Here is an 82412-nt window from a genome sequence, read left to right as displayed (position 1 = left end):
GCCCCACATCGTTCAGAGTCTAACAGCCGCTGATACTCCAACTAGCTTGACAGTGGGGGGATCCCTCTCCCTCCCAATCCTCTACTATCCCGCCCCAGCCGTAGGAACATCGATCTCCCGGTCGGTCCTGCGATAGGGGTAAGCTTGCCGGTTGAAGAGCTCGCAGTAGACCCCCTTCCTTGCAATCAACTCGTCATGAGTCCCCGCCTCGCGAATTTCTCCCTTGTCTAATACATAGATGCAGTCGGCCAGGCGCACCGTCGAAAGGCGGTGGCTGATGATCAGAGCGCCGCGGTGGTCGATGCGCTCGCGGAAGTTCTCGAACAGTTCGAATTCGGCGCCCGGATCCAGGGCGCTGGTCGGTTCATCGAGGATGATGAACTGCGATCGATGGAGGAAGGCCCGCGCCAGGGCCACCTTTTGCCACTGGCCGATGCTCAGCTCCTGGCCGTCGTCGAACATGCGCGTGAGGGGCGTCTGATAACGCCAGGGCAGCGCCTCGATGAAGGGCGCGGCTCCGGCGTTCTCGGCCGCCGTTTCGATACGCGCCTCGGCGTCGGGGCCCTGGATATCGCCAAAGCGGATATTGTCGCCTGCCGTGGCAGCATAGTGGGCGTAGTCCTGGAAGATCACGCTGAACAGGCGTCGATAGGCTTCGAGGCCGTATCGGCGAATATCCACGCCATCCAGGGTGATGCGGCCCTGGGTAGGATCGTAGAGGCGGCACAGCAGCTTGATCAGCGAGGTCTTGCCGGAGCCGTTGGCGCCCACCAGGGCGACGATCTGTCCGGGGGCGATGCGCAGGTCGATGTCGTTGAGCGCCGGAGTGTCGCTGCCCGGGTAGTGAAAGCCGACCTTCTCGAAGCGGATCCCCTCGCTGAGTGGCTCCGGGATGGGCTCCGGCGCCTCGGGGTCGGTGAGGTTCGGGCGGATCTCCAGGAAGGCCAGCAGCAGGCCGATATAGAGGTGGTCCTCGTAGAGCTTGCCGAGCTGCTGGACCAATTCCTGGCCCATCGACTGGGCGCGCTGGAAGATCAGCAGGAAGAGCACCAGATCCCCCATACTGTTGCGCCCCTCGCGGGTCTGCCAGACGAGCAGGCCCAGGGCGCCGAAGAAGGCCAGGGTCGCCAGGCCCGCCACCAGGAGCTCGAGGCGGGTGCGCCGCCAGGTGATTTGCAGCCGCTCGCGGCGGATGCTGCCACGCAGGTTGGCATACTGGTCGCGCAGGTAGTCGCCCAGGCGGTGGAGACGCAGCTCCTTGGCGTGCAGGTCGGAGGTGATCAGCCAGTCAAGGTAGCTGGCCCGGCGCTCCATCTGAATACGCCGGCGCTGCCAGTCATGAAAGTGGCGCGTGAAGTGCAGGCGCACCAGCAACGCCGGAACGATGGCCAGCACCAGGACCGGCAGCAGCCGCCAGTCGATGGCGCCGATCAGCATGACCACCGCGCCCAGCATCAGGGCGTTCTTGAACAGCATCAACAGGTTGCCGACGACCTGGGCAGGGCGCTGACTGCCCGCCTCCCTGGCTCGTTGCAGTGTGTCGAAGTAGCGAGGACTCTCGTAGAAGGCAAGGTCGGCATCGATGGCGGTGGCATGGATCCGGGTGTCGATATGCTCGGCTACCAGCAGTCCCTGGGTTTCCCGGGCTAGGCCGGCGAAGGCACGAACCGCCAGGTAGGCCAGCGAGCAGGCGGCGGTCAGGGCGACCTGGCCCAGCAGCGGCGTCAGGCTTGCTTCGCTGGCTCCGCCGGCGAGACCGGCGGTGATGATGTCCACCAGTCGCTTGAGTAGATAGAGCACGCCCAGGGCGAAGGCCACCTCGAGCAGCATCAGCAGGCTGCTCGCCAGGGTCCAGCCGGGGCTACTGTGCCACAGCAGTGGCAGCATGCGCCGGAAGGTGTCCAGCGGGGCGAGTAGTCTGGCGAGCCAATTCATGAGCGGGGAGAGCGTGGCAGGTGTTTCACCAAACCGCGCACCGGTCGGGTGAACCAGTAGAGCCACTGCCAGTCGCGGGGCAGCGGACGCTGGCGGTAATCGCTGTAGCTCGGCCGCCAGGGGCGCACCAGGCGACCTAGCCGCCATGCCAGTCGCCGTGAACGCTGGGTTTGCCAGGGGTAGGCGAAGTCACTGGTGGTGTTGCGCTGGCGCAGGGCCAGCTCGGTAGCATAGTCGCCCTGCAGGGTGGTCAGGCAGTCGCGAAGCAACGCATGCCCATGCGCCCCGAGGGTCTCGTCATGCCATGGCTCGGGGCCGGCACAGGCATGCTGGAAGGCAAGGGCGGCCTCCAGGGTGGCACTCAGCCCCCGACGTCGGGCACACGCTCGCGTCGTATCCAGGTCGAAGTCCGGATGGCGCCGGATGGCATCCAGGTCCACCAGCCAGTGCAGGCGGGACCAGTGATGCCGGGTATGGTGCAGGCAGAGATAGACAAACAGCTCGCTGGTCGGCATCACCCGAATGACGTCGTCGCCCAGCGATAGCGGTTCGGCGTCGGCCAGGATCTCGCGGGTGACATAGAGGCCGGGTTCCTGATCGAGCCGTTGGTGGATCTCGAGGGGAATGCCCTCCGGCGAGCACAGGGTGATGACTCCCTGGGCATGTACGGCGAAGGCCAGGCTCTCGCGATCCGCTTCCAGCGCCGCCGGCTGGCAGGGCGTGCAGCCCTGTTCCAGGGCGGCCGCGAGCAAGTCGACCATCCGCTCACCGGGTACCAGCAGGTCGATATCGCGGCTGTAGCGCAGGCCCGGGTCGGCGTAGTAGCGGGCTGCGAGCGCCGGCCCCTTGAAGAAGAGGTAGGGCACGCCCAGCGGTTCGAGCAGTTGGCTGGCCAGGCGTTGTGGGATGGCGGCCAGCCGCAGGTTATGCCGGACCACGGCCAGGCTGGCGTCACGCATCCGGGTCAATTCCTCGGCCGGCAGACATGCAGGTGCCAGGCGGCGAAGGTGGCGATAGACCAGCGGCAGGATGAAGGCGCGACTTGCTTGCTCGGTCAGCGCGCTCCAGTCGTCGATGCGCTGGCACAGCGCCAGGGCGGCGTCGTGCTGCGGCGGGGTGAGCTCCAAGCGTGCCAGCAACAGCAGCAGGCGCAGGGGGACGGGTGGGGCAGCGTTCGACGATTCACGCATCCGGCTCGTCTCCCGCCTTGATCGCCGCGATCAGCGGGCGCCAATGAGTGGTCATCGCGGCCAACGAGCGGGGACGCCGGAAGCGGTAGACGCGGATGCGGTTGGCCAACTCGCTCGCCTGCTGCATCAGCCGGCCCGGGGCGCGCTCCAGCGCCCCCAGTTCGGGGCGGTAGATGGTTGCCATCACGGCCTGGAAGGCCGCCACGCCTCGCAGCCGTTCCAGGCTGGCGGCCTCGCCGGATGCAGCCGACTCCAGCACCACCAGAGCCTTCAGCGGCCGGGCAGCGGGCTGGAACCCCTGGTGACGGAGCAGGTGGTACTTGTCGGTGCGTGATAGATCCTGCACCAGGCCGTGGGACGCGATACCCAGGCTAGCCAGGGTGTCCTTCCACAGCTTGAGGCGAGGTGGGCCGGGGTAGAGAAGGGGCGTTGTCTCCTCGGGCCGGATCACCGCCACATCGTCGCTCACCAGTGGCCAGCCCTGGCGATGGTGCAGCCAGGCCGCCAGGGTCGACTTGCCTGCCCCCGAGGGGCCGGTGAAGCCCCAGACGCCGCTCGGCGTCTCCAGGGCGCTGAGGTGTAGTGGTAGCCAGTGGCGCTGATGCAGCAAGGCGCCCAGGGCGCCGCCGAGCAGGTAGAGCCGGATATCGGCGGCACTCGCTCCCGGGGGGGCACCGCGCCCTACCCGACGCTCGACCAGGATTTGCCGGCCCTGCTCGATGCGCAGGCGCATCACGTCCGGGAACTGCAGCTGGCAGTGCGTTTCATCGGCCTGTATCCAGGGTGTGTCCGTATGCTCGCCGTCGCGGGCGGGGGGCAGTTCGGCGAGGAGGATCCGGGCGTCCGGCGAGGGGGCCGGGCGGGTGGTGACTAGTTCCGGCAGCTCGAGCTGCGAGGCCAGCTGCAGGCCGTAGCAGCGGTAGTGATAGAGGAGGGCGGAGCGCACGGCGTCTTGACCCCGACGCTCGAGCGGTTCGATGCGAGTGACACCGGAAGGCAAGCCTGTTGCGTGGTATATTGGCAAGGAGCCGCTCCCGTGCTCATCGGCCGGCCGTGACCTGATTTCAGCAGCAGTTCAGCAGCCGGGTGACGGTAACAACATCTCGAAACAATGGGATAATAAAAACTACATTGCTGAGAGTATAGCACGTGTCGTCACGTTCAAGGCATTGATGGCAGGTGGGGCCCCAAACGCCACATCTGATCGTGGCGCTCCCACTACCTTCCCAGGCGGCGTTCCCTGGTGAGGTCGAACAGGCGATGCGACGACTTCCAGTGAGGGCAGAGGAAGGCCATGTTCGACACGATCTTGGTGGTCTGTGCCGGCAACATCTGCCGTAGCCCGGTGGGCGCGGCACTGCTCCGGCAGCGCCTGCCCGGCAAACGCATCTATTCCGCCGGTCTCGGCGCTCTGGTTGGCGATGGCGTGGAACCCACCGCCCGCGAACTCGCTGAAGCCGACGGCCTCGATGTTAGTGATCATCAAGCCCGACAGCTGACCGTCGACATGTTGCAACACGCCGACCTCATTCTGGTCATGAGCGAAGGCCAGCGTCGCGCCGTGGGCGAGCTTTCTCCCACTGCCATGGGCAAGACCATGTGCTTTGGCTGCTGGCTCGGCGCACCTGATCAACAAGGGGAATTCATTCCCGATCCCTACCGCAAGAGTCGGGAAGCCTTCGAACACGTGCACCATCTCCTCAAGAGCGCCGCCGAGTCCTGGGCAAGCCGCTTGGGGTAGCTAACCCGTTGTTTACGTTCACAACCAGAAATCCCCATCCCCGGATAGGGATTTTGACCATAACTCGCGGATGGCCTACTGCTACCGCGACACTGCGTACTTCTTCCTGAAGACCCACGCCGAGTTTCCCGACAAAGTGCGATGACCCTTATTGATTCGGGAACTGATGCCCATAGCACGGCGCCGAGGCCGGTTCGCTGTCCTCGGCGTCCTCTTCGCGTAGCGCCTGCAGGAGGGCATCTCTCAGGATGGGCAGGTGCGAGTCGTCGAGGTTGCGAGTGGCGGAGAGCAGCGTCAGCCGCCCTTGGCGGGCATGGCGCATGAGAGGGATCAGGCTCTCCGGATCGTCACGCAGTTCGCCGCGATAGCGCGCGGCGAAGACCGCCGGGCTGATTTCGCCGCGATGGTGCTGACGCCGTAGCCCTGGGGAGGGGGAGGCGTCGCGGTACCAGTCGGTGAGCTCGAGGCTCTCGCGACGCTTGCCGCGTGGCCAGAGGCGGTCGACCAGCACACGGGCACCGTCGTCCGGTTCGGCCGGGCTGTAGACGCGCTTGAGAACGATCTCGTAGCTCATGGAAACCTCCTCGTGCGTGGCGGCCGTTCCATGCCGTCTTTAGGGCCCGTGTCTGGGCCGGTTGTCCAGCGATGCCAGGGCCCGGCGGGCGCGTTCCTGCCAGGGTCCGGTTTGGTCGGCTGCCTTCTGAAGGGCTTCACGAGCCGCTTCGGTGTTGCCGCGTTCGTCCAGCGCTAGTCCGAGATTGAGCCATGCCACGGCGAGATCTTCCTGCCTGCTCACGGCACGTCGAAAGGCGGCGATGGCACCGCCACGATCGCCCGTGGCATGACGTGCGTTGCCCACGGCGAAGTGCGCCATGGCCGCCTGGGGAAAGCGCGTGGCGATGGCCTCCCAAGCGGGCAGGGCCGCTTGGGCACCCTGGACGCGTTCGAAGGCGGCGGTGGCGTCGATGGCCCCACCGGCGTCGATGGCGGTGGGCAGCTCCCCCGGGGTGAGCACCACAAAGGCCCAGCGGTCGCTACGTGCCCAGGTGGCGTCGAAGCGGCGGAAGGACTCGATGCGCTCGGGCGTCTCGCCACTGTGCAGCGTCAATTCGTTGGTGTCTCGATCGTAGCCGATGGCGACGGCGTAGTGCCACAGCGGCCAGGCGGGCAGGGCGAGGTTCTGCAGCACCACCACCGGCCGACCCGCGTCGAGCTCGGTGAGCAGCGCCTCGAAGCGGTTGTCGATCACGAAGGGAATACGCCCCTGGCGGCGCACGGCAGCCAGCATCTCCGGCTGCACGCTGCCTTCGCGCCCCGGCAGGAAAACCTGGGGAATCAGCGCCTCGACGCTGGTGTCGACCCCTTGGTGCTCGAGCGCCATGGCCAGGGAGGCCGGGCCGCATTGGTAGTCGCGCTGGCCGTGGAAGGGCACGTCCTGGATGAATACCTGGGCCGGCAGCGTCTGTGCGGCGTTCTCGCTCAGACGCGGCGTGGCGGCGCAGCCGCCTAGCAGCAGCACGAGACCCAACAGCAGAACGCCCGCCAAGCGGGCGTTCTGCAAGCGCTGTGATGCCAGGTAGAACATCCTCGTCGGCTCAGCGCGTGAAGGGGAAGACGTTGGTCAGGCCGAGAATATCGGTCACCAGGAGGATGACGAACACCGCGAAGAGAGCGCCCACCACACTGGCCCCGGCGGGCATCTCGTCGAGGCGGTCGGCCATCTGCTCAGCCTCGGCGTCGGATAGGGCGGCCACGCGGGCCTCCACGTCCGCCGGGTCGACACCCTGGGCCATCAGCTGCTCGCGGACATCGTCACGTGCCAGCACATCATGAATGCGTTCACGTGCGTCGCTGGTGTGCTCGGCATCGAGTGCTGCCTGGGTGCCAACCAATCCGCCATTGCCCGCCTGAGGGGCAGCGGCAACCGGTAGGCTGCCCAGTACCAGGGTGGCGATCAGCAGGAGACTGAGGTAGCGGCGAAGGGTGGTCATGGTGTGGCTCCTTCTCTTGTCCATTGAGTTTCCAAGTGAACCATTGAGCTTCCAAGTGAATGTGGCGGGCTGCGACTGTCCTTGCACGATGCCTTCTCAGTATAAGAGCAATGGGTGAGATATTTCATGCCGTGGCTGTCACGCTGTGCTCATCTCGGTGCGGTTGCGGCCATTGGCCTTGGCTAGATAGAGCGCCCGGTCGGCCCGCGAATAGAGATGATCGAAGTCTGCCTGGCTGCCCTCGCCGGTGGCCAGCCCCAGGCTTACGGTGATCCTGGTTGGCACGCCAAGGGCCGTCTCGCTCAGTGCCGCCACTTGGTGGCGGATACGCTCGGCAAGCTCGAGTGCGCCCTTTGCCATCGTGTCGGGCATCAGGATACAGAACTCCTCGCCGCCGATACGGGCGACCACGTCGGCCTGGCGGGTCTGCTCTTTCAGGGTCTGGGCAAAGACCTCGAGCACGCGGTCGCCGGCGGGGTGGCCCCAAGTATCGTTGAGGTGCTTGAAGTGGTCCAGGTCCAGTAGGGCCAGGCTCAGGGGGCGTTCGTTGCGCAGGCTCTGCTGGTACAGCCGTTCGGCATTTTCCAGCAGGTGGCGTCGATTGCTGAGACCGGTGAGCTCGTCAATAAGGCTCAGCCTGGACACGAGCTCCCGCTGGTGGCTCAGGCGCAGCAGGGCCAGCATCAGGCCGCCCACCACGGCGAGGGCGAGCAGGACCAGCAGGCCGATGGCCCATCCCAGCCGCTCCATGACTTGGCGCTGCTCGCCGGCCGCCACGTGGATCAGGTCGTTCAGCTCGCTGTAGGCCCAGGCTAGCTCGTTCTCGATCTGGTAGCCCAGTTCGTCCAGGGCTGCGCGTTCGTCCTCGGTGAGCGTGCCGTCCTCCATCAGCGCCTCCATCTCGGGAAGGAGGTCACTGGCACGCGACAGCGCCTCCAGCGCCGGGGCGTAATCGTCGGGATTCAACTGGCTTTGGGCGAGACCGTGGCTGACGCCCTCGATATGCTGGGGAATGCGCCATACCAGGCTGTCGAAGCGGTCAGTGTGCAGGTGATCGGGGTGCTCCTGCATGGCGTCCAGGGTGGTACGCAGTAGCAAGGGATGTTGCTGAGCGCGCACCACGTCGGCTACCAGCGCCGTGTAGTTCGCGCCCACGTGTTGGCGGGCATTGGCCACGTAGAGGCCAATGGCGAGGGAGCAGGCCCCGGCGAACAGGCTGAAGCCGAGCGCCATGCCCCAGCCCAGAGTAAAGGTGCGCCGGTCTTTCATCAGATTTGCGCGAGATACCTCGCACTTCTAGTGCGAGGAGGGATAGCGCGTCGTCCCCAGGACGACCCTGTTTCTCGCTGCCTCCTTCTTAGGTGGTTGCTACCTTACATCTTTCAGTCTATTTTGTGAGACATGACGAAACGCGCCTACAAATACCGCTTCTACCCGACACCCGAGCAGGAGCAGCTCCTGGCCAGGACGTTCGGGAGCGTGCGTTTCGTCTACAACGCGGTGCTTCGCTATCGAACCGATGCGTTCTATGAGCGCCGAGAGAAGATCGGTTATGTGGCGGCGAATGCTGAGCTGTCGCGAATGAAGAAGGCCGACGACACCGCCTTCCTCAATGAGGTCAGCTCGGTTCCGCTTCAGCAGTGCCTGCGCCATCAGCAGACGGCATTCAAGAATTTCTTTGAAGGCCGAGCCCGCTACCCGGCTTTCAAGAGCAAGCGACACTGCCAATCGGCGGAATTCACGCGCTCGGCCTTCACGTACCGGGATGGCCAGCTGTTCCTCGCCAAGTGCAAGGAGCCGCTGGCGATCCGCTGGAGCCGCGATCTCCCTGGCGAACCCACCACCGTTACCGTGTCCAAGGACTCGGCCGGCCGCTATTTCGTCAGCTGCCTGTGCGAGTTCGAGCCCGAGGCGCTGCCCGTCACGCCGAAGACGGTAGGCATCGACCTCGGCCTGAAAGACCTGTTCGTCACCAGCGACGGGCATCGAATCGGCAACCCCCGCCATACGGCGAAGTATGCGACCCGTCTGGCCAAGGCACAGCGCCGGCTGAGCAAGAAGCAGCGCGGCTCGAAGAACCGCGCCAAGGCCCGGCAGAAGGTCGCACGCCTTCACGCCAAGATCTCCGATTGCCGAATGGACCGCCTGCACAAGCTGTCCCGCCAGATCGTCAACGAGAACCAAGTGATCTGCGTCGAGTCCCTCAAGGTGAAGAACATGCTGCGCAACCGCTCACTGGCCAAGTCGATCAGCGACGCCGGCTGGGGCGAGTTCGTCCGCCAACTGGAATACAAGGCGGCCTGGGCGGGCCGGCAACTGTCGGCTATTGACTCGTGGTATCCCTCCAGCAAGCGTTGCTCCGAGTGCGGGCATGTGATGCCCGAGATGCCGTTGCAGGTTCGGGCCTGGACGTGCCCCGGGTGCGCAGCCGAGCACGACCGCGACATCAATGCCGCGATCAACATCAAAGCCGCCGGGCTGGCGGTGTTAGCCCTTGGAGAGAATGTAAGCGGCATGGAGTCCGTGTCCGGTTCTCGGTGAATTGGGAATCCTCTTCCTTCAGGGAGAGGAGCGGTCAATGGGCATGGATTTCCCGAATCGACCAAATCCACCGCGTCATGGACTCGCTGCCCTCGGCAACCGCCTCGGCATCGGCGGGCACGACCAGCAGGGTAGGGCCGAAGTTGTCGCGAGTGAGCGGTTCGCCATCGAGGCGGGTTACCAGCAGGTAGCGCTTCGCCGCCCGATCCTTGGGCGAGAGAAAGACGGTGTAGTCATCGTGGGCGATGAAACGCAGGCGCGAGGCTTCGTCGAGCCCCTGGGCGGCGAGAAAGTCGTCAAGCCACACGCCGGCAAAGCGTCCTTCCAGCCCCTCGAAGTGAAGCAGGCTTACCTCGTGAAGCCCCAATGACTCGATCTTCGCCCGGCTTACATGGCGTTGCTCGCCATCCTGCTGGAGAGTCAGGATTGGCGTATCGTCTTGCGAGGGAGGCAGATCGCTCGAGGTCACGGCCGCTGCCCGGGCCGAGCCGTCGCCGAGAAACAGCACCAGGGCGAGAAAAGCCGCTAGCCAGGTAGCGCCGTATGGTGTGGGGCTACGACGGCAGTACCAGGGGAGGGGCAGTCGATGGGTTTGGCGCATGGGCGTACGCTCTATGCCGGGGTTTCAGTCGATTGTGGCAGAAAACTGCGGCCGGGAGATGACTTCCCGCCAACGCTAGGATTAACCAACCCGGTATGAGCCCGGCATTTCGGCCAGCAGCCCCCGTCCGCCGGCGAGTGTCAGGGCCAGGTCGTGCAGACCGTCCCAAGAGGGCAGTGGTGAGGCTCCTTTGATGGCGAGGTCGAGGCGCTGGGCGAACAGCAGCAGCTTGTGCAGGCGCCGGATCGGCAAGCGTGCGATGGCCTGCTGGTAGGCGGGACGGCGCTTCTCGAAGATGGCCGGCTTCTGGGCCTTGCAGGCGTGCTCGAAGCTCTGGCCCTGATCGAGGTGCTGATGCAGCGAGAGCAGGGTGCGCAGCTCGCGACTCAGCGCCCACAGCACGATGGGCGGCTCGACCCCCTCGCCGCGCAGCCCGGCGACGATTCGCGAGACCCGTGCCGGCTCGCCCCGCAAACAGGCATCGGTCAGGGTGAAGACGTCGAAACGGGCGCTGTCCTCGACATCGCCAGCCACTTGGCGGGCCGAGATCCGACCGCTGGGCGGCGCTAGCAGGGCCAGCTTCTGCAGCTCCTGGTCGGCGGCCAGCAGGTTGCCCTCGGTGCGCTCGCCCAGCAGGCGGGCCGCTTCCAGGTCGAGGTTCAGGCCGTGCCGGCTGGCCCGGTCGCGCAGCCAAAAACCCAGCCGCGACAGGTCGACGGGCCACACCGGCACGAACAGGCCGACCTTGTCGAGGGCCTTGAACCAGGCGCTCTTCTGCTGGCGGAAGTCGAGCTTGCCCATGCTGATGAGCAGCACGTCATCGCTGCCGGCGAGGCGCTCGGCGTGCTCCTGGAGCGCCCGGCTGCCCTCCTGGCCCAGGCTGTGGTTGCCCAGGCGCAGCTCGATCAGCTTGCTGGTGCCGAACAGCGAGAGGTTGCTGGCCATCTCGTGAAGCTGGCCCCAGGCGAAGTTGGCCTCCACGTGGAGCACCTCGCGCTCCTCGACACCGCTGGCGCGGGCGGCGGCACGCACGGCGTCGCACGCCTCCATGTGCTGTAGCGGTTCCTCGCCGGACACGATCACCACGGGGGGCAGTCGCTTGGCCAGCGCCTCGGGCAGCTTGTCGGCAAAGACTTTCACGAACGCTTCCTCACGGGTCCAGGCCGCGCAGTCGCTCGAGCAGGCGGCGCACGGCCTCGCGGCGCAGTGTCGCTTCGGCCTCCGCACGGAGCTCATCCTGGGCCAGCAGGTTGGCATCGCTCAGCGTGAGGCGCTCGCTTACCTCCAGGGTCTGCTGGGGCACAACGAAGGCGCCGTCGGCACGACGCTGCACCGAGAAGGGGACACTGAGCACCAACTCCACTTCCCGGGCGCCGGCATCCAGCACGCTCAGCCGGCGTTCGTTCAACGTCGCGTTGCCGAGGTTGAGCACCCGGGGAGCCCCGTCGTGGATCCGAGTCCCGGCGCCGCGCAGCCGCTCGGCGAGCTGGTTCGACAGTTCGTTTTCGGGGCCGGCGAGCGCCAGTTCGTCGATGACCGGGCCGCGGTCATCAAGGCCGCGCAGGCGGAAGCCGCAGCCGGCCAGCGCCAGGGCGGTGGCGCCGATCAGGCCGCGCGTGAGAAGAGTGCGTCGCTGCATAGTGGTTCCTGTGTGGCCTTAACCGACGACGATGTTGACCAGCTTGCCGGGCACCACGATCACCTTGCGCACCGTCTTGCCCTCGGTGTGGCGCTGGACGTTCTCGGCGGCCAGCGCCTGGCGCTCGATGGCGGCCTTGTCGGCAGCGGCCTCCACCTCGATGCGCGCGCGCAGCTTGCCGTTGACCTGCACCACCAGTTCGATGGTGTCGCGGGCGAGCGCTGCCTCGTCGACGGCGGGCCAGGGCGCGTCGATCACCGGCTCGTCATGACCCAGTGCCTGCCACAGCGCGTGGCAGGTGTGCGGGGTGATGGGGGCGAGCAGCAACACACAGGCCTCCACTGCCTCGCGGGCCACCGCCAGACCCTGCGCGGAGGTGTCCTGGCCCTCGTTCTGGAAGCGACCCAGGGCATTGGTCAGCTCCATCACCGCGGCGATGGCGGTATTGAAGGTGGTGCGCCGGCCGACGTCGTCGCTGGCCTTCTTGATCGTCTCGTGGGTCTTGCGGCGCAACTCGCGCTGGGCCTCGTCGAGGGCCTCGACGTCGAGGCGGCCCGGCTCGCCGGCCTCTCGGTGCTCACAAACAAGGCGCCACAAGCGCTTGAGAAACCGGTGGGCGCCCTCGACGCCGGAGTCGGACCACTCCAGCGACTGCTCGGGTGGGGCGGCGAACATCATGAACAGGCGCACGGTGTCGGCGCCGAAGCGGTCGATCATCGACTGGGGATCGACGCCGTTGTTCTTCGACTTGGACATTTTCTCGATGCCGCCCATCTCGACGGGCTGGCCATCGCTGATCAGGGTGGCGCTGACCGGGCGGCCCTTGTCGTCGCGCTTGACCTCCACGTCGGCGGGGTTGAACCACGCCTTGCCGCCGTTCTCGGTGTCGCGATAGAAGGTCTCGGCGATCACCATGCCCTGGGTGAGCAGGCGCTGGAAGGGCTCATCGGAGTTGACCAGCCCGAAGTCGCGCATCAGCTTGTGGAAGAAGCGCGCGTAGAGCAGGTGAAGAATGGCGTGCTCGATACCGCCGATGTAGAGATCCACCGGCAGCCAGTAGTCGGCGCGCTCGTCGAGCATCGCCTGGTGGTTGTCGGCGCAGGCGAAGCGCGCGTAGTACCAGGCCGACTCCATGAAGGTGTCGAAGGTGTCGGTCTCGCGCGTCCAGCCCTCGCCCAGGTCGAAGAAGGCCGGCATCTTCTTGAGCGGTGAGCCGGTGGCGTCGACGGTGACCTCCATGGGCAGCTCCACCGGCAACTCGTCGTCGGTGAGCGGCACGGTTTGGCCCTCGGGGCCGTACTTGACCGGAATCGGCGCGCCCCAGTAGCGCTGGCGCGCCACGCCCCAGTCGCGCAGGCGGAAGTTGGTCTTCACCTCGCCGCGGCCCAGCGACTCCAGCTTGGCGGCGATGGCCTCGAAGGCCGCGTCGAAATCCAGGCCGTCGAACTCGCCGGAGTGGATCAGGGGGCCGTAGTCGACGTAGGCCCCCTCGGAGAGGTCGGGCGCCTGGCCGTTCTCGTCGGCGATGACCGCCTTGATGGGAATGCCGTACTTGGTGGCGAACTCCCAGTCGCGCTGGTCGTGGCCCGGCACCGCCATCACCGCTCCGGTGCCGTATTCCATCAGCACGAAGTTGGCCACGTAGACAGGCACCTCGTCACCGGTCAGCGGATGCACCGCCACGTGCCCGGTGGGCATGCCCTTCTTCTCCATGGTGGCCAGCTCGGCTTCGGAGGTGCCGCCGCGGGCGCACTCGTCACAGAAGGCGGCCATGTCGGCGTTGTGCGCTGCGACCTCCTTGGCCAGGGGGTGGCTGGCGGCCACCGCCATGTAGGTGACGCCCATCAGGGTATCGGGGCGGGTGGTGTAGACACTCACTGGCGTGTCGGGGGTGCCGTCCGGCGCCTTGACTTCGAAGGTCATCTCCACGCCGCGCGACTTGCCGATCCAGTTGCGCTGCATGGTCTTGACCTGCTCGGGCCACTCGACCTTGTCGAGGTCGGCGAGCAGCTCCTCGGCGTAGTCGGTGATCTTGAGGAACCACAGCGGGATCTCCTTGCGCTCCACCAGCGCCCCGGAGCGCCAGCCGCGCCCCTCGATCACCTGCTCGTTGGCCAGCACCGTCTGGTCGACCGGGTCCCAGTTCACCGCGGCCATCTTCTTGTAGACCAGCCCCTTTTCCACCAGCTTGGTGAAGAACCACTGCTCCCAGCGGTAGTAATCGCTGTCGCAGGTGGCGAACTCGCGGCTCCAGTCATAGGCGAAACCCAGCGCCTTGAGCTGGCTGCGCATGTAGTCGATGTTCTGGTAGGTCCACTTGGCCGGCGGCACCTGGTTCTGAATGGCGGCGTTCTCGGCCGGCATGCCGAAGGCGTCCCAGCCCATGGGCTGCATGACGTTCTTGCCTTGCATGCGCTGGTAGCGGGACACCACGTCACCGATGGTGTAGTTGCGCACGTGCCCCATGTGCAGCTTGCCGCTGGGATAGGGGAACATCGACAGGCAGTAGAACTTCTCGCGGCTGGCGTCCTCCACCGCCTTGAAGCACTGGTGGGTTTCCCAGTAGTGCTGGGCGTCGCGTTCGATCTCAAAGGGCTTGTACTGTGCGTCCATCGGTTCTCGGGTGAGCCTTGTCGAAAAGTACCTGGGATATTGGGCGCAGCCGCCGCGCCACGCTGGTCGGCCGTGCCTTGTCCGGCGTCAGGTCCGGTTCGCAATTTTGCGATAAAACGTTGAACTGACGGCCAGATAGCGTCTAAATGGTAACCAAGGATACCCCAGTCGAGCGGGAGCGGCCATGCCTGTCCCCGCTCGCGAGCCGCTTCGAGGAGAGCAGAGCATGAGAGAAGGTCCCGATCCCAAACGCGAACACCGCCTGCGCGAGGGCTACGAGCGCGTGCTGGCCCGCCTTCAGGAGGGGCGCCGCGACCTGACCTGGGAAAACCTGCAGAAGGAACTGGACGAGGCGGTGGAGTTCGAGGCGGAGCTCGAGGAGTTCACCAAGGATGAGCTCTCCCTGCTGCGGGCCTGGGTGGAACGCGACCTGGTCGATATGCGCCGTTACCTGAGTGCCGGCGGGCGCAGCGTGGCTAGCTGGCTGGGCATCGATCTCGACCAGCTGTCGCGCAAGGTGGTGGAATCCCTGCTCTCCATCGCCGATCGCAGTCAGGCCGAGAAGGCGCGCTTCGAGGAAGACCTGGAGGCCGCCCGTGCCGACTACTGCGAGGGCGAGATGGCCGTGCCCGGGCGCATGGCCTGCGTGCACTGTGACTATGTGGTGGAGCTGGAAGGTGTCGCGCGCATCGAGCCGTGCCACCAGTGCGGGCATCGCTACTTCTATCGCGTGTCGGAATAGCTGCAAGGTACGAGGGGCGAGGCACCCTTCCTTGCCCCTTGCCCCTTGCCCCTTGCCCCTTGCCCCTTCGTTATAACCAGGCCTCCAGCACCATGATGGCTACCACCACCAGCGCGGTCATGACGGCTGCGTAGCCCAGGTTGTGGCGCATCATTCGGTAGCCGCTGACCCCATAGCGTCCTTGCAGCGAGAGGTTGATGCCCGAGAGCGGCCCCACCGAGGTGCCCACCGCCCAGGAGGCCAGGGCGACGAAAGCGAATAGCGTCTGGCGGGCCGGTTCGAGGTCGAGCATCGAGGCGAGCACCGAAACGCCGATGATGGGGTGCAGTCCGGCCATGGCGCTGGCCACGATGGCGAGAAAGCTCAGGACGGCCGCGCCGGCACCGAAGTGGGCGAAAAGCGTCCAGTCGCTGCCGGTGGCGGCGCTGATCAGTGTGGAGAGCCCCAGTGTCAGCACTCCCGCCGAGAGAAAGAGCGCGATCTCGCCGCGCATGGCCGGCAGCCGCGTGAGGGTGTGCTGGCGTACGCGGCGCAGTGTCCAGCGTGGCCCCTTGGGCAGGTTAGTGGCCAGGGCAGCTGCGGGAAGCAGGAAGGTGATGATGCTGACAATGGAAAGCGCCGGCGTCACCCGGTAGTGGAAGAGCATCACCAGCGCGGCCATCGCTACCGGCATCAGCAGGCTGCGCGGCGAGAGCGAGAAGCCGGCCACCTCCTGCAGGTCGAAGCGTCGGGACAGCTGCAGGGTGCTCAGGATGCCGGCTGTCAGGGCGAGCGGCAGGCCGACTGCCAGTACCTGGGTGTAGACCATGGCCGGGGCCAGGGTCATCACCACCCCCATGGAGGCGAAGAAGGGTGACCACAGCGCGGCGCTGGAGAGGCCACGGTTCAGCGCCAGCAGCTGCGGCAGGCTGAGCGGGCCGCGCCGTGCCAGCCGGTCGCCGATCATGAACACCGTCGACAGGTTGAGAATGGTGCCGAGCAAGTGCACACCGAGCCAGGTGCCGGCGGTGCCGGGAATTCCGGTGATGGCACGGCCCAGCGGCCGTCCCTGTCGGCGATTGCCGATCAGCCCGATGAAGCTCACTCCCACCAGCATGGCTACCACATAGGTGTTGCCGTCGAGTACCGCCGGCCAGGCAATCGCCGCGTCGTAGCGCCAGCGGGCCACCAGTAGCAGCGTCAGGCCGATAGCGGCCAGCGCGCCGGCCTGCCAGCGCGTGCGCCGCGGGATATCCCGCCATAGCAGTGCCGTGGCCAGCCAGAGGGCATAGCCCACCAGGTGGGGCAGCGGCGAGAGACCGGCAAAGTGCAGGATCTGCAGCACCAGGCCGGCGAGAATCAACGCGCCCGCCAGCGCGTGGCGAGGCGAGGTGGATGGCGTGGCGGGGTCGGACACGGCGGCTCCTGGCGCAAATGATGAGCAGTCTAACCGTTTTCCGGGTCGACTTCCTGGGCGGCGTCCTCACGCGCCCGATCGAGTTGCTCGAGCATGGCTCGGGCGGCATTGGAGAGGGTGCGGCCCTTGTGCACGAGATACCCCAGCGGTCGGTGGATGGGCGGGTGCTCCACCCTCAGCTCGTGCAGTTCGCCGGCCACCAGTCCCGCGGGCAGCAGGCTCCAGCCCAGGCCGATGGTGGTCATCATCTTCAGCGTCTCCAGGTAATTGGTGGAGAGCGCCACGGGCAGGGTCAGCCCGGCGGCGGCGAAGCGCGACTCGATCAGCGTGCGGGTGAAGGTCAGTGGGCCGGGCAGTACGGCGTCGAAGTCGCACAGCTCGTGCAGCGCCAGCGGGCCGCGTTGGGCGAGCGGGTGATCGTGGGCGCAGACGAAGCAGAGCCGGTCGATCCACACCGGCACCACCTCGAGCTGGGGGTCGGGGTGGGGCGCCAGCGTCACCACGGCGATCTCCAGCTCCCCGTCGAGCACGCCCTGGTAGGCCTGCTCAGAGTCGAGAAAGTGCAGGTCGAGGCGTACCTCGGGATGCTCGCGAGTGTAGGCCTTTAGCAGCGGCGGCAGGCGGTGCAGGCCCACATGGTGGCTGGTGGCCAGCGTCAGGCTGCCACCCACGTCGCCGCTCAGGTTGGTCAGCGCCCGGCGGCTGTCGTCGACCATCACCAGGATCTGGCGGGCGCGGGGCAGCAGCACCCGGCCCGCTTCGGTGAGGCTGACCGTGCGACCGATGCGATCGAACAGCCGTGCATCGATCTGGCTCTCCAGCACGGCGATGCGCTTGCTCACCGCGGGCTGGGTGAGGTGCAGTTGATCCGCCGCGCGAGAAAAGCTGCCGCTGTCGGCCACGGCGAGAAAGGCCTGCAGACTCTGGGTGTCCATGGGCGGGCTCCTCGGCAGGGTTGTGAATTCCAGAAAGGAATCTATTGAATAAATAACATGAATTGATTTTATGAGCACGTCGCGTGACACTGCTGTCACAACACATAGGGCCTTGAGCCCATCGTGACGAGCACAAGTGGGCGACGATGCCCGGGAGGAGACCGCATGGCAGGCCAGACGCTTTACGACAAGCTGTGGTCGCAGCACCTGGTGAAGGAGCGCGACGACGGCACCGCCCTGATCTACATCGATCGGCAGCTGTTGCACGAGGTGACCTCGCCGCAGGCCTTCGAGGGGCTGCGCCTGGCCGGACGTCGGCCGTGGCGCATCGACGCCAACCTGGCCACGCCCGACCACAACGTGCCTACCACGCTCAAGGAACGTGCCGAGGGCAACGCCGGCATTGCGGATCCGGTATCGCTGATCCAGGTGCAGACCCTCGATGACAACTGCAACGAGTTCGGCATCGAGGAGTTTCGCATCAACGACCCGCGCCAGGGCATCGTCCACGTGGTGGGCCCGGAACAGGGCGCCACGTTGCCGGGCATGACCGTGGTCTGCGGCGACTCCCACACCGCCACGCATGGCGCCTTCGCGGCGCTCGCCCACGGTATCGGCACCTCCGAGGTGGAGCACGTGCTGGCCACCCAGTGTCTGCTCGCCCAGAAGATGAAGAACATGCAGGTGCGCGTCGAGGGCCAACTGGGTACCGGCGTCACCGCCAAGGATATCGTGCTCGCCGTCATTGGCCGCATCGGCACGGCCGGCGGCACCGGCTACGCCATCGAGTTCGCCGGCAGCGCCATCCGCGACCTCTCCATGGAGGGGCGCATGACGGTGTGCAACATGGCCATCGAGGCGGGCGCCCGGGTTGGTCTGATCGCCGTGGACGATACCACCATCGACTACCTGCGCGAGCGCCACTACGCGCCCCGGGGCGAGCAGTGGGACGCCGCCGTGGCCGATTGGTGCAACCTGGTATCCGACTTAGACGCCCAGTTCGACAAGGTGGTCACGCTGGATGCCGCCGAGATCGAGCCGCAGGTGAGCTGGGGCACCAGCCCCGAGATGGTCACCGGCATCGGCGGCGAGGTGCCCGACCCGGCCGAGGCCCCCGACGAGACCGTACAGCGCGGCTACACCCGCGCGCTGGAGTACATGGGCCTGGCGCCGAAGCAGAAGATCACCGACATCCGCCTCGACAAGGTGTTCATCGGCTCGTGTACCAACTCGCGCATCGAGGACCTGCGTGAGGCGGCCAAGGTCGCCCGTGGCAAGAAGGTCGCCGACTCCATCAAGCTCGCCATGGTGGTGCCGGGCTCCGGCCTGGTGAAGCGCCAGGCCGAGGCCGAAGGCCTCGACAAGGTTTTCCTCGAGGCGGGCTTCGAATGGCGCGAGCCGGGCTGTTCCATGTGCCTGGCCATGAATGCCGACAAGCTGGGGGCTGGCGAGCACTGCGCCTCCACCTCGAACCGCAACTTCGAGGGGCGCCAGGGCTACGGCGGGCGCACTCACCTGGTCAGCCCGGCCATGGCCGCCGCGGCCGCTATCGCTGGCCACTTTGTTGATGTACGGAATGTCGACGTGCGCCAGCCCGACGCCCCATCTGCTGCCCAGGAGGCCTGATCCATGAAGCAGTTCGAACGCACCGAAGGCCTCGTCGCCCCGCTCGACCGGGCCAACGTCGACACCGACCTGATCATTCCCAAGCAGTTCCTGAAGTCGATCAAGCGTACCGGCTTCGGCGTCAACCTCTTCGACGAGTTGCGCTACCTCGACGAGGGGCAGCCGGGCCAGGACTGCTCGCAGCGGCCGCTCAATCCCGATTTCGTGCTCAACCAGCCGCGCTACCAGGGCGCGAGCATCCTGCTGGCGCGGCGCAACTTCGGCTGCGGCAGTTCCCGCGAGCACGCCCCCTGGGCGCTGGAGGACTTCGGCTTCCGCGTGGTGATCGCCCCGAGTTTCGCAGACATCTTCTACAACAACGCCTTCAAGAACGGATTGCTGCTGATCACCCTGCCTGAGGAAACGGTGGATCGCCTGTTCCGCGAGGTGGAGGCGAGCGAAGGCTACCGTCTCGACGTCTATCTCGAGAACCAGCGGGTGATCACGCCAAGTGGCGAGATCCTCGAGTTCGAGGTCGACGCCTTTCGCAAGCAGTGCCTGCTCGAGGGCCTCGACGACATCGGCATCACGCTGAAGGATGAGGACGCCATTCGCGACTTCGAGGCGAAGCATCGCCAGGAACGTCCCTGGCTGTTCCGCGATACCGCTCAGGCTTGACGCCTTCGTCACTCTGACACAGCGGAGCGTCGGGGGAAGGCCGAAGAGGAGGTCCGATGCCAGGGATGGCATCGGTAGCGCCCAGGGATGGGTTCACAGCGCCTCCTCGCAGGCCTTCCGCCGAGGTAGCTCCGCGGACCCAGCAAGGAAGAACCAATGACACAGAAGATTCTGGTACTGCCGGGCGACGGCATCGGCCCCGAGATCACCGCCCAGGCCAGCCGCATCCTGGCGGCCTGCCAGGCCCGCGGCCTCGACGTCGAGGTGGAGGAGGCCCTGGTGGGCGGTGCCGCCTACGATGCCCATGGCGAGCCGCTGCCCGCCGAGACCCTGCAGAAGGCCAAGGAGGCGCGCGCCATCCTGCTCGGCGCCGTGGGCGGGCCGAAGTGGGACACACTGGAGGACCTGAGCAAGCGCCCCGAGAAGGGGCTGCTCGGCCTGCGCAAGAACCTGGGCCTGTTCGGCAACCTGCGCCCGGCTATCCTCTATCCGCAGCTCGCCTCTGCCTCGAGCCTCAAGCCAGAGGTGGTCTCGGGGCTCGACATCATGATCGTACGCGAGCTCACCGGCGGTATCTATTTCGGTCAGCCGCGCGGCATCGAGGAGCGCGACGGCGAGCGCGTGGGCTACAACACCTACGTCTACAGCGAGAGCGAGATCGAGCGCATCGGCCGCGTCGCCTTCGAGATGGCGAGCAAGCGGAGCAAGAAGCTCTGCTCGGTGGACAAGGCGAACGTGCTGGAGGTGACCATCCTGTGGCGCGAGGTGATGGAGCGCCTGGCCCCGGAATATCCGGATGTCGATCTCTCCCACATGTACGTCGACAACGCCGCCATGCAACTGGTGCGCGCGCCCAAGCAGTTCGACGTCATGGTCACCGGCAACATGTTCGGCGACATCCTCTCCGACGCCGCCGCCATGCTCACCGGGTCGATCGGCATGCTGCCTTCCGCCTCGCTCAACGAGTCCGGCCAGGGCATGTACGAGCCTTGCCATGGCAGCGCACCGGACATCGCCGGCCAGAATATTGCCAACCCGCTCGCCACCATCCTTTCGGTAGCCATGATGCTGCGCTACTCGCTAGATGCACCGGCGCTGGCGGCCCGCATCGAGGCGGCGGTGGGCGAGGTGCTCGACGACGGTCTGCGCACCGCCGACATCACCGCCGACGGGGTGATGACCGTCTCCACCGCCGCCATGGGCGATGCGGTGCTGGCCGCCTTCGAACGTCAGTGATTCGCCACCCGCCTGCGTGGTAGGGGTGATTCCTGTATAATGGCGGGTTCATTCTTCTCTGGAGGACTTCACATGTTGAAAGTCGGTTTCGTGGGATGGCGCGGCATGGTGGGCTCCGTGCTCATGCAGCGCATGGTGGAAGACGGCGATTTCAATGGCATCGAGCCGATCTTCTTCACCACCTCGCAGGTCGGCAAGCCCGGTCCCGACGTCGGCGTGGACGTGCCTCCGCTCAAGGATGCCTTCGACCAGGAGGCGCTGAAAGCGCTGGACGTGATCGTCACCTGTCAGGGCGGCGACTACACCACAGAGGTCTACGCCGACCTGCGTGCCAGCGGCTGGAAGGGCTACTGGATCGACGCGGCCAGCACCTTGCGCATGGCCGACGAGGCGACCATCGTGCTCGACCCGGTCAACCGTCGGGTCATCGACGACCAGTTGGCGCGTGGCGCCAAGACCTTCGTCGGCGGCAACTGTACCGTCAGCCTGATGCTGTTGGGCCTGGGCGGCCTGTTCGAGGCCGACATGGTCGAGTGGATGACCTCCATGACCTACCAGGCCGCCTCCGGCTCCGGCGCCAAGCACATGCGCGAGTTACTCGGCCAGATGGGCGCGCTGCGCGACAGCGTGGCAAGCGAGCTCGCCGACCCGGCCAGCGCCATCCTGGACATCGATCGCCAGGTCACTGCGGCGATGCGCGGTGGCGACTTCCCCACCGACAACTTCGGTGCGCCGCTGGCCGGCAGCCTGCTGCCCTGGATTGACGTCAAGCGCGACAACGGCCAGAGCAAGGAGGAGTGGAAGGGCAGTGTCGAGAGCAACAAGATTCTCGGCCTGCAGGACAACCCCATTCCCATCGACGGCCTCTGCGTGCGCATCGGCGCCATGCGCTCGCACAGCCAGGCCTTCACCATCAAGCTCAAGCAGGACGTGCCGCTCGACGAGATCGAGGATCGTCTGGCCAAGCACAACGACTGGGTCAAGGTGATTCCCAACGACAAGGAAGCCACCCTCGCCGAGCTCACGCCGGCGGCGGTCACCGGCACGATGAGCGTGCCGGTGGGGCGTCTGCGCAAGCTGGCCATGGGCGGCGAGTACCTCTCCGCCTTCAGCGTCGGCGACCAGCTGCTATGGGGCGCCGCCGAGCCGCTCAAGCGGATGCTGCGGATCCTGCGCGAGCAGTGAGGGCGTCAGTCGCGCCATGAGAGCGGGGCGCTTCCTTCGGGAGGCGCCCCGTTTTTTGTGCGTTGGCCTGGGCGCTTCGCTGTTCATACGCCTTGACATAGGTTGAACAAGGGGCGAAAAACCGCCCGCCACACGGGGTCAGTGGAACCAGAGTGTGGTACATAGAGACCAGATGGGATAACCATCCTTTTTCGTGGCCGCACCTCATGCGGCGGCGCCGGGAAATGCAAGGGAACTACATGAGACGCAAGCTGACATTCGCTGCGCTGCTGTCGCTGTCGGTCGCGAGCCCCGCGGGCTGGGCGCTCGGGGTGGGCGACGTCGAGGTACGCTCGACCCTCAATGCCCCGCTGCGGGCGGTTGTCCCGTTGAGCGACGTGGCCGGCCTCGACCCCCGGTTGCTTCAGGTCTCGCTGGCCGAGGCGACGGCCTTCGAGCGCGCCGGCCTGGCGCGCACTCCCCTGGCATCCAGCGTGGCCATGGCGGTGCGTCAGCGCGACGGGCAGTGGGTGGTGGAACTCACCAGCGATCAGGCGGTGCGTGAACCCTGGCTGGACCTGCTGCTGCGCTTCGACTGGCCGGATGGGCGTCTGCTGCGCGAGGTCACCCTGCTGCTCGACCCGCCGAACTACGCCGAACTCCCGGTGCTGGCCGGGGCGAGGAATCGACAGCGCAGCGCTGCGGGCGATGCTCCAGCGACGCCGCCGCCGGCCGAGCCCGAGTCGCCGACCACGGTGAACACGGCGAGTGCGTCACCATCGCGCGATGCAAACTGGGTCGGCAGTGGCGACACCCTCTGGTCGGTGGCCGGTCGGCTGCGGCCCGACAGCGACATCAGCATGGACCAGATGATGGTGGCGCTGGTCGAGTCCAATCCCGAGGTCTTCCCCTCCGGCAACATCAACGCCATGCGTGCCGGCCATGCCCTGGTGGTGCCGTCGCGGGAGGCCATCCTGGCGCGCTCGACGGCGGAGGCCGACCGCATCGTGGCCGCCATGAATCAGGCCTGGGCGAGTCGCGGCAGCGGCGCCCCGCAGCGGGTGCCCTTGGCGCCGGCCGCGGCGGTCGCCAGCAGCACGCGCGATCCGGCGGGCACCGGTGAGTCTCCGACGGCCGAGCCCGAGCCGGCGCTAAGCGATACCGCCGTTGCGGCCACCGAATCGGTCCAGGCGCCACGGTTGACCCTGCTCAGCGATGCGGAACTGGCCGCCGAGGCGCGGGCCGATACCGCCTCTGAAGGAGCGGCCGGCGACGCGGCGGCGGCGGGGGGTGGCGAACTCGATCCCCAGGTCGTGGCCTCGCTCGCTTCGCCCGACCTGGCCCTGATGGACGACGCGTCACGCCAGGCCGCACGCTGGCAGGCCAGTCGCCAGGTTCTGGAAGCCCAGCGTGATGCGCTCCAGGCCGAGCTGGGCGCGATGCGCGAGGAACTCGACGCCCTGCGCGACCAGCTGGCAACGGTCATGGCCGAGCGTGGTGACGAGGCCAGCGAGCCCTCTGGGGGGGCGACGCTTCCCGGCAGCGACGGGGCGGTGTCTGAAGCCCCCTGGTGGGGCGCCGTCTATCCGGTGGAGTCCGATCGGCAGCTGTTGCTGGGCGGTGCCGGCATCGCGGCCCTGCTCGGCCTCTGGCTGCTGCTGCGCTGGCGCCGTCGCTGTCATGACGACGCGGCGCCATCCGGTTTCGTGACCATGCCCACTGTCACCCCTGCTGGCGTCGACACCCAGGCGGCGTACGCCGGCGGTGTGGGGGAGGGAGCTGCACCGGGTGCCACCGACTCGGCCGCTTCCCAGGAATCGCTGGTGCGCCCGGTCATGCCGCAGGCCGAGGCGATCAACGAGGCCGATATCTTCATGGCCTACGGCCGTTTCGACCGGGCGCGCGAACTGCTCGAGGCGGGGATCGCCCGCGAGCCATCGCGTCAGGACCTGCGCTTCAAGCTGCTCACGGCCTGTGCCGAGCAGGACGATTGGCCGGCGGCCGAGCGTCAAGCGCAATGGCTGCGCGACAACGGCGACGCCGCGCTACTCGCCGAGGCGGAGCGACTGATGGAGCGCCCACGGAGCGACTCGGCGCCTTCAATGCCGGTCGCTGGGTCGGAAGCCGTTGCCACGGAATCGCAGCATGAGGCTTACCCCGATGAGTCCGCCGCGACGCCATCCGAGGAGCCGATGGAGGCCGAGCGTGCCGGCCGCGTCGACTGGCCCGATCTGACGACGGACGTGGCAACGCCCGATGCACGGCCGCCGGAGAATGATGCGGCTGCGGCGGCCGCCTCCGAGTTCGCCCCGGAGGCGAGCCCTGAGGGTGACGTCGAGCCGGACACGGTCGAGCCGCCCGACGCCGAGCTGCAAGAGGCGGCGGAAAGCGAGCGCCCGGCTGAGTCGCTGGCCCCGGAGCCGCCGTCGCACCGCGATGCGCTTGATCTCCCCGAACGCGCTCCCAATGTCATCGACTACCAGCCGCCCGCGCTTGACCCGGAGCCGGCGGCGCGGGAGGAGACGCTCATGCAGCCCAGCGTGGACTTTACCACCCAAGAGAGCACTGAGGAGCCCGTCGCCAGCGGCGGCGCTGCCGGTGGCGAGAAGGTCTCCCGCCACGATGAACTGCCGGAGCCGGAGCCGGAGCCGGAGCCGGAGCCGGAGCCGGAGCCGAGTTCGGTGCCCGGGCGGTCGGATGAGTCGCTGCGTGACGAATCGAGAGAGGGCTGGGAGGTCGAGGAGGTGGCCTTTCCGCCGCTGGATGACGATAATGGGCGACCGTTCAGCGCCGAGCCCGCGGGCGACAGCCTCGAGGAGGGGCGCCGCCTGATCGCGGCCGGCGAGACGGAACGGGCCCGCGCCCTGCTGCAGCGGCTGCTCGTCGAGAGCGACGAGGAAGCGCAGCGCGAGGCGGCACGGCGCCTGATCGATCACCATCGCCTGTAAGTCCATCCATTCCTATGCCGAAGGCCGCATGACCCTCTTCCAACCGCTCGATGACCGTCGTCCCCTGACCGGCCGCCTGGCCCTGGGGGTGGAGTATGACGGTAGCGCCTATTGCGGCTGGCAGCGCCTCAAGCACGCCGCCTCGGTGCAGGCCGCGCTGGAAACGGCGCTGTCGAAGGTTGCCAGCCAGCCGGTCCGGGTGCATGCCAGCGGGCGCACCGATTCCGGCGTTCACGCCACCCGGCAGATCGTGCATTTCGATGCGCCGGCGCCACGCTCCCAGAAAGCCTGGGTGTTCGGCGTCAATGCAAACCTGCCGCGCGACATCGCCATCCGCTGGGTGCGCGAGGTGCCCGACGAGTTCCACGCCCGCTTCAAGGCGCTGGCGCGGCGCTATCGCTACGTGCTGCTCAACCAGCCGAGCCGGCCGGTGCTGGAGCGCGCCAACGTCACCTGGTGCCGTGATCCTCTGGACGCCGATGCCATGCATCGCGCCGCCCAGGCGCTGGTGGGCGAGCACGACTTCTCCGGTTTCCGCGCCGCCGGCTGCCAGTCCAAGACCCCTTGGCGCCATCTACACTTCATCGAGGTGCATCGCCACGGCCCTCTGGTGGTGGTGGACGTGCAGGGCAATGCCTTTCTCCACCACATGATCCGTAACATCGTCGGTGCCCTGGTCACGGTGGGGCGCGGCGAGCGCGGCGACGACTACCTGGCCGAGCTGCTCACCCTCAAGGACCGCACCCTGTCCGACGTCACCGCTCCGGCCTGCGGGCTGCACTTCGTCGATTCGCTCTATGATGAAGGGTGGGGCCTGCCCCGCGAGCCGCTGGGCCCCAACCTGCTGGCGTTTCTCGGCGAGTGGACCGGCGAGCGGCCGCTGCCCGACTGTCCCTGGGTCGAGTTCCGCCGCGGCCGGCCCCTCGCCGCGAGTGCCGAGGCCGAGGAGGGCGCCCATGAGTGAGCGAATGCACAGAATGGCCCGCACCCGCGTCAAGATCTGCGGCCTGACCCGCGAAGCGGACGTGGTGACGGCGGTGGCGCGCGGGGCCGATGCCCTGGGCTTCGTGATGTGGCCGGGCAGCAAGCGCGCCCTCGACGAGGCGCGTCTGGCCGAACTCACCGCGAGCGTGCCCGCCTTCGTCACCCGGGTAGGGCTCTTCGTCGACCAGGAACCGGCGCTGATCGAGCGCTGTGCGCCGTACCTCGACCTGCTGCAGTTCCACGGCGACGAGGCGCCGGCGTTCTGCGCCAGTTTTTCGCGCCCGTGGATCAAGGCGCTGCGCATGCGCGACGGCCTCGACCTGCAGGCCGCCGCCGCGGCCTACCAGGGCGCCCAGGCGCTGCTGCTGGATGCCTATCGCCCCGGCGTGCCGGGCGGTACCGGCGAGACCTTCGACTGGTCGCGGATCCCCGCAAACCTGGCAAAACCTGTTATTCTCGCGGGAGGCCTGACGGCGGACAACGTGGCGGAGGCGATCGCCACCGTACGCCCCTTTGCCGTGGATGTCTCCGGCGGCGTGGAAGCCGCCCCCGGCAGCAAGGATCACCAGCGGCTCGCGGCCTTTTTCACCGCGGTGCAGGGCGCCGACGGTGCCCGCGGTTGAACCGCGTCCGGCCCTTCGCGTTACCCGATTTCCACCCCTTGTCCCTACCGACGACCCTGTGAGGTGTCTTTCGTGAGCAAGTTCAGTGACCTGACCCGACTGCCGGATGCCCGCGGCCACTTCGGCCCCTACGGCGGCCGGTTCGTCTCGGAGACCCTGAGCTTCGCCCTGGACGATCTGGCCAAGACCTATCTGCGTCTGCGTGACGACCCGGATTTCCAGGCGGAATTCGACTACGACCTGGCCCATTACGTGGGCCGCCCGTCACCGCTCTACCATGCCGAGCGATGGTCGAAGCAGCTCGGTGGGGCCCAGGTCTGGCTCAAGCGCGAGGACCTCAACCACACCGGCGCCCACAAGGTGAACAACACCATCGGCCAGGCGCTACTGGCCAAAATGAGTGGCAAGCCGCGGGTGATCGCCGAGACCGGGGCCGGCCAGCACGGCGTGGCCACCGCTACCGTGGCGGCGCGCCTGGGCCTCAAGTGCGAGGTCTACATGGGCGCCGAGGACGTCGAGCGCCAGAAGCTCAACGTCTATCGCATGCGCCTGCTGGGTGCCAACGTCATTCCCGTCGAATCCGGCACCCGCACGCTCAAGGACGCCATGAACGAGGCGCTGCGCGACTGGGTCACCAACGTCGACGACACCTTCTACATTATCGGCACCGTGGCCGGCCCCCACCCTTATCCCATGCTGGTGCGCGACTTCAACGCTGTGGTGGGGCGCGAGGCGCGCCGCCAGTCGCTCGAGGAATTCGGCAAGCTGCCCGATGCGCTCATCGCCTGCGTGGGCGGCGGCTCCAACGCCATGGGGCTCTTCTATCCCTTCGTCGAGGACGACGAGGTGACCATGTACGGCGTCGAGGCCGGCGGCGACGGCGTCGAGACCGGCCGTCATGCCGCGCCGCTCGCCTCGGGGGCGCCGCGCGGCGTGTTGCACGGCAACCGCACCTACCTGATGTCCGACGAGGGCGGCCAGGTCTCCGACACCCACTCCGTTTCGGCGGGGCTGGACTACCCCGGGGTGGGCCCTGAACACGCCCTGTGGAAGGACGTGGGGCGCGTCGAATACGTGGCCGCCAATGACGATGCCGTGCTCGAGGCCTTCCGCGAGTTGACCCATGTCGAAGGCATCATGCCGGCGCTGGAGTCCGCCCACGCCCTGGCCTATGCCAAGGTACTGGCGCCGACCCTGCGCCCCGACCAGCATATCGTGGTCAACCTCTCGGGCCGCGGCGACAAGGACATCATGACGGTCGCCAAGATCGACGGAATAGAGTTCTGAGGATGCCGATGAACCGTATCGACCAACGCTTTGCCGAGCTCAAGGCCCAGGGCCGCCGGGCGCTGATTCCCTATCTCACCGCCGGTGATCCGGCGCCGGCGCATACCGTCGGCTTCATGCATGCCCTGGTGGCGGCCGGCGCGGATGTGATCGAGCTGGGGGTACCGTTCTCCGATCCCATGGCCGACGGGCCGGTGATCCAGAAGGCGTGCGAGCGGGCGCTCAAGCACGGCGTGCGCCTGACTCACCTCTTCGACATGGTGCGCGAGTTCCGGCAGCAGGACAGCGAGACGCCGGTGGTGCTGATGGGCTATCTCAACCCCGTCGAGCGCATCGGCCTCGAGGCCTTCGCCGAGCAGGCGGCCGCCGCCGGCGTCGACGGCGTGCTCACCGTGGACATGCCGCCGGAAGAGGCCGAGGAGTTCGGTCCGGTGCTCAAGGCGCGCGGGCTTGCCTCGATCTTTCTCGTCGCCCCTACCACTTCCCGCGAGCGGGCCGCTACAATATGCGACCACGGCGAGGGCTATCTCTACTACGTGGCGCTCAAGGGCGTCACCGGGGCTGCCACGCTCAACGCCGCGGACGTCGCCGAACATCTGGCGCCGCTGCGCGAGTTGACCACGCTGCCGCTGTGCGTCGGCTTCGGCATCCGCGACGGAGCCTCGGCGGCGGAAGTCGGCAAGGTCGCCGACGGGGTGATCGTGGGCTCGGCGCTGGTCAACCGCATCGCCGAGAACGCCGAGCGGCCTGAGGCCATTCCCGAGGCGCTGCAGGCGGTGCTCGGCGAAATGCGTGCCGCCCTGGATGCACTGCCGCCCCGTTGAGGGCTCTCGACCGAGCGAATCCATACCCGCCCGGCGTGACCGGGCGCAACTGTTGACGGAAGCCTTTCTGACATGAGCTGGCTTGACAAGATTGTACCCTCCGTGGGGCGCATCCAGCGCAAGGAACGCCGGGCCAGCGTGCCCGACGGCCTGTGGCGCAAGTGCCCCAAGTGCGAGGCGGTGCTCTACCTGCCCGAACTGGAGAAGCACCATAACGTCTGCCCCAAGTGTGACCACCACCTGCGCCTGACGGCGCGCAAGCGCCTCGACTGGTTCCTCGACAAGGAGGGCCGCGAGGAGATCGCCGCCGACCTCGAGCCGGTCGATCGCTTGAAGTTCCGCGACTCCAAGAAGTACAAGGATCGCCTGAACGCCGCCCAGAAGGAGACCGGCGAGAAGGACGCCCTGGTGGCGATGCGCGGTCAGCTCGATGGCCTGCCGGTGGTGGTGGTGGCCTTCGAGTTCACCTTCATGGGCGGGTCCATGGGCGCCGTGGTGGGCGAGAAGTTCGTGCGTGCCGCCACCCTGGCCCTGGAGGAGCGCATTCCGCTGATCTGCTTCTCCGCGTCCGGCGGGGCGCGCATGCAGGAAGCGCTGTTCTCGCTGATGCAGATGGCCAAGACATCGGCTGCCCTGGAGCGGCTGCGCGAGACGGGTGTGCCCTACATCTCGGTGCTCACCGACCCCGTGTTCGGCGGCGTCTCGGCGTCGCTGGCCATGCTTGGCGACCTCAACGTGGCCGAGCCCAACGCCCTGATCGGCTTTGCCGGACCGCGCGTGATCGAACAGACGGTACGTGAACAGCTGCCCGAAGGCTTCCAGCGCAGCGAGTTTCTGCTCGAGCACGGCACCGTGGACATGATCGTGTCGCGTGGCGAGATGCGCGATCGCCTGGGCGGCGTGCTGCGCAAGCTGATGCACCAGCCTCCCATCGGCCTGGAGGAGCCTCTGGCGTCGCTGGAGCCCGATCTCGTCGATGTTGCCGAGCAGGCCGAAGCGACGCTGGACGAGGCGGAACAGCCGGAGGTCGAATCGGCGCCCCGCTCGGAGGAGGCGAGCACCTCCGCCGACGACGCGGCCGAGCGCTCCGACGGCGCGCGCTGACGTCTGTGACGCACCACGGCGAAACAACCCGCAGCCTCGATGCCTGGCTGGCGCGCCTCGAGGCCGCCCATCCGGTGGGGATCGAGCTCGGCCTGGAGCGGGTGGCCGAGGTCGCCCGCCGCCTGGGGCTGTTCGAACGCTCCCTGGCCGGCCATGTGATCACCGTGGCCGGCACCAACGGCAAGGGGTCTACGGTGGCCCTGCTCGAAGCCCTGGCGCGTGCCCATGGCCTCACCACCGCGACCTACACCTCGCCGCACCTGCTGCGCTACAACGAGCGCCTGCGCCTGGATGGTCATGAAGCCGACGACGCTACCCTGATCGCCGGTTTCGAGGCCGTCGAGGCGGCGCGCCTCGACGGTGACCCCGTCAGTCTCACCTACTTCGAGGTGGGCACCTTAGGTGCCCTCTGGGCCCTGGCCCAGCGCCCGCCGGATCTGGCGATCCTCGAGGTGGGCCTGGGCGGGCGCCTGGACGCGGTGAACGTCATCGACGCCGACGTGGCGGTGATCACCACCGTGGCCCAGGACCATGCCGCCTACCTGGGCGACGACCTGGAGGGCATCGGCCGCGAGAAGGCCGGTATCCTGCGTGGCGGTCGTCCGGCGGTGCTGGGCAGCAACGTGCTGCCGGCCAGCGTGCACCAGGCGGCTCGTGAACGCGGTGCCGTGCCTTATGTGCTGGCGGCGCAGTTCCATCGCAGCGAATCGAGCGATGGCTGGCGCTGGGCGGGCACCGGGTTGCAGGGCGAGCCGCTGGCCCTGGCCGACTTGCCCGATCCCGGGCTGCCGCTGGACAATGCGGCTACGGCCCTCCAGGCCCTGGCTCTGGCCGGCGTCGCACTCGACGCGGCGCGCTGTCGTCGCGGGCTCGGCCGCGTGAGCCTGCCGGGGCGCCTGCAGTGGCTGGGTCAGTGGTGCCTGGACGTGGGGCACAATCCCCATGCGGCGGCCTACGTGGCCGAGCGCCTGGCCGCCCGCCCCTGTGGCGGGCGTACCTGGGTGCTGCTGGGCATGCTCGCGGACAAGGACGCCGACGGTGTGATCGACGCCCTGGCCCCGGTGGCCGATGCCTGGGTCACGGTGACCCTGGCGGGCGAGCGCTCGCGTCCGGCGGCCGACCTGGCCAGGCGCATCGCCGCCCGGGGGGAGCAGGTTGCCCATCAGGCCGACGCGCCGGAAATGGGGGCCGAATGGCTTGCCACGCGCCTGGGGGAAGAGGATCGCGTGCTGGTGTGTGGCTCCTTCTTCACCGTGGCGGCCATACTGGCATGGAGGCAGTCCGGCGCGACGCCATCGTGATGCGAGCCGTGGCCGGGTGCAGGAGGGCAAGATGAAGTACGGAATGCGTGAACGAATCAGCGGGGCGGTGATCCTCATCGCCCTCGCCGTGATCTTCGTCCCGATGCTGTTCGACGATCCGGCCCCGCGCCAGGAGCGTCCCGAGCCGGTGCTCACCATCGAGCAGCCGGTACCCGTGGAACGCCAGGAGGTGCCGGCCCCACAGCCGCCGGCGAGCCTGGGCGAGATCGCCTCGCCCGAGTCACCCACCGGCGACACCGAGACGCCCCCCCGTCCCGCCGAGGAGGAGGAAGCACCGGCACCCACCGATTCCGCGGCCTCTTCTCCTGACGGCGAGGTGGTCGTCCCGGACGAGGCGGTGACGGCAGCGGACGAGGCGGACGCGGCGACCGCCGAAGAAGAGGCCACCTCCCCAAGCGAGCGCTCGGCCGAGTCGGCGCCCGCCGAGGATCCCATCGCCGAGCTGGCGCGTGCGGCAAACGAGCGCATGGGTGCTGAGGACGCGGCGCCGGCCGACCCTTCGCCGGGATCGGCCACCGAAGGCGAGTGGGCGGTGCAGGTGGGTAGCTTCGGCGAGCCGGGGAACGCCGAGCGCCTCCAAGTCCGGCTCGAGGAGCAAGGCTACGCGGCCTACCGGCGCGTGCGCGACAATGACCTCACCACGGTCTATGTCGGCCCCTTCGCCTCCTCGGAGGAGGGCGAGCGGGTGATGGACGAGCTCAAGCGGGAAGCCAATCTCCAGGGACTGCTGGTACGGGTGAGGCAGTGAGCATGGTACTGACCTGGATCGACTGGCTCTTTCTCGCCGTCCTCGCCGTTTCCACCCTGGCGGGAGTGATGCGCGGCCTCATCCGCGAGGCGCTGGGCCTTGCCGCCTGGGTGACGGCACTGCTGGCGGCACGCTGGCTGGCGGAGCCGGTGGCCGACCTGCTCGGCGGGGTCATCGACAGCCCCGACGGTCGCCTGGTGCTCGCCTTCGTGCTGGTGATTCTCGGCGTGGTGCTGTTGTGCGGGGTGATCATCCGCATGGTCCATGCCGCCGTGGAGTGGGTCGGCATGGGGCTGTTCAACCGCCTGGCCGGCGCGGCCTTCGGGGTGGCGCGAGGCGCGGCGATTCTGGTGCTGGTCACCATCCTGATCAGCCTGACGCCACTCGTCGAGCTCCGGGCGTGGCAGGAAGCCGAACTGCGCCCCACCTTCGAGCAGCTGCGCGACTGGGCGGTGAGCCACCTGGAGGCGTGGGAAGGGCGCATTCCCGAACCCTCGGCGCTGCGCGAGCTCTCCCTGCCCGGCATGGACCGCGAACGACCCAACGACGACCCCTGACAGAGCAACTCGGGACGGCCCCTTGGGCCGTCTCTCCAAGGCAAGCGAGGTAAGGTGGAATGTGCGGTATTGTCGGCCTTCTGGCCAAGCAGAGCGTGAATCAGGCGATCTATGATGCCCTGACGGTGCTCCAGCATCGCGGCCAGGATGCCGCCGGCATGATGACCTGGAACGAAGGGCGTTTCCTGCTGCGCAAGAGCAACGGGCTGGTGCGCGATGTCTTCCACACGCGCCACATGGCGCGCCTCAAGGGCAATATGGGCATCGGTCACGTGCGCTATCCCACCGCCGGCTCCTCGAGCGAGGCGGAGTCGCAGCCGTTCTATGTCAACTCGCCCTACGGCATCTGCCTGGCGCACAATGGCAACCTGACCAACTCCGACCAGCTCAAGCAGGAGCTCTTCTCCTCGGACCTGCGCCACATCAACACCAGCTCCGACTCCGAAGTGCTGCTCAACGTCTTTGCCCACGAGCTGGGCAAGCAGGGCCCGCACCTGGCGCCGGGTGACGTCTTCGATGCGGTGCGGCGCGTGCATCGGCGCTGCCGTGGCGGCTATGCCGCGGTGGCGATGATCAACGGCGTGGGCCTGGTGGCGTTCCGCGACCCGCACGGCATCCGACCGGTGGTGTTCGGCACCCGCGACGAGGGCGAAGGCCAGGAGGTGATGATCGCCTCCGAGTCGGTGGCGCTCGACGTGGGCGGCTTCCAGCTGCATCGCGACCTGGCGCCGGGCGAGGCGATCTTCGTCGACATGGCAGGGCAGATCCACACCCAGTCGTGTGCCGACGAGCCGCGCCTGGTGCCGTGCATCTTCGAGCACGTCTACCTGGCGCGCCCGGACTCCATCCTCGACGGCGCCTATGTCTACGGCACGCGCATGCAGATGGGCCGCAAGCTCGGTGATCGTATCCGCAGCGAGTGGCCGGAGCACGACATCGACGTGGTGATCCCCATTCCCGACACCTCGCGCACCTCGGCGCTGGAGCTCGCCCAGCACCTTGGCGTGACCTACCGCGAGGGGTTCATGAAGAACCGCTACATCGGGCGGACCTTCATCATGCCCGGCCAGACCCAGCGCAAGAAATCGGTGCGCCAGAAGCTCAACGCCATCGGTATCGAGTTCCAGGGCAAGAACGTGCTGCTGGTGGACGACTCCATCGTGCGCGGTACCACCTGCAAGCAGATCATCCAGATGGCCCGCGAGGCGGGCGCCAACAAGGTCTATTTCGCTTCGGCGGCGCCGCCGGTGCGCTACCCCAATGTCTACGGCATCGACATGCCGGCGGCCAGCGAGCTGATCGCCCACGGGCGAAGCGAGGCCGAGGTGGGCGAGCTGATCGGTGCCGACCGGATCTTCTACCAGGACCTGGACGATCTTCAGGTGGCCTGTCGCGAGGTGAATCCCTCCCTCGACGCCTTCGACTGCTCGGTGTTCGACGGCCGCTACGTGACCGGTGATATCGATGACGCCTATCTGGCGGACCTCGAGGCATCGCGCAACGATGCTGCCAAGCAGCAGCAGAGCGTCGGTGATCATGCCCTGGTGGGCGTGCACAACCAGGACGACGACAGCGACGACTAAGGGGCCCGTCATGGATCAGGATCAGTCGAGAGAGCTTGAGTGGGCGCTAGAGACCCTGGCGATCCGTGCCGGGCATGAGCGCACCGGGGAGCAGGAGCATGGCGAGCCGATCTTCCCCACCTCGAGCTTCGTCTACGGCAGCGCCGCCGAGGCGGCGCGCAAGTTCGGCGGCGAGGAGCCCGGCAACGTCTATTCACGGTTCACCAACCCCACGGTGCACACCTTCGAGCGCCGGCTGGCGGCCCTGGAGGGGGGCGAGCGCTGCGTGGCGACGAGCTCGGGCATGGCGGCGATACTGGCCACCGCGCTGGCCTTGCTGGAGGCTGGCGACGAGATCGTCGCCTCGCGTTCGCTGTTCGGCTCCACGGTGAGCCTGTTCGACAAGTACCTGGGCAAGCTGGGTATCGCCACGCGCTACGTGGAGCTCTCCGACCTCGACGCCTGGGAGGCGGCCGTCACCCCGGCGACCAAGCTGCTGTTCGCCGAGACGCCCTCGAACCCGCTCTCCGAGGTGGTGGACATCACGGCCCTGGCCGACATCGCCCATCGCCACGGGGCGTGGCTGGCGATCGACAACTGCTTCCTCACGCCGGCCCTGCAGCGTCCCATCGACCTGGGCGCCGACCTGGTGATCCACTCCGCCACCAAGTACCTGGACGGCCAGGGGCGAGCCGTGGGCGGTGCCGTGGTGGGCCCCGACAAGCTGCTCGAGGAGGTGTTCGGCGTGGTGCGCACCTGCGGGCCTTGCCTGAGCCCGTTCAACGCCTGGATCTTCACCAAGGGACTGGAGACGCTCGGCCTGCGCATGCGCGCCCACTGCGAGAACGCCCAGCGACTGGCCGAGTGGTTGGCCGCCCATCCGGCGGTGAGCCGCGTGCACTACTCGGGGTTGCCGGACCATCCGCAGCACGCCCTGGCCAAGCGCCAGCAGGGCGGCTTCGGCGCCGTGCTGGGCTTCGAGGTGAAGGGAGAGCGTCAGGGTGCCTGGTCGGTGATCGACGCCACCCGGATGCTCTCTATCACCGGCAATCTGGGGGACGTCAAGAGCACCATCACGCACCCGGCCACCACCACCCACGGCCGGCTCTCCGACGACCAGAAGCAGGCGGCCGGGATCAGCGAGGGCCTGATTCGCGTGGCGGTGGGTCTCGAGGCGCTCGACGATATCCGGGACGACCTGGCCCGCGGGCTCGACGCCTTGCTCTGATCGCCTTGCGTCAAGGTGCCGACGCCCGCCCCGCTCTCCGGCGGGGCGGGCGTCGGTGTCTTGGCGAGGCAGCCCTCGTGAGCGGCCGGGCAGAAGGTATCAGTTTTTCCGAACGGTGCATTCGGCTTTTTTCAGCGGATGCCGATGGTGCGCTGCGGTAAGCTGGCTGGTATCGATTATGCACTCGAGGTGAGGCATGTGGCGTAACACGCGAAGCGGCTGGGGGCTGGTGAGCATCCTGCTGCACTGGGTACTGGCCATCGCCATCGTCGGTCTGTTCGCGCTGGGCTGGTGGATGACAGGCTTGGGCTACTATGACAGCTGGTACAACCTGGCGCCCTGGTGGCATCGCTCGGTGGGCATGCTGGTGCTCTTCGCCACCCTGCTACGGCTGGTGTGGAGCCTGGTCAACCCCACGCCGCGGGCATTGGGCCATCGCCTGGAGCGCCTGGCCGCGCATCTGGGCCATATCGCGCTCTATGTGCTGATGCTGGTGGTTCTGGCCAGCGGCTACCTGATTTCCACCGCCGACGGTCATCCCATCAGCGTCTTCGACCTTTTCGAGGTGCCGGCATTGGTCAGCGACCTGCCCAACCAGGCCACCCTGGCCGGTGAGATTCATTGGTACAGCGCCTGGGTGCTGGTGATCCTGGCCGCCGGTCACGCCCTTGCCGCACTGAAGCATCACCTTGTCGATCGCAACGCTGTTCTCAAGCGCATGATCGACCCGCGACTCAGCCGTCGCTGAAGCGACAGCTACTCCATCGGACTATGAGGAGAATCCGCATGTTCAAGAAGACCGCCATCGCCGCCGCCCTGGGTACCGCTGCCCTGATGGGCGTCAGCCAGGCCCAGGCTGCCGACTATGTCATCGATACCGACAGGCAACATGCCTTTATCCAGTTCAAGATCAACCACCTGGGCTTTTCCTATATCCTCGGTGACTTCGATAGCTTCACCGGCGACTTCAGCTATGATCAGGAAGACCCCGAGGCCTCCTCGGTCAACATCGAGGTCGATGTAACAAGCCTCGACACTAACAACGCCGAGCGCGACAAGCACTTCCTGAGCGATGACTTCCTGGATGCCGGGCAGTATCCCACCGCGACCTTCACCTCCACCGGCTTCGAGCCCACCGGCGATGGCGAAGGGGTCGTGACCGGGGATCTCAGCCTGCACGGCGAGACCCAGGAGATCGAGATGCCGGTGACCCTGGTGGGCGAGGGCGAGGACCCCTGGGGCGGCTACCGGGCCGGTTTCGAGGGCTCCACCACCCTGATGCTCGCCGACTTCGGGATCGACATGAGCGACTACCCCGAGGTGATGCATGAACTCGAGCTCTACGTGACCTTCGAGGGCGTTCGCCAGTAACGCGGCTGCCCGACCAGGCACCAACGCAAGACACCCCCGGCCTTGGCCCGGGGGTGTCGCGTTAGGCGCGTTCGAATGCGCCGGTTGCGGCTCAGACGGTCGTGTTGAGCACGGCGTCAGGGAAGTGACGGCGCAGGATGCGATTCTGGAAGGCATCCACGAAGCGGCTGTTGATGATGATGATGAAACGCTCGAAAGGGGCCGAGGCGTCGTTCTGGGTGATGCCGTCGACGCTGTGGAAGAGCCGGTCGTCGCGCAGATGGAGAATCTCGCCGGGGGCGAGGGTGGTGTCCACCAGCGGGCGGGTGCCGGCCTTGTCGGCGTAGAGGTGGTTCTCTGCCCCCGAGACGTTCTCCCGCGTCACGACCAGGATGCTCAGGGCCTTGCAGCCGTCGGCATGGATGCCCTGGCCCTGGAGCGGGTCGACCTGGCCCTCGCCCCGCACGCCGGTGATCTGCATGAGGATCGGCTCGCGCGGGCCGATCCCCCACAGGCGGCACCAGGCCTGCACGAACGCCTTGACGTCCGGGCGTGAGAGGAAGGTCGGGGTCAAGGGATCGTAGTAGCGCAGCCGGTCTGCCATGCTTTCGGCGTCGTTGAACGCGCCTCCCTGGGCCATCGGGCACTCGCCCATGTTCACCATGCTGCCGTTGTCGTCGAGCCCCAGCCAGGACATGCGCTTCCAGCGCTGATTGACATAGGGGTCACGCGGCAGGTCGGCGGTGAAGCTCTGCCAGGCTGCCAGGTCGATCTGCTGGTGAAGATGGGTGTGACTCCAGCCCTGCCGGTCCAGGTCGGTAGCCACGTCGGGGGCCCAATAGTGGGCCAGGGGAGCGGTGGGCATACCGGTGACATCGAAGCCGTGCTTGAGGGTATCGAGTTTCATGGTGTGATTCTCCTGTTGCTTGGGCGGGATTGCCCGGTGCTACCCGCGATAAACGCGAGCAACAGAAGAAAAATGAAAAGGTATGCAACGAAATGTCAAAGAAATGTATGAAGAAAAGTCCTATGATGATGTGAAACGCACTGGCAGCTATGCGAAATTCGGTATCAGATCGTTGGTACTTGATATGTAGGTCAGCACCGACAATGCCTTGTAAGATGAAGTGAAAAGCCTCTGCCCCGACGGACGATCAGGGGAGGGGCCTTCGCCATCGATGAGGAGTTTCATGACCGGCCGCAATTCCCGAACCGGGCAGGCACCCACGGACTCGTTGTCCGATCGCCTTGCGCAGCAGCGTGAGGCGACCCAGCCAGTGGCCGATCAGTCGGAAGTGGCACTGGTCCGGCGCCAGTACCTGGAGAGTGAGCAGCGCTTCCGAACCCTGCTGGAGAGCCTGCCCAAGGTGGCCGTGCAGGGGTATGACCGCGACCGTCGGGTGATCTACTGGAACGAGGCCAGCACGCGCCTCTACGGCTACAGTGCCGAGGAAGCCCAGGGCAATCTGCTCGAGGACCTGATCATTCCCGATGCCATGCGGGACGGCGTGATCGCGGCGCATCGTGCCTGGGTGCGGGACGGGATCGAGATAGCCCCCGAGGAGCTGGAGCTGCGCCACAAGAGCGGCGAGCTGGTGCCCGTGTTCTCCCACCACGTGATGCTCGGCGAGCACACCGACTCGCCGCTGATGTTCTGCGTGGATGTGGACCTCTCCGACCAGAAGCAGGCGCATCGCGAGCTGGAGTTCGCCACCCGCTACGACAGCCTGACCCATCTGCCCAATCGCCAGACCTTCGAGAGCGAACTCGACAGCCTGCTGGCGTCCGGTGAGCGGCGCGACACCTTCCTGGCGCTGGTCTACCTGGACATCGACCACTTCGTGGAGATCAACGATGCGCTCGGCTACGAGCAGGGCGATCATCTGCTGATCGAGCTGACGCGGCGGTTGCGCGAACACCAGCGCATGTCCGACCTGATCGCGCGCGTTTCCAGCGACGAGTTCGTGCTGGCCTTTCCCGACCTGCATCGCCAGGCTGACCTGTGGCGCCTGGTGGACAACGTCCAGCTGGCGCTGCGCGACCCCTTCGTCCTGGCGGGGCACAGCCGCCAGGTCACGGCCTGCCTGGGGGTGGCGCTCTATCCCGACAACGGTCTCAATGCCCGGGAGCTGATCCGCAACGCCGACGTGGCGAAGAACCGCGCCAAGCTGGACGGACGCGGCGCCCTGCGCTTCTTCGAGCAGCACCTGCACGACGAACTGGTGCGACAGCACCATCTTATCGCCCAGCTCGAACAGGCGCTCGACCACGGCGAGCTGTCCCTGCACTACCAGCCGCAGGTGTCGGCGGTGAGCGGCCGCATCGAGAATCTCGAGGCACTGCTGCGCTGGCTGCCCGCCGAGGGCCCGCCCATCTCGCCGGCAGAGTTCATCCCCCTTGCCGAGCGTTCCGGGCTCATCCATCGCCTGGGCGACTGGGTGGTCGAAACGGCCTGCCGCCAGCAGCGGGCATGGCGCGATCGGGGTTTTACCGAGCAGCGGATCGACATCAACCTCTCGGGTCGTCAGCTGCTCCGGCCCGGGGCGCTCGAACGCTTCGCTGCGTGCCTTGAGCGCCACGGCCTGGCGCCCCGGGACATCGGCATCGAACTCACCGAGAACGTGCTCATCGAGGCCGATACCACGGTGCTCGACGGCTTGCGCCAGCTCTACCATCGCGGGGTGCGCATCGCCATCGACGACTTCGGCACCGGCTACTCCTCACTGAGCTATCTCAAGCATTTCCCGGTCACTGCGCTTAAGATCGATCGCAGCTTCGTGCACGATGCCCCCGCCCAGCCCGAGGACCGCGCCATCATGGAGGCGGCGATCTTCATCGGCCACCGTCTGGGGCTGGAGGTGGTCGCGGAGGGCGTGGAGAACGCCGAGCAGCTCACCCTGCTGCGGGAAATGCGCTGCGACCTGATCCAGGGCTTCTATTTCTACCGGCCGATGCCGGCCGAGGCCATCGAGCGCTTGCTGGCCGGACTGGTACCCGGCCACGGTCACCTGTCCGGCTGAACCCCTCGGGCTGAGACGCTGGGAGCAGTGGCGTAGAATGCCCGCTCCCCTTGCGTTGTGGAGTGCCCGTGACCGCCATCGTTTCCTCCCGCTTTTCGCTTGCCCGCATGCTGTGGCGCCAGACCTGGCCCATGGCGATCGGCGTGCTGGCGCTGCTCGGTTTCCAACTGGTGGACAGCGCCTTCATCGCCCGCCTGGGCACGGCGCCGCTGGCCGCCCAGTCGTTCACCTTCCCGCTGTCATTCTTGATCATCGGCGTCCAGGTAGGCATGGGCATTGCCATCGCGGCGCTGATCTCGCGGGCCCTGGGCGCCGGGGAAACGGCGCGTGCCCGGCGCCTGGGCTCGCTGGTGCTGCTCGTCGGCATGGGCGTGATGGCCAGCCTGGCTCTGCTGCTGTGGGCCGTCCAGGCGCCGGTCTTCGCCGGACTGGGGGCGGATACAGCGACCCGTGCACTGATCCGCGCCTACTGGGCGCCACAGCTTCTGGCCGCCTGGCTCGGGGCGCTGCTCTATTTCGGCTACAGCCTGTTTCGCGCCCATGGCGATACCTGGCTGCCGGGCAAGCTGATGGTGATGACAAGCCTCATCAACCTGGTGCTCGACCCCTTGCTGATCTTCGGTGTCGGCCCCTGGCCGGGGCTGGGGCTGCCCGGCGCCGCCTGGGCCACGACACTGGCCTTCGCCAGCGGGCTCGCGGTACTGGGGCAGCGCCTGCGGCGTACCGACTGGCTCACCCGCCATGGGCTGGGTGTCGAGCTGCGCCAATCGGCACCCGCCTTTGCGGGTATTGCCGGCCCGGCAATGGTCAGCCAGCTGATGCCGCCGCTGGCTGCGATGTTGGCGATCTCGGTGGTGGCGCCCCTGGGGGAGACCGCGGTGGCTGCCTGGGGCCTGGCGAGCCGCCTCGAGACCCTGTCGCTCATGGTGGTGCTGGCCATGACCATGTCGCTGCCGCCCTGGCTGGGACGCTGCTACGGGGCAGGGGACTGGGCGCAGGTGCATCGGCTGATGCGCCTGGCACTGCGCGTCGCCGTGGTCTGGCAGCTCGCGCTGGGGGGGCTGATGGCGCTGGCCTCGCCGTGGGTGGCGCAGCTCCTGGCCGGCACCCCCGCCGTTCGCGACGACCTGGCCGGACTGATCCGCTTCCTGCTGCCGAGCTATGCGGCGCTGGGCGTGTGCATGCTTGTCGTCTCCGCCGGCAATGCCCTGGGCTGGCCGCTGCGGGCCATGCTGATGTCCGGCGCGCGACTGTTCGTCTTCTATCTGCCCTGCCTGTGGCTGGGCAGCCGAGTGAGTGGCCTCATGGGGCTGGCCGCCGGGGCAGCACTGGGCAACCTGTTGGCGGGACTGGCCGCCTGGCAGGTGCTGCGGCGCATCCTCGCCAGCCCGCGGCGGCGGCCGCTGGAAACCTGTAGATGAAAACCCTGTAGAAAGCGTATATTGTAAATATAACCGCTAAATTATCGTTAAAAATCAAATAAAAAATTGATAATTTCGTCCAATATCAGCAGCATTTTCTTTTTGTGCCTCCCTATACTGCCGCTGTCGCCCGGCATCGGCCGGGCGACGTTGGTTGCCGTGTTTCCTAACAAGCACAACGCAGAGGGGAGAGCCCATGAAAGTCCTGATTCTCGGCAGTGGTGTCGTCGGCGTCACCAGCGCCTACTACCTGGCCCGCCAGGGGCACGAGGTCACGGTGGTGGACCGCCAGCCGTCGCCGGCGCTGGAGACCAGCTACGCCAATGCCGGCCAGGTCTCCTTTGGCTTCTCCTCGCCCTGGGCGGCCCCCGGCATTCCTCAGAAGGCGGTCAAGTGGATGTTCCAGGAACACGCGCCGCTGAAGATCCAGCCCAAGATGGATCCCACCATGGCGCGCTTCATGCTGCAGATGCTCGGCAACTGCAACCCCGAGCGCTATGCGGTGAACAAGGAGCGCATGGTGCGCGTGGCCGAGCACAGCCGCGCTTGCATCGACGCCCTGCGCGCCGACACCGGCATCCGCTACGAGGATCGCCAGCGCGGCCTGCTGCAGCTGTTTCGTAGCGAGGCACAGGTCGAAGCCGTGGCCAAGGACATGGCCGTGCTCGCTCAGTGCGGCGTGCGCCATCGACTGTTGAATGGCGATGAGCTCGCCAGCGTCGAGCCGGCCCTGGCGCGGGTGCCGGGCAAGTTCGTGGGCGGCTTGCACCTGCCGGACGACCAGACCGGCGACTGCTACCTCTTCACCAATCGGCTGGCGGAATACTGCCGCGAGCGGCTCGGTGTCACCTTCCGCTTCGACGTCGAGATCCAGCGTCTGACGCGCAGTGCCGGGCGCATCGAGAGCGTGGTGACAAGCGAAGGGGAACTCTCCGCCGATGCCTACGTGGTCTGCCTGGGCAGCTATTCGCCCTTTCTGGCCAAGGACATGGGCATCCGGCTACCGATCTACCCGGTCAAGGGCTACAGCCTCACCGTGCCGGTGACCGACGATGGCGGGGCGCCTCAGTCCACCGTGATGGACGAAACCTTCAAGGTGGCGATCTCGCGCTTCGACGACCGCATCCGCGTGGGGGGTACCGCCGAGCTGGCGTCCTACGACCTGAGCCTGCTGGAGAAGCGCCGCGCCACTATCGGCATGGTGGTGCGCGACATCTTCCCCGAGGGCGGCGATGTCGCCAAGGGCGAGTTCTGGACCGGCCTGCGTCCCATGACGCCGGACTCCACGCCGATCATCGGCGCCACGCGGGTCGACAACCTGTGGCTCAACACCGGTCACGGTACCCTGGGCTGGACAATGAGCTGCGGCAGTGCCCAGCTGCTCGCCGACCTGATGAGCGGGCGTCCCCCCGCCATCGACCCCAGCGGCCTGGATGTGTCGCGCTACGCGGCTTGAGTCGGGCGGAAAAACGCCAGCGGCCCCGCCATCTCTGGCGGGGCCGCTGCCGTCCGGGAGGCGTTCAATCGGCCGTGGGCGTTGCATCCGTGGCCGGCGGAGCACCCGGCGTAGGGCGTGGTGCGGCCAGCTTCTCCTGCTGCCAAGCGAAGTAGAGGAAGAGCGCGCCCATCACCAGGTAGCCGGTGGCGAAATCGGGAGCGGCGTTGAAGGCGAGCTTGGGCGCGTGCATCAGGCCGACGAAGGCGAAGAGCGCGGCGACCCCGGCGAAGGCGGCAGCACGGCGGAACTGGTGGTCGATCACCGAGACCGTCATGGCGCCGAGGAAGATGGCCGTGAACATGGCGCCCTGGCCCAGCGCGACGATGCCGGTCGAGATGTCCGCCACGACCTCCTCGGCGCCGCGGTTGAAGCGCGTCATCACGTAGTTGGCGAAATAGGGCAGCATGGCCAGGGCCACGGCGGGGTAGTAGCGGCTGTCGTTGCCCTGGAAGGCGGTGGCGATCATCGACATGCCGACGAACACCAGGATCGGTGCCACCACCGAGACCGGGATGATGGCAGCCAGGGCGGCGATCAGGCCGAACATGGTAGCCAGGCCGTAGACGGCGCCGTTGAGCAGGCTGTAGCCGCGGCCCGCCCCCATCCACTTGGCGCCCACGGTGGCGATGTACACCGTGGTGGGGAAGACACCGCCGAACAGCGCACCCAGCATGGTGCCGGCGCCATCGACCGCCTGGCACTCGCGCACGTCGTACTTGTCGCCGGCGGCCTCCATGGCCTCGACGTTGTTCATGGTCTCGATGGCGTTGTAGAGCGTGATGGGCAGCACCACGGTGAGCACGGCCAGCATGCTGGTGAACAGCAGCCCCAGGCCCTCGAACCAGGCGAGGTTGGGCAGCAATGGGTAGAAGCCGAGGTGGTTGAAGGCGTCGCTGAAGCGCTCACCGCCGGCGTCGCCGATCAAGTAGGCTATGGCGGTGCCGACGACGATGGCGAACAGCGAGGTGGGAATGCGAAACGGCATCGTCACCCGACCGATCAGGCCGACGATGATGATCGCCAGCACCAGCAGGCCGATGATTGGCACTTCCAGCGTCTTGAAGAGCATCTCGCCGGCGATGAAGGTCAGTGCCACGCCGGCCACCGCGCCGAGCATCGCCGCGCGGGGCAGGTGATACTGCACCCAGCGGCCGACCACGCTGATCGCGGCTTCGATGGCACCGCTGATGAAGCAGGCCGCCACCGCCACCTTCCAGGCGAGCTCCGGGTCGCCGGTGAGCTGCTTGGCGGGCAGCAGCACCCCGAAGAGGAAGACGAACATCACCGGCGTGGAGATGCCGTAGGAGAGGGCGGTGACGTCGCTGCGGTTCTCCCGGCGTGCCAACCGCGCGGCGCTCCAGGCGTAGTAGAAGTTGCCTACCATCACTGCCACGGCGGCGCCGGGTAGCACTTGGCCGAAGACGAGCGACGCCGGGAAGCCCATGCCCAGCATGGTGATGGCGATGATTACGAAGTTGGCGATGTTGTTCTGGAACAGGGCGAAGAAGGCGTCGGTGTCTTCCTTCTTGTACCAGGGATAGTGTACGGGAGTTGCCGCCATGGGTAGCCTCTTGGTTGTCGGGGTTGTATACAAGGCAAAGGCAGTCTGACCAGAAACTGACTGACTGGTCAAGTCTGCATTCGCCGTGAGCGCCGCGAGGCGCCCCCTGTCCCCGGCGGCAAAGGCGGCATTCTACCCGGGATGGGGCGGGAAATCTCGTGGGTCGGAAACGACGACGCCCGGCCGGAGCCGGGCGTCGTGGCGGGGGTTCGGCGATTGGCGGCTCAGTTGACCGCGGCGATCGCCTTGGCCAGGTAGGGCAGGTTGTGCTGGGAGAAGCCAGCCACGTTGGCACGGCCCGAACGCACCATGTAGATGCCGAACTCGTCGCGCAGGCGGTCGACCTGATCGGGGGTGAGGCCGGTGTAGGAGAACATGCCGCGCTGTTCGGCCACGCAGGCGTACTTCTGGTCGAGACCATAGGGCTTGAGCGCCTCGACGAAGTCGCGCCGCAGTGTGTTGATGCGGTCGCGCATCTCGGTGAGCTCCTCGCGCCACACGGCCGCGAGCTCGGCGGAGTGCAGGATCTCGCTGACGATGGCCCCGCCATGGGCGGGCGGATTGGAGTAGTTCTCGCGGGCCACGATGGCGATCTGCGAGCGCACGTTCTCCATCTGCTCGGCGTTCTTGGCCACCATGATCAGGCAGCCGGTGCGCTCGCAGTAGATGCCGAAGTTCTTGGAGCAGGAGCTGGTGATGATCACCTCATCGAGGTTCTCGGCCATCAGGCGCACGCCGTAGGCGTCCTCGTCGAGGCCTTCGCCGAAGCCCTGATAGGCGAAGTCGATCAGCGGTAGCAGGTTGCGCTCGCGGACCACCTCGAGGACGGTCTGCCACTGCTCGCGGGACAGGTCGAAGCCGGTGGGGTTGTGACAACAGGCGTGCAGCACCACCACGTCGCCTTCGGGAATCTGCTTCAGGGCCCCCAGCATGCCGTCGAAGTCGAGGCGGTTCTCGGCGTCCACGTAGGGATACTTGTGCAGGGTGATGCCGGCTGCCTTGAAGATGCCCAAGTGGTTCGGCCAGGTCGGGTCGCTGACCCAGATGTCCTTGCCGGGCAGCTGCTGGCTGATGAAATCCGCCGCCAGGCGCAGGGCGCCGGTGCCGCCGGGCGACTGGGTGGCGCTGGCGCGGCCGGCATCCAGCACCGGCGAATCCTCGCCCAGCACCATGGGCAGGATCACCTGGCCGTAGCGCGGGTCGCCGTGGGAGCCGATGTAGGTCTTGGTGGTCTCGTTCTTGAGCAGCCGCGCCTCGGCTTCTTTGACCGCGCGCATTACCGGCGTGTTGCCCTCGGCGTCCTTGTAGACACCGACGCCGAGATCGACCTTCTGGGGGTTGGTGTCCTTCTTGAAGGCCTCGATCAGGCCGAGAATGGCGTCTCCGGGTACCCGCTCAATGTGTTCGAACATGTGTCTCGCTACCTCGTCGGTTCTGGCGGCAATGCAGTGATAATCGCTCCCCATGATGCCATTGCGCTCGGCGAACTGCCACCGACAGGCTTGCTACAGTGAGAGCAGGTCGCATACGGAGGGAGGCAATGGAGGACACGTCACGAACTCGCCTGCCACTCTGGCTGAAGCTGGCCTTTACGGCCTGGATTCTGGGCTGGGCGCCCACCTATGCGGTACTGCTCGGGCCGCAGAATTTCCTGTGGCTGTGCAACCTGGCCAATTTCCTGATTCTGGTCGGACTGTGGAGCGAGAACCGGCGGCTACTGTCGATGCAGTGGCTGGCCGTGGCACTGGTGGGCGCCCTGTGGGCGGTGGACGTGGGCACGGCCTGGCTGACCGGGGTGCACCCCATCGGGGGCACGGAGTACATGTTCAACCCCGATAACCCGCTCACGACACGGCTGCTCTCACTCTACCACCTGCTGCTGCCACTGGTCGCGGGCGTGGCGGTGGCGCGGCTGGGGTATGATTCGCGGGCGCTGGCGTGGCAGACCCTGCTTACCTGGGTGGTGATTCCCGTCTCCTATTTGGTCACCGAGGCCGAGCGCAACATCAACTGGGTCCACGGGCCCTTCGGCACCCATCAGGAGACGCTCGACCCGTTGCTCTACCTGGCGGGGCTGATGCTGGGCTGGCCAGTGGCGGTCTACCTGCCGGTGCACCTGCTGATGCGCGCGCTGCAGTCGCGGCGTCGGCGGGGCTGAGGCGGAGCGGTCAGGCGATGACGCGATTGCGTCCCTGGCGCTTGGCGGCGTAGAGACTGGCATCGGCACGTTCGATCAGGGTGTCGCGGGGTTCACCGAGGCGGTACTCGGCCAGGCCGATGCTGACGGTGACCTCGCCGGGCGCGATGCCGAAGTCGTGCTCGGCGATCAGGCGTCGCAGGCGCTCGGCCAGAGGCTGGCAGCGGATGAGGGGCGTGAGCGGCAACACGATCGCGAATTCTTCGCCGCCGAGGCGCCCCATGGTGTCTTCCTCGCGCAGCACCTCGCGGGAGAGTTTCGCCAGTTCGACGAGCACCTGGTCACCCTGGAGGTGGCCCCAGGTATCATTGATGCGCTTGAAGTGGTCGAGATCGAGCAGCATCAGCGACAACGGGGTGCCATGGCGATTGCACAGCGAGGTTTCCTCATTGAGCCGGGTGATCAGCTTGCGCCGGTTGGCAAGACCGGTGAGGGCATCGGTGTCGGACAGCCGGCGCAGGCGTGCCTCCTCGATCATCTGTTCGGTGATGTCGATCATCATGCCGTGCCACAGCACCCCATGCTCCGAGGGTTGCGGCTGGGCACGCAGGGCGATCCAGCGTGAGCGGCCGTTGAAGAGGCGCAGGCGGAACTTGGTGGCGATGGGTATCTGCCAGCGCGCCGAGCGTTCGATGGCGGTCATCAGGCGCGGGTAGTCCTCCTCGTCGAGGCGGTCGAGCATATGGAGAGCGTCGTGCATCAGCTGGTCGGGCTCGATGCCCGGCAGACCGGTACCGCTACCGGCCAGGTAGGGGAAGCGCATGTGGCCGTCGCGACCACGATAGAACTGGAAGATGACTCCCGGCAGGCGTGCGGTGAAGTCGCGAAGCCGCTCCGGTGTGTCCAGCCCCCCACCCGGCATGACGTCGTGTTGTTCCATGCGGGTGTCCTTGCATCCCGACTGCGTACAGGATCACTGCGTATTGTTGTCGGCCGGGGGAGGCGCCCAGGCTTGGCAGATCGGTGAACTTGCTAATATACCCCTGCCGGGGTGGCGGTGCATCCCGGCGTGGTTGTAGGCAATATCCTACAGGATTTGTAAGACAGGCGGGATTGTCCTCGATCAGTTTTATCGCGGTGCGTCGTAGCGACCGGGGCGGCCGCGGGAGAAGACCACTTGCCAGAGTTCCATATGGCGCGCCCGGAAGCCGCCGGCGCAGACCGAGAGGTAGTAGCGGAACATGCGCCGGGTGCGTTCGTTGTAGCGGTCGGCGATCTCGGGCCAGTGCGTCTCGAAGTTGGCGAGCCAGGCCATCAGGGTAGTGTCGTAGTCGGCACCGAAGTTCTGCCAGTCCTCCATGGTCATGTGGCCTTCGCTCGCCTCGGCGATATGGCGGATCGAAGGCAGCTGGCCGTTGGGGAAGATGTAGCGGTCGATCCAAGGGTCGGCGACGACATCCGAGCGGTTCGAGCCGATGGTGTGGAGCAGGAAGAGTCCGGCGTCGTCGAGCAGTTTCTCCACGGTAGTGAAATAGGTGGCGTAGTTGCGGTGCCCCACGTGTTCGAACATGCCGATGGAGACGATGCGGTCGAAGTGGCCGTCCAGGTCGCGATAGTCCTGGAGCAGGATCTCCACCGGCAGGCCGGCGCAGCGCTCGCGGGCCAGCCGGGCCTGCTCGCGGGAGATGGTGATGCCGGTGACCTCGACGCCATGGTGGCGGGCGGCATGCTCGGCAAAGCTGCCCCAGCCGCAGCCGATGTCGAGGACGCGCATTCCCGGTGCCAGTTCGAGCTTGCGGCAGGCGAGTTCCAGTTTGGCCCGCTGTGCGTCGTGGAGCGTATCCGCGGCCTTCCAGTAGCCGCACGAATAGCACATGGTGGGGTCGAGCATGCCTTCGAAGAGGTCGTTGCCCAGGTCATAGTGCTGCTCGCCGACGATGTAGGCACGCGCCTTGCTCTGCAGGTTGAGCAGGCCGGCCTGGAGGCGGTACATCAACCGGTCGGCGGGCTTCTTGGCGCGTTCGCCAAGACCATGGCACAGCAGCCGGCAGGTCATCTCGTCGATCCGCTCGCACTCCCACCAGCCATCCATGTAGGCCTCGCCGAGCCCCAAGGAGCCCTGGCGCAGCACTCGCGAGCAGAAATCGGGATGATAGATCTGCGGGTCCCAGGGCTGGTGGCCGTTGAGGGTGACGCCCGAGCCGGCCAGCAGGGAGTCGAGCACGCGTCGCGCGCGGGTGTCGGGCAGAGCGATGGGGGCCATTGGTTGATCGCTGGTCATGGAGTCCTCCCGGTCCATCTGGTTAGGCACTGATGAGCGGCAAGTCCTTGGCGTGTTTCGTCTGAGCATAGACCAAGCTGGCGCGCGCCGAACAACGCTGCGGGCTGGTATACTCGCGCCGTGCCACTATTTTGCCAATGTTTGCCAATGGACCTGCCAACGGAGTCGTCGACGTGTCCTGCGATTCGCCCCTGATCATCGCCCTCGATCATCCCTCCCTGGATGCCGCCCTGTGTCTGGCCGATCGTCTCGATCCGAAGCGCTGTCGCGTCAAGGTGGGCAAGGAGCTTTTCACCCGCAGCGGGCCCGATGTCCTCGAGGCGCTCCACGGGCGCGGCTTCGAGGTGTTTCTCGATCTCAAGTTCCACGACATCCCCAACACCGTGGCGGGGGCTGTGCAGGCGGCCGCCGAGCAGGGCGTGTGGATGGTCAATGTGCATGCCAGCGGCGGGCGGCGCATGATGGAAGCCGCGCGTGAGCGGCTGGATCGCCATGGCCTGGAAACGCACCTCATCGCCGTGACCGTGCTGACCAGCCTGGAAGAGGCCGACCTGGCGGAAGTGGGCGTGGCGGGCACGGCCGAGACACAGGTCGAGCGCCTGGCACAGCTCGCCCAGGACAGCGGCATGGATGGGGTGGTGTGCTCGGCCCAGGAAGCGGCGCGGCTGCGCGAGCTGTGCGGCGAGCGCTTTCTCAAGGTAACGCCGGGGATTCGGCCGACCTTTGCCGCAGCGGACGATCAGTGGCGGATCATGACGCCGCAGGCGGCCAGGGCGTCGGGCAGCACGCATCTGGTGGTGGGGCGTCCCGTCACCCGGGCGAAGGATCCCATGGCGGCGCTGGCCGCCATCGAGCAAGAACTGGCGGCGTAGAGAGCCGGAAGCGTCGTCACTCTCCCTCGATACCGGTGATCGGCCGGGTGGTGCCCCAGCTGCGGCAGCGCGGGCACTGCCAGTGCAGCGGCTCACCGGCCAGGCCACAGCGCTGGCAACGATGGCGTGGCCGGGCCTGGAGCAGGGAACGGGTGTGCTGCTTGAGCAGCCGGATGCGCGTGTCGGGTTCGCCACCGGCCTGTTGCTGGTGGTGATAGAGATCCAGCAGGTAGTCCAGCCCCCCCAGGCTCGGGGTGCGATCGAGCTGGTCGGTGACCAGGTCGATGGCCACCTGCACGCCTTCCTGGCGCCGGCGCGTCTCGGCCAGCAGGATCACCAGGCTGGTGAAGGGGGCTTGCGCGCGCAGCTGCTCCAGGCAGGCCACCAGGCCGGCATCGTCGTCCAGTAGGCGGTGGGCGTGCTGCAGCGGTTCGAGCATCACCGGCACGAACGCCACGTCCTGTTCGGGGATGTGCATCAGGTGGCGGATCGCTTCCCGGTAGCGCGCGGTATCCTCGGCCAGGGCGGCCAGCAGCAGGTTGGCCCGCACGCAGTGCGGATCGATGGCTATGGCCTGACGCAGCTTCTTGCGGGCGACTCCGGGGCTGGCGGTGCGTCGCGCCTGCTCGGCGAGCTCGCACAGCCAGTGCGCGGCGGCACGCCGTATCTCCTCGTGCTGTCGCACCAGCGCCGGGTGGGCGACGTCCAGGGCGGCCTGCCACTCGCCCTCGCGGTCGAAGAGGTCGACCAGCAGTTGCTTCGCCGTGTGGCGGGTCTCCTCGTGGCCCGATTCGCGAATCAGCTGCTGGAGCAGGCGTTCGGCGCGGTCGAGCAGGCCCAGCTTGAGGAAATCCCGCGACAGCTCCAGCTGCACCTGTTCGCTCTGTGCCGTGGTGAGCGTGGGGCGGGCCAGCAGGTTCTGATGAATCTTGACGGCGCGATCCGCCTCGCCCCGGGTGCGGAAGAGATTACCCAGGGTAATGTGGGTGTCGATGGTTTCGCTGTTGACCTCGAGGGCGGCCACGAAGGCCTCGATGGCGCGGTCCGGCTGCTCGTTGAGCAGGTAGTTGAGGCCCACGAAATAATCCCGCGTCAGCGCGGGGGGCTGCGCGGGATTGGCGTGGCCACGGCGTTCGCGGCGGCCTAGCCACCAGCCGATGGCCACGGCTGCCACCAACAGGGTTAGCAGCAGGGCATCGGGCATCTAGGGCAGTTCCTTCAGCTCCTGGACCCGCAGACGGTCGAGCTCCTTGCGCTGCTGGCGGTTGTGGCGCTGGGCGCGTGTCAGGTGGGTGCGCAGCCTGAGCCAGACTCCGGTCATCGCCAGCATGCCGAGCACCACGCCACCCGCCAGGGCGGCGAGAAGCCAGACCGACAGCGAGGCGGCCGGCAGCTCGATCCAGATCAGGTTGAGCGGCACGGTCTGCTGGTTGTTCACGGCAAACAGGATGCCGACCAGCAGCACCCCGAGCAGAATGATGGCCAGAATCAGGCCTTTAAGCCAACGCATGGGCTTGTCCCTTGTGAATGGTGGAATCGGTTAGTAGCCGAGGGCACGGCTGGCATTGACCTGCTCGCGCAGCTCCTTGCCGGGCTTGAAGTGTGGCACGAACTTGCCGTCCAGGGCGACAGGGTCGCCGGTCTTGGGGTTGCGACCGATGCGCGGCTCGCGGTAGTGCAGCGAAAAGCTGCCGAAGCCGCGAATTTCCACGCGCCCGCCCTCGGCCAGGGTGTCGGTAATGTCGTCGAGGATGAGACGTACCGCGGACTCGACTTCCTTGAGCGACAGGTCGGGCTGCCGCATGGCGATCTGCTCGATCAACTCGGATTTTGTCATCGACTCTCTCCTGGCGATGGCCGGCTCCGCAACGGAGCCGAAGGGAGTTGTTATTCTGCTCTCAGCATACTGCGCAAATCGTGATAAAACAACGCACTACGACCATGGTCAAGCGGATGCCCGGAAACCGCGCCGGCGGCTGCCTCCAGGGCACGCCTTGGGTATACTGGGCGCACCATTCACCGCGACTGTCGAGGCCGACGTTGAACGACGCGACAACCCCCGAGGCGCTTGCCCAGCGCAAGCGCCTGCACTGGCACTCCCGCCGAGGCATGTGGGAGCTGGACCTGCTGCTGATTCCCTTCCTGGAGCACTGCTACGACAGCCTGGACGTCGACGACCAGGCGGCTTACCGCGAGCTGATCACGGAGGAGGACCAGGATCTCTTCGCCTGGCTGATGCGCCGCGATGTGCCGTCGAATCCCGCCCATCGGCGTATCGTTGAGATGATCCAGGCCCATGCCGAGAACGCCGATAACGATCCGCGTCGTCCCGTCTAGGCTGGCCCGAGCCAGTCACGCGCTGATTGCCCTGGCCGTGATGGCCCTGCTGGTGGCCTACGCCCATCCAGGTCTGTGGCTGCTGGGTGGCGTGACTCTAGGGAGCGTGCTGATCAGCCAGTACCGCCGGGAGCGCGGCGGCGAGCTGCGCGGGCAACCGGGCGAGGCCGGCGGCGCCTGGTACTGGCGCGCCCAGGGCGAGGCGGTGTTTCGCCCCGTCACGCTGCGCTGTCACTACCTGGGCTCCTGGCTGATCGGCTTGCGACTGGGGCGCGAGTCGCTGTGGCTGTGGCCCGACAGCAGTGAGCGCGAGAGCCTGCGTCAGCTGCGGCGCCGGCTGATACAGCTTGCGATCTGATCCCTGAGCAGGCGGCCTGGCGCGCCAACGCCAGGCCGTGCCCCGCTCAAGCAGGTGTTTCGAGGTCGGCGAGACGGCAGCGCGACGGGCGTGGTGCGGTATCGCCGTGATGTGGGCAGTCGGGGTTGTAGTGCAGGCCGCGGGATTCGCGGCGGGCTCGGGCACTGGCCACGGTGAGGCGGGCCAGGCGCAGGGCGTGCCAGAGACTGGCAAGCGCGGGGTCGGGAGCGGCGGCATCCTGGATCGTGGGGCCGACCGTCGCCGCGAGGGCCGCCAGCTCCCGGTCCGCACTCTCCAGGCCGCTGTCGTGGCGCACGATGGCCACTTGCCGACTCATCACCTCGCGCATCGCCTGTCGCCACTCATGGACCTGCTCCGGGGCAGCCCTGGTGTTCCCGGTTGTCACCGTGACCAGCCGCGCTGACGATGGCGCGGCGGGGCTGGCCAGGCGGGCAGCACAGCTGCGGGCGAATACCAGGCACTCCAGCAGCGAGTTGCTGGCCATGCGGTTGGCGCCGTGCAGGCCGGTGCAGGCGACCTCACCGATGGCATGAAGGTGCGGCACGCTGGTGGCACCGTCCAGGTCGGTGGCCACGCCCCCGCAGCTGTAATGCGCGGCGGGCACCACCGGAATCGGCTGGTGTGCGATGTCGAGGCCGCGAGAGAGGCAGTGGGCGTGGATGGTGGGGAAGTGGTGGCGAATGGCCGCCTCGCCGAGGTGGCGCACGTCGAGCCACACATGCGCCGCGCCGCTGCGCTGCATCTCGGCGTCGATGGCACGGGCGACGATGTCGCGCGGGGCCAGCTCGGCGCGAGGATCCTCAGCGAGCATGAAGCGCTCGCCCGAAGCGGTGACCAGCCGCCCGCCCTCGCCACGCACCGCCTCGCTGATCAGGAAGGGCGGGCCCTCGGGGTCGTAGAGGCAGGTGGGGTGGAACTGCTGGAATTCCAGGTTCATCAGCTCCGCCCCCAGTTCGGCGGCCATCAGCATGCCCTCGCCGCTGGCGGGCTGGGGGCTGGTGGTGTGGCGGTAGAGACCGCTGGCGCCGCCGGTTGCGAGTACGGTGTCCCGGGCCATCAGGGCGGTCAGCTCGCCGCGGGCATCGAGGCACCGGGCGCCGCGGCAGTGGCCGGCCGCGTCGCCGATCAGGCCGATGGCCGTGAGGTCGTCGCGCACGGTGATGGCCGGATGGGCCTCGGCATGTGCCTTGAGGGTGTCGAGCACGGCGCGTCCGGTTGCGTCTTCCACGTGGATGACGCGACGGGCACCGTGGCCGCCCTCCCGGGTCAGGTGGTAGGGGTAGGCGGCATCGGGCGTGATATCGCGGGTGAAGGGCACGCCCAGAGAGAGCAACCACTCGATGGCGGCGGGCCCCTGCTCGACGGTGAAGCGCACGGCGCGCTCGTCGCACAGTCCGTCGCCCGCGACCAGGGTATCGGCGACGTGGGCAGCGAAGTCATCCTGCGGCGAGAGCACGGCGGCGATGCCGCCCTGGGCCCAGCGGCTGGCGCCGCGGTCGTCGCTGGCCGGGCGAACCAGGGTGACCCGGCGGGTGGCGGCGCTGTGCAGGGCCAGGGTGAGGCCGGCCACGCCGCCACCGATGATCAGCACGTCATGGTCGCGGTGAGTCATCTTGCTCTCCTTGTGCAAGTGGCGCCTGGCCGGGAATGATACGCGAACGTCCCGAGGCGTGCCGCAAGCGCTGGCTGGGCAGGCGCTCCAGGCTGCCCAGCCGGGCCGCCAGGGCCTGGGTCAGGCGGGTCAGCTCGCGGTTGAGCCACAGGTAGCCGCTGGGGCTGAACAGGGCGCGGCCGTCCTCGCCGCGGGCGTTGCGGGCCAGGTCGGCATGGCGCTGAAGATCGAACGGCGTGATGGCGACTGAAATCGGCTGGCCGGTGCGCACCTGGTAGGCCAGGCTGCCGAGCTCGCGCGCCAGGCGGTGCTGCGCCTCCCGCAGCCCGTCCATGGCCGCGATGCGCTCGTGGCCGGCACGCGTCGTCCAGTGCGTCTCCAGCAGCAGTTCGATGGTGGAGAGCATCCGACGCTGCAGGGAGATGAGGTCGTCGAGCTCGTCGCGCCGCAGGCGGCGTTCGCGATGGATGGCGTCGACCAGCGTGCGCTGCTTGACCAGCTGCTTGCTGGAGGCCTTGAGCAGCGCCCGGGTATCGACATCGGTGGCCTGGTTCGCGGCGGTGTGAGCATGGTAGAGCCGCGCCAGGCGCTCGAGGTTCTCGGCCAGGAGGAAGCGCATCATGTCGGTGGCCTTCTGCGGCAGCACCAGGGCGGTGACGCCGATGCCGATCAGGGTGCCGAGCAGCACATCGAAGGCTCGCCACAGGGCGATATCGAGCTCCCGATCGTGGGTGCCGATCACCAGCAACAGGCTGATGGCGAACATCAGGCCAGCGTAGCCTTGGCGTCCGCCGAAGGTGAGCCAGGTAGCCAGGCCGATGCCGGCCAGGGCTCCCAGGGAAACGGTCGCGGGGGAGGCGAACGGCAGCAGGATCAGCAGCACGCCCCAGCCCGCGCCGAGCAGCGAGCCGAGCAGCCGCTGGCGCCCCTTGTCGAGCACCCCGCCGACATGGGGCAAGTTGCCCATCACCATGACGGTGCTCACCAGCGCCCAGCCGGAGTGCGGCACTTCGAACAGCGTGATGATGGCGTAGGTGATCGACAGGGCCAGTAGCACGCGAAACACGTGGAGGCGGCGTTGGTGTCGGTAGTTCAGATGAGGGTCGCGCAGGGGCGGCAGATTCATGAGGCAAGGCCCCGTTCGGGCGCAAGATGCGGCGCACGATGGCAGGGAGGCGAGGCGCTTGGTGCCCGGAGCCGGGCTCGAACCGGCACGGTGTTGCCACCGAGAGATTTTAAGTCTCTTGCGTCTACCAATTTCGCCATCCGGGCGGCACGGTTTCGAGCAGGCAGCGGAAGCTGGCAGGAGAAAGTGGAGGCTGGAGTCGGAATCGAACCGGCGTACACGGAGTTGCAGTCCGCTGCATAACCACTCTGCCATCCAGCCTCGTTGAGTCGATGGAGCGGGAAACGAGATTCGAACTCGCGACCCTCGCCTTGGCAAGGCGATGCTCTACCACTGAGCTATTCCCGCTCGACTCGAGAGCGAATTATACGGACAAGGCCGGCACTGTCAATGGCTTGACGGCGTTTACTACATGGAGCGACTCAGGTGCGGCCAGGCGGCGCGCAGGTAGAGCACCATGGACCACAGGGTGAGAAGGGCGGCGGCGTGCAGCGTCAGCAAGCCGAGCAGTGCCAGGGGGGTGCCGGGCGCGAAGGCGATCAGCAGCAGCAGGGCGACCATCTGCAGGGTGGTCTTGACCTTGCCCAGCCAGGAGACGGCGACGCTGCTGCGCTTGCCCATCTCCGCCATCCACTCGCGCAACGCCGAGATTACGATCTCGCGGCCGATGATCACCAGCGCCGGTAGGGTCAGCCAGGCAGAATCGAAACGCTCGACGAGCAGCGCCAGGGCAACCGCCACCATCACTTTGTCGGCCACCGGGTCGAGGAAGGCGCCGAAGGGGGTGGACTGGTCCCAGCGTCGTGCCAGATAGCCATCGAGCCAGTCGGTCACCGAGGCGAGGGCGAAGAGGGCCGCGGCGACCGGCATGCTCCAGGAAAACGGCAGGTAGAAGAACACCACCAACAGGGGAATGAAGACGATGCGGCCGAGCGTCAGGAGGTTGGGGATGTTCATTGCAAGCGATGTCCTTGGCGATGTGGGTTGTCCATCGGGGCCTGCCATTCTAGCGGCCGCCACTCGCTTCATCCATGCAGGGCGCGATGAATGGTCTCGGCGAGCGCGGTGCTGATGCCCGGCACGCGGGAAAGCTCTTCGCGACTGGCCTGCTTGACCCCCTGCAGCCCGCCGAAGAAGCGCAGCAGTTCGCGCCGGCGTTTGGGGCCCACCCCGGCGATGCCCTCCAGGGTGGAGCTGCGCCGCGCCTTGTCGCGCCGCGTGCGGTGGCCGGTGATGGCGAAGCGGTGCGCCTCGTCGCGCACGTGCTGGATGAGGTGCAGGGCCGGCGAGGTGGCATCGAGGTCCAGGGTATGTTCGACGGTCTCTAGAAAGAGGGTTTCCAGGCCTGCCTTGCGGGTGGTGCCCTTGGCCACGCCGAGCAGGTGGATCTGCCCCAGGCCCAGTTCGGTGAGCACATCGCGTGCCTGGTTGAGCTGCCCCTTGCCACCGTCGACCAGCAGGATGTCGGGGATGGTACCCTCGCCGTCGGCCAGGCGGCGGAAGCGGCGCTCCAGGGCCTGGTGCATGGCGGCGTAGTCGTCGCCGGCGGCCACGCCTTCGATATTGAAGCGGCGGTAGTCCGACTTGCGTGGCCCGTTCTGGTCGAAGACCACGCAGGAGGCCACGGTGGCCTCGCCCTGGCTATGGCTGATGTCGAAGCACTCCAGCCGTTCGGGCGTCTCGCTCAACTCGAGGGCATCACGCAGGGCCGCAAAACGCCGGTTCAGCTCGCCCTGATTGGCGAGCTGGCCGGCGAGCTGCTGCTCGGCGTTGGTGCGGGCAAGCTCCAGCCACTGGCTGCGGTGGCCGCGCACGCTGTGGGTGACACGCACGCGGCGCCCCGCCTGGCTGCTCAGCGCGCTCTCGAGGATCTCCGGGTCGGGCAGGGGATGGCTGGTGATCACCTCGCGGGGAATCTCACGCTCCTGGCCCAGATAATACTGACTGACAAAGTCGCCGAGCAGAGCCTCGGCATCCAGGTCGAGGCCGTTGCCGGGGGTATGGTGGCGAGCGCCGAGAAGACGCCCCTGTCGCACGGCCAGCACAGAGATGCACTGGGTGCCGGGGCGACTGGCGAGGGCAAAGACATCAGCATCACCGCCTTCGGTGTCGACGAACTGGCGTTGCTGCAGCTGGCGCAGTTGCTGGATCTGGTCGCGCAGGCGTGCGGCCTCCTCGAAGGCCAGCTCGCAACTGGCGCGCTCCATCGCGTCGGTGAGTTCCTGGGTGACCGCTTCGCTCTTGCCCTCCAGGCACATGACGGCGTGTTCCAGGTCGCGTCGGTAGTCGGCCTCGCTGATATAACCCACGCAGGGCGCGCTGCAGCGATCGATCTGGTACTGCAGGCAGGGGCGCGTGCGGTTGGCGAAGACACTGTCCTCGCAGTTGCGGATGCGAAAAATCTTCTGCATCAGCGACAGGCTCTCGCGTACCGCACCGCTGCTGGGATAGGGGCCCAGGTAGCGGCCGTCGTCGCGGCGGGTGCGCGCCCGCTTGTACTCCAGGGCCGGGTAGGGGTGGCGGTCGCTGACGAAGACGAAGGGGTAGGACTTGTCGTCGCGCAGCAGGATGTTGTAGGGCGGGCGCAGCTCCTTGATCAGGGTCTGCTCGAGCAGCAGCGCCTCGATCTCGCTGCGCGTGACGGTGACTTGGATATCGGCGATGCGCGCTACCATGGCCTGGGTCTTGGTATTGAGTGCGCCACGGAAGTAGCTGGCCAGGCGGGCCTTGAGGCGCTTGGCCTTGCCGACATAGAGCGTCTCGCCCTGGGCGTCGAGCATGCGGTAGACGCCCGGTGCCTGGGTAACATTGGCAAGGAAGTGCCGCGAATCGAAAGGCATCGTGCAAGTGGTAACGCGTGGTGGAGAAGCCACTAGCGTAACAGATGCGCGGCCTCAGGGGGGGCTGTCGAAGCCGGCCACCAGGCCGTAGCGCAGCCCGAGGTGGGTCAGTTCCACGTCCGTTTCCACGCCGAGCTTCTCGAAGATTCGGTAGCGGTAGGTGTTGACCGTCTTGGGGCTCAGGAAGAGACGGTCGGAAATCTCGGCCACTCGTTGGCAGTTGACGATCATCATCGCCACCTGCAGTTCGCGATGGGAGAGCTGGTCGAAGGGGTTCTCGTCGGGATCGAAACGCGCCAGCACCAGGCGCTGCGCGATGTCGGCGCTGATGTAGCGGCGACCGGCGAAGACGCTGCGCACGGCGTCGACCATGTCGGAGACCTGGGTCTCCTTGCTGATGAAGCCGCCGGCGCCGGCTTCCAGCAGGCGCTGGGCGAAGCTGTCCTCCATGAAACCGGTCAGGGCGAGTACTCGTACATCCGGGTCGCCGCGTACGATCTTGCGCGTGGCTTCCAGCCCGCCGATTCCCGGCATGCGCAGGTCCATCAGCACCACGTCCGGCCTTAGGCTTCGACTCAGGGTGATGGCCTCCTCGCCGCTCGCGGCCTCGCCGATTACCTGCAGGTCATCCTCACCGTCCAGTAGGCGCGCAAGGCTGGTGCGCACCAGATGGTGATCGTCGACGATAAGAACCTTGATCAATGCTGACGCTCCTCGGCGTTGACGGGGTGGAAGCCTCGGCGGCCTGGGGTAGGGCATCGCGCTACCGGTTGCCAAGCTTGCCACAGTCGGCAACCAAGGAAAATTAGTCAGGCTTCGCAATCCGTGGGGCATCAAGAAATGCGCACGAGCCGCAAGAAAAATCGCCCGTGCGCTTGACGCCGAAAACCGAGGTGGTAGTATGCGTCTCGTTCTCGCCGAGGCGAGATAGCGTGGGGCCTTAGCTCAGCTGGGAGAGCGCAACACTGGCAGTGTTGAGGTCAGCGGTTCGATCCCGCTAGGCTCCACCAACAAGACATGTCGAATCAGCCGCTTGGCGTACTCCGCCAGGCGGCTTTTTCGTGTGCCGCGATCGCGGCCAGCTTCCTGCATTCTTCCTTCCCCCTGACTGCCTCCATCTCCTGACTTCCTCGACCTGGCAGGCAGCTGCCGGGGTCGCCATCCGTGGGGCGGCCATCACGGCTCACTCAACCGCTTGTTGGCGGTGCGCGGGCCAACCGCCCTGGCGAATCACCGGGCAGTCGGCCACGGTATGGTTGTAGAGGTAGACCCAGGCAGGGCCGTAGCGCGTGGTGAGCACGATCCGGTCATAGTCGCCCTGGGCCGGGGCCGGCGGGTGGTAGCCCTCCAGACGGTCAAGAGCGGCCATCTGGCGCAGGTTGACGCGATACACCTCCACATCGATGCCTGAAGAGGGTTCGCGCTTGGCGCCGGGGCAGGGGCCCAGGTCATAGAGGGTGATGGCGGTCAGGTGATCTTTGCCGAGGGGCTCCGCCCCGGCCAGCCAGTGGTGATTGCGCAGGCCGTGTTTCAGGGTGCCGTAGACGGCGACCAGCCGCGTGCGGGCAATGGCCAGGGCGGGGGTGTTCAGCGACATCTTGCCTCCGGGTGTCTGCCATTCGAGGATGGTGCGGGCTTTGTGCGTACATTTCCACTGCGGGAGCGAAACATGAGCGAGTCACGGCAAGTCGGCATGATCGGCGTGGGCCTGATGGGCCACGGTATTGCCAGCAATCTCCTGAAAACCGGCCATCGGCTGCACTTTCTCGATCACCCCGGCAACCAGCCGGTGGAGGATCTGCTCGCGGCGGGGGCTGAGAGACACACCACGGCACGAGCGGTGGCCGAGTCCGCTGAGGTGGTGCTCTTGTGCGTGACGGGCTCGCCCCAGGTTGAAGCCGTGCTCTTCGCGCCAGACGGCGTGCTCGAAGGGCTGGCACCGGGCACTGTGGTCATCGACTGCTCCACGGCGTTGCCGAGTTCCACGGCGCGGGTCGCCGAACGGGTGGTGGCGGCGGGCGGGCGCTTCATGGATGCAGCCATGACCCGCACCCCCAAGGAGGCCGCCGAGGGGCGCCTCAACCTGATCGTGGGCGCATCGCCGACGCTGTTCGAGGAGTGGCAGCCGCTGCTGGCGTGCTTTGCCGAGACCATCACCCGAGCCGGTGACACCGGGGCCGGGCACACCCTGAAGCTGGTGCACAATTTCGTCTCGCTGGGGTTCTCGGCGGTGCTTGCCGAGGCCACGGCCGCGTCTCGACGTGCCGGCATCGCGGATGCCGCCCTGCTCGAGGTGCTCGGCCAGGGGGCCGGTGCCGGGGTGATCCTCGAGCGCCTGCGGCCCTTCATCGAGCACGGTGACCCTTCCGCCTTTCGCTTCAGCGTGGCCAACGCCAGCAAGGACCTCGGCTACTACCACGCGACGGCGGAAGAGCTGGGGGCGCCGGGCGAGGTGGCCGGAGCGGTGCAGGCACGCTATGCGGCCTTCGAGTCGTCAGGCCTCACGGTGCCCGAGCTGATCGACGAACTGGCAAAGGGGCGAGACGAGAGCGACTGAAGTGTGATACCTGTCATGTTGTCATACACTTTAACAGCGATCGATTGACCGGCAGGAGGTACCCATGAAGATCACGCGACTCAGGACCTGGCAGGTTCCCCCGCGCTGGCTGTTCCTCAAGATCGAGACCGACGAGGGCGCCTACGGCTGGGGCGAGCCGGTGATCGAGGGGCGCGCGGCTACCGTGGAGGCCGCGGTTCACGAGCTTGCCGACCTGCTAATTGGCGAAGACCCGCACCGCATCGAGCACCACTGGAACCGCCTCTATCGCGGCGGGTTCTACCGTGGCGGGCCGATCCTGATGAGCGCCATTGCCGGTATCGATCAGGCACTGTGGGATCTGAAGGGGCGCGACCTGGGTGTGCCGGTGCATCAGCTGCTGGGCGGCGCCTGTCGCGAGCGCATGCGCATGTACGCCTGGACCGGCGGTGATCGGCCGGCGGACGTGGGGCTGGGTGCCCACGAGCTGATCGAGCAGGGCTTTACCGCCTTCAAGATGAACGGGACGGCGGAGATGGCCATCGTCGACTCCCATGCGCGCATCGACGAAGCCGTGGCCCGCCTGGCCGAGGCGCGCCAGGCCGTGGGGCCGGAAGTGGGCATCGCCGTCGACTTTCACGGCCGGGTGCACCGGCCCATGGCCAAGGCGCTGCTGCGCGAGCTGGAGCCGTTCCATCCGATGTTCGTGGAGGAGCCCGTGCTGCCCGAGCACCTGCCGGCGCTCAAGCACATTGCCGGCGGTCTGGGCTATCCCATCGCCACCGGCGAGCGGCTGTTCACCCGCTTCGAATTCCGCGACCTGCTTGCCGACGGCATGGTCGACATCGTCCAGCCCGACCTCTCCCACTGCGGCGGCATCAGCGAGGCACTGCGCATTGCTGGCCTGGCCTCCTGCCATGACGTGGCCCTGGCGCCGCACTGTCCACTCGGCCCCTTGGCCCTGGCCGCCTCGCTGCAGCTGGATGCCGTCTGTCACAACGCCTTCATCCAGGAGCAGAGCATGGGCATCCACTACAATCGGGACAACGACGTGCTCGACTATCTGGTGGACAAGAGCGCTCTGGCCATCGAGGAAGGCTTCTGCCGCATTCCCGAAGGGCCGGGCCTGGGCGTGGAGATCAACGAGGCCTTCGTCGAGGAGCGCGCCGCGGTGGGGCATCGCTGGCGCAACCCGCTGTGGCAGCACACCGACGGCTCCGTCGCCGAATGGTGAGTCAACCGGGAGGAGGCGCGATGAGTGTGAACATGCAGGCATTCGAGCAGGCCATGGAGGCCTGTCCGCTGGTGGCCATTCTGCGCGGTGTGCAGCCCGATGAGGTGATCGGGGTGGCCGAGACCCTGATGGAGTGCGGCATTCGCCTGATCGAGGTGCCGCTCAATTCCCCCGAGCCCTGGGAGAGCATCGCCCGCCTCAAGGCGCACTGTCCGCCCGAGGTGCTGGTCGGCGCGGGCACCGTGCTGACCTCCGAGGAGGTGCGTCGCCTGGCCGGCCTCGAAACGCCGCTGCTGGTGACGCCCAACAGCGACCCGGCGGTGATCCGCGAGGCGCGCGGCGCCGGGCTGGTGGCGCTGATCGGTTGCATGACACCCACCGAGGCGCTCGCCGCCGCGCGTGCCGGCGCCACCGCCCTCAAGCTCTTCCCGGCCGGTCGCTTGGGCGTCGACTACTTTCGCGACATGCGCGCCGTGCTGCCGCCGGAACTGCCGGTGCTGGCGGTGGGTGGCATCGACATCGACGACCTGGCGGCCTGGCATGCCGCCGGCATTGCCGGCGTCGGCCTGGGCAGCAGCCTCTATGCGCCGGGGCGCTCGCTGCCCGAGATCGAGGCGCGCGCTCTGGCCCTGGTCGCCGAGTGGCGGCGGTTGCAGTCGATGGAGCTGATATGACCCCGGCCTTCATCGCCGTCGACTGGGGCACGAGCAACTTTCGCGCTTTCCTGGCGGATGCCGAGGCCCGGGTGCTGGCCGAGCGGCGCTCCGCCGCAGGGCTCCGGGCACTCGAGGCGGCCGCGTTCCCCCACTACTGCCGTGAGCAACTGAGTGACTGGTTGCACGATGCCGGTGGGGAAGGGGCGCTGCCGATCTATCTCGCCGGGATGGTCGGTGCCCGCAGCGGCTGGGCGGAAGCGGCGCAGCTTGAGCTGCCGCTGTCGCCCGAGACCCTGGCGGCCCACCTGACCGCTGCACCGGGCCTTGCCAACGCCTGGCTGGTGCCGGGCGGCAAGGTGGTGACGGCCGAACATGTCGACGTGATGCGCGGCGAGGAGGTGCAGGCCTTCGGGGGGCTGGCGCTCACGGGGCGCGACAGCGGTCTGTTCTGCCTGCCGGGCACCCACAGCAAGTGGATCCGTGCCGAGGGCGGCCGTCTCGTCGACTTCACCACCCTGGTCACCGGGGAGCTCTACCATGCGGTGCGCTTTCATACCCTGCTTGGCGAGCCGGTGCCCCCTGAGGACGCCTTCGATGCGGAGGGGTTCGAGCGCGGCCTGGCTGCCGCCCGCCATCCGGCGGGCGTGTTGCATGCGCTGTTCGAGGCGCGCAGCCGCTATCTTCACGATGGCCTGGCGGCGGGCCAAGTGGGGAGCTTTCTCTCTGGCGTGCTGATCGGCAGCGAGATCGCGGCCATGGACCATCTTCTCGCCCCCGCCAACGGTGTCACCCTGATCGGCTCCCCGGCGTTGGCAGCCCGCTATCGGCAGGCACTGGGCGGCCGCCGCGATCTCGTCGTGACCACCCTCGACAGCGATGTGGCCAGCCTCGCCGGCATTGCCCGCCTGCATGCCCGGCGCCGCGCTGCCTCTGCCTGACTCCCTGCGAACGCAAAGAAAGAAAAGAGAGGTGCCATGACCCTGCCCGACAACCCCTTCAAGCGCCGCCTGCAGGCCGGCGAGCCCCAGACCGGGCTGTGGCTGGGGCTCGCCAACCCCTACACCGCCGAGATGGCCGCCACCGCGGGCTTCGACTGGCTGCTTCTCGATGCCGAACATTCGCCCAATGACCTGAAGAGCCTGCTTGCCCAGTTGCAAGCCGTGGCGCCCTATGCGTCTCAGCCCATCGTGCGCCCGCCGGTGGGCGAGGCGGTGCTGATCAAGCAGTACCTGGACATCGGTGTGCAGACCCTGCTGGTGCCCATGGTGGAGAGCGCCGAGCAGGCGCAGGCTCTTGTCGACGCCATGCGCTACCCGCCCCACGGGCGGCGCGGGGTCGGCCATGTGCTGGCGCGGGCGGCGCGCTGGGGCCGGGTGGACGACTACCTGGACCGGGCCGATGACGCCATGTGCCTGCTGGTGCAGGTCGAGACGCGTGCCGGGCTCGACAACCTCGAGGCGATCGCCGCCGTCGAGGGGGTAGACGGCGTCTTCATCGGTCCGGCCGATCTCTCCGCGGCGCTGGGGCATCTGGGCGATGCCGGCCATCCCGAGGTGCGCGGCGCCATCGGCGATGCCATCAGGCGCATCCGTTCGGCCGGCAAGGCAACGGGAATCGTCACGGTCGACGAGAGTGAGGCGCGAGGCTACCTCGAGGCGGGCTGCACCTTCGTCGGCGTGGGGGTCGACACCCTGCTGCTGATGAACGCCCTTCACGGGCTTGCCGAGCGGTTCCGCCAGGGATGAGCCGCCGGCCCATCGTGTCGATGGGCCGGCGGGAGCGGAGATCAGTGCCGGGCGGGCAGGATGCGCCCCGGGTTCATCAGGTCCTGCGGGTCGAATAGCGCCTTGATGCCCTCGACGAGCTCGCGCTCCACCGGCGAGAGGCGCGCCAGGTAGGCGGCTTGCTTGGTGCGCCCGATGCCGTGCTCGGCGCTGATGCTTCCTGCGAAGTCGTCGAGCACCGCGAACAGGGTGGTTTCCAGCTCGTGTAGATGATCGCGCTTGTCGCCCTCGGCCAGGTCCCGCGGCGGCAGGATGTTGAAGTGCAGGTTGCCGTCGCCGACGTGGCCGTAGGCGATGATCTCGCAATCGGGGGACTGCGCCATCACCGCGTCGCTGGCGCGGGCGACGAAGTCGGGGATCGCCGAGATGGGCACCGCTATGTCGGTACGCAGGTGCTCGCCGCGGCGCCGCTGGCCCTCCAGCATGCTCTCGCGGAACTGCCACAGCTGCTGCGCCTGGGCCTCGCTCGAGCCGAGCGCGCCGTCGAGCACCAGGCCGCGTTCCATGCCCCGTTCGAAAAGCCCTTCGATCATGGCATCGAGATCGACCGGGCCGGTGGCGGCCACCTCCATCAGCACGTACCAGGGGTGGGCGTCGTCCATGGGGTCGCTGAGCGCGGGCGTGGCCTCCATGGCGAGCTCGATGCAGCGCCGGGGGATCAGTTCGAAGGCGGTGAGCAGGTCGCTGCAGCCGCGACGTGCCAGGCCGTAGAGCTCGACTACCGCTGCCACCGAGGGCAGCCCGAGCAGGGCGGTGCGGCTCTGGTCCGGGCGCGGCGTGAGCTTGAGCACCGCACCGGTGACGATGCCCAGCGTCCCTTCGCTGCCCAGGAAGAGCTGCTCCAGCGCATAGCCGCGGTTGTCCTTGTGCAGGCGGGTGAGGCCATCCCAGATGCGCCCGTCGGGCAGCACCGCTTCGAGGCCCAGCACCAGCTCACGCATCATGCCGTAGCGCAGCACGTTGAGCCCGCCAGCGTTGGTGGCGATGTTGCCACCGATCTGGCAGCTGCCCTGGGCGCCCAGCGATAGCGGGAAGTCGCAGTCGTGCTCGGCGGCGGCCTCCTTGACGCTCTCGAGAATGCAGCCCGCGTCCACGGTCAGGGTGAAGTTGACGGGGTCGATCTCGCGGATGCGGTTCATCCGCTCCAGGCTGATCACCAGCTCGCTGCCGTCGTTGGCCGGCAGGGCGCCGCCCACCAGGCCGCTGTGCCCGCCCTGGGGTGATATGGCCACGCCGTGTTCGTGGCACAGGCGAACCGTCTCGGCCACCTCGTCGGTGGTGGCGGGGCGTGCCACGGCCAGCGGCTCGCCCAGGCGGTCGCCGGCCCAGTCGGCCACGTAGCGGGTCATGGCCTCGGGTTCACGAAGCAGGCCGCGCTCCCCCAGCCGTTCGGCCAGGGGGTCGAGCAGGGCGGTGTGAGGGGTGTCACGGGACATCTCAGGCCTCCTCCTGCCAGGCGGCGCCGTCGGGGAAACGGTGGCGGGCCAGCGACTCGGCGTGCAGCGTAATGCTGTAACCCGGGGCGGTGGGCACCTGGTAGCGGCCGTTCTTGACCACCACCGGGTCGATGAAGTGCTCGTGGAGGTGGTCGACGTACTCCAGGACGCGGCCTTCCAGACTGCCGGAGACGGCGATGTAGTCGAACAGCGAGATGTGCTGCACGTACTCGCACAGCCCCACGCCGCCGGCGTGGGGACATACCGGCACACCGAACTTGGCCGCCATCAGCGCTACCAGGATCACCTCGTTGAGGCCGCCCAGGCGCGCCGCGTCGAGCTGACAGTAATCGATGGCGTCGGCCTGCAGCAGCTGCTTGAACATCACCTTGTTGTGACAGTGTTCGCCGGTGGCCACACCGATGGGCGCGATGCGATGCCGGATCTCGGCATGGCCGAGGATGTCGTCGGGGCTGGTGGGCTCCTCGATCCACAGCGGGGCGAACTCGGCGAGCTGGCGCATCTTGGCGACGCTCTCGTCGACTTCCCACACCTGGTTGGCGTCCATCATCAGGACGTTGTCCCAGCCGATCTCCTCGCGCAGCAGTGCGGCACGGCGGCGATCTTCGGCCAGGTCGCCGCCGATCTTCTGCTTGAAGTGGGTCCAGCCCTCGGCGAGCCCCTCGCGGGCCAGGCGGCGCACCTTGTCGTCCGAGTAGCCCAGCCAGCCCGCCGAGGTGGTGTAGGCGGGAAAGCCGTCGCGGCGCATCTCGGCCTCGCGCTCGGCCTTGCCCGATTCCTGGCGCTTGAGCAGGGCGATGGCCTCCTCGGGCGTCAGGGCGTCGGTGACGAAGCGGAAGTCCAGGCAGCGCACCAGCTGCTCGGGCGTCATGTCGACGAGCAGCTTCCACACCGGCTTGCCCTCGCGCTTGGCCCACAGGTCCCACACCGCATTGACGATGGCCGCGGTGGCGAGGTGAATGGCGCCCTTGTCGGGGCCGATCCAGCGCAGCTGGCTGTCACCGGTGATCTCGCGCCAGAAGGCGCCCATGTCGGCGGTGATGGCGTCGAGGGTGCGCCCCTCGATCAGTGGGGTCAGCGACTGCACCGCGGTGACCACGATCTCGTTGCCGCGGCCGATGGTGAAGGTGAGGCCGTGACCCTCAGGGCCCTGATCATCGGTGTGCAGGATCACGTAGGTGGCAGAGTAGTCCGGCGCGGCGTTCATGGCGTCCGAGCCGTCGAGCGAGCGCGAGGTGGGGAAACGGATGTCCTGTACCTCGACGCGGGTGATGGTCGTCATGGGGGAGCTCCTCGGCGGGTGGGGAAATCAGCGGCTGGCCAGGTGACGCATCAGCTCGCGGATGCCGTAGGTCCAGGGCGGCAGCTGGTCGCTGCGTCCCACGGGATTGACCAGGGCGCCCAGCGCCGGGGTGGCGATGGTCACCCGGTCGCCGAGGTGGTGCGTGAATCCCTGGCCCGCGCCGTCACGATCCTTGATCGGCGAAAACATGGTGCCCAGATAGAGCATGAAACCGTCGGGATACTGGTGGTGGGCGCCGATGGTCTGGTTGACCAGGTCCAGGGGATCGCGGCTGATCTCGCGCATGTCGCTGGCATCCTCGAGCAGGAAGTCGTCGTCGGCGCCCTCGATGCGCAGCGACACCTGGCACTGGCGCACGCTGTCGAGGGTGAAGCGCTCGTCGAAGACGCGGATGAAGGGACCGATGGCGCTGGAGGCGTTGTTGTCCTTGGCCTTGCCCAGCAGCAGGGCGCTGCGCCCTTCGACGTCGCGCAGGTTGACGTCGTTGCCGAGGCTCGCCCCCTTGACGCCGCCACGGGAATCCACGGCGAGCACGATCTCCGGCTCGGGATTGTTCCATTTTGAGGCCGGGTGCAGACCCACGCTGGCACCCAAGCCCACCGTGGCGAGCGGCTGCGCCTTGGTGAACACCTCGGCGTCCGGGCCGAGGCCCACTTCCATGTATTGGGACCAGGCGCCGCGCCCCTGCAGGGCTTCCTTGAGGGCCTGGGCCTCGTCGGAACCGGGCCGCATGCGTGACAGGTCGCTGCCGATGAGCTGCTGCAGCTCGGCGCGCAGTTCGCCGGCGCGAGTCGGGTCGCCGCCGGCCTGTTCCTCGATCACCCGCTCGAGCAGACTCACTGCGAAGGTGACGCCGCACGCCTTGACCGCCTGGAGGTCGCAGGGGGCGAGCAGATAGGGAGCCCGCTGCGGCGAGGCCAGGGAGTTGTCCAGCAGCGTTTCCACGCGGCCGAGGCGCTCGCCATTGGCGCCGGCGACGAGCTCGGCGAGGTCGTCTCGCTCCAGCAGATCGGCCATGGTCGGCTCGCTGGCGGAGATGTCGAAGACCTCACCGCCCCGCACCGCCACCAGGGCCGGGCCGGGGCGAGGGGTGTCGCGCCAGACGCGGCCCAACAGGAGAGCGTCGTCCAGGTCGGTGGGCAACAGGTCCGTCGGCGAAAGGGGTGTCATGTGGCCTCCATCAGCGTGTGTTTTTGGGTGACGGACTGGCGCCTGGCCAGTCATCGTCTATCGTGCTATTGGTGTAGTGTTGTATGACAGGTATGCCATCGACACTATAGCCAACCGATAACCGGAACGCGATAGCGACAGACAGCGACAGGAGAACGGCATGTTCGACGAGTGGAAAGGCAAACGGGTGCTGGTGACCGGGGCGAGTCGCGGCATCGGAGCGGCCGTAGCGCGCCAGTTCGGTGCCCTGGGCGCGCACGTGGCGGTGCACTACCATCATAGTGCAGACGCTGCGCAGGCTGTTGTCCAGGCGATCCAGGAGGCCGGTGGCAAGGCGTGGCTGGTCCAGGGCGATGTCAGTCGCTCGGCCGAGGTGTCGCGCGTCGTCGACGAGGCGGCCGAACAGCTGGGCGGCCTGGACGTGCTGGTCAACAATGCCGGGGACATGCTGGGACGGGTCTCGCTGGCCGATATCGACGATGAACAGTACGACCGGGTCATGGACCTCAATGTGCGCTCGGTGGTGATGGCCAGTCGTGCGGCGTTGCCCCACTTCCGGCAGGCGGGCGGCGGCAACGTCATCCATACCAGTTCCATCGCGGCGCGCAATGGCGGGGGAGCGGGCGCGGGGCTCTACGCCTCGGCCAAGGCCTTCGTCAGCAATCTGACGCGCAACATGGCCAAGGAGCTGGCCGGAGAGGGCATTCGCGTCAACGCCGTGGCGCCCGGTGTGATCGCCACCGATTTCCATGAGCGTCACTCCAACGACGCCCAGATGGAAGCGGCACGCGCCACCATCCCCATGGGGCGACTGGGGAGCGCGGAGGAGTGCGTGGGCGCCTATCTCTTCCTGGGCACCGAGTCACTGAGCGGCTACGTCAATGGTCAGGTCATCGAGGTCAACGGCGGGCAGCTGATGCCATGAACGCGAATACAACTTATGACATCGCCATCACCATGGGCGATCCGGCGGGCATCGGCCCGGAGATCATCTGCCGTGCCGTGGCGGCCATGTCGCCCGCCGAGCGGGCCTCCACCCTGCTGGTCGGTGACCCGGCCATCTACCGGCGAGCGGCCAGAATGATCGAGGCCGAGCTGAATCTGGTGACGCTGGATGAAGCCGAGGGCGCCGAAGAAGCCGTGGCAGTGGCGCCGGTGTCCCTGCCGGCCGACGCCGAGCTCCCCGATGGGCAGGTCAGCGCCGCTGGCGGCGACATGGCCTTTCGCTGCGTCCGCACGGCCGTGGAGCTGGTGCAGGCGGGGCGTGCCCGGGTGATCGTCACCGCGCCGCTCAACAAGGCGGCGCTGCACGCCGCGGGCCACTACTACGATGGCCACACCGGCATGCTGGCCTCGCTCACCGGGGCGCCGTCGTCCTTCATGCTGCTCGCCTCCGAGCGGCTCTCGACCCTGCACGTCTCGACCCATGTGTCGCTGCGCGAGGCGATCGAGCGGGTCACGCCCGAGCGCATCACCGCCACCGTGGAAGCCGGCCACGCTCATCTGGAGAAACTCGGCAAGGCCCGGCCGCGCATCGCCGTGGCTGGCCTCAACCCCCATTGCGGCGAGGGCGGTATCTTCGGTGACGAGGATGACCGCCGTATCGCCCCGGCAGTGGCGGCGCTGGCCGAGCGGGGTTTCGATGTCCGCGGGCCGATCTCGGCGGACACGGTCTTCTACCGCGCCGCCCAGGGCGAGTTCGACCTGGTGGTGGCGCAGTATCATGACCAGGGCCATATCCCGGTGAAGCTGATCGCCTTCGACACCACCGTGAATGTGAGCCTCGGCCTGCCGGTACAGCGCACCTCGGTGGACCACGGCACGGCCTTCGATATCGCCTGGCAGGGGCGGGCCGATGCCACCAACATGGGCTCGGCGATCGCCTACGCTCGTCGTCTGGCGGAGGGGGTGGAGCCGTGAGCCGCTGTCGAGTGGCGATCATTGCCGACGACCTCACCGGGGCGCTGGATGCCGCGGCACCCTTTGCCGCCCGCGGAGCGAGTACGCGCGTGGTGATCGACCTGTCGAAACTGGCCGAGGCCCTGGCGAGTTGGGAGGAGCCGCCGGCGGTGGTCGCCGTCAACACCGAGTCGCGTCATTTGCCGCCGGCCGCCGCCGCCGAGCGCGTCGAGCGGGCCGCGCGCCTGCTCGTACCCTTGGCGCCCACGGTGTGGTTCAAGAAGGTCGACTCCACCCTGCGCGGGGCGGTGGTGGCGGAGTGCCTGGCGCTGCGTCGCGTCGTCGAGCGGCCGCTGCTGCTCGCCCCGGCCGTACCGGCCCAGGGGCGCATCGTGCAAGGGGCCGAGGTGTGGGTCGACGGTGCGCCGCTGGCCAGCACTGCCTATGGCCAGGACGCCCGCTCAGCCCCGCCGCTGGGGCCGCTGGATCGCCTGTTCGGTGACCATGGGGTAACGCTGACGCGCCATCGGTCCGGCCCGGGGCAAGCGCTGCCGGCGGGTGACTGTGTCGCCGATGCCGCCAGCGATACCGACCTTGCCCATCTCTACGACCGCGTGCTCAGCGGCGGGCCGGCGCGACTGCTGGCCGGGGCGGCGGGGCTCGCCACTGCCGTGGCCCAGCGTCATGTGGGGCGCCTGTGCGGGCCGACTCGGCTGCTGGAGGGGGTCACGGCGCATCTCTTCGCGGTGGGCTCGCGCAGTCCCCGGGCCCGGGAGCAGCTGGCGCGGCTGTGCGCCGAGGTGCCCGCGCCGACAACGGTCGAGGCCCTGGCGGTCTCGTCTGCGTCCGGACGGTCTTCGGCCGAGGTGGTGATACCCGGCGGCGACAGCTCGGCATTCCACGACCCGGAGCGGGTGGCGGCGGCCATGGCCGAGCGAGTCGCCGTTGCGGTGACGGCCTGGCCTTCCGGTGTTTACTTACTCTTCCTGACCGGTGGAGATATCGCCATGGCGACGCTCCGTCGCCTGGGGGTGACCAGCATTGCGGTCCAGGGGGAGTGGGCCCCGGGCGTGGCGGTTGGCTGGCTCGATGGCGACCGGCGTCGGCGCGTCATGACCAAGGCGGGCGGCTTTGGTGACCCTGACCTGCTGGCGCGGCTGCGCCGCCGTTTGCATGGCACGGCGACCCCGGTGGCGTCAACCGCGACCGTGCGTTGATGACACGGCACCGCCGGGCTTGCGTGTTGCCGATGGAGCGGCTAGTTTTGGGCTAGGTGGTATGATACGTATACAGCTAGACATTCAGGTGGGAGCGAGAACTCCGCCAGACGGCGCCGCCACCGCGCATCCGACAACCACAACAATGTGCAACCTGCTGTGAGGAGACAAGCACAATGAGTCACACCAGCCAACGTCAACAAACGCTCGTGCGCTGCCTGACCGCCGCCATGCTGGCCACCGGCGTGAGCATTGCCGGCGTCGCCCAGGCGCAAGAGCAGCTCAGTTTTGCCCACGTCTATGAAACCTCCGAGCCCTATCACGAGTGGGCCCTGTGGGCGGCTGACGAGATCGAGGAGCGCACCGACGGGCGCTATACTATCGAGGTGCACCCAGCCTCGTCGCTGGGCAAGGAGGCCGACATCAACGAAGGCCTGGGACTCGGTACGGTGGATCTGATCTTCACCGGCAACCAGTTCGCCGGGCGCTTCTACGGACCCATCGGCATCGCCGGGGCGCCCTACATGTTCCGTGATTTCGACCACTGGCAAGCGTATGCCGACAGCGAGCTCTTCGAGGAGATCTCCCAGGGCTACGAGGACGAGACCGGCAACGTGCCGCTGGCCATGAACTACTACGGGCGCCGGCATGTGACGTCGAACGAGCCGATCGACACCCCCGAAGACATGGAAGATCTCAAGATCCGCACGCCCAACGCGCCGATGTACATGATGTTCCCCGAGGCCGTGGGTGCTAACCCCACACCCATCGCCTTTGCCGAGGTCTACCTGGCGCTGCAGCAGGGTGTCGTCGATGCCCAGGAGAACCCGCTGCCCACTATCCGCGCCAAGGCCTTCCACGAGGTGCAGGACTACATCAACCTGACCGGGCACATCACCGACTCGCTGATCACCATCGCCGGCGGACCGCTGTGGAATCGCCTGTCCGAAGAGGATCGCCAGATCTTCCGCGAGGTGTATGCCGAGGCCGGCGAGCGCATCACTCAGGACATCCTGCAGCAGGAGGAGGAGCTGGCTGCCTGGTTCGAGGAGCAGGGCACCACGGTCAACGAGGTGGATACCGGGCCCTTCCGTGAAGCGGTGGTGCCGCACCACAACGGTGAGGCCGCCACCTGGGACCAGGAAACCTATGATCGCCTGCAAGCGATCGGCCAGTAACCGGCGTGTGACCTGAAGCCATGTCGCCCCCTGCCAAGCGGCGGGGGGCGACGATAAGGAGGCCGTGATGTCGGATAATCGCTTGCCGCCCGACCCGCAAATGGGAGAGGTCCATGTCGAAGAAGAGGATTACTTCGACTTCAAGGAGCATGCTCCCGAGGACTACGTCACCCTGGCTCTGTTCTGGGTGCTGCTGGTCATCGTGTTTCTGCAGTTCTTCAGCCGCTATGTGCTGGGCGACTCCATCGCCTGGACCGAGGAGATGGCCCGCTACTTCCTGATCATGGTGGGGTTTGTGGGCAGCGCCATGGCCGTTCGCAAGAACTCTCACATCGCCGTGGAATTCTTCTACCGCTACATGCCCGGTCGGGTGGGGCTGGTCATGGCCCTGCTCGTCGACCTGGCACGGATTGTGTTCCTGGTCGCCGGCTGCTGGATCAGTTACAAGCTCGCCGATCGCACCACCGCCATGATGACGTCGGTCGACATTCCCAAGAGCTTTCTCTACTACGTCGTCTTCGCCGGCTTCGTGCTGATGCTGCTGCGGTCGATTCAGGTAGCCGTCCGCCATTGCCGGGAGCGCAGCAGCGAGTTGCTGTTCACCGAGGACGACGAACAATGACAACGACGCCATAACACGCCCCGGAGACTGTGCATGACTGCCACCCAGCTCACCAAGCGGCGAGGTCCCCTGGTCCCTCCGATCGTCGCTGCCCTCGCCGTTGCGCTGTGCCTTTTCTTGGCCGTGCAGGGCCATTATCTTGCCTTTCTTTTCGTCAGCCTGTTCACGATGCTGCTGGTGGGGATCCCCATCGCCATCGCCCTAGCCGGCTCCTGCCTGATGTACGTCTATCTGACCGGCCGGGTGCCCGACGTGGTTGTTGCCCATCGCATGATCAACGGCATCGACAGCTTCCCGCTGCTGGCGATCCCGTTCTTCATCCTGGCCGGCAACCTGATGAACAATGGCGGGATCACCAACCGCATCTTCGACTTCGCCAAGGCTCTGATGGGCTGGATGCGCGGTGGCCTCGGCCACGTCAACGTCGGCGCCAGCATCGTCTTTTCGGGCATGTCCGGCGCCGCCGTGGCCGATGCCGGTGGCCTGGGCACCATCGAGATCAAGGCGATGCGCGATGCCGGCTACGACCAGGAGTTTGCCGTGGGCATCACCGCGGCGTCCTCCACCATCGGGCCGATCATTCCCCCCAGCCTGCCCATGGTGATCTACGGGGTCATGGCCTCTACCTCGGTGGGGCAGCTCTTCGCCGCCGGCCTGATTCCCGGCCTGCTGATGGGCGCGGTGCTGATGGTGATGATCACCCTGCTGGCGCGGCGGCGAGGCTACCCGCGGGATGCCACCTTCTCGGTCCGTTTCCTGGGCTACGCCGCCAAGCGGGCGTTTCTCTCCCTGCTGACCCCGGTGATCATCGTCGGCGGTATCATCACCGGGGCCTTCACGCCCACCGAGGCCGCCATCGCCGCGGTCATCTACGCGCTCTTCCTGGGCACCGTGGTGTATCGCACCCTGACCTGGCGGCGCCTGATGCGGGTGAGCATGGAGACCATCGAGACGACGGCCATCATCCTGTTCATCGTCGCCGGGGCCTCGATCTTCGCCTGGATCCTCACCAGCAACCAGGTCACCCAGCACGTGGTGGCGCTGATGGGGCCCTTCTCGGACAACCAGTTCGCGGTGCTGCTGTTCGCCAACCTGGTGCTGATCGTGGTCGGCTGCTTCATGGAGACCATCGCGGCCATCACCATTCTGGTGCCGGTGCTGCTGCCGCTGGCCGTGGCGGTCGGGGTCGACCCCGTGCACTTCGGGGTGATCATGGTGCTCAACCTGATGATCGGCCTGCTCACTCCGCCGGTGGGCATGGTGCTCTACGTGCTGTCGCGCGTCTCGCACATCTCCTTCGAGAAGTGCATGCGCGGCACGCTGCCTTTCCTGGTGCCGCTGGTGATCGCGCTGTTGCTGGTGACCTTCGTCCCGGCGATCTCCATGTGGCTGCCCACGCTCATCTACCGCTGAAACCGAACGGGAGACATTGCCACCCATGAACGAGCACCAGCCGGCATTCCACGTCGCCGTCGAGGATCTCGAGCGCTTCATCGACCAGGCCCTGCAGGCCGCCGGCGCCGATATGGCTTCGGCGGAGGCGACCACCCGCGCGCTGGTCACAGCCTCGCGCATGGGCACCGACAGCCATGGGCTGCGCTTGCTGCCGCACTATGTGCGGGCCCTGGAAGGGGGGCGGATCAACGGCCACCCCGCACTGCGCTTCTCCCAGCGCCTGCCGGCCACTGGGTACCTCGATGCCGACGATGCCCTCGGTCACCTGGCCGGCTATCGCGCCATGGCCGAGGCCAGTGAGATGGCCGAGGCGGTCGGGGTGGGCGCCGTGGCGGTGGGCAAGTCGTCGCACTTCGGGGCGGCGGGTTGCTATGCCCTGGCCGCCGCGGAGCGTGGCCTGATCGGCCTCGCCGTGTGCAACTCCGACGCCTTCGTGCTGCTCCACGAGGGCACGGTGCCCTTCCACGGCACCAATCCCATCGCCTTTGCCGCGCCGGTGGCAGGCGAGCGGCCCTACCTGCTGGACATGGCGACCAGCTCGATTCCCTGGAACCGCGTGCAGCAGTACGGTGCCATCGGCCGTGAGCTGCCGGACCAGGTGGCGGCGGACGGCGCGGGGCGGGTGACACGTACGCCAAGGGAGGTCGCGGCGCTGCTGCCGCTGGGCGGCAGCGACTTCGGCTTCAAGGGGGCGGGGCTCGGCGGCATGGTGGAGGTGCTCAGCTCGACGCTCTCCGGCATGCTCAACGGCTTTCGCCTGTTGCCCATGGGGGGGCCGGACTTCGCGACGCCGCGGGGAGTGGGCCATTTCTTCCTGGCCATGCAGCCGGAGGCTTTCGTCGAGAGTGATGCCTTCGCGGCCGGCCTGCGCGACTATCTGGCCGATCTGCGTGCCCAGCCTGCGCAGGAGGGCAGTGAGGTGCTGGCCCCCGGTGACCGCGAGTGGCGTTGCCTGGCGTGTCGGGATGTCGAGGGCATTCCGCTGGATAGCGCCAATCAGGTCGCCTACGCCGCCCTGGCCGAGCGTTTCGGACTGCGGCCGCTTGCCCCATTGCGATGACCCGCAAGGGCTGCGGATATACGGTACCATGTCGGCGCAACCAGAGGGCGGCGAGGCTGGCCCGCCGGATAGTGTGGAGAGTGGGTGAATGAGTAGATATCGGGTGGAGCGCAAGACGCTTTCCGAACAGGTGGCCGAACAGCTCGAGGCGGAGATCCTCGAGGGCCGGTTGAGCGAGAATGACCAGCTGCCCTCGGAGCGGGAGCTGATGGAGCAGTTCGGTGTCGGCCGCCCGGCGGTGCGTGAGGCGCTCTTCTACCTGCAGCAGCTGGGCCTGATCGCCATCAACAGTGGTACCCGGGCGCGGGTGATCCGTCCCACCGCCGAGGCGGTGATGGCGCGCCTTTCCGGCGTTACCCGCCAGCTGCTATCGAAACCGGATGGGCAGCAGTACTTCCAGGAGGCCCGGGCGCTGTTCGAGATATCCCTGGCCCGCTACGCCGCGCGTCATGCCGCCGACGAGGACATCGCTCGCCTGCGCGCGGCCGTCGACGACAATCGCGACGCCATCGGCGACGAGGCGCGTTTCAAGCGCTCCGACAATGACTTCCATGGTGTGCTCGCGAGCATTGCCCGCAACCCCATCTTCGACGCCATTCACGTGGCGCTCTCGGAGTGGCTCGACGACCGCCGTGCCCAGGTGCTGCAGCAGAAGGGCGAGGATCAGGCGGCGCTGGCCTCCCACATCGAGATCGTCGACGCCATTGCCTCACATGACCCGGACGCCGCCGAAGCGGCGATGCGCCGCCACCTCGATCGCCACTACGGCACCTACATGCAGCTCAAGAAGCGTCTCTCTTCCGCCTCCTGAGCTGCCCTTGCCGGGGGGCAAAACCGCCGCCGCTCCTGATTCCCGGCACTCGCCCGGCACTCTCTCGCCCGGAACTCTCTCGACAGTCAGCTCTCGACAGTCAGTCACGCGCGCCGCTACAGCGACACGCCCCGCTTCCAGGGGATGAAGTCGTATTGTGCCAGAGTCACCGCGCGGGGACGGTAGCGCCCCGAGGCCGTGTCGATGCAACGCTGCAGCAGGGTCTCGGCCAGTTCGTCGATGCTCGCCTCGCCGCGGATGATGGGGCCGGCGTCGAAGTCGATCACGTCGCTCATGCGGTTGGCCAGGTCGCTGTTGCTGGCGATCTTCAGCACCGGGGTGACGGGGTTGCCGGTGGGCGTGCCAAGCCCGGTGGTGAAGAGGATCAGGTTGGCACCGGAACCGGCGAGCGCCGTGGTGGACTCCACGTCGTTGCCCGGCGTGCACAGCAGGTTGAGGCCCTTGCGCACGGCCGGATCGGTGTAGTCGAGCACGTCGACCACCGGGCTGTCGCCGCCTTTCTTGGCTGCGCCCGCGGACTTCATGGCGTCGGTGATCAGGCCGTCGCGGATGTTGCCGGGGGAGGGGTTCATGGAGAAGTCCGCCCCGACGCGCGCGGCATGGCGCTGGTAGGCGTCCATCAGGTGGCGGAACCGCTCCGCCACGGCGTCGTCGCGACAGCGGGCGATCAGCTCGTGCTCCACGCCGCACAGTTCCGGGAATTCGCTGAGGATGCCGCTGCCGCCCAGGGCCACCAGGCGGTCGACCACGGCGCCCACCAAGGGGTTGGCGGAGAGCCCCGAGAAACCGTCGGAGCCGCCGCACTCCACGCCCAGGGTCAGCGCCGACAGCGGAGCCGGGGTGCGCGCGACGCGGTTGGCCTCGGCCAGGCCCTCGAAGATGGTGGTCAACGCCTCGCGGATCAGCGCCGTCTCGCTGGTGCTTCCCTGCTGCTCCAGGTAGTGCACCGGGCGCAATCCCTGCGGGTCGCGCTCGGCCACCGCGGCTTTGAGCATGTCGATCTGGGCCTTCTGGCAGCCCAGGCTCAGCACCGTGGCGCCGGCCACGTTGGGATGGGTGATGTAGCCGGCGAGCAGCCGGCACAGCGCCTGTGCGTCGTCGTCGGTGCCGCCGCAGCCCAGCGTATGGGTGAGAAAGCGCACCCCGTCGACGTTGGGGAACAGCCGCTCGCCGCTTGTCGCCGCCGGCTCCCCGCCCGCTTGGCCGTGCAGCAACTCGCGCGCCATGCGCTTGTAGTCGCGATAGGGGTCCTCGCCCAGGGCATCGGCCACGCACTGGCGCAGTACCTCGATGTTGCGGTTCTCGCAGAATACCAGCGGTACCACCAGCCAGATGTTGGCCGTGCCCACCTGGCCATCGGGTCGGTGGTAGCCGTCGAAGGTGACGCCCTGGAAGGTCGTGACGTCCGGCGCCTGCCACTCGCCGCGCCGCGCCTGCGGCGCGGAGGTGGCGGTACTGTGCTCGGTGTTCTCGGTGGTGATGGCCGCCCCGGCGGTGATGGGCTGGATGGCCCGGCCCACGGTGACGCCGTACATGATCACGGTGTCCCCGGTCGCCAGGTCGTCAAGGGCGAACTTGTGCTTGTGGCGAATCGCTTCGGCCAGGCGCAGGCGACGGCCGCCATCGTCGATCTCGCTGCCCGCGGGCAAATCCTTGAGGGCAACGCGTACGTTGTCGGCGGCGTGAACGCGCAGGCTGGTCAGCTGGCCACTGTCACTGGCGATGGTCTGGGGCATGGTCGGGCTCCGGTCACGCGGGTTCTTCGGGAGAGTCGAGGTCGATCATCGCCTTGATCACGCCGCTGCCCGGGGCGCACCAGGTGGGCATGCGGCTGGGCAGCTCGGCGAGTTCGCCGCGATGGGTGATCATGGCACTGGCCGGGAGTCGGCCCGCCTCCATCAGCCGGCAGACCTCATTGAAGTCTTCGCGGGTGGCGTTGCGGCTGGCGAGCAGACTCATCTCCTTGCCGTGGAAGTCGGGGTCGTGGAAGGTGATGTCTGCCTTGACGATGCTCACCAGCACATAGCGACCGGCGTGGCCGACCAGGTCGAAGCCCTGCTGCATCGCTTGGGGATTGCCGGTGGCATCGAAGAGGGCATCGGCCAGCTCGCCGTCGTTGAGATCGGCGAGGGCCATGGCGACGTCCTCCTCCGCGGGGTTCAGCGTGTGCTCGATGCCGAGATGTTCCCGGCAGAAGGCCAGACGCTGGGGGTTGGTGTCGAGCATCACCACCCGGGCCCCGCGCTCGCGGGCCAGTTGGGCCACGCCCATGCCGATGGGGCCGGCACCGGCCACAACGGCGAGCTCACCTTCGACCAGCGCGCTGCGCCGCACGGCGTGGGCGCCGATGGCCTGGCATTCGACCAGGGCCAGCTGATCCATCGGCAGGGTGTCGGAGGTCACCAGGTGCTCGGCGGGGACCGCCAGGGTGTCGCACATGCCGCCGTCGCGGTGTACGCCAATCACCTGCATCTGTCGGCAGCAGTTGGTGCGGCCCTGGCGGCAGGCCCGGCAGCGGCCGCAGTGCACGTAGGGAATGACGTAGGCATTGTGGCCGACCAGCTGCGGGTCGACCGACTCGCCCACGGCGACGATCTCGCCGGCCAGCTCGTGCCCCAGCACCCGCGGATAGCTGAAGTAGGGCTGGTTGCCCGAGAAGGCGTGGATGTCGGTGCCGCACACGCCGACCCGACGCACGCGCAGTAAGGCCTCGTTCGGGGCACAGTCGGGCGCGTGGCGCTCCTCCAGGGTCAGGCTGCCCGGTTCGTTGCAGACGACGGTTCGCATCAAGACTCTCCGGATCAGCTAGCGGGATCGGCGACCACCGTCTGGTGCTGCTCGCCGAGGCCGTCGATGCCCAGGCGCATGTGCTGGCCGGGCTTGAGGTAGGTGGGGGGCTTCTGGCCCATGCCCACGCCGGGCGGGGTGCCGGTGGAGATGACGTCGCCCGGCTGCAGGCTCATGAAGCGGCTCAGATAGCTGATCAGGAAGGGCACCTGATAGACCATGGTGCGGGTGCTGCCGTCCTGGTAGCGGTGACCGTCGACCTCGAGCCACATGGCCAGGTCGTGGGGGTCGGCGATCTCGTCCGGCGTGACCAGCCAGGGGCCCAGTGGGCCGAAGGTGTCGCAGCCCTTGCCCTTGTCCCAGCTGCCGCTGCGCTCGAGCTGGTACTCGCGCTCGGAGATGTCGTTGACCACGCAGTAGCCGGCAATGTGCGCCAGGGCGTCGGCCTCGTCGATATAGCGGCCGCCCTTGCCGATCACCACCCCGAGCTCCACTTCCCAGTCGGTCTTCTGCGAGCCGCGTGGAATGACGACGTTGTCATGGGGTCCGCAGATGGCGCTGGTCCACTTGTTGAAGACCACCGGCTCGGGCGGTACCTCGGCACCGGTCTCGGCGGCGTGGTCGGAGTAGTTGAGCCCGATGCAGATGAACTTGCCGACTCGCCCCACGCAGGGGCCGAGGCGGGTGTCGTCGGGCACGGCGGGCAGGCTGGTCGGGTCGAGATGGTCGAGCTCGCGCAGGGCGTCACGGCTCAGGTGGTGGCCGGACAGGTCGTCGAGGTGGGCCGAGAGGTCCCGGATCACCCCGTCGCTGTCCAGCAGACCGGGTTTCTCGTGCCCCGCGGGGCCGAAACGCAACAGCTTCATGGCATTGTCCTTGCGTTGTTCGTCAAGTGCGAAGTCATGGCGAGTGCTCAGATGAGCCAACCGCCGTCGATCACCTGGGCGGTGCCGGTGGTATAGGCGGACTCGTCGGCGGCCAGGTAGGTGGCAAGCGCCGCGATCTCCTCCGGTGTGCCGAGCCGGCCCAGCGGCTGTCGGCCGATGAATTCGGCGTGCACCTCGGCGGCGTCGCGGCCCTGCTGACGCGCCTGGTCGGCGATGCGCTGGCGCAGCGACGGCGAGTCCACGGTGCCGGGGCAGATGGCGTTGCAGCGGATGCCCTGGCCAATGTAGTCGGCGGCCACCGACTTGGTCAGGCCGATCACGGCTGCTTTGGTGGTGCCGTAGGCGAAGCGGTTGGGCACGCCCTTGAGGCTCGAGGCCACCGAGGCCATGTTGATGATGCTGCCGCCGCCGTGCTCGATCATGCCGGGGAGCAGGGTGCGAATCAGGCGGACCGTGGCGGTGACGTTGAGGGCCAGGGAGCGCTCGAGGTCGGCCTCGTCACACTCCAGCAGGGAGCCGCTGGCCACGTAGCCGGCACAGTTGAACAGCACGTCCAGCGGCGGCAGGTCGTCGGCCAGGCGTGCCACGGCCGCAGCGTCCAGCACATCGAGGCGGCGCGTCTCAATGCCGCTGATCTCGGCAAGGTCGTGAAGCTTGTCGGTCTCGATATCGGTGGCGATCACGCGGGCCCCCTCCGCGGCGAAGCGCAGGGCCGTGGCCCGACCAATACCCTGGCCGGCGGCGGTGATCAGAGCCGTCTTGTCTTGAAGTCGCATGGCAGCAGTCCGGTTTGTTGTTGTCGAGCGGTTCGATGCCGGTGGTATGACAGGATACTAGCCTGATGGTAAGCACGAGTATGGCGCAGGAGCCCGGACTAGGCAATGGTCGTATTGCGATTATGTTCTACATACATCACCATATGGCGGAATTCTCAACCGGTGCCTGCCCGTGCCAGCCAAATCAACCAAGCCTGCCCGTCGACCCAGTGTGGCCGAGTATCTCGCCGAGGCGATCTTTGCCGGCCGTTACCAGCCGGGGGACTTCGTTCCCAAGGAGATCGATCTTTGCGAGCAGTTCGCCACCAACCGGTCCGCGGTACGCAGTGATCTGCGCCGGCTCGTGGATGTCGGCATCATTGCGCGCATTTCGGGGCACGGCTCCAAGGTGCGCGACTACGAAGCGTGGAACATCCTCGACCCCAGCGTGACCGACTGGATCACCCGCTATGCCGCGCCCAACCCCCGTATCCAGCAGGAGATCCTGGCCTTTCGCCTCGATGTCGAGCCCTATGTCGCCATGACGGCGGCGCGGCGTGCCAAGGCGCGGGACCTAGTGGCGATCGAGGAGGCCTTCGAGGGCATGGGCATGCACATGAACGGCACCGGGTTGCCGGCTGAGCAGCGCCTGGAGAGCGAATACGATGTGGCCTTCCACGTGGCGATCTTCAAGGCCACGCACAACATCGTCTGGGCCCAGCTCTCGCATATCCTGCGGCCCTCGATTCACCTGCTGGTCTCCGAGTCCAATATCAGCACGGCGAATCCCGCCGAGAGCCTCGAGCGGCATCGCCAGGTGATGGAGGCCATTCGGGCGCGCGATCCGCGTCGGGCCTTCCTGGCGGCCCAGGCGGTGCTGGAAGGGACCGCCGAAGCGCTGGGGATCGAGGCGGGAGACAGCGTGCTGGGGAAGGAACTGGACCTGTTGTGAGCTCAGGAGCCGCGGAGGCGAGCCTTGCCGGCAGCGTGACGTGAATCGAGCCGGGAACGAACGACGGCAGTGCCTGGGCACTGCCGTCGTTGTTTGCTAGCGCCTTCGCGGGGGCCGAGCGTTGCGGGCTCAGGCCTCGCGCTGGCCGTCGACCAGCCGGGTTACGCCCAGCGGATTGCCATCCTTGAGTGCCTCCGACAGCAGCCCTGCCGGCAGGTTCTGGTAGCACACCGGGCGCAGGAAGCGCTGGATGGCCGCACTGCCCACCGAGGTGGTGCGCGAGTCGGCCGTGGCTGGGTAGGGCCCACCGTGGACCATGGCGTGGCACACCTCGACGCCGGTGGGCCAGCCGTTGGCCAGCAGTCGCCCGGCCTTGCGCTCGAGTAGCGGCAGCAGCTGCTTGGCGGCCGCCAGGTCGCCGTCATCCATCTGCAGGGTGGTGGTGAGCTGGCCCTCCAGGGCCTCGGCCACGCGCTGCATCTCCTCGGCGTCGGCGCACTCCACCACCAAGCCACTGGCGCCGAACACCTCGGCCTGCAGCGCCTCGTCGGCCAGGAAGTCGGCGCCATTGGCGGCGAACAGCGCCGCCTGGCACTCGTGCGGGCCGGCGCCTTCTTGGCCACGGGCGATCTCGCGCACCCTGGGGTTGGCAGCCAGGGCACCGACACCGTCCTGGTAGGCGGCGTGGATGCCCGGGGTGAGCATGGTCTGGGCGGCGCTGCCCTTGACCGCGTCACCGGCTGCCTTGACGAAGGCGTCGAGCGAGGGCCCGCTCAGGCCGATCAACAGCCCCGGGTTGGTGCAGAACTGGCCGGCGCCCATGGTGAGCGAGCCGACGAAGCCGTCGGCGATGGCCGGGCCGCGAGCGGCGAGCGCCTCGGGCAGCAGGAAGACCGGGTTGATGGAGCTCATCTCGGCATAGACCGGAATCGGCTGGGGGCGCGCCTGGGCTGTCTTCATCAGTGCCGTGCCGCCGCCGCGCGAGCCGGTGAAGCCCACT

Annotated in this window: 76 protein-coding genes and 4 tRNA genes; 42 read left to right on the top strand and 38 right to left on the bottom strand. The window is 67.5% G+C overall.

Features of this window, described 5'->3' with window-relative positions; translation table 11 throughout:
• Positions 1–84: 84 nt before the first annotated feature.
• From FEF15_RS10860 to FEF15_RS10850, 3 genes are read right to left on the bottom strand one after another with little or no spacing between them, the layout of a single operon-like run.
• Entirely contained in the window at positions 85–1935 is a 1851-nt protein-coding gene (locus FEF15_RS10860) for an ABC transporter ATP-binding protein (RefSeq protein ID WP_163559180.1), read from the bottom strand.
• Entirely contained in the window at positions 1932–3125 is a 1194-nt protein-coding gene (locus FEF15_RS10855; RefSeq protein WP_163559179.1) for a nucleotidyltransferase family protein, read from the bottom strand. The genes FEF15_RS10860 and FEF15_RS10855 overlap by 4 nt, the downstream gene beginning before the upstream one ends.
• Positions 3118–4071 (bottom strand): hypothetical protein, encoded by a 954-nt coding sequence (locus FEF15_RS10850; RefSeq protein WP_163559178.1) that lies wholly within the window; start codon positions 4069–4071, stop codon positions 3118–3120. Before FEF15_RS10850 ends, FEF15_RS10855 begins: the two co-directional genes overlap by 8 nt.
• A 348-nt stretch (positions 4072–4419) precedes the next feature.
• On the opposite strand from FEF15_RS10850, the gene FEF15_RS10845 reads away from it, so the two are divergent.
• Complete coding sequence (locus tag FEF15_RS10845) at positions 4420–4866, top strand: low molecular weight phosphotyrosine protein phosphatase (protein WP_163559177.1); 447 nt, start codon at positions 4420–4422, stop codon at positions 4864–4866.
• 148 nt (positions 4867–5014) lie between these two features.
• Here the strand turns inward: FEF15_RS10845 and FEF15_RS10840 are convergent, their stop codons facing one another.
• The 4 genes from FEF15_RS10840 to FEF15_RS10825 form a co-directional block, all read right to left on the bottom strand.
• Complete coding sequence (locus FEF15_RS10840) at positions 5015–5440, bottom strand: DUF488 family protein (RefSeq protein ID WP_163559176.1); 426 nt, start codon at positions 5438–5440, stop codon at positions 5015–5017.
• Positions 5441–5479: 39 nt separating this feature from the next.
• Positions 5480–6451, bottom strand: a complete 972-nt coding sequence (locus FEF15_RS10835) for a PA2778 family cysteine peptidase (protein WP_163559175.1) — start codon at positions 6449–6451, stop codon at positions 5480–5482.
• 10 nt (positions 6452–6461) lie between these two features.
• A complete protein-coding gene (locus tag FEF15_RS10830; RefSeq protein WP_163559174.1) occupies positions 6462–6857 on the bottom strand; it encodes a PA2779 family protein in 396 nt (131 codons plus the stop codon).
• Positions 6858–6995: 138 nt separating this feature from the next.
• A complete protein-coding gene (locus FEF15_RS10825) occupies positions 6996–8126 on the bottom strand; it encodes a GGDEF domain-containing protein (protein WP_163559173.1) in 1131 nt (376 codons plus the stop codon).
• 132 nt (positions 8127–8258) lie between these two features.
• On the opposite strand from FEF15_RS10825, the gene FEF15_RS10820 reads away from it, so the two are divergent.
• On the top strand, positions 8259–9398 hold the full coding sequence (locus FEF15_RS10820) for an RNA-guided endonuclease TnpB family protein (protein ID WP_163559172.1): 1140 nt from the start codon (positions 8259–8261) through the stop codon (positions 9396–9398).
• 34 nt (positions 9399–9432) lie between these two features.
• Here FEF15_RS10820 and FEF15_RS10815 read toward each other — a convergent pair whose 3' ends face one another.
• From FEF15_RS10815 to leuS, 4 genes are all read right to left on the bottom strand, one after another.
• On the bottom strand, positions 9433–9999 hold the full coding sequence (locus FEF15_RS10815) for a molybdopterin-dependent oxidoreductase (protein WP_163559171.1): 567 nt from the start codon (positions 9997–9999) through the stop codon (positions 9433–9435).
• An 81-nt stretch (positions 10000–10080) separates the two neighbouring features.
• Positions 10081–11139 (bottom strand): DNA polymerase III subunit delta, encoded by a 1059-nt coding sequence (gene holA, locus FEF15_RS10810; RefSeq protein ID WP_163559170.1) that lies wholly within the window; start codon positions 11137–11139, stop codon positions 10081–10083.
• Positions 11140–11149: 10 nt separating this feature from the next.
• Positions 11150–11638, bottom strand: coding sequence for an LPS assembly lipoprotein LptE (lptE, locus tag FEF15_RS10805; protein ID WP_163559169.1), 489 nt, complete (start codon positions 11636–11638; stop codon positions 11150–11152).
• An 18-nt stretch (positions 11639–11656) separates the two neighbouring features.
• Positions 11657–14251 carry a leucine--tRNA ligase gene (gene leuS / locus FEF15_RS10800; protein WP_163559168.1) on the bottom strand — a complete coding sequence of 865 codons (2595 nt, stop codon included), beginning with the start codon at positions 14249–14251 and terminating at the stop codon, positions 11657–11659.
• Positions 14252–14477: 226 nt separating this feature from the next.
• Here leuS and FEF15_RS10795 point away from each other — a divergent pair, with 226 nt between their 5' ends.
• Positions 14478–14993: a zinc ribbon-containing protein gene (locus FEF15_RS10795; RefSeq protein WP_163559167.1), complete on the top strand. Its 516-nt coding sequence runs from the start codon at positions 14478–14480 to the stop codon at positions 14991–14993.
• Positions 14994–15063: 70 nt separating this feature from the next.
• On the opposite strand, the gene FEF15_RS10790 is transcribed toward FEF15_RS10795, so the two are convergent.
• Both FEF15_RS10790 and FEF15_RS10785 read right to left on the bottom strand, forming a co-directional pair.
• Positions 15064–16389: a hypothetical protein gene (locus FEF15_RS10790; RefSeq protein WP_240454139.1), complete on the bottom strand. Its 1326-nt coding sequence runs from the start codon at positions 16387–16389 to the stop codon at positions 15064–15066.
• 29 nt (positions 16390–16418) lie between these two features.
• Positions 16419–17324, bottom strand: coding sequence for a LysR family transcriptional regulator (locus FEF15_RS10785; RefSeq protein WP_163559166.1), 906 nt, complete (start codon positions 17322–17324; stop codon positions 16419–16421).
• Between the two features lie 165 nt (positions 17325–17489).
• Between FEF15_RS10785 and leuC the strand changes: the two genes are divergently transcribed.
• The 17 genes from leuC (at position 17490) to FEF15_RS10700 (ending at position 36565) form a co-directional block, all read left to right on the top strand.
• Entirely contained in the window at positions 17490–18950 is a 1461-nt protein-coding gene (gene leuC / locus FEF15_RS10780) for a 3-isopropylmalate dehydratase large subunit (RefSeq protein WP_163559165.1), read from the top strand.
• Positions 18951–18953: 3 nt separating this feature from the next.
• Positions 18954–19607, top strand: coding sequence for a 3-isopropylmalate dehydratase small subunit (leuD, locus tag FEF15_RS10775; RefSeq protein WP_163559164.1), 654 nt, complete (start codon positions 18954–18956; stop codon positions 19605–19607).
• A gap of 156 nt (positions 19608–19763) precedes the next feature.
• Complete coding sequence (leuB, locus tag FEF15_RS10770; protein ID WP_163559163.1) at positions 19764–20843, top strand: 3-isopropylmalate dehydrogenase; 1080 nt, start codon at positions 19764–19766, stop codon at positions 20841–20843.
• 72 nt (positions 20844–20915) lie between these two features.
• Positions 20916–22028: an aspartate-semialdehyde dehydrogenase gene (asd, locus tag FEF15_RS10765; protein ID WP_163559162.1), complete on the top strand. Its 1113-nt coding sequence runs from the start codon at positions 20916–20918 to the stop codon at positions 22026–22028.
• A gap of 239 nt (positions 22029–22267) precedes the next feature.
• A complete protein-coding gene (locus tag FEF15_RS10760; RefSeq protein ID WP_163559161.1) occupies positions 22268–24955 on the top strand; it encodes a FimV/HubP family polar landmark protein in 2688 nt (895 codons plus the stop codon).
• Positions 24956–24983: 28 nt separating this feature from the next.
• Positions 24984–25919, top strand: a complete 936-nt coding sequence (gene truA, locus FEF15_RS10755) for a tRNA pseudouridine(38-40) synthase TruA (RefSeq protein WP_163559160.1) — start codon at positions 24984–24986, stop codon at positions 25917–25919.
• The gene (locus FEF15_RS10750) at positions 25912–26562 is read left to right on the top strand and encodes a phosphoribosylanthranilate isomerase (RefSeq protein WP_240454138.1); all 651 of its coding nucleotides are present in this window, start codon (positions 25912–25914) and stop codon (positions 26560–26562) included. Before truA ends, FEF15_RS10750 begins: the two co-directional genes overlap by 8 nt.
• A gap of 72 nt (positions 26563–26634) precedes the next feature.
• A complete protein-coding gene (trpB, locus tag FEF15_RS10745; RefSeq protein ID WP_163559159.1) occupies positions 26635–27849 on the top strand; it encodes a tryptophan synthase subunit beta in 1215 nt (404 codons plus the stop codon).
• Positions 27850–27857: 8 nt separating this feature from the next.
• Positions 27858–28673, top strand: a complete 816-nt coding sequence (trpA, locus tag FEF15_RS10740; protein ID WP_163559158.1) for a tryptophan synthase subunit alpha — start codon at positions 27858–27860, stop codon at positions 28671–28673.
• Positions 28674–28745: 72 nt separating this feature from the next.
• Entirely contained in the window at positions 28746–29777 is a 1032-nt protein-coding gene (gene accD, locus FEF15_RS10735; protein WP_163559157.1) for an acetyl-CoA carboxylase, carboxyltransferase subunit beta, read from the top strand.
• A gap of 5 nt (positions 29778–29782) precedes the next feature.
• Positions 29783–31078, top strand: a complete 1296-nt coding sequence (gene folC, locus FEF15_RS10730) for a bifunctional tetrahydrofolate synthase/dihydrofolate synthase (protein ID WP_163559156.1) — start codon at positions 29783–29785, stop codon at positions 31076–31078.
• 31 nt (positions 31079–31109) lie between these two features.
• A complete protein-coding gene (locus FEF15_RS10725; RefSeq protein ID WP_163559155.1) occupies positions 31110–31847 on the top strand; it encodes an SPOR domain-containing protein in 738 nt (245 codons plus the stop codon).
• A 2-nt stretch (positions 31848–31849) separates the two neighbouring features.
• Positions 31850–32404 carry a CvpA family protein gene (locus tag FEF15_RS10720; protein WP_163559182.1) on the top strand — a complete coding sequence of 185 codons (555 nt, stop codon included), beginning with the start codon at positions 31850–31852 and terminating at the stop codon, positions 32402–32404.
• Positions 32405–32463: 59 nt separating this feature from the next.
• Complete coding sequence (gene purF, locus FEF15_RS10715; protein WP_163559154.1) at positions 32464–33987, top strand: amidophosphoribosyltransferase; 1524 nt, start codon at positions 32464–32466, stop codon at positions 33985–33987.
• A 10-nt stretch (positions 33988–33997) separates the two neighbouring features.
• Positions 33998–35194 carry an O-succinylhomoserine sulfhydrylase gene (locus FEF15_RS10710; RefSeq protein WP_163559153.1) on the top strand — a complete coding sequence of 399 codons (1197 nt, stop codon included), beginning with the start codon at positions 33998–34000 and terminating at the stop codon, positions 35192–35194.
• 196 nt (positions 35195–35390) lie between these two features.
• Positions 35391–35942: a cytochrome b gene (locus FEF15_RS10705; RefSeq protein ID WP_163559152.1), complete on the top strand. Its 552-nt coding sequence runs from the start codon at positions 35391–35393 to the stop codon at positions 35940–35942.
• A gap of 38 nt (positions 35943–35980) precedes the next feature.
• Positions 35981–36565 (top strand): YceI family protein, encoded by a 585-nt coding sequence (locus FEF15_RS10700; RefSeq protein ID WP_163559151.1) that lies wholly within the window; start codon positions 35981–35983, stop codon positions 36563–36565.
• A gap of 91 nt (positions 36566–36656) precedes the next feature.
• Here the strand turns inward: FEF15_RS10700 and FEF15_RS10695 are convergent, their stop codons facing one another.
• Complete coding sequence (locus tag FEF15_RS10695; protein ID WP_163559150.1) at positions 36657–37451, bottom strand: 2OG-Fe dioxygenase family protein; 795 nt, start codon at positions 37449–37451, stop codon at positions 36657–36659.
• A gap of 283 nt (positions 37452–37734) precedes the next feature.
• On the opposite strand from FEF15_RS10695, the gene FEF15_RS10690 reads away from it, so the two are divergent.
• From FEF15_RS10690 to FEF15_RS10680, 3 genes are all read left to right on the top strand, one after another.
• Entirely contained in the window at positions 37735–39564 is a 1830-nt protein-coding gene (locus FEF15_RS10690) for a GGDEF domain-containing phosphodiesterase (protein WP_163559149.1), read from the top strand.
• Positions 39565–39671: 107 nt separating this feature from the next.
• Positions 39672–40985 carry an MATE family efflux transporter gene (locus FEF15_RS10685; protein ID WP_163559181.1) on the top strand — a complete coding sequence of 438 codons (1314 nt, stop codon included), beginning with the start codon at positions 39672–39674 and terminating at the stop codon, positions 40983–40985.
• A gap of 196 nt (positions 40986–41181) precedes the next feature.
• The gene (locus FEF15_RS10680; RefSeq protein ID WP_163559148.1) at positions 41182–42441 is read left to right on the top strand and encodes a D-amino acid dehydrogenase; all 1260 of its coding nucleotides are present in this window, start codon (positions 41182–41184) and stop codon (positions 42439–42441) included.
• A gap of 64 nt (positions 42442–42505) precedes the next feature.
• Here the strand turns inward: FEF15_RS10680 and FEF15_RS10675 are convergent, their stop codons facing one another.
• The gene (locus FEF15_RS10675) at positions 42506–44044 is read right to left on the bottom strand and encodes an NCS2 family permease (RefSeq protein WP_163559147.1); all 1539 of its coding nucleotides are present in this window, start codon (positions 44042–44044) and stop codon (positions 42506–42508) included.
• 224 nt (positions 44045–44268) lie between these two features.
• Positions 44269–45456, bottom strand: a complete 1188-nt coding sequence (locus FEF15_RS10670) for an amino acid aminotransferase (protein ID WP_163559146.1) — start codon at positions 45454–45456, stop codon at positions 44269–44271.
• A 128-nt stretch (positions 45457–45584) separates the two neighbouring features.
• Here FEF15_RS10670 and FEF15_RS10665 point away from each other — a divergent pair, with 128 nt between their 5' ends.
• Entirely contained in the window at positions 45585–46202 is a 618-nt protein-coding gene (locus FEF15_RS10665) for a hypothetical protein (protein WP_163559145.1), read from the top strand.
• A gap of 10 nt (positions 46203–46212) precedes the next feature.
• On the opposite strand, the gene FEF15_RS10660 is transcribed toward FEF15_RS10665, so the two are convergent.
• Positions 46213–47121, bottom strand: a complete 909-nt coding sequence (locus tag FEF15_RS10660; RefSeq protein ID WP_163559144.1) for a sensor domain-containing diguanylate cyclase — start codon at positions 47119–47121, stop codon at positions 46213–46215.
• A gap of 189 nt (positions 47122–47310) precedes the next feature.
• Positions 47311–48462, bottom strand: coding sequence for a cyclopropane fatty acyl phospholipid synthase (gene cfa, locus FEF15_RS10655; protein WP_163559143.1), 1152 nt, complete (start codon positions 48460–48462; stop codon positions 47311–47313).
• A 173-nt stretch (positions 48463–48635) separates the two neighbouring features.
• Between cfa and pyrF the strand changes: the two genes are divergently transcribed.
• Positions 48636–49334 carry an orotidine-5'-phosphate decarboxylase gene (gene pyrF / locus FEF15_RS10650; RefSeq protein WP_163559142.1) on the top strand — a complete coding sequence of 233 codons (699 nt, stop codon included), beginning with the start codon at positions 48636–48638 and terminating at the stop codon, positions 49332–49334.
• 16 nt (positions 49335–49350) lie between these two features.
• On the opposite strand, the gene lapB is transcribed toward pyrF, so the two are convergent.
• The 3 genes from lapB to FEF15_RS10635 are packed head-to-tail and all read right to left on the bottom strand — an operon-like array spanning position 49351 to position 51189.
• Positions 49351–50538, bottom strand: coding sequence for a lipopolysaccharide assembly protein LapB (lapB, locus tag FEF15_RS10645; RefSeq protein WP_163559141.1), 1188 nt, complete (start codon positions 50536–50538; stop codon positions 49351–49353).
• Positions 50539–50844: a LapA family protein gene (locus tag FEF15_RS10640; RefSeq protein WP_163559140.1), complete on the bottom strand. Its 306-nt coding sequence runs from the start codon at positions 50842–50844 to the stop codon at positions 50539–50541. It abuts the gene before it with no gap.
• Between the two features lie 30 nt (positions 50845–50874).
• A complete protein-coding gene (locus FEF15_RS10635) occupies positions 50875–51189 on the bottom strand; it encodes an integration host factor subunit beta (protein ID WP_276208208.1) in 315 nt (104 codons plus the stop codon).
• Between the two features lie 185 nt (positions 51190–51374).
• On the opposite strand from FEF15_RS10635, the gene FEF15_RS10630 reads away from it, so the two are divergent.
• Positions 51375–51671, top strand: coding sequence for a succinate dehydrogenase assembly factor 2 (locus tag FEF15_RS10630; RefSeq protein WP_163559139.1), 297 nt, complete (start codon positions 51375–51377; stop codon positions 51669–51671).
• Complete coding sequence (locus FEF15_RS10625) at positions 51631–52029, top strand: protein YgfX (RefSeq protein ID WP_163559138.1); 399 nt, start codon at positions 51631–51633, stop codon at positions 52027–52029. Before FEF15_RS10630 ends, FEF15_RS10625 begins: the two co-directional genes overlap by 41 nt.
• A 46-nt stretch (positions 52030–52075) precedes the next feature.
• Here the strand turns inward: FEF15_RS10625 and nadB are convergent, their stop codons facing one another.
• The 8 genes from nadB to FEF15_RS10585 all read right to left on the bottom strand — a co-directional run bounded on the left by nadB (position 52076) and on the right by FEF15_RS10585 (position 58330).
• A complete protein-coding gene (nadB, locus tag FEF15_RS10620; protein WP_163559137.1) occupies positions 52076–53662 on the bottom strand; it encodes an L-aspartate oxidase in 1587 nt (528 codons plus the stop codon).
• The gene (locus tag FEF15_RS10615; protein WP_163559136.1) at positions 53643–54788 is read right to left on the bottom strand and encodes an FUSC family protein; all 1146 of its coding nucleotides are present in this window, start codon (positions 54786–54788) and stop codon (positions 53643–53645) included. Before FEF15_RS10615 ends, nadB begins: the two co-directional genes overlap by 20 nt.
• 59 nt (positions 54789–54847) lie before the next feature.
• Positions 54848–54934: transfer RNA gene (locus tag FEF15_RS10610), tRNA-Leu, on the bottom strand.
• A gap of 41 nt (positions 54935–54975) precedes the next feature.
• Positions 54976–55049 (bottom strand) — tRNA-Cys (locus tag FEF15_RS10605).
• 12 nt (positions 55050–55061) lie between these two features.
• Positions 55062–55136, bottom strand: a tRNA-Gly gene (locus FEF15_RS10600).
• A 60-nt stretch (positions 55137–55196) separates the two neighbouring features.
• Positions 55197–55745, bottom strand: coding sequence for a CDP-diacylglycerol--glycerol-3-phosphate 3-phosphatidyltransferase (pgsA, locus tag FEF15_RS10595; RefSeq protein WP_163559135.1), 549 nt, complete (start codon positions 55743–55745; stop codon positions 55197–55199).
• A 68-nt stretch (positions 55746–55813) separates the two neighbouring features.
• Complete coding sequence (gene uvrC, locus FEF15_RS10590) at positions 55814–57628, bottom strand: excinuclease ABC subunit UvrC (protein WP_163559134.1); 1815 nt, start codon at positions 57626–57628, stop codon at positions 55814–55816.
• Positions 57629–57682: 54 nt separating this feature from the next.
• The gene (locus FEF15_RS10585) at positions 57683–58330 is read right to left on the bottom strand and encodes a response regulator (RefSeq protein WP_163559133.1); all 648 of its coding nucleotides are present in this window, start codon (positions 58328–58330) and stop codon (positions 57683–57685) included.
• A gap of 232 nt (positions 58331–58562) precedes the next feature.
• Between FEF15_RS10585 and FEF15_RS10580 the strand changes: the two genes are divergently transcribed.
• A tRNA-Ala gene (locus tag FEF15_RS10580) sits at positions 58563–58638 on the top strand.
• A gap of 173 nt (positions 58639–58811) precedes the next feature.
• On the opposite strand, the gene FEF15_RS10575 is transcribed toward FEF15_RS10580, so the two are convergent.
• Positions 58812–59225: a gamma-glutamylcyclotransferase family protein gene (locus FEF15_RS10575; protein ID WP_163559132.1), complete on the bottom strand. Its 414-nt coding sequence runs from the start codon at positions 59223–59225 to the stop codon at positions 58812–58814.
• 72 nt (positions 59226–59297) lie between these two features.
• On the opposite strand from FEF15_RS10575, the gene FEF15_RS10570 reads away from it, so the two are divergent.
• The 5 genes from FEF15_RS10570 (at position 59298) to hpaI (ending at position 63799) form a co-directional block, all read left to right on the top strand.
• Positions 59298–60185, top strand: a complete 888-nt coding sequence (locus FEF15_RS10570; RefSeq protein WP_163559131.1) for an NAD(P)-dependent oxidoreductase — start codon at positions 59298–59300, stop codon at positions 60183–60185.
• Positions 60186–60249: 64 nt separating this feature from the next.
• Positions 60250–61398, top strand: coding sequence for a galactonate dehydratase (dgoD, locus tag FEF15_RS10565; RefSeq protein ID WP_163559130.1), 1149 nt, complete (start codon positions 60250–60252; stop codon positions 61396–61398).
• A 20-nt stretch (positions 61399–61418) separates the two neighbouring features.
• A complete protein-coding gene (locus FEF15_RS10560) occupies positions 61419–62072 on the top strand; it encodes a 2-dehydro-3-deoxy-6-phosphogalactonate aldolase (RefSeq protein WP_163559129.1) in 654 nt (217 codons plus the stop codon).
• Positions 62069–62992: a 2-dehydro-3-deoxygalactonokinase gene (locus tag FEF15_RS10555; RefSeq protein ID WP_163559128.1), complete on the top strand. Its 924-nt coding sequence runs from the start codon at positions 62069–62071 to the stop codon at positions 62990–62992. Before FEF15_RS10560 ends, FEF15_RS10555 begins: the two co-directional genes overlap by 4 nt.
• 36 nt (positions 62993–63028) lie before the next feature.
• A complete protein-coding gene (gene hpaI / locus FEF15_RS10550; protein ID WP_163559127.1) occupies positions 63029–63799 on the top strand; it encodes a 4-hydroxy-2-oxoheptanedioate aldolase in 771 nt (256 codons plus the stop codon).
• Positions 63800–63840: 41 nt separating this feature from the next.
• On the opposite strand, the gene FEF15_RS10545 is transcribed toward hpaI, so the two are convergent.
• From FEF15_RS10545 to FEF15_RS10535, 3 genes are read right to left on the bottom strand one after another with little or no spacing between them, the layout of a single operon-like run.
• Complete coding sequence (locus FEF15_RS10545; RefSeq protein WP_163559126.1) at positions 63841–65274, bottom strand: FAD-binding oxidoreductase; 1434 nt, start codon at positions 65272–65274, stop codon at positions 63841–63843.
• Position 65275: 1 nt separating this feature from the next.
• Positions 65276–66577: an L-fuconate dehydratase gene (locus FEF15_RS10540; protein WP_163559125.1), complete on the bottom strand. Its 1302-nt coding sequence runs from the start codon at positions 66575–66577 to the stop codon at positions 65276–65278.
• A 27-nt stretch (positions 66578–66604) separates the two neighbouring features.
• Complete coding sequence (locus FEF15_RS10535; RefSeq protein WP_163559124.1) at positions 66605–67768, bottom strand: fumarylacetoacetate hydrolase family protein; 1164 nt, start codon at positions 67766–67768, stop codon at positions 66605–66607.
• Positions 67769–67928: 160 nt separating this feature from the next.
• Here FEF15_RS10535 and FEF15_RS10530 point away from each other — a divergent pair, with 160 nt between their 5' ends.
• From FEF15_RS10530 to nanR, 8 genes are all read left to right on the top strand, one after another.
• Positions 67929–68693 carry an SDR family NAD(P)-dependent oxidoreductase gene (locus tag FEF15_RS10530; protein ID WP_163559123.1) on the top strand — a complete coding sequence of 255 codons (765 nt, stop codon included), beginning with the start codon at positions 67929–67931 and terminating at the stop codon, positions 68691–68693.
• On the top strand, positions 68690–69688 hold the full coding sequence (gene pdxA, locus FEF15_RS10525; RefSeq protein ID WP_163559122.1) for a 4-hydroxythreonine-4-phosphate dehydrogenase PdxA: 999 nt from the start codon (positions 68690–68692) through the stop codon (positions 69686–69688). The genes FEF15_RS10530 and pdxA overlap by 4 nt, the downstream gene beginning before the upstream one ends.
• Positions 69685–70884 (top strand): four-carbon acid sugar kinase family protein, encoded by a 1200-nt coding sequence (locus FEF15_RS10520; RefSeq protein WP_163559121.1) that lies wholly within the window; start codon positions 69685–69687, stop codon positions 70882–70884. Before pdxA ends, FEF15_RS10520 begins: the two co-directional genes overlap by 4 nt.
• Before the next feature lie 176 nt (positions 70885–71060).
• Positions 71061–72062, top strand: a complete 1002-nt coding sequence (locus tag FEF15_RS10515; RefSeq protein ID WP_163559120.1) for a sialic acid TRAP transporter substrate-binding protein SiaP — start codon at positions 71061–71063, stop codon at positions 72060–72062.
• A 67-nt stretch (positions 72063–72129) separates the two neighbouring features.
• Positions 72130–72684, top strand: coding sequence for a TRAP transporter small permease (locus FEF15_RS10510; protein ID WP_163559119.1), 555 nt, complete (start codon positions 72130–72132; stop codon positions 72682–72684).
• A gap of 33 nt (positions 72685–72717) precedes the next feature.
• On the top strand, positions 72718–74097 hold the full coding sequence (locus FEF15_RS10505; protein WP_163559118.1) for a TRAP transporter large permease: 1380 nt from the start codon (positions 72718–72720) through the stop codon (positions 74095–74097).
• Positions 74098–74122: 25 nt separating this feature from the next.
• Positions 74123–75199 carry an Ldh family oxidoreductase gene (locus FEF15_RS10500; protein WP_163559117.1) on the top strand — a complete coding sequence of 359 codons (1077 nt, stop codon included), beginning with the start codon at positions 74123–74125 and terminating at the stop codon, positions 75197–75199.
• Between the two features lie 88 nt (positions 75200–75287).
• Positions 75288–76010 (top strand): transcriptional regulator NanR, encoded by a 723-nt coding sequence (nanR, locus tag FEF15_RS10495; RefSeq protein WP_163559116.1) that lies wholly within the window; start codon positions 75288–75290, stop codon positions 76008–76010.
• A gap of 116 nt (positions 76011–76126) precedes the next feature.
• On the opposite strand, the gene FEF15_RS10490 is transcribed toward nanR, so the two are convergent.
• From FEF15_RS10490 to FEF15_RS10475, 4 genes are read right to left on the bottom strand one after another with little or no spacing between them, the layout of a single operon-like run.
• A complete protein-coding gene (locus FEF15_RS10490) occupies positions 76127–77767 on the bottom strand; it encodes an altronate dehydratase family protein (protein WP_163559115.1) in 1641 nt (546 codons plus the stop codon).
• A 13-nt stretch (positions 77768–77780) separates the two neighbouring features.
• Positions 77781–78818: a zinc-binding alcohol dehydrogenase family protein gene (locus FEF15_RS10485; protein WP_163559114.1), complete on the bottom strand. Its 1038-nt coding sequence runs from the start codon at positions 78816–78818 to the stop codon at positions 77781–77783.
• A gap of 14 nt (positions 78819–78832) precedes the next feature.
• Positions 78833–79684 carry a fumarylacetoacetate hydrolase family protein gene (locus tag FEF15_RS10480; RefSeq protein ID WP_163559113.1) on the bottom strand — a complete coding sequence of 284 codons (852 nt, stop codon included), beginning with the start codon at positions 79682–79684 and terminating at the stop codon, positions 78833–78835.
• Between the two features lie 47 nt (positions 79685–79731).
• Positions 79732–80481, bottom strand: a complete 750-nt coding sequence (locus tag FEF15_RS10475) for an SDR family oxidoreductase (protein ID WP_163559112.1) — start codon at positions 80479–80481, stop codon at positions 79732–79734.
• Between the two features lie 172 nt (positions 80482–80653).
• Between FEF15_RS10475 and FEF15_RS10470 the strand changes: the two genes are divergently transcribed.
• Positions 80654–81412: an FCD domain-containing protein gene (locus FEF15_RS10470; RefSeq protein ID WP_163559111.1), complete on the top strand. Its 759-nt coding sequence runs from the start codon at positions 80654–80656 to the stop codon at positions 81410–81412.
• 129 nt (positions 81413–81541) lie between these two features.
• Here the strand turns inward: FEF15_RS10470 and FEF15_RS19410 are convergent.
• Positions 81542–82412: aldehyde dehydrogenase family protein (locus FEF15_RS19410; protein WP_240454137.1), on the bottom strand; the 871-nt coding region annotated here is incomplete at its 5' end.

The organism is Halomonas sp. NO4 (genome assembly GCF_010994375.1).
In the GTDB taxonomy this organism is placed as follows: Bacteria; Pseudomonadota; Gammaproteobacteria; order Pseudomonadales; family Halomonadaceae; genus Halomonas.
Note: the sequence above shows the minus strand (reverse complement) of the source record. Positions and strands in the feature narration are given on the sequence as shown.

Excerpts from the sequence above, each read along its gene's own strand:
- FEF15_RS10860 (WP_163559180.1), bottom strand. The coding sequence starts at position 1,935 with ATGAATTGGCTCGCCAGACTACTCGCCCCGCTGGACACCTTCCGGCGC.
- FEF15_RS10855 (WP_163559179.1), bottom strand. The coding sequence starts at position 3,125 with ATGCGTGAATCGTCGAACGCTGCCCCACCCGTCCCCCTGCGCCTGCTG.
- FEF15_RS10540 (WP_163559125.1), bottom strand. The coding sequence starts at position 66,577 with ATGACGACCATCACCCGCGTCGAGGTACAGGACATCCGTTTCCCCACC.
- FEF15_RS10555 (WP_163559128.1), top strand. The coding sequence starts at position 62,069 with ATGACCCCGGCCTTCATCGCCGTCGACTGGGGCACGAGCAACTTTCGC.
- FEF15_RS10725 (WP_163559155.1), top strand. The coding sequence starts at position 31,110 with ATGAAGTACGGAATGCGTGAACGAATCAGCGGGGCGGTGATCCTCATC.
- FEF15_RS10820 (WP_163559172.1), top strand. The coding sequence starts at position 8,259 with ATGACGAAACGCGCCTACAAATACCGCTTCTACCCGACACCCGAGCAG.
- FEF15_RS10685 (WP_163559181.1), top strand. The coding sequence starts at position 39,672 with ATGCTGTGGCGCCAGACCTGGCCCATGGCGATCGGCGTGCTGGCGCTG.
- FEF15_RS10670 (WP_163559146.1), bottom strand. The coding sequence starts at position 45,456 with ATGTTCGAACACATTGAGCGGGTACCCGGAGACGCCATTCTCGGCCTG.
- FEF15_RS10705 (WP_163559152.1), top strand. The coding sequence starts at position 35,391 with ATGTGGCGTAACACGCGAAGCGGCTGGGGGCTGGTGAGCATCCTGCTG.
- FEF15_RS10570 (WP_163559131.1), top strand. The coding sequence starts at position 59,298 with ATGAGCGAGTCACGGCAAGTCGGCATGATCGGCGTGGGCCTGATGGGC.
- asd (WP_163559162.1), top strand. The coding sequence starts at position 20,916 with ATGTTGAAAGTCGGTTTCGTGGGATGGCGCGGCATGGTGGGCTCCGTG.
- FEF15_RS10535 (WP_163559124.1), bottom strand. The coding sequence starts at position 67,768 with ATGACACCCCTTTCGCCGACGGACCTGTTGCCCACCGACCTGGACGAC.
- FEF15_RS10490 (WP_163559115.1), bottom strand. The coding sequence starts at position 77,767 with ATGCCCCAGACCATCGCCAGTGACAGTGGCCAGCTGACCAGCCTGCGC.
- FEF15_RS10510 (WP_163559119.1), top strand. The coding sequence starts at position 72,130 with ATGTCGGATAATCGCTTGCCGCCCGACCCGCAAATGGGAGAGGTCCAT.
- FEF15_RS10710 (WP_163559153.1), top strand. The coding sequence starts at position 33,998 with ATGGATCAGGATCAGTCGAGAGAGCTTGAGTGGGCGCTAGAGACCCTG.
- FEF15_RS10750 (WP_240454138.1), top strand. The coding sequence starts at position 25,912 with ATGAGTGAGCGAATGCACAGAATGGCCCGCACCCGCGTCAAGATCTGC.
- accD (WP_163559157.1), top strand. The coding sequence starts at position 28,746 with ATGAGCTGGCTTGACAAGATTGTACCCTCCGTGGGGCGCATCCAGCGC.
- FEF15_RS10830 (WP_163559174.1), bottom strand. The coding sequence starts at position 6,857 with ATGACCACCCTTCGCCGCTACCTCAGTCTCCTGCTGATCGCCACCCTG.
- trpA (WP_163559158.1), top strand. The coding sequence starts at position 27,858 with ATGAACCGTATCGACCAACGCTTTGCCGAGCTCAAGGCCCAGGGCCGC.
- FEF15_RS10665 (WP_163559145.1), top strand. The coding sequence starts at position 45,585 with ATGGAGGACACGTCACGAACTCGCCTGCCACTCTGGCTGAAGCTGGCC.
- FEF15_RS10530 (WP_163559123.1), top strand. The coding sequence starts at position 67,929 with ATGTTCGACGAGTGGAAAGGCAAACGGGTGCTGGTGACCGGGGCGAGT.
- purF (WP_163559154.1), top strand. The coding sequence starts at position 32,464 with ATGTGCGGTATTGTCGGCCTTCTGGCCAAGCAGAGCGTGAATCAGGCG.
- FEF15_RS10760 (WP_163559161.1), top strand. The coding sequence starts at position 22,268 with ATGAGACGCAAGCTGACATTCGCTGCGCTGCTGTCGCTGTCGGTCGCG.
- FEF15_RS10485 (WP_163559114.1), bottom strand. The coding sequence starts at position 78,818 with ATGCGAACCGTCGTCTGCAACGAACCGGGCAGCCTGACCCTGGAGGAG.
- FEF15_RS10795 (WP_163559167.1), top strand. The coding sequence starts at position 14,478 with ATGAGAGAAGGTCCCGATCCCAAACGCGAACACCGCCTGCGCGAGGGC.
- hpaI (WP_163559127.1), top strand. The coding sequence starts at position 63,029 with ATGACCCTGCCCGACAACCCCTTCAAGCGCCGCCTGCAGGCCGGCGAG.
- FEF15_RS10825 (WP_163559173.1), bottom strand. The coding sequence starts at position 8,126 with ATGAAAGACCGGCGCACCTTTACTCTGGGCTGGGGCATGGCGCTCGGC.
- FEF15_RS10840 (WP_163559176.1), bottom strand. The coding sequence starts at position 5,440 with ATGAGCTACGAGATCGTTCTCAAGCGCGTCTACAGCCCGGCCGAACCG.
- FEF15_RS10835 (WP_163559175.1), bottom strand. The coding sequence starts at position 6,451 with ATGTTCTACCTGGCATCACAGCGCTTGCAGAACGCCCGCTTGGCGGGC.
- FEF15_RS10515 (WP_163559120.1), top strand. The coding sequence starts at position 71,061 with ATGAGTCACACCAGCCAACGTCAACAAACGCTCGTGCGCTGCCTGACC.
- FEF15_RS10785 (WP_163559166.1), bottom strand. The coding sequence starts at position 17,324 with ATGGACACCCAGAGTCTGCAGGCCTTTCTCGCCGTGGCCGACAGCGGC.
- cfa (WP_163559143.1), bottom strand. The coding sequence starts at position 48,462 with ATGACCAGCGATCAACCAATGGCCCCCATCGCTCTGCCCGACACCCGC.
- FEF15_RS10700 (WP_163559151.1), top strand. The coding sequence starts at position 35,981 with ATGTTCAAGAAGACCGCCATCGCCGCCGCCCTGGGTACCGCTGCCCTG.
- FEF15_RS10475 (WP_163559112.1), bottom strand. The coding sequence starts at position 80,481 with ATGCGACTTCAAGACAAGACGGCTCTGATCACCGCCGCCGGCCAGGGT.
- truA (WP_163559160.1), top strand. The coding sequence starts at position 24,984 with ATGACCCTCTTCCAACCGCTCGATGACCGTCGTCCCCTGACCGGCCGC.
- FEF15_RS10505 (WP_163559118.1), top strand. The coding sequence starts at position 72,718 with ATGACTGCCACCCAGCTCACCAAGCGGCGAGGTCCCCTGGTCCCTCCG.
- nanR (WP_163559116.1), top strand. The coding sequence starts at position 75,288 with ATGAGTAGATATCGGGTGGAGCGCAAGACGCTTTCCGAACAGGTGGCC.
- leuD (WP_163559164.1), top strand. The coding sequence starts at position 18,954 with ATGAAGCAGTTCGAACGCACCGAAGGCCTCGTCGCCCCGCTCGACCGG.
- pdxA (WP_163559122.1), top strand. The coding sequence starts at position 68,690 with ATGAACGCGAATACAACTTATGACATCGCCATCACCATGGGCGATCCG.
- pgsA (WP_163559135.1), bottom strand. The coding sequence starts at position 55,745 with ATGAACATCCCCAACCTCCTGACGCTCGGCCGCATCGTCTTCATTCCC.
- FEF15_RS10720 (WP_163559182.1), top strand. The coding sequence starts at position 31,850 with ATGGTACTGACCTGGATCGACTGGCTCTTTCTCGCCGTCCTCGCCGTT.
- FEF15_RS10680 (WP_163559148.1), top strand. The coding sequence starts at position 41,182 with ATGAAAGTCCTGATTCTCGGCAGTGGTGTCGTCGGCGTCACCAGCGCC.
- lapB (WP_163559141.1), bottom strand. The coding sequence starts at position 50,538 with ATGCCCGATGCCCTGCTGCTAACCCTGTTGGTGGCAGCCGTGGCCATC.
- FEF15_RS10500 (WP_163559117.1), top strand. The coding sequence starts at position 74,123 with ATGAACGAGCACCAGCCGGCATTCCACGTCGCCGTCGAGGATCTCGAG.
- dgoD (WP_163559130.1), top strand. The coding sequence starts at position 60,250 with ATGAAGATCACGCGACTCAGGACCTGGCAGGTTCCCCCGCGCTGGCTG.
- leuB (WP_163559163.1), top strand. The coding sequence starts at position 19,764 with ATGACACAGAAGATTCTGGTACTGCCGGGCGACGGCATCGGCCCCGAG.
- nadB (WP_163559137.1), bottom strand. The coding sequence starts at position 53,662 with ATGACTCACCGCGACCATGACGTGCTGATCATCGGTGGCGGCGTGGCC.
- leuC (WP_163559165.1), top strand. The coding sequence starts at position 17,490 with ATGGCAGGCCAGACGCTTTACGACAAGCTGTGGTCGCAGCACCTGGTG.
- FEF15_RS10615 (WP_163559136.1), bottom strand. The coding sequence starts at position 54,788 with ATGAATCTGCCGCCCCTGCGCGACCCTCATCTGAACTACCGACACCAA.
- FEF15_RS10625 (WP_163559138.1), top strand. The coding sequence starts at position 51,631 with ATGCCGAGAACGCCGATAACGATCCGCGTCGTCCCGTCTAGGCTGGCC.
- FEF15_RS10545 (WP_163559126.1), bottom strand. The coding sequence starts at position 65,274 with ATGTCCCGTGACACCCCTCACACCGCCCTGCTCGACCCCCTGGCCGAA.
- FEF15_RS10690 (WP_163559149.1), top strand. The coding sequence starts at position 37,735 with ATGACCGGCCGCAATTCCCGAACCGGGCAGGCACCCACGGACTCGTTG.
- FEF15_RS10560 (WP_163559129.1), top strand. The coding sequence starts at position 61,419 with ATGAGTGTGAACATGCAGGCATTCGAGCAGGCCATGGAGGCCTGTCCG.
- uvrC (WP_163559134.1), bottom strand. The coding sequence starts at position 57,628 with ATGCCTTTCGATTCGCGGCACTTCCTTGCCAATGTTACCCAGGCACCG.
- FEF15_RS10675 (WP_163559147.1), bottom strand. The coding sequence starts at position 44,044 with ATGGCGGCAACTCCCGTACACTATCCCTGGTACAAGAAGGAAGACACC.
- FEF15_RS10575 (WP_163559132.1), bottom strand. The coding sequence starts at position 59,225 with ATGTCGCTGAACACCCCCGCCCTGGCCATTGCCCGCACGCGGCTGGTC.
- FEF15_RS10695 (WP_163559150.1), bottom strand. The coding sequence starts at position 37,451 with ATGAAACTCGATACCCTCAAGCACGGCTTCGATGTCACCGGTATGCCC.
- leuS (WP_163559168.1), bottom strand. The coding sequence starts at position 14,251 with ATGGACGCACAGTACAAGCCCTTTGAGATCGAACGCGACGCCCAGCAC.
- FEF15_RS10660 (WP_163559144.1), bottom strand. The coding sequence starts at position 47,121 with ATGGAACAACACGACGTCATGCCGGGTGGGGGGCTGGACACACCGGAG.
- FEF15_RS10815 (WP_163559171.1), bottom strand. The coding sequence starts at position 9,999 with ATGCGCCAAACCCATCGACTGCCCCTCCCCTGGTACTGCCGTCGTAGC.
- FEF15_RS10845 (WP_163559177.1), top strand. The coding sequence starts at position 4,420 with ATGTTCGACACGATCTTGGTGGTCTGTGCCGGCAACATCTGCCGTAGC.
- lptE (WP_163559169.1), bottom strand. The coding sequence starts at position 11,638 with ATGCAGCGACGCACTCTTCTCACGCGCGGCCTGATCGGCGCCACCGCC.
- FEF15_RS10640 (WP_163559140.1), bottom strand. The coding sequence starts at position 50,844 with ATGCGTTGGCTTAAAGGCCTGATTCTGGCCATCATTCTGCTCGGGGTG.
- FEF15_RS10480 (WP_163559113.1), bottom strand. The coding sequence starts at position 79,684 with ATGAAGCTGTTGCGTTTCGGCCCCGCGGGGCACGAGAAACCCGGTCTG.